This window comes from Blautia sp. OF09-25XD, assembly GCF_003482095.1.
GTDB lineage: Bacteria > Bacillota > Clostridia > Lachnospirales > Lachnospiraceae > Fusicatenibacter > Fusicatenibacter saccharivorans.
Map to the genome: position 1 here is coordinate 1 of NZ_QUMG01000006.1, position 115,343 is coordinate 115,343.

Below are 115,343 nucleotides of genomic sequence, written 5' to 3' on the forward strand. Positions count from 1 at the left end.
CGATCGTTTTGAATTACTTATTCAGAACTTTCGAGGATGTGTTTCACTGTTTAATTATCAAGGATCTCTGCCGTTCCGACTCGGATCAGCTCGTTTATTTTATCACAGAACTTTTCGTTTGTCAAGAACTTTTTTAATTTATTTTTTGAAGCTCTTTCGAACTTCTTTGCTGTTCTCTCGATCAGCAACTCGTTCATTTTATCAAACTCGTTTGCTTTTGTCAAGAACTTTTTTCAGGTTTTTTTGAAGCAGTTTTTCCAACCCGCGGCAGCCACCCGGCTCCGAACTAGATTTTTCTGTTTCAAAGAAACTCATTCGCATCAGCTCTCACTGACAGCTTAGTTATAATAACACCGCCCAAAGCAAAAGTCAACACCTTTTTTCGAATTTTCTTATTTTTAGAAAAATATAGTTAATTCTGTATATTCATTCTTTTATCTAACTACTTGTTAAATGCAAAAAATCAACAGAAAACACTTTCTGTGACATCCTCCACCACCTGTAGAGGTGGGGGCTTCCCTAACCTCGGTAGGTTTGGTTCTCGTTCGATAGCACCAATGTGCTAAGCATAGGCGAGCTATCCCCGTGTGTCCCACGGTTTTATTATATTACGTTACGGTCATGCCACTACCAGCCGCATTCCCTCATTTCTGATATTAACAGCCGCATTTACATCTCTGTCGTGATGGGTTCCGCACTGCGGACAATCCCACTCTCTGACCGCAAGTTTTCTTGTCTCTGCGTTCCTGTAACCACAAACTGAACAAATCTGACTGCTGGCGAAAAATTTGTCCACCTTCACAAGTTTTTTACCCTGTTCCTCAAGTTTGTATTTCAAGAACCCTGTGAACATTCCCCACCCGTTATCTGAAACAGATTTTCCAAAGTTCAGCATCTGTGACATTGCTTTCATATCTAGGGATTCTATACATACACAATCATAAGCATTTGCTAGCTGCCTTGACAGCTTATGCAGAAAATCCTTTCGTTGACTGGAAACCTTTTCGTGGAGTTTTGCCACCTTGATTCTCTGCTTGCTACGGTTGTTCGAACCTTTCTGCATTTTGGAAAGTCTGCGCTGCTCCCTCACTAATTTTTCCTCTACATTCCTGTAATACTTCGGATATGCAGGTTCATTCCCGTTGCTGTCACGATATAATTCATGCATGGAAAAATCTAACCCCAGAAAACTCTGCATCTCTTTTTCCTGTACTTGATTTTCATACTCAAAAAGAATACTTGCATAATATTTTCCGCCTGGTGTCTGGCTTACTGTTACAGATTTTAATTTGTATTCTTTCGGAACAGCTCTGTGTTGTTTTAACCGGACTTGGCCGGCTTTCGGCAATTTCAAATATCCATTCAATATGGCAATGTTTCCGTTGATACAGATCGTTGAATAGCTCTTTTTATTCTGTTTTTTAGATTTAAACTTTGGAAAACCTGTCTTCGGCTGTTTGAAAAAATTCTGAAATGCCGTATCAAGATGCCGAAGCGATTGTTGTAATGCGACACTGTCTACTTCCCTCAAAAATGCGTATGCTTCTGTTTTCTTCATTTCAGCCATTTCTTTTGCACAAACCGTGTAAGTTACCGCGGTTTTGTCCTCCTCATACTGCCTGATTTTTCTGGCAAGCCAATGGTTGTACACCATTCGGACACAGCCGAACGTTCTGGCAAACAAAACTTTCTGCACATCGTCGGGGTATATTCTGAATTTATATGCTTTGTTTGCCATGTTGGTCACTTCCTTTTTCGATCCGTTTGTCCCTGACTTTCAATGTATTTTTTGATTACTTCCATCGGGCACCGCCCGTTGTGAGCAGGCAAAAACTCTGGCTCCAGAAATGTTCTTTCCATAATTTTTGCTTTATCTGTGGAAATTCTTTTTTCAGAAGTCTGCTGCTTGCACTTTTATATGCGTTTATGAACTTGCTTATTTCTGTATTTGGATGCGCCTTGAAAAGTATATGCACATGGTCTTTATCGTGATTCCATTCTTCAAGGGTGATATTGTAATTTGGAGCAATATACGCAAAGATCTCTTTTGCCCTGCCGGAAATTGCGTCATCAAAAACCTGTCTGCGGTACTTAACCACAAGAACAAGATGATAGTGCAGCAAAAACACTGAATGTGCATTATTATCCAAATCCATTGTATTTCGACCCCTTTCTGCCATTCGACTGATTCTATTATACCATGATTAGAACCCACTATCAAGAAGGTAACGGACGCAATTCATCTCCCACCTTAGAGGTCGGAGTCTTCTTGCTGAAAGAGGATAAAAGTCCGTTTTCTGCTGACTTTTCTTCTTATTATTAGTCAAGCGGATATTCGCAATCCGTTTCGCTACTTGCTCATAACCGAATAACTGCTTCGCAGCTTATCAGGAGTGACTTGTACCACTCCTGATACAACAAGTCCCAACCCACTGCTTATTGCTCCACGCAATGGAAGCAGGGGACTTGCTTGATTCGATTAAATCACTTTCGTCGTCCACTCCGAGCAGTCCCATACGCTGGTTGCCAGGCCATCATAAAATTCCGGCTCATGGCAGACCATAAGAACAGTTCCTTTGTACTCTTTCAGTGCGTTTTTTAACTCCTCTTTTGCGTCTACATCGAGATGGTTGGTCGGCTCATCGAGGACAAGAAGATTGGTTTCGCGATTGATCAGTTTACAGAGGCGAACTTTTGCCTGTTCTCCTCCTGAGAGCACACGCACCAGGCTTTCAATGTGCTGTGTGGTAAGACCGCATTTGGCAAGCGCTGCACGGACTTCATACTGAGTATAGGATGGAAATTCTTCCCAGATTTCCTGGATACAGCTGTTGGTGTTGCCTTTTGGCATTTCCTGCTCGAAATATCCGATTTCCAGATAATCGCCAAGCTCCACGTCTCCGCCAAGGGACGGGATCAAACCGAGGATACTCTTTAAGAGCGTTGTTTTTCCAATTCCGTTGGCACCGGTGAGCACGATCTTTTCGCCACGCTCGATCGCAAAGGTCAGCGGTCTGGAGAGCGGTTCTTCATAGCCGATCACAAGTTCTTTTGCAGTCACAACGAAGCGGCCCGAAGTGCGCGCAGTGCGGAAATGAAATTCCGGCTTTGGTTTTTCTTTCGCAAGCTCGATCACATCCATCTTATCCAGCTTCTTCTGCCGTGACATAGCCATATTTCTGGTTGCCACACGGGCTTTGTTTCGTGCCACGAAATCCTTCAGTTCACTGATCTCCTGCTGCTGACGGTTATAGGCAGCTTCCTTCTGCGCTTTTTTGACCGCATAAACCTCCTGGAAGTGATCGTAATCACCAACATAACGATTCAGCTCTTTGTTTTCCATATGATAGATCAGATTGACAACACTGTTCAGGAATGGAATATCGTGAGAGATCAGAATGAAGGCATTTTCATACTCTTCAAGGTATCGTTTCAGCCAAGTGATATGTTCCACATCCAGGTAGTTGGTCGGCTCATCCAAAAGAAGGATGTCCGGTTTTTCCAAAAGTAATTTTGCCAGAAGTACCTTCGTTCTCTGTCCGCCGGAAAGTTCGGTGACATCGCGTTCGAGACCGATCTCTTCAAGACCAAGCGCACGGCCAATCTCTTCTATTCTGGAATCCAGAATATAAAAATCATGTGCATCCATCATCTCCTGGATCACGCCGAGTTCTTCCATCATTGCATTCAGCTCGTCCTCGGAGGCATCGCCCATGGAATCGCAGATCGTGTTCATCCGCTCTTCCATCTCGTACAACCAGGAAAAAGCACTTTTTAACACATCACGGATCGTCATACCTTTTTCCAGAACGGTATGCTGGTCCAGATAGCCGACACGGACGTTTTTTGCCCACTCAACCTTTCCCTCATCCGGCATCAGCTTTCCGGTGATGATGTTCATAAAGGTTGATTTTCCCTCGCCATTTGCACCTACCAGACCGATGTGCTCCCCCTTTAGCAGGCGGAACGATACATCTTCAAAAATCGCACGGTCGCCGAAGCCGTGGGACAGATGTTCTACATTTAAAATACTCATGCATAAATTCTCCTTCTTCTGTTGTATTGGAATTTTCCGATCTCCTGACCGTTTTCTTTTTCATATTATAGTCTGAATCATTATATAGGGAAATTCCCTCTTTTGGCAAGCTTTTTCTATACCGTCCCAGGCTTTTATCCCGTATCCGGAAAGTATCCTTTTCCGCAACAAAAAAGAAGAACTCCTTCGGAAAAAGGTTCTCCTCTCAGAATTCTTCTTTTTGTTTTTTTGTTCCAAAACCATAACCATTTCGGAATTTTAAGAACACTTCTTCTTTTGTCCATACACCCACTCCGCATACATTTCTTTTACGGATGGATACACATACTCCACAAGATACTGCGAGTTCTGCATTTCTTCACGCGTAGATTCACCGGAAAGCACAAGTGCTGCAGAAATGCCCGCCATGTTGGCGCACGCAATGTCCGTATAGAGACGATCTCCCACAAGAACAGCCTCATCGCGCGTTCTGCCTGTCATATCAAGTGCCATCTCAACCATCCGTATGCCTGGTTTTCCGATATAAGTCGGCATACGATGGATCGCATGACCGATCATCTCGCAGATGGAACCGCAATCCGGCACGTAGCCGAATTCAATCGGACAAGCATAGTCCGGGTTCGTTGCAGCGTAATCGAGCTCCGGGCGCTCTATCAACAGCCGACAGATATCCGTCAGTTTTTGATACGTCAGTTCATTGTCATAGCTTGCAAGCACACACGCAATTCCTTCTTTCTCCGGATCGCGGGTGGTACACACACCGAAGCTCTCCAATTCCCGGATCAGAGAGTCCGTTCCCAGCACATAGACGGGACGGGATCCATATTTCTGCTTCAGATAATGCGCTGTTGCAACAGAAGCCGTCAGAAAGTTCGCGCTTGTTGTCGGGATGCCCAGCTTTGCAAATTTTTTCCGGTAATCTGCTACGCTCATCGTCGTATTATTTGTGATAAACACATAATCTCCGCCGTACTCGGACAGTCCGTTTAAAAACCGGTCTGCTCCCGGAATCAGACGGTTCCCCACGCAGATGGTTCCGTCGATATCCAAAAGGAACAGCTTTTTTTCTCCAATCGGTATCACTTCGCGTTGCGGCAGGAAACGGCCACATCCGGATAATTAGTGATGACTGCGTCAACACCGGCCTCCATCAGACGCTCGATCTCCGCCTTATCATTGACCGTCCACACATGCACCGCAAGATCGCTTTCCACATACCGCTGAAGAAAGTCTGCCATCTGCACATGAAAGGTTGCCGGATGAAGAGCTCCTGTTCCGATTTTTTTCGCATAATTCACGACATCATAAATAATATCTGCGTAGAGGATGCCGGTGCTGGCTTTCGGATCCAGTTCCAGAATTTTTGCAATGCTGTAATGGTTAAAGGAAGAATAAATCACGCGATCTTCCATCTCCATCTCTTTTGTCAGCTCGAGTACCTTTTTTTCCAGGTCTTTATACCAGAAAATACCGGTTTTCAGCTCGACATTGATCGTCATTCCCGTTGGTTTTAATGCTTCATATACTTCGCGAAGCGTCGGAATTTTTACATCCTGATACTCCGGATGTGTCTTATTAAAGTTCAGGATCTTTAATTCCGCAAGCGTATAATCTTTGACAAATCCGCTTCCGTCACTGACCCGGTCGATTTCCTCATCGTGGACAACAACCATCTCGCCATCTTTTGTCAGCTGTACATCCAGTTCCACACCGTCTGCTCCCTGCTCTGCTGCAAGAAGAAACGCTTCCAGTGTATTTTCCGGTGCATATGCACTGGCTCCTCTGTGTGCCCATACTTTTGTTTTCATCTCGTATCTGTCCTCCATTTTCCGTTCCCATTTCCAAACCTGCACTCTTTTCTATCTTTTTTCCCGGCTGCAGCTTTTTTCTTTTATCGTAAACCCTGAAAATAAGTCAAGCGGATATTCGCAATCCGCTTTGCTACTTGCTCATAACCGAATAACTGCTCCGCAGTTTATCAGAAGGAGCTTGCACTCCTCCTGATACAAGCAAGTCCCCACCCACTGCTTATTGCTTCACGCAATGGAAGCAGGGGACTTACTTGATTCGGTTAAAAAAAGCGGTACTGACTCTTTTGCATTATTTGGCGGCTTACTATAAATCCGGAAACACGCCGGATTTTTGTCTCCGACGCATTTCCAGTCATATCTGAAAAATCATTTCCGTAACTCGGATCTTCCCCTTCATAGAAACCGTTCAAACACGCTTTGGGAACTCGTTTTTCTTCACTATAGGACGAAATCTTATTTTTGTAAAGCCTGTCTCTTATTCATTTACCAGATTATAGTCCTCGATGGAGCTGTTGATCTGGGAAGCCATTGATTCTACTGCTTTCTCCGGAGTCTCGTTTCCGTTGATCATATTCTCGATTTCTGTTTCCACAATCTGTCTTGCCTCCGGGAATACAGAGAGAAGTGCGCCGGCGTACTGCGGCTTGGAATCGTGCAGCTGGTCGATTGCGGTCTGGAACTGCGGATACTGTTCTACATTATCTTTAAAGGTCTGCTCCTCATCAGCAGCTGTTGTTACTGGGAAGTAACCCGTCTCGGCATTCCAGTATGCCTGAGATTCCGGGGAAATCAGGAATTTAATAAATTTCCAGGTAGCTGCTGCTTTTGCATCATCGTTGTTGTTCAATGCCCAGAGAGATGCTCCTCCGATGGAAACACCGCCCTCATCGCCGTCCTTGATTGTCGGGAAATATGCGGTTCCAACTTCGAAGCTTCCATTGACATCCTGTAAAATCTGCTTCAGAGATGCGGTAGAGCCAAGGGTGATCGCTGCTTTTCCGGAAGTAAAGTCTGTCGTTGCGGTATCACTTCCGGCACGGCCTACGTTTGGTGCAACGTCGGCATCGTTCAGGGCTTTCCACTCATTTAAGATGTTGAGCGCTCCGCCGTTGGAATCAAATTCAACTGCAGTAGCAGCGGCATCACGGCCATTTCCATTATCCGCATAGGAAAGTCCCTGTTTACAGAGCCACTGTTCGAAATACCATCCATAGATGGAGAGTGCCAGCGGTTCACCGGCTCCGCCCTTTGTTTTCAGATCATCACCGATAGCAAGAATTCCTTCCAGGCTTGTCGGAACCTCAGTGATCCCTGCTTTTTCAAACATATCTTTGTTGTAATACAGAATCGGTGTGGACGAATTGAATGGCATCGAGTACAGCTCATTGTTTACCGTATAATAAGCAGCGATATTCGGCTCGATCTGGGAAATGTCATAGCCATCTGCATTAATCAGCTCCTGCATCGGAATGACCCAGCCGGAATCAATCATAAAGCGTGTTCCGATATCATAAATCTGTACCAGGTCTGCTCCCATATTTCCGATCTGTGCACTTTTCAGTTTGTTAATCGTATCATCATATTCTCCCTGATAAACCGCCTCAACGGTAATGCCATCGGTATTCTCTTCATTGAATTTATTGACAAGATAATCCATTGCCTCGCCATTGACACCGCCCATGGAATGCCAGAAGGTAATCGTGGTTCCCTTCGTATCCTGGTTTAAATCCGGTGCTTCTGCGCCATCTGCCGTACTTCCTGCCTCTGTGCTGGCTGTGGTTTCATCTGTTGTCGCACTCTGTGCCTCACTCGTTGTTTTTCCGCCTCCGCATCCGGTAAGCGCCATAGCTGCCATAGAAGCCGCAAGAATTGATGCAATCACTTTTTTCTTCATTTTTTTCTCCTCGTTTTTCATACAGTTTTCTATTCTTTTTTCTGTCACAGGAATCAGCCCTTGACTGCTCCCGAAAACATTCCTTTGATTAAGGCCTTCTGGCCCACGATAAAGATGGAAATGGATGGAATGATAATCATTACCACGCCCGCCAGCATCAGGGTAATCGACTGTGCGTCGACGCTGTTCAGCATACTGATACCAATCTGTACGGTACGCTTGCTGTCCGAACCTGTAACCAGCAGCGGCCACATGTACATATTCCATGCATTGATAAAGGTGTAAACCGCCATTGCTCCCATTGCTGACTTTGTCAGCGGCATCAGGATTTTTACGATAAACCGCAGATTCCCGCAGCCGTCCAGCTTCGCCGATTCATAAAGAGAAACCGGAAAAGTCATGTAGAACTGGCGGAACAGGAAAATTCCCATTGCAGAGGTAAGAGAAGGCAGAATCAGAACAATATAGGTATCGAGCAGTCCGAGACTTCCTACCGTCAGATAATTGGAAATAATGGTTGCCTCACCCGGCACCATCATGGTCGCCATTACCAGCATAAACAGAATATTTTTCCCTTTGAAATCCAGGAAAGAGAAGGCAAATGCCGCAAGAGAACACGTTACAATCTGACCCAGCGTAATGCTGCCCGCAACCAAAAATGAGTTCAGGACAAAGCGTACCAGCGGAATTTTATGAAATGCTTCCACGAAATTTTCCAGCGTCGGATGTTTTGGCACGATGTTCATTGCCATTGTGTAAAGCTCGCCGGACGGCATAAACGCTACACTGATGGTATAAAGCAGCGGAAACAGCATAAACAGACAAACGATCAGGTTCATGGTAACCAACGCTGTTTTCTGAAGCATTTTCTTTCTTTTTGCTTTTGCATTCATTGCCAGATGCAGTGCCTGCAGCTCCTCTGCAGAATAAGTTTTTGGTCCGGCAATCGTAGTTGCTATTGTAGACATCAGTATTTTACTCCTCTCTTTTCCATGCGGAACATAACCAGGGTAAGCGCCATGACAATCAGAAACAAAACAACGGACTGTGCGGCTGCGCTTCCAAACCGGTAATTAAAAAACGCATCACGGTATATCGAATATACAATCAGGTTCGTGGATTCTCCCGGTCCTCCCTGTGTCAGGATTTTCACCTGTCCGAATGACTGGAATGCCTGAATAATGTTAACAACCAGTGTGTAGAACATGATCGGAGAAAGCCCCGGCAGTGTCAGCTTAAAAAATTTCTGTACTGCATTCGCTCCATCTACAGAAGCACGCTCATAAATCGAATCATCAATGTTTCCAAGTCCCGCCGAAAAATACAGGAAATTGATGCCACTGTTCAGCCATGCCGTAAGGACAGCCACACAGATCAGCGCATATTTCGGATCACTGACCCAGTTAATGCTCACATGCAGCAATTTGTTTACGATACCGATCGTGGGATTTAAAATAATCTTGAAAATCATGGCGCCTGAGCTCGATGCTACTGCCATTGGGAGTGCATAGGAAGTACTGAATACCCGGATTCCCGGGAAAGCCTTGCTGCAAAGAACTGCTCCCAGAAGGCCAAGCGCCATACTTCCGACTACAACAATCGCCACAAATTCCAGTGTAACCCAGAGACTGTTGTAAAAGGATGGATTCGATAATAAGCTTTTATAGTTATCCAGTCCCACATACAATTTCGCTTCTCCAAGCTTGTTTGTCTTATACAGGCTCAGATAAATGGTTTTAAAAAACGGATAAAACAGAAAGATGCTAAAGATCACCATACTCGGGATTAGATACATATAAACTTCTGCTTTTTTACACTTTTCGATTACTTTTTTCACTTCTTGCTCCTTCTTATGCTGTTGCACGTTCTTCTTTTTCAACCGGCAGAGATAAAATATTTTCTTCTGTAAACGGATCAAAGATCTGTGCTTTCTCCATATCTGCATACAATGTAATGCTTTCCTTTACAGTAACCGGCACCTCGGAAGGCACTCTTGCTGTAATCAGATTTTTTCCGGTATTCATATGCAGATACGCTTCTGCACCGATCATCTCCCGCAGGTCAACAAATGCCTTCAACTGATTCTCTTCGTAACAGATCCGATGTGCGGAAGCGGTTGTTTCGTCCTGTAAATCCTCCGGTCTCAGACCTAAGATCACCATTTTTCCGAGATAAGCGCGACGAAGCACCATTTCGTTCTCTCCTTTTGCACGAAGGGTAACTCCTCCGTCTGCCTCCAGATAAACCGCTCCGTTTCTTTCCATCACCATCGTTTCCATAAAATTCATACTCGGAGCTCCGATAAAACCAGCCACAAATTTGTTTGTCGGATGGCGGTAAATCCGCTCCGGTGCATCCGCCTGCTGCACAACACCGTCTTTCATAACAATAATTTTTGTACCAAGCGTCATCGCCTCCGTCTGATCATGGGTAACATAAATCACCGTCGTTTTCAGTTCCTTATGTAATTTTGCCAGCTTCACCCGCATCTGTGCCCGCAGCTTCGCATCCAGATTTGAAAGCGGCTCATCCATTAAAAATGCTTTCGGCCGTCTCATAATTGCGCTTCCAATCGCAACTCTTTGTTTCTGACCACCGGAAAGTGCTGCCGGTCTCCGGTCAAGTAAATGCTCAATTCCAAGCATTTTAGCTGCCTCATGTACCTTTTTATCAACTTCATCCTTGGGCTGTTTCCGGATTTTCAGAGAAAACGCCATGTTTTCATATACCGTCATATTCGGATAAAGCGCGTAGTTCTGAAATACCATCGAAAGATCGCGATCCTTTGCTTCTACATAATTACAAAGCTGTCCATCAATCCAGAGCTCCCCGCTCGTAATCTCCTCAAGACCGGCAATCATCCGAAGCGTCGTCGATTTTCCGCAGCCGGAAGGTCCAACAAAAATCACAAACTCCCGATCCGGTATTTCAAGCGAAAAATCCTGAACCGCATAATGTTCCTTATCATAAGATTTACAGACATTCTTCAACACAATATTTGACATTCGTTTTTCTTCCTCCTCGTCTTGTCGAGACTCATTATACCTTTCCTTCCGTAAAGCCCACTACCACCGCTTTGTAAAATATCCGTTAATAAAATAACCGGTTACTTTACAAAAAATGTCCACATTTTCCCTTATCTCCATCCCCTTCTTTTCCAGCCACTCTTCCAGATCACTCTTTGTAAAATCCCCGAAAATCACCCGCAAAACCAATTTTCAAAACAAATTCTGAATAGCCATTCCTTTTCCCAATACCCAACAGATTATTTTTGACACAAAAAAACGCCGCAACTCTCAAAGCTGCAGCTCTTTCTCATCACAACATACCATATTCTTCTTTCATGTCAACGCAGTGGGCGCTCCCGCTCCCACATCCGTGTCCGTCCTTCACACAGCCCCTTAACGCACACAAGGGTGATGCGCATTTGCAGGGAGCGTGTAATTCTTAGGTTCTGGCATTTTGCGTTATGCGCCAAAAATCAACTGTCTGAGCGACAGCGAGTTTTGATTTTTGGCGCATGGTTTTAGCAAAATGACAGAGCCTTAGAATTACTAGCTCCCGAAACCGCGCATCACCCTTGTGTGCGTTACGGGGCGTCCGTCCAAACCTATTCCACCGGTTCCGCCGGCACAAACACCCTGCTGTTTTCCTGTTCTTTTGGTTTTTCCGCTCTTTCCGTTGCCTCCCTGCAGAAATACTCCTGTGAATTCACCAGCATCTTTCCGCGCTTATCCGGCTTTGTATACGTTCCGTCTGCCTGTAAAATACTGGCTTTCACATTATCCTTCATCTGGATATCAAGAATATGCATTACTTCTTTCTTGATCTGCTCATCCTCAACCGGGAACACAATCTCCACCCGTTTTTCCAGATTTCGCGGCATCCAGTCCGCGCTTCCCATAAACACCTCTTCATTTCCACCACTGTAGAAGTAGAAAATCCGCGCATGTTCCAGGAAATTGCCGACAATCGAGCGAACGGTAATATTCTCGCTGACACCCGGGATTCCAACCTTCAGACAACAGATTCCCCGGATAATCAGGTCAATCTTTACTCCGGCTGCCGAAGCACTGTAAAGCGCCGCAATAATATCGCGGTCGCATAACGAGTTCATCTTCGCAATAATATGCGCTTTCTGTCCCTTCTTCGCGTGTTCCTCCTCCATAGCAATCAGATGCAGGAATCTGTCTTTCATCCAGAGTGGCGCAACCACCAGTTTGTTCCAGTGATCCGGCTCCGAATAGCCCGAAAGCATGTTAAATACTGCTGTTGCATCCTCACCGATCTTTGCATTGCATGTCAACAGGCCACAGTCCGTATACAGCTTTGCCGTAGAATCGTTATAGTTTCCCGTGCCAAGATGTACATATCTGCGAATGCCTGTCTCCTCGCGCCGAACCACCAGTGTAATCTTACTGTGTGTTTTCAGTCCCAGAAGACCATAAATCACATGGCATCCCGCCTTTTCCAGCATCTTCGCCCAGACAATATTGTTTTCTTCGTCGAACCGTGCCTTTAATTCCACCAGTACGGAAACCTGCTTGCCGTTTTCCGCCGCCTGCGCCAGTGCCGCGATAATCGGAGAATTGCCGCTCACACGGTACAGCGTCTGTTTGATTGCCAGTACATCCGGATCCTTTGCTGCCTGTTGTACAAATTGCACGACCGGATCAAACGTCATATAAGGATGATGCAGTAAGATGTCTCCTTTTCGGATGTTTGTAAAAATGTCATCCTCATTCATCAGCGCCGGAACTGCTGCTGGAATGTATTTTGGAATTTTATACTCATCAAAGCCGTCGAGCCCATACATTTTCATTAAAAACGTCAGATCGAGCGGTCCCGGAATCCGGAACAGGTCGTCTTCATCGATGTCAAACTCTTTTTCCAGCATCTTCAGGAGCCGCTTATCCATCTTATCTTCCACTTCCAGACGGATCACTTCGCCCCACTGACGTTTTTTAAGCTGCTTCTGGATCTCTTTTAACAGGTCGGAAGCCTCATCCTCATCGATCGAAAGATCTGCATTTCGCATAACACGGTACGGATGCGCGCAGACCACATCGTAGCTTAAGAACAGCTTTCCAATGTTCCGCTCGATGATCTCCTCCAGAAGAATCACATACCGCTGTCCCGTCTTTTCATCCTGCGGAAGCAGAATAAAACGCGGCAGTACCGAAGGAACCTGAACCGTCGCAAATTCCAGTTCTTTCTCCTTTTCCTTCTCCTTGCCTTTCTTCTCTTTCTTATCCTCCGCACGGCTCAGAAGCGAATCCTCTTTCTTCTGCACCAGTGCACCGATATTCAATGTTTTGTTCCGGATCAACGGGAACGGGCGGGCCGAATCCATGGCCATCGGGGTCAGAACCGGGTAAATGTTTTCCTCAAAATAGGAATCCACATACTCCGCCTGCTCCTTCGTCAGCTTCTCGTGCTCACTGATAATCGTAAGGCCAACGTGCTCCAGAGACGGAACCGCCGAGCGATTGTACGTATTGTACTGCAGCTGCACTAGCTCATGCGTCCGTTTGCTGATCTCGGTAAGCTGCTCCTTCGCATCCATGCCGGACAGATCCTTTTTCGTATAGTTTGCATGCACCTGGTCTTTTAGTGAAGCCACACGAACCATATAAAACTCATCCAGGTTGGAGGAGGTAATGCTGATAAATTTCAGACGTTCAAACAGCGGAATACTCTTATCCCGCGCCTCGTTTAAAACACGCTCGTCGAAGCTGATCCAGCTCAATTCCCGGTTTCGAAAATATTCCGGTTTCTTATATGGTGTTATATCCATCTTGTTCGCCTCCTTACATCTGCCGTTTCATCTTAATAATCGGCTGTATGCTGAATACCTCATTGAAAAAATCTAATTTATCCTGGCACAGTCCCTGCTCCAGTGTGAAATCACGGTCAACCGTCAGAGACAGATGCAGTTCTCTCTCCTTTAAGGCAGCGCGGATCGACTGGATTTTCTGCAGGTGACTCCGATCTAGTGCATTCGCCAGACGGACGATTGCTGTCAGCTCCGATACGGTCAGATACTGTTCTGCACTAAGCGACGATTCCATCACCAGCTCATCGTAGGATGGAAGCACTGCCGTATTGTATTTTGCAATCAGTGCGACCATCTCCCGTTCAATATGGGACAGTCCGATGATTTCGTTTGACATGATAATATTATAGGAAGAATCCGCTACATTATTAAGGCTGATGTATTTTCCGACATCGTGCAGCATCACCGCCATCCGAAGCAGCAGCCGCTCGCGTTCTTTCATGCCGTGCATCTTTTTCGTCGCATCAAACATGGCAAGGGCCGTCATCTCCAGGTTCTGGACGTGCGGGCGATTCACCGCGTACCGTTTTCCGATATTTTTTGCCGCCATCAGAATATCATTTTCGAAATTATGACCGCCTTTCAGCAGTTTCATCTGCTCCGCATACTCGTATGCAATACCACGTGTCATATGCACGCCCGGAATCCAGATATGCTCCGCACCCATCATATCAATCAGACATTTATAAATCACAGCAGACGGGTACATCAGTGAAGCGTTTTCCAGCGGAATACCAAGTTTTACAGCAAGCTCCATCGGTGACTGACGGATAATTTTCTCATACCAGGTATTAAAGTTTTCACGGGAAATGATTTTTGTCGTTTTTTCTTCGATATTCTGATAAACACTGTCGGTGAAAACATCGCCGATCAGCATAATGTTTTCGATTTTACGGTCTTTCAGATACATCTTTTTAAAGCTCGATACTTCATTCCAAATCAGCTCTTCGACCATCTCTTCGTAATGTTCCGTCTCACTCTGAATTCCGGCAAGACGCTCGCGGATGCGAAGACTTCCCATGCGGATGTTCTGTGTTGTGACAAGTGCATCCTTGTCGAACAGGGAAATCTGAAAACTGCCACCGTCAAGATCGAGAATCGCAGTTCCCTTTTCAATGATCTTGTTAAAATTGTCCTCCATCGCCGCGAGCGCTTTATAGCTAAGAAAACGCTGCTCCGAGTTGGAGAGAACAGTGACAGAAAAACCGGTCAGCTGATGAATTTTTCCAAGGACATAGAGACTGTTCGACGCCTCACTGATCGCACTGGATGCCGTTGCACGGTAATCGTCCACGCGATAGCCTTCCATAATCCGCACAAAATCTGCGAGTACACGGCACAGCTCTTCTTCCATTTCAGGGCGAATTTTTCCCAACGTGTACGTATCTTTTCCAAGCTCCATCCGATGACAGATCTTATCCACGCTTCGGATTCCCTGTTTTTTGGAGATCTCGAAAATCTCCAGAATGACGTCGTAGCTGCCGATATCAATGGCAGCAAATGTGGAATACTGCATATATGCTTTTCCTCCTTCTTTTTCAAAGGATATCCCAAAAAGCCCGCTCCCAATACCAAGCGGACTTTTTGACCTTTTTCTTTTTACTGTTTTCCGAGCAGATAATCGATAAACTGCTGTGCGGTACGGCCGGACAGACCGCCGTGGGACAGTTCCCATTTGTTCGCTTCTGCCAAAAGCTCTTCCTCACGCAGCGTCACGCCGTATCGTTCGGCCAGTGTGGAAACAATCTTCTGGAATTCTTTCTTATCCGGTGCACCAAAATAGATGCTGACGCCGAAACGGTATACCAAGGATAGTTTCTCCTGTACGGTGTCGGAAGTATGCATATCCTGTCTTGTTCCTTCTTTATCACTGTAATCCTCTTTAATCAGATGGCGACGATTGGAGGTTGCATAAATAAGAATATTGTCCGGACGTTTTTCCAGGCCTCCCTCAATGACAGCTTTCAGGTATTTGTACTCAATCTCAAACTCTTCAAAGGAAAGGTCATCCATGTAAATAATGAATTTATAATTTCTGTTTTTGATCTGTGCAATCAGCTCATTTAGATCCTGAAACTGATGCTTGTAAACCTCGATCATTCGCAGTCCCTGATCGTAATATTCATTCAGGATGCCCTTGATGCTGGAGGATTTTCCGGTTCCGGCATCACCAAAAAGCAGACAGTTGTTTGCTTTCTTGCCCTCGACAAACGCTTTCGTGTTGTCGATCAGCTTCTGCTTTGGAATTTCGTAGCCGACAAGATCAGAAAGGCGCACATCCGGAATGTTGGTAATCGGGATAATCTCAACGTTCTCTCCTGTATGCGCAATACGAAATGCCTTGTGAAGTCCCAGTTTTCCCACTCCGAAATCTTTGTAAAACTGAACCATATCAGCCATAAATTCATCTGCGGATGCAGCCTTTGCCAGACGGATGGCCAGCTCACAGATACGATCCCGGACTTCTTTGTTGAATAGTTTATTCGGGCTGTCCGTGTTCTCATAGGAACTGATGACAGAGGCATCGCCGGACTCAAAAATCTCATCAAAAACACAGATATCGAAATCGAACAGCTCTTTGAAACGGACAAAATCATGTTTTGCCATCTGGTTGATGCTTCCCTCGACTTTTCCGACAATCTCGCAGGAGGTAGAAAATGCATTTTCTTTGTTGACCAGAAGATATGTCAGATAATCGTGCCAGAGATTTCCGGAGAAGCCGTAGCGGTTTGCCATCTCGACAAGGCGGTTCAGTGCCTCATAAAACTGCGGCTCATATGCGCTCATATTCTCACGGAACCGGCGGTCCTTCAGGGAAATCTGAGCATTGACCAGTTTTTTGTAGGTCTCCACCAGTATCGTCATATCGCGCAGTACCTCCCCCTCTGCGAAATCGCGGTAGAGGATACATTCTTCTATTCTAATCATCTTTTGTCTCTTCCTTCCTGTCATTTTTCATTTTATTTATGCGAAAAGGCCGCTTGGTACGGCCCTCTCTTCTGGATTAATAATTTCCGAAAATCCGGAATTTCGCGGATTCTGCCTGCAATCCGCGCAGTGCGTTTTTGACTGCCGGATCGCTTAAGTTCCCCTCGAAATCCACGAAGAAACGGTACTCCCATTTCCGCTGCGGAATCGGGCGGGACTCGATTTTGGTCATGTTCAGATCGTTGTAAATAAAATGTGCCAGTGCGTTGTAAAGAGAACCGCTCTGATGCGGCAGTTCCATGCATACGCTGATTTTCTGTGCATCTTTTACAAAGCGTTTCTGCCCAGAAATGATAACAAAGCGTGTCGTATTTCCCTGGGCATCAAAAATACCTTCTTTTAAGATCTGCAGTCCGAAATGCTCTGCAGCGTACGGACTTCCGACGGCTGCCATCGTAAGATCACCGCTCTCGGATACTTCTTTTGCAGCGGCGGCTGTATTGAGACGCTCTTCCGTCTTCCAGTTTTCATTGGAATCCAGGAAACGGCGGCACTGCGCCAGCGCCTGCGGATGGGAAATCACGGTGCGGATCTCCTCAGCCTTTGCTCCCGGCAGTGCCATCAGCACATGCTCCACCGGCAATTCCTGCTCACCGACGATGTAGTGCGGATATTCCACCAGAAGATCATAAATATCGGATACAATGCCTGCTGTGGAGTTCTCGATCGGAAGCACGGCATAATCGGCTTCGCCCCTCGTAATCGCCTCCATCGCCTCTTTCCAGGTATCTACGTGAAAGCTTGTAATCGTATCATCGAAAAATTCTTTCATCGCACCGAAACTGTAGGCGCCCTCCACACCCTGGAAAACAACTCTTTTGCCGTGTGTCGGGAGGTGGTCAACCTGCGTGTAATCGGTCATCTCCTCGCCGCCGTTTTCTGTCAGCAGCTGATACTGACGCTTCCGGCTGATCGACATGATCTGCTGGAACAGCTCCTGGATGCCTTTTATATTGAATGCATTTGTTCCCTCGCCTGTCAGCTTTTCCAGCTTCTGGCGCTCACGTTCCGCATCAAAAACGGCTTTTCCTGTCTCTATCTTGTACTGCGCAACCTCCGCCGTCAGCGCCATCCGGTGCTGGAACAGGCGGACGATCTCGTCATCGGTGGCATCGATCTCGTCGCGGATTTTTCCTAAGTCTAGCATATCTGGTCCTCCTGATACTCTGCATTTGTTGCAGATATCAATATTTTACTCCATCTCCGTTTAATTTACAAGAAAAGATCTTCCGAAATTCGGCTTTTGTACAATCTTTTTCCTTTTTGACTGCTATTTCACTTTATTTTTTCACATTTCATATTACTCTGCTTTTCGACCTTTTTCCTGCCATTTTTTATCTTGCATTTATCCTGTTTTTGTGTTAAGGTGGAACACAGAAAAAATAAGTTACTGTTCACTCAGCAGGGAAACACCTGCTGTTTCGCTGCGTAAGAAAGTGATTCAGGCGTGAGCAGCCCTCCTTTTGCGAAGCAAAACTTTAAATGAGGGCTGCGAATGTTACCGTTCGCAGGGACCTGTGAACGGTAACAAAAATAAGGATCTTCATAGGAGGTAATATATGCGACACTTAATGAGTCCCCTTGATTTCTCGGTCGAAGAACTGGATCAGTTAATGGATCTGGCGAACGATATTGAAAAGAACCCGGAGAAATATGCACATGCCTGCGATGGCAAAAGACTTGCTACTTTATTTTATGAACCAAGCACACGCACCCGTCTCAGCTTTGAGGCTGCCATGATGAATCTTGGCGGTACTGTTCTTGGTTTTTCTTCTGCCAATTCTTCTTCCGCTTCCAAAGGTGAAAGCGTAGCCGACACCATCCGCGTGGTATCCTGCTTTGCAAATATTTGTGCCATGCGTCATCCGAAAGAAGGCGCTCCGCTCGTTGCATCGATGTACTCCCGTATTCCTGTGATCAACGCAGGTGATGGCGGACATCAGCATCCGACGCAGACTCTTACCGATCTTCTCACCATCCGTTCTTTAAAGGGTCGCCTGAACAATCTTACCATCGGCTTCTGCGGTGATCTTAAATTCGGCAGAACGGTTCATTCCCTGATTGAAGCGCTGGTTCGTTATACCGGCATTAAAATTGTATTAATCTCCCCGGAGGAGCTTCGTCTCCCGGATTACATCCGTGATGATGTGCTGCGGGCGAACAATGTTCCATTTGAGGAAGTTATTAAAATGGAAGATGTTCTCCCGAAGCTGGATGTTCTTTATATGACCCGTGTCCAGAAAGAACGTTTCTTCAACGAGGATGATTACATCCGCATGAAGGATTTCTATATTCTGGATCAGTCCAAAATGGATCTTGCTTCTCCGGAAATGCTGGTTCTGCATCCGCTGCCGCGTGTCAATGAGATCTCCGTTGACGTGGATAATGACCCGCGCGCTGCTTACTTTAAACAGGTTCAGTACGGTGTTTATGCACGTATGGCCCTGATTCTGACGCTGCTGAACATCAAAGTCGATTAAGAAAGGAGCATCTTTCGCTATGCTGAACGTAGGACGTATTGAAGAGGGCTTCGTGCTCGACCATATTAAAGCAGGAAAGGCTATGACCATTTACCATGATCTGGGACTGGACAAGCTGGACTGTACCGTAGCCATTATTAAAAATGCCAAAAGTGAAAAAATGGGAAAAAAGGACATTCTGAAAGTTGAGTGTTCGGTTGATAAGATGGATCTTGACATCTTAGGCTTTATCGATCACAATATCACTGTCAATGTCATTAAAGACGGCGAGATTACGGAGAAAAAAGAACTTCATCTGCCGAAACAGGTGTTGATGTGATTAAATGTAAAAACCCGCGCTGTATCACCTCTATTGAGCAGGGATTAAAACATGTCTTTATCCTGGCTGACCCGGAAAAAGAGGTTTACCGTTGCAAATACTGTGATGAGAAGTATACAGGAAACAGAAATAAATAAGAGCTGTACGGCAAAGCGCCCGGAACCACGTTCGGTTTCGGGCGCTTTCTTTTATCTTTCCTATGCAGTTTTTGCTTCTTTCGAACCGAGGCACACAATCAGCCAGCCGATGAAGGCCGCAAGAGATGCGCAGATCAGCATCGCGCCAACACCGGCTGCATCGATAAGCCAGCCGCCAAACAGGGAGCTCATTACATTTCCTGCGGTGATGGTCATCGCCATATATGCCTGTCCTTTAATCGAATCCTGCGGCTCCATGATGCCGTCCACGTAATAGACGCAGGCGACGTTGATCAGCGCCCAGCCGAACATCTGGAACGGCTGAACAGCGTAGTATGTCGGAATATTAAAGGCCAGGAAGGTTCCTATGCTTTTCAGGACAAAAAACAGGCCGGAGAGACGGAGCCAGAAAACACTGCTCTTCTTTTTCAGCAGATAGCCGAACAGAAACATCGTTGGCAGCTCGGAAACTGCAGAGATGGTCATCGCATTTCCCATCTCACCGCTGCCACCACCTTTTGCCATTGCAATCTGATAATTGAAGCTGTTAATCAGGCTATGTGACATAAAGATCAGAATGCAGCCAAGCAGTACTACCACGAAGGACGGATACCGTTTCAGAAAATCGACCGGACCGGCTGCTCCTGTCTCTTCTTTTTCTGCTTCTGCTTTTTTCCTGTCCTTTTTAAACGGAAAGCGAAATACACAGATGAGGAAAAGAATGGTCAGTGCGATAGCCCAGATCGGAATCATGTCTGCTCCAAAGGATGCGGTCAGCCGGCCGAGCAGCCATGATGCAATCGCATATGCAACGGAACCCATGCCGCGCCCGATTCCGTAATCAAGTTCCTCTCCCTGGCGGATCGTCTCCATACCAAGAGAATTAACGAACGGAATCATCAGCATCAGCATCGTAATGCTTGCGCCGTACAGCAGTGTCCTTACCACCATAGAACTGCTTTCTGCCGTTGCAGCAAGGGAAATGATAAGAACAAGCTGAATCAGGTTCGCTCCAAGGAGCATTGTTCGTACGGACGGGCTTTCCGGCCGATCTGCGTAGGATGCCAGCGCAGGCTGCAGAACCGCTGACACGATACAGCCAACTGCCGTCAGAAGGCCGATTTGTGTGTTTGTGAAGCCTTTTTCAAGAAGATAAACGCTGGCATACCCCATCAGTGCCGCGTATCCCATCCAGTAGCAGCCCTGAATCGTGCCGTAGCGCACGGACAGGTGTTTTTTCATGTTTTTGTCCCCCTTTTTCTACAACTTTTCCCTTATCGTAGCGTATTCTGCAGAAAATAGCAACTCAAAATCAACAATAAAACTATTTGGAATTTTTTCGAAATGCTTATTGACTTTTCGCTTTCCATGTGATAAAAAGTATTTAGATGAATTTCTAATTAATTTGCATTCATACTGCCGGAAAGGAGGTTTCCATGGCATTCGCAGAAACGTTTAAAGCTCTCTCCGATCCTGTCCGGCGAAGGATTCTGGAGCTTCTGAAAAACGAAAGACTTTCTGCCGGGGAGATCGGATCGCACTTTGATATGGCAGGTGCAACCATCTCCTACCATCTCGGTATTCTGAAAAAAGCAGACCTTGTGCTGGAATCCCGGGAGAAAAATTTTATTTATTATGAACTCAACACTTCCGTCCTGGAAGAAATCATGCTCTGGATTTCAGAGCTCAAAGGAGGCACTTCTGATGTGGAAAAAATATAAAACAACACTGATTCTGACAACACTCATTTCTCTTTTTCCGATGGTGATCGGACTTCTGCTCTGGAATCGCATGCCGGACACCATTGCCACCCATTTTGGCACAAACAATGTTCCAAACGGCTGGAGCAGCAAAACGATGGCAGTGATCGGTATTCCTCTGTTTCTTGCCGCTCTGCAGATTTTTACCGCTGTTCTCACTTTTTCTGATCCGAAGCGGCAGAACATCGGCCCGAAGATGATCCGTCTTGTTCTGTGGATCATACCTGTAACCTCTCTGATCGTCTGCTGCTCCATCTACGCAAACGCAGTCGGCATCGCAGTTGATATCGGTTTTGTTAGCAATGGGATTGTCGGCCTTCTCTTTATTCTCATCGGCAATTACATGCCAAAATGCAAACAGAACTACACAACCGGCATCAAGGTTCCATGGACCCTTCACAGTCAGGAAAACTGGAACCGCACTCACCGCCTCGCCGGCTGGGTTTGGATCATCGGCGGCGTTGCCATGATCGTAAACAGCTTTCTGCAGCTTGAATGGATTTTATTTCTCACGATCGCAGCGCTGGTTTTGATTCCGATCGGATATTCCTTTCTCCTGTTTAAAAAAGGAATCTAACCCGGAGAATTTTTTATAAGAAAATTCAACGAAGTTTCCTGTTTAAAAAAGCTTCTGTTCTTCCCTTTTTCCGGGAGGAACAGAAGCTTTTTTATTTCGCGATTTTTATATCTATAAGGAAATGATTCCTATTTTTATACTTATTCTATTGGATGCAGATTTTTCAATGATACATCAAGAATCGGTGCAGAATGCGTCAGTGCACCGCTGGAAACATAGTCTACGCCGGTGTCGAGGATAGTGGCGATATTTTCTTTTGTCACATTTCCGGAGCACTCGGTTTTTGCTCTGCCGTTGATGACGGCTACCGCCTCTTTCATCTGCGCCGGAGTCATATTGTCGAGCATGATAATGTCGGCACCTGCATCTGCTGCTTCGCGGACCATATCGAGGTTTTCACACTCGACTTCAATCTTACGCACAAACGGAGCATAATCGCGTGCCATCTCGATCGCTTTTGTGACACTGCCTGCAGCTCCAATATGGTTGTCCTTTAACAGAACGCCGTCGGACAGATTGTAGCGGTGATTCTGGCCGCCACCGATTTTGACTGCATATTTTTCAAAAATACGCATATTCGGGGTCGTTTTTCTGGTATCGAGAAGGGTCGTTTTGGAACCTTCGAGCAGCTTCGCAACGCTTCTCGTATACGTTGCGATTCCGCTCATCCGCTGCAGATAATTGAGCGCGGTTCTCTCACCGGACAGCAGAACACGGATATCGCCGTTTACGGTTGCGAGCAGATCGCCTTTTTTGACTTCATCGCCGTCTTTCACATACGGAATAATCTCGGTTTTCTCATCGAGCAGCGTAAATACTCTTGCAAATACTTCCATACCGGCAATGACGCCGTCCTGTTTGCAGAGAAGCTGTACCGTTCCCTGGCAGGCTTCTGGCATGACAGCATTCGTGGTTACATCTTCACTGGAGATATCTTCCTGCAGCGCCAACAGCAGCAGATTATCCACATTTAGTGTTCTTGTGATTGGATTCATATTTGTCTTCCTTTCTGATCGCATCCCAGATGCTCTCTTTGCAGCGTTCTGCATATTCTTCCATATCCTGGTAATCTTCTTTTCTAATATCGTACCGTTTTGCAAGGAGCTTCCATTCATCTTCCTTCGGCTCCGTTGCCGTTTCTTTGCGGTCTGCGTTCTCTACAAGACCCTCTGCGGCCCATTCGGCAGCCATCTTCTTTGCCGCGCGCTCTGCGAATACAAGGCTCTCCAGCAGAGAATTGCTTGCCAGACGGTTTGCACCGTGCACGCCGTTGCAGCTCGTCTCACCTGCTGCATACAGATGATCCATCGTCGTTTCGCTATTGCTGTCTACCTTGACGCCGCCCATAAAGTAATGCTGTGCCGGTACAACCGGAATCGGTTCTTTCGTGATATCGTATCCCTCTTCCAGGCATTTCTGGTAAATATTCGGGAACCGTTCTTTTACATCGAGCGGAATCGTTTTCAGGGAAAGCCATACGTGCTTCGTGTGGTCCTTTTCCATCTGACGGTGGATCTCACGGGATACCATGTCACGCGGCTGCAGTTCATCGGTGAAACGCTCGCCATTTTTATCGAGCAGTACAGCGCCCTCTCCGCGGACAGATTCGGAAATCAGGAAACGGCGGCCTTTCTTTTGGGAATACAGCGTTGTTGGGTGAATCTGTACGTAATTGACATTTTTCAGTGCTACGTTCCTGTGGATCGCAATTGCAAGTGCATCTCCTGTCAGATGCGGGAAGTTCGTAGAATTGTCATAAATTCCGCCAATACCGCCGCACGCCCAGATCACATCCCTGGCATAAACCGGAACCAGCTTTCCTTCTTCATCCCGGATCAGAACACCCTCGCAGCCATTTTTGCCGGAAAGAATATCACACATTTCCGTGTGCGCAAGAAGCGTCACGTTCGGCAGCTTTTTTACCTGCGCGAGAAGCTTGCTCGTAATCTCCTTTCCGGTTACATCGTCGTGGAACAGGATGCGGTTGGTAGAATGTGCGCCTTCTTTCGTATAGCAGAGTTCTCCGTTCTCATCGCGACGGAAATCCACACCCCAGGCAATGAGCTGATTGATAACATTTCGGGAAGAACGGATCATAATGTCGACGGATTCCGGCGTATTTTCATAGTGCCCGGCATGCATCGTATCTTCATAGAACGCATCGTAATCGCTCTCGTTTTTCAGAACACAGATACCGCCCTGTGCGAGGAAGGAGTCGCTGTCCTCGGTATCTGCTTTTGTTATCATCAGAATATCGGCTTCCTGGGGCAGATGAAGTGCCGCAAAACATCCTGCCACACCGCATCCTACAATCACTGCATCATAATACTTTTTCATTTCATTTCCTCTTTTCCGCTTCTGCGTTCTGCTTATTTTGTTACTTTGCAAGCTCGAGCATTCTTAACAGCGGCGCATGTGCGTCTGAAATTTCCTGTTCGCTTAACAGAACTTCATTCTCCTCATTTTCCAGTGCTTCTATTAATTTGTCCAATGTCACTTTTTTCATATTTGGGCAGATCTGCGTATTTCCCACTGCATAAAACTTCTTATCCGGGCAGCGCTTTTTCAGCTCTGCGAAAACGCCAAGCTCGGTTGCAACGAGAAACTCGGTATTTTTACTTGCCTCGGCATATTTGATGATGCCTGCGGTGCTTCCGACGTAATCGGCAAGTGCAACGACTTCACTTCTGCACTCCGGGTGAACGAGAAGCTTTGCCTGCGGACGCGCTTCCTTTGCAGCCTTTGCAGCTTCCGGACGGATGGCAGCATGTACGTGACAGAAACCGTCATTTAAGATGATATGTTTCTCCGGCACCTGCTCAGCCACATAGGTACCAAGATGCTCGTCTGGGATAAAGAAGATGTCGTGGTTCGGCAGTTCTTTTACAATTTTTACTGCATTGGAGGATGTGACACAGACGTCGGAATGACTTTTTAATTCCGCGGTGGAATTGACATAGCATACGACAGCCACATCCGGGTACTCTTTCCGGACTTCCTCGATTTTTTCAATCGCTGCCATGTGAGCCATCGGGCAGTCGGCATGCAGATCCGGGAGCAGTACTTTTTTGCCCGGGTTTAAGATTTTGGCGCTCTCACCCATGAAACGAACGCCGCAGAGAACGATAACACTGGCGTCCACTTTCGTCGCCACGTCGCTTAAGTAATACGAATCTCCGATGTAATCGGCAATTTCCTGCACTTCATCCGGCACGTAATAGTGTGCCATGATGACGGCGTTTTTTTCTTTCTTTAATGCTTCCAGCTTTTCTCTTCTGGTATCCATTGGTTTTGTTTCCTTCCTATTTTTACTATCACGATTCAGAACCCTGAATCATGATATTTTTTTAACACTTTAGCGCTTAGTATACCACAACTTTTGTCATGTGACAAGATAGTTGTAATATCCATTGTCCATTTTTTTCTTTCCTGCCTTTCCCTTCCCTGTGGTCTATCATAGGAAGTACTTGTCTAAGATATAAAAATCTGTGACGCAGTAATTCACGTTCTGCAGCGCTGAAGTTTGCATTATTTTCTGGGATTGCTATAAAAACACCCGGAAGTTTGACGGTTGAATAATGATCCACAAAAAAAACGGCCACAATACCCATATTTACTGGGTTTGTAACCGTTTTATCACCTTACAGCTTCAAAGATGGGATTCTATCATTTCACCTCTGATATGTCACTATTTACCATTTCTTCCGCCGTATATTCTTCTATTTCTGTCTTTGTCACCTGTTTGATCTGCTTTTTTTTCAGATGCAGATATACGAATTCCCGAAAAATAGTATAGAACACGGAAAGCAACGGAATGAAAACAAGCATACCTACAATTCCCATAAGGTTTCCGCCGATCGTAACTGCTGCAAGAACCCAAATCGATGGAAGCCCTACAGACTCACCCACAACATGAGGATAGATCAGATTTCCCTCGATCTGCTGCAGCACCAGAAATACTATAATAAATAAAATTGCCTGTTTCGGATTTACCATAAAGATCAAAAAGCTTCCCACTGCACACCCGATGAAGGCTCCGAAAATCGGGATCAATGCCGTAAACGCAATTAAAACTCCGATCAAAAGTGCATATGGCATCCTCAAAATGCTCAATATCACAACAAACATACAGCCAAGGATCACGGCTTCCAGACACTGACCTGTAAGAAAATTTGCAAATGTCTGATAAGTCAGAGAGCAGACTTTAAGAAAAGCATCTGCTTTTTCCTTTGGAAGAAAAGCGAAAAATACTTTTCGAATCTGCACCTGCAGCGTTTCCTTCTGAAAAAGGACATAGCAGGCAAAGGAAAATGCAACAAAAAAGGCTGCCAATCCACTAACTATGGAACCCACTGCTGACATTGTGATATTCATCATATTTCCTGCACCATTTCCGAGTAGGCTTATCCCCCACTTGATCGCCTGATCCGGATTAAACTGTACCTGATCTACAAGCTTCATGATTTCCTGGTTATTATGGGAAAACTCCCGGATCCAGCTTTGCATCTGTGGAATAAAATCAGCGATACTCCTCATCAGGTTCCTATTGTCCGCGTAAGCTGCGGAATCACACCAAACATCACCAGTACAATCACGCCAACCGCAAATACGATCGTGAGGAACAGGCTTATCGGTCTTGCCAGTTTTTCGACTATCTTATCTTCTTTTTTTGCCCTTCCAAAAATTTTCTTTTCCAAAAAGCTCATTGGCACGTTGGTCACAAATGCGATCGCTCCGCCAAGTACAAATGGAAATACGATCCCCCATATTGCTTTCAACACATCGAGTACCACATTAAACTTCCACAGTGCGACCACAAGAAATGCTGTAAACACAATAAGTTCCCGGATTTTTTTTACAGATTTTTTACTTATATCCACTATCATTCTCCTCTTTTTCTTAATTTCATGCGTATCCATTTAAGCAACTGAATAATCGGAAGACTTGCAAACGCAAATTTTCAAACTTAAATTACTCCCCTTTATTAGACCTAATCGTATAACAGAATCGGTACCTCTGTCAAGATTTTTGAAATTATATTTAAAGTGTAAAAAGATATAGTCGCTATTTTCTTTCTTGCCTTTTCCCTTCCCTATGGTCTATAATAAAAAGTACTTGTCTAAGATACGAAATTGCTGATAAAGGAGCATTCTATATGAACAAAAAGGAAATTGCTGAAATTAAAAAACTGTTTACCCCATCCCACTGTGCGATCACGCGAATCTGCGGATGCTATGTGGATGCGGAAAAGAATATTAAGACAAAATTAAAAGAAGCGTTTCTCTCTCTCGAAGAGGAAGAAATGTTTAAGTATTTTAAGATTTTTAAAAGCACCCTCTCCGGTACCATCGGAAAGAATCTGCTGAATATGGAGTTCCCGCTCTCCCAGGAAAGTGAGGGCGGCACACAGGAGTTTCTCTTAAAACTCCGCAACAGTGAGCTGAAGAACGAAGCGCTGATTGATGAATTTTATGAAAAGGTGATGGCGGATTATCTCTATCCGGAAAACTACTATATTATTCTGATCCATGGTGCCTACGATGTACCGGGACGCGCTTCGGATAATCTGGATATGGACGATGCTTCCGATTACGTCTATGAATTTATCCTCTGCAGCATCTGCCCGGTAAAACTCGACAAACCGGGCCTCTGCTACAATGTGTCCCACAATACGATTGAAAACCGCGTGCAGGACTGGGTGGTCGGCGCACCGGAAAACGGTTTTCTCTTCCCGGCCTTCACAGACCGCAACACGGATATCCACAATCTGCTGTATTTCACGAAAAACGCAGAGATGGATCAGCCGGACTTTCTCGACCACTTCCTGGGCTGTCAGGCGCCACTCTCCGCGAAATCTCAGAAAGAAACGTTTCAGTCTATTATAGAAGAAACTCTCGATTCCGCCTGTGATTTTTCTACTGTTATGACCATTCAGGAGAACTTAAATACCATGATTGAAGAGCGGAAAGACGATCCGGAACCGGTGGTGCTCGATAAACACGAGGTAAAACGTCTGCTCGCCAGCAGCGGCGTACCGAATGAACAGCTTGACGAGTTCGACGAGAAGTACGAATCCATTGCGGATGAGAAAGCAAGCTTCGTTGCCTCGAACGTGGCCAGTACACGGAACTACGAGATCCGCACCCCGGATGTTATCATCAAAGTCAGCCCGGAAAAGGCCCAGCTCATCGAAACCCGTACGATCGACGGAACACCGTATATTCTGATCGAGGCAGCCGATGAAGTGGAAATCAACGGAATTCTTTTAAAACCGTCACGGCCATCCGATGCGGATGATACCGAATTTTAACAGCCAAATGACAGCGAGTCTTTCTCATTGTCCGAAAAAAAAAGCGGCAGTCCCAGACAAAAGGGCTGCCGCTTTTTCTTCCTTTTATTTATGCTTAGCAGAGTGCTTTTCCAAGTGCAATGCATGCTGCCTCAGCTTCATCATCTGGCGCGTCTGCGCAGATCACGCTGTCGCATACCAGCTCGGCGCCATCATTTTTGCAGCTTTCTTCCCAGGTGCGCATCCACTCGCCGTCTCCCCATCCATAGGAACCGAACAGAGCGATTTTCTTTCCGGAGAGTTTGGATTCACATGCGGAGAACATTGGCTCGAACTCGGTATCTTCCAGCTCTTCTGCCCCCATAGCCGGGCATCCGAAAGCGATTGCATCGTATGCATCTACATCATCCGCAGAGAAATCTGCGCAAGTCAGAACAGAAACTTCTGCGCCTGCCTCCTTTGCTCCCTCTGCTACTTTCTGTGCCATCATTTCTGTGTTGCCGGTTCCACTCCAATAAACTACTGCTACTTTGCTCATGTTTCAAATCCTTCTTTCTTTATTTTCTGATTCCGGGGGATTTTTCTTTCCCCGATCCTACTGCCCTTTTTATGGTATGCAGGATTTTATGTTAAACAGCTACGGTGAGCTGTAAAACGCTTCTTCCCTGCTTCCAGAGACGCAGATACACGTTTCTGCATTTCTGATAGCGCTGAAATGTTTTCTGTGTTTCGCACTCATTGCAATAGACCTTCCAGCATCCCTTGCATTTATAATTGTGGCCTTTGTTCTCAATAAAACCGATCACATCACCGAGCGGATAGTTGAGAAACACACCGATCTCATGCGGAAATCCTTCTTTACACTCTGCTACCCGGGTTTTCAGGCGATTCAGTGCATAGGCAATGTCTGTATTTTCATATCCATAGGATTTTAAAAACGCTGCATTCTCCGGATTTTCCAGCTCCTTCTGGAGAAGCCCTTCACGGTACACATAGACCAGTGCTCTCGTCTCATGCTCCCGCAATACAAAGATGTGAATTCCTTTTGGTTCCAGACAGGCACTCCAGTATGAAATCTGATCTTCCAGTTCTTCTTTGGATGAAAATGTCATATTACATAAATTTGCGGCTTTGATGGAAGCCAGCGTTGCCGAACAGTGTTCGATCAGAAATCTCTCAATCATGCCTTTTACGTCTCCTTCTTACATTGCTGCTGCGCAGTGCTCATCTAATACCGAGCGAAGTGCGGTGGCACTGCTGGTATGGATTCTTGCGATCGGAATATTGTTTTTCTTTGCTTCCTGGGAAGCAGTGATGACCATTTTGTGGGATACGGTGTTGGTAAAGAGAATCATCAGATCCGGATTCCCGATTTTTTTCTTAACGGAGCCATGCTCTTTCGGGAACACCTTTGCTTTACATCCATAGTCTTTACAGATATCTGTATATTGACACACCATTCTTTCATTTCCACCGATAATTACGACACTCATCTTCTCTACCTGCCTTTCTGTTGTTATCTTATGCTACTTGAAATTAGTTTATTCTAACTCCTGTGTTTTAAGAAAGAATCCCTCTACCGGGATCCCGTATGATTTTTGGTTTTATCCGTTGTACTTTAGTTAGCTGTATCTAACTGTTGGGTATATCATACCGTTTTTGTCGGATTTTGTCAAGGATATCCTGCAAATTTTTCCGGCTTTTCTTGAGAAAATTGTATCATTTTCTTTTTCACATCACGCTGGTGAAAGAATATTCGCAATGGAAGCAGAGACTTTCCCTGCCTTTGTTAAAAAGCCGCTGGAATCTTAAGAAGGAGACTCCAGCGGCTTTCCCGTTGCTATTCTGTTCTGTTTTTTATACCGGCTCGTCCAGCAGGTTGCCCATACTCTTTAAGCCAATGTAAAGAGTAGATGTATTGTGAAGCAGTGCGGAAGTGGTTGGCTGTAAAATGCCGCCCACGCCGAGCAGAATCAGTCCGGCATTGAACGTAACGATAAAGCGGTAATTCTTATGAATCCGTTTCATCAGACGGTTGCTCAGCATACGAAGCACCAGAATTTCTGCCAGATCGTCTGCGGCAACGGTGATATCCGCGATCTCACGCGCAATCTCTGCGCCCTCGCTGATGGCGATTCCAACGTCTGCGGCAGAAAGTGCCGGTGAATCGTTAATACCGTCACCGATCATAATGACTTTACGTCCCTCTACTTTTTCTTTCTCCACAAAGTTTGCCTTATCCTCCGGTAGTACCTCAGCATAGTACTCGTCCACGCCGACCTTCTTCGCGATCGCTTTTGCCGTGCGCTCGCTGTCTCCGGTCATCATGACGATCTTTTTCAGACCTGCTTTTTTCAGCTGACGGATAATTTCGGCCGCCTCCGGACGAAGCGGATCCTCAATGCAGATAACTGCTGCAAGTACACCTTCTAAGGCAAGATAGAGATGAGAATACTCCTCCGGCAGATGACGGAACTTCTCTTCCATTCCTTCCGGAATGATACTATTCTCATCCTCAAATACGAAGTGATAACTTCCAATAATCGCTTTTTTGCCATTGATCGTTGTAGAAATACCGTGTGCAACGATATATTCTACTTTGGAGTGCATCTCCTCGTGATCCAGATATTTCTCTCTTGCCGCGTCTACTACGGCTTTTGCCATGGAATGCGGAAAATGCTCTTCCAGGCAGGCTGCGATGCGCAGAAGCTCATCCGGGCTCTTTGTTTCGCTGAAGGATACCACCTCTGCTACGGTCGGCTGCGCTTTTGTCAGTGTTCCGGTCTTATCGAAAACGATCGTATCCGCTTCCGCCACAGCCTCCAGGAATTTGCCGCCCTTTACGGTGATCTTGTGCTGGTTTGCCTCGCGGATTGCAGAGAGAACGGAAATCGGCATGGCAAGTTTTAACGCACAGGAGAAGTCTACCATCAGAATAGAGAGTGCTTTCGTTGCATTTCTGGTCAGAAGATACGTCAACGCCGTTCCACCAAGGGAATACGGTACAAGACGGTCTGCCAGATGCTCTGCCTTGCTCTCCAGTCCGGATTTCAGTTTCTCGGACTCTTCGATCATCGCGGTAATCTTCTCGTAACGGCTGGATCCGCCGGTCTGCTTCACAAGAATGGTAAGCTCGCCCTCCTCAAGAACCGTTCCCGCATAGACAACGGAACCTAAGGTACGGCGTACCGGAACAGATTCTCCGGTCAGAGAAGCCTGGTTTACCATACCCTCGCCGTTGGATACCTCGCCGTCGAATGGAATCAGATTTCCCATATGTACGACAATCTCGTCGCCCGCAACAATTTTTTCAGACGGAACGAGAATTTCCTGGCCGTCTTTTTTCAGCCATACCTTTCCGACGTTCAGCGACATGCTGCGTGCCAGATCTCCGACGGATTTTTTATGCGTCCATTCCTCAAGCAGCTCTCCTACGCCGAGCAGGAACATGACAGAGCCTGCGGTTCCATAGTCGCCGCGGAGCATCGAAACACCGATTGCGGTTGCATCAAGAACCGGAACTTCGATCTTTCCCTGTGCCAGTGTCTGGATTCCTTTCCAGATATATTTTACGGAAACAACCGTAGTATAGATGGCACGGATCGGTGCCGGAAGAAGCCATTTTCTTCCAAAGTGGTAAATCACTTTGCTGATCAGCTTTTCCTGATATTCGTTGTTTAACGCTCTGCCGGAGCTCTCAAGCAGTCCGGTCGGCAGCTCTACTTCCTCGTAGTGGAAGAGCTGTATCATCCGAATCACAGCGGCTCGTTCTCCCTCGTAACAGATCACGGCATCGCCGGTTCTGTCATATACCTTCGCGAAAGATACCTGGTTCTGATTCTGCAGATAGTACAGCAGTGTCTCTGCCTGTACGGAGGACATGCGCTTCTGTGCCAGATGGATTCGGATTCTGCCTCTGCTTTCGTGTTTAATATAAAATTTCAAATCTTATGCCTCCTAGAAAAACACCTGCAGAGAATTCTGCAGGCGCTTCGTTTTTTCCGTATGAATACGACGTAAATCAGATGTTGCTGTGTACAGCTTATGCCTCAACCGTATCCTCTGCTTCTGCTTCAACAGCTTCCTCTGCTGTCTCTTCAGCTACATCCTCTACTGCCTCTTCTGCTGCTTCACGCTCTTCGTTGATCTGTTTTGCGTCAGCATAGATGTCCTCCGCATTCTCCTGGATGGTCGTTACCGTATCCATAACAACTTTCTTTGCACGAAGAACAGCTGCGGTGCAGTTGGTGTAAAGTTTTTTCGCATCCTTGCTGGACAGTGCTTTGATACCTGCTGTTCCGAATAATACTCCTGCTGCGAAAAGTCCTGGATGTTTTAAATCTTTGATTGTCATATTACATTTCCTCCTATTGTTAAAATAAATTTTTCCTGAATTTTACATCTTCCCCCGCTGTGGTTCACAGTATAGCACTCACCTGCTCGGTTAGACAATACGTACAGTTCTTTTTGATAATTATTTTCATTAAAACAGGGAAAACGGAAGGAATTTTCACCCGTTTTCCCCGTTTTTCAGCCTTCCACCGCTGAAACAATCACATTTTCAATATCCTGATTCTGAATATAGCCCTTTGCCTTCAGTCCGGATTTCATCACGTCCATCCACATCTCTCCGCTTAAGCGGCAGATGGTATGATCGCTCAGTTCTACGGTACAGCCTGATCTTTGAAGCATTCTTCTCCACAGGCAATCTTGTAAAAATTTTTGCGGCTGATTGCACCGATGCTCTCCAGTGTATTCACCATGCGATACACCGTAGCAGGCCCGATGCTGCTGTCTTTCTGCAGAGCTTTATAGTAAATTTCTTTACAGCAGGAGCACTCCTCTTCCAGGATAATATCGAGCAGAATCCGTCTCTGTCTGGTTATTCTGCATCCCTGTTCCCGGAGCTTCTGAATAATCAGTTCTCGCTTCATCTGTGTTCTGTGATAATTTCTGGCTTCATGCTTTGTCTGTTCCTGCGGCATACGTTCTACCTCCTGATGATGATTCCTGTCCTGTCAGTCGCAATGTCCCTTGCACTGCCCGCAGTTACCACCACAGCTTCCCTTGCCACTTTTTTTATCTTTAATCATACTGCGTACTGCAAGTCCTACCAGACCAACAACGACTACAAGTGTGATAAAAGTTCCCATAGAAACAACTCCTTTCTTTTCAAAAGAGTCCGCATCCTGCAGCGGATGCCGGATACGGACTCTTCATCAGATACATGTTCTCTATCTGTCACAGCAATTATTTGCTGAACATTTTGTTGGTGGAAACGCTCAGAGTTGCGCTCTCTTTGTAAGGTCTTACCAGCAGATATACAAATCCAATGATGAGCAGAACAGCAACTACCGTTCCGATTCCAAAACCGCCGCCGATGAACAGGTTACCGATCTGATAAATGCACAGGGATACAACATAGGCAAGCAGTGTCTGATATCCGATTGCAGTAAAAAACCATTTGGTATTGTTCATCTCACGTTTGATTGCACCCATTGCTGCGAAGCACGGTGCGCACAGAAGGTTGAATACCAGGAAAGAATAAGCTGCTACCGTAGATAAGCTTCCTGCGAGCTGTCCCCAGATCTCGGCACCGTCTTCTGCAACTTCACCAAAGCCAAACAGGATACCAAAGGTACCAACAACGTTCTCTTTTGCGATCAGTCCGGAAACAGCTGCAACAGCCATCTTCCAGTCGCCCCATCCAAGAGGTGCAAACAGAGGAGCGATCACGCTTCCGATGGAAGCCAGGATACTGTCATTTAACTGCTCGGCTTCCAGCATTCCGAAAGATCCGTCAACCCATCCGAAGTTCATCAGGAACCACAGAACGATGGTGGACATCAGGATGATGGTACCGGCTTTTTTGATGAAGGACCAGCCACGCTCCCACATGCTGCGAAGAACGTTGCTTACCGTCGGCCAGTGGTAAGCCGGAAGCTCCATAACAAACGGAGCCGGATCACCGGCGAACAGTTTTGTTTTTTTCAGGATGATACCGGAGCAGATGATTGCTGCGATACCAACGAAGTAAGCACTTGGTGCAACCCAGGAAGCTCCATTAAACAGGGCGCCTGCGATCAGGGCGATGATTGGAAGTTTTGCTCCACAAGGTACAAACGTTGTTGTCATGATGGTCATTTTACGGTCACGGTCATTCTCGATGGTACGGGAAGCCATGATACCAGGAACACCACAGCCACTTCCGATCAGCATCGGAATGAAGGATTTTCCGGAAAGTCCAAATTTACGGAAGATACGGTCCATGATGAATGCAACACGCGCCATGTAACCGCAGGACTCCAGAAATGCCAGGAACAGGAACAGTACCAGCATCTGCGGTACGAATCCAAGTACGGCACCAACACCGGCTACGATACCATCGAGAATCAGACCCTGCAGCCAGTCAGCACAGTGGATCGCGTTCAGCAGATTTTCAATGGCCGGCGGAATGATCTCTCCAAAGAGTACATCGTTGGTCCAGTCCGTTACAAAAGTACCTACTGTTGTGACAGATACATAATATACAACCCACATAACAACCGCGAAGATCGGAAGTGCCAGCCAGCGGTTAGTTACGATCCGGTCGATCTTATCCGATGTTGTCATGGCGTTTTTCTTGTTCTTTGTGACACAGTCACCGATGATGCTGGAAATATAAACGTAACGCTCGTTTGTGATAATACTCTCGGTATCATCATCAAACTTGTCTTCCAGCTGTTTGATCTCGGCAGATACATCCGGAACGGATTTCATCTGCTCTGTGATCTTATCATCTTTCTCCAGAAGTTTGATTGCAAAGAAGCGTTTCTGCTCATTTACAATATCACTTCCGAGTTTGCTCTCAACGGTGCGGATGACTGCCTCCACATCCTTGTCAAACTCATGAACCGGTACAGCAGCACCTTTTTTCTGTGCAATCTGCACTGCTTTATCAGCAGCTTCTTTGATTCCGGTTCCTTTCAGAGCAGAGATGGTTACAACTTCACAGCCCAGCTTTTTCGCCAGTTTGTCGATATGTATTTTGTCTCCGTTCTTCTCAACAATATCCATCATGTTGACAGCCATGATCACCGGAATACCAAGTTCCATGATCTGTGTGGACAGATACAGGTTACGCTCAATGTTGGTACCATCTACGATGTTCAGGATCGCATCTGGTCTTTCATTAATCAGGTAATTTCTGGCTACCACTTCCTCCAGTGTATACGGAGATAAAGAATAGATACCCGGAAGGTCCATGATGGTGACATCTTTGTGGCCTTTGAGCTTTCCTTCTTTTTTCTCGACGGTTACACCTGGCCAGTTTCCTACGAACTGGTTGGAGCCTGTCAGTGCATTGAACAATGTTGTCTTACCGCAGTTCGGGTTTCCTGCGAGTGCAATCTTAATTGCCATTTTTTCCATGCCCCTCTTTCTTTGATTTTTACTGATTTTAATAACTTCACAAGCCTTACCAATATTGGCCACAGCTTGCTTTTGTTAGCATTCGCTAACAAGCAGGCAAAAAAAATTTACTCTACTTCAATCATTTCGGCATCTGCTTTTCTTAAGGATAATTCGTATCCTCTGACGGTTACTTCGACCGGATCGCCGAGCGGAGCAACTTTGCGCACGAATACGTCAACACCCTTGGTGATTCCCATATCCATGATTCTTCTTTTGACCGGACCGGAGCCGTTGAGTTTTACAACTTTAACGGTTTCTCCTACGGAAGTCTCTTTTAAAGTCTTCATCTTCTCTCCTTCTTTCCTATCAAATCAGGATTTTGGCTGCCATATCTTTTCCAACGGCTACCCTGGAATCTTTCACATTCACGATGAGATTGCCGTCGATTTCCGATACGACTGTCACGTTTCCGCCAACGACGAAGCCAAGATTTTCAAGAAATCTTCTGGTCTCTTCTTTTCCGCCAACTTTTCTGATTGTGTAACATTCGCCTGGATTTGCCATCGTTAAAGGCATAGTCAATTACCTCCTGTGTATGATAATGAGTTTCATCTCTATTTCAGTTGTTAGTATATGCTAACGTACGTTAGATGTCAACTGCTTTTTTACTATTTTTTTGTATTTTTTTCTGAAATTTACTCCGTTACTGAGAAAAAGCCTTCGTTAAGAGCCCTGTTTTTTTGAAAATAAGGCAGAACAGAGAAATTTCGTATCTCCCTGTTCTGCCCTTTTTGCTTTCCATTTCTTTTTAGAAACGGTACATCATCTTATGCCATTTTGCACCGCCATGCGTCGAGTCGGAAAGTTCGATATATTCGTATCCGATCCTTTTGTAGAATGGAATCATATGATCCTTGCATGTAAGAACAACGGCTTTTTTGTCACGCTCTCCTGCGCTTTTTACCATATGACGCATCAGTGCTTCTCCAATGCCCTGTTTCTGGAACTTCGGATTGACGTCCAGTCCGAAAATCATCTGATAATCGCCGTCCGGGTTGTGCAGCGTGGCGTCATGGTAGAGTGCATCCGCCAGATAATCGGTATCCGCACAGCAGCCATTGCAGAAGCCTGCGATTTCGCCATCTTCAGTTTCCGCTACAAAAAAGCTGTTTTTGCAGGTTTTGTACCGCTCCATGAAGTCTTCATAACCTGCCGCCTCGGCAGCCGGGAAACATAGCGCCTCCACCTCGGCTACCTTTTTCAGATCTTCCTCTTTTACCGGACGGATCGTATACTTTACTTTTTGTTTTAAATAGGGCTTCAGTCCCGCAACGACTTCTTCCACCGTTCCATCCACGAACGGATTCTTCAGTCCGGCCAGCTCCAGCAGTGCAAAATATCCTTTGCTTCCGCCTGCCTGGCAGAGACGGTAATAATCGCCCCACGCCTTTTCCGGCTCTTTTTTGAAACGCTCAAAGAACTGGAAAGCACAGATCTGTGCCAGCGCATAATCAATATAATAGAACGGGTTCACAAAGATATGCTGCTTCTGCATCCAGAAACCGCCCTCCTCGAGGAACTTGTGGCCGTCATAATTTCTCCATGGCATATAGGTCAGCTCTAACTGATGCCAGATCGCACGGCGCTCCTTGGCCGTCATGCCGATATTTTCAAATACCTTATGCTGGAACTCATCCACACATACCATGTACGGAATCACTTCCAGCGCGCTCATCAGGTGCGCATAACGGTAATCATCTGCTTTCTCTCCAAAGAATGCATTCATCCAGGGGTATGCGAAATGCTCCATTGTCATCGAGTGAATCTCCGCCACCTCGCTTGTCGGGAATACCATATCCATAAACGGAATCTGTTTTGCCGCCGTATACGCCTCGAATGCATGGCCCGCCTCATGAGTCAGAACATCAACGTCCGCGCTCGTACCATTAAAGTTGGAGAAGATGAACGGCGCCTTGAACGTATTCAGAAATGTGCAGTAACCGCCTGTCTGTTTTCCCGGCTTCGTCTCCAGGTCAAACAGCTCATGCTCCACCATAAAGTCAAAGAACTCACCCGTCTCTTTCGACAGCTCATGGTACATCTTCTGCGCCTTCGCAACCAGTTCCTCCGTCGTTCCTTCCGGAACCGCGTTTCCTTCCGGGAAAATCAGCTCCTCATCGTAATAATGCAGCCTGTCCACTCCAAGCCGTTTCTCCTGCTCCTTCCGAAGCTCCAGGCAGAGCGGTACAATCTTCTCCTTCACCTGCGCACGGAACCTTGCAACATCCTCCGCCGTATAATCGTATCTTCCATAGCTCAGGTAAATAAATTCAATGTAAGAAGAAAATCCCAGCTTCTTCGCAATTTTATCGCGCAGCGGAACCAGCTTGTCATACAGCGCATCCAGCTCCCCGGAAATCTCTTCATACAAATCTCCCCATGCCGTCATCGCCTCTTTCCGCATCTGGCGGTCCGTACTCTGCATCGCCTTCAGAAGTCCATAAAAATTACACGTTTCGCCCTTAAATTTCGTCGAAGCATTCGCCGTAATTTTACTGTACTGCTGCGTCAGATTCGCCTCTTCGATCAGATCCTCCACGATACAGTCGTCCGCTAATTTTTGGCCAACCTCCATATTCTTCACAAAGAATTCCCCAAACTCCTCTGCAAACTCTTTGATAAACGGAGACTCCAGAATCACCTTCTCTGCCTTTTGTATCAGCAGATGGATCGCCGGAATCGTCTCATTCCAGAACTGAACCTCTCCTTCATAAAACGAATCTCTGGTGTCCACCGTATATCTTACCTGCGCCACTTCCGCCATTGTCGCCCAGGCATCCTCGCGCGTTTTTTCTTCCATAAAAAGTCCGCGCAGCTCCTCATATGATTTTGCCTCTTTGAGCGCCTTCGTATACGCTCTTACTTTTTCCTGCTCTGCCTCCATGTCCGGCCTTACGTATTCAATTTCCGAAAACTTTTTCATCTTCTCTTACCTCCTTCTATTCCAGAACGCCCAGATTTTTCAACTCATGATAAACCCGGGACGCCGGCAGTCCCATCACATTATAATAGTCTCCCTGGATTCCTTTCACAAACTTTGTCCCAAACACCGTCTGAATTCCGTATCCTCCAGCCTTATCCGACCACACAGGAGCCTCCCCCTCTTTCTCAAGAGCAAGATACCCGTTTATCTCCTCCTCTGTCATCGCATAAAACTCTACATCTGTACGGTCACAGAACGATACCACACGCTTTGCGTCCCCCTCTGTTACCGCAATCGTAACTCCAGTATACACCTGATGCACCCTTCCCTGCAACTGCTGCATCATGCTTCTGGCATGTTCTATCCCTTTCGGCTTGCCAAGGATCTCCCCTTCAAAAGCCACAACCGTATCCGCCCCGATCACAACGGCATCCCCTTCGGTAATCTCCGCAACATCCAGACATTTCAGCCGTGAAAGCTCCTCCACAACCTTCTCCGGTTCCGCAGACGTCACAACTTCTTCCGCCCCTGAAGCCTGAACCTTACACCGTATTCCCAACATCTCCATCAACTCTCTTCTTCTGGGTGACCCCGAAGCCAATATCACTTTCATCCTGCTGTCTCCTTTATTTTTTCTTTCATGACATGCATTTTTTTCACACCATGCAGCGGTCCGCGGGAATGTGCGGCTTGCGCCAGATGGCCGGATAAAATAAGTACGCGAACAAACACAATCCACTCGTGTCCGTTCCCGGCGTACTTATTTTATCCAGATGCCTGAATTTCCGTCTTATGCAAAGCAAAACGATAAGCCGGGTTATGTCGTGTGTAATCATCTATCCAATGGAACTGTCGCCAGTCCCCTTAAGCGACCCACCTGAAAACATGACGGGCAGCCATATACGTTTTCTATTCGGTCTTGCTTCGGATGGGGTTTACATGGCTTTCTCTGTTACCAGAGAAACGGTAGTCTCTTACACTGCCTTTCCACCCTTACCAGGAAAAACCTGGCGGTATCTCTCTGTTGCACTATCCCTGGAGTCGCCTCCGCCGGACGTTATCCGGCATCCTGCCCTGCGAAGCCCGGACTTTCCTCACCTGGCCCCTTTCGGTCCTGCCAGCCGCGATTACATATCTTACTTTGTCAAAAACGGAACATCAGACAGTTAATAATCATATCACAAACTTTCTCTGTTGTCCATCCCCCAAATCACAGATCCCGCAAAGCAGCCTCTCATACATCAAAGCAGCTTCCCCCCACAAACTCCCGCAGAATCGAATTCTTGGGAATATCCTCAATCGGCACTCCGACAAAATAATCCAAAAACTTCAGCAGCCGCTTTGCCTCCTGGTATTCCGGCTCTCCCTCCTCAATCTGGAACAAAAGCGGCTCCGCATACAGCTTCAGCACCGAAAGCTCATACACCAGCGCTGAATTGAACATCACATCCGCCTTCTCCTGATTCGGGAAAATATTACGATCTTCCCCGCGGCGCACCGACGGCCACATCGCAATCGTCTCCTTCGCCGACGTCGCCCGTGTCCGGCTGTCACGCACCATACGCCGGATCAGCCGGCCATCCGTCGTCGGAATCCGGTTGTGCTCATCCACATTAATCTGCGTCAGCGCACTGATATAAATCCGGAATTTACTTTCCGAAGGAAGCGACCACGTCAGTTTTTCATTCAGCCCGTGAATCCCCTCCAGCACCAGCACATCGGTCTCCTTCATCTGAATAAAATTCCCCTTGTACTCGCGCTTGCCCGTCTTAAAATTAAAATACGGCAGTTCCACACGCTCTCCGTTCAAAAGTGCTGTCATATCCCGATTCAAAAGCTCGATATCCAGTGCTTCCAGGCATTCAAAATCATAATCGCCGTTTTCATCCCGCGGCGTATCTACCCGGTTCACATAGTAATTATCAAGCTGATCGGATGCGGCGTCAGACCATGCGCTGAAAGCTGGATGGAAAGCCGGTTGCAGAACGTTGTCTTTCCGGAGGAAGACGGCCCCGCAATCAGCACAAATTTAACCTGCTTTCTTTCCGCAATCTGCTCCGCAATCTTCGCAATCTTCTGCTCCTGCAGCGCCTCCGCAATCAGCATCATCTGCTGAATATTGCCCTTCGTGATGCGTTCATTTAAGTCGGCAACCGTGGAAATTCCCATCTGCTCACCCCAGCGCTCCGATTCCCGCTGCACCTGGAACACCTTCGGGGAGAGATTCGCCGCCGGCACCGTCTCCGGCGCCTTTTTCTCCGGCATCTGCAGCACAAAGCCGTCATCGTATAAATAGAGATCAAAATACTTCAGATAACTCGTATCATACGTCATAAATCCATAATAATAGTCTTCAAAATCCCCGAGACTGTACAGATTCACACGGGAGACACGGCGGTAACGGAACAAGCGGTCTTTATCCGTCATGCCATGCAGCCGGAACCGTTCTCTCGCCTCGTGCGTATCGACACTCCGCTTATAAATCGGCACCGCCTTTTCCACCTGTTCATGCATATACGCTTTTACTTCGTCCAAAAACTCCTGATTCAGCGTGATATCGCCGTCCACCGTGTAGAAAAAGCCCGAACCCGCCGAAAAATGCAGCATCACATGGCGGATCTTATCGTAGCCTCCCACATGATACACCGCTTTTACCAGCAGAAGAGAAAGACTCCTCTGATACGTTTTATGTCCGATCTCATCCTTCGTCGTCACAAATTCCAGTTCACAGTCTTTTTTCAGCTGCTTGTGCAGCTCCCTCAGCCGTCCGTCCACCTTCACCAGGACAATCGGAGCATCCATCGTTTTCTCAAAATCTTTTGCAATCTCATAATAAGAGCAATTTTCCGGATATTCATATTTCTTTCCATCAATTGTTACCTGAATCACTTGTAATTCCTCCTTTTTGCAAAACTTTCTGAAAATTCAGAAGTAAAAACGAAGGCGCGCCCGAAAATTATAAAACCTGAAATTTTCAGACACGCCTCCTCATGATAAAACGCTGTCGTTACATCGTATGGAACCGCGCAAGCGCAGATTCCAGTATTGCCTCTTTTTCTTTTAATTCACAAAGCCTCTGTGTCGCCTTCTCCCCCGGATTGCCAGAGAGCTGGCCGATCAGCATTCTGTTCTGGTTCTGCTGCTTCTGCAGATATTCCAACAGCACCGGATTCTGGTTTTCCAGAAGACGTGGTCCATAGAAAAGCTCCTCCGCCTTCAGATCTTCCTTTTCCCCATGCACTGCCCGCAGAATCGGATAGTATTTTCCATCCTCCTCCACGAAATTCTCCTGTGCAAGGTAAAATCCGTGCTCCAGCAGCCATGCGCGCACGCGGTCGATATCTGACTGCGGCTCCAGAATCAGCTCACCAAAGCCGGACAGCAGCGGCTCACCCTCACTTAAAATCCTTACGGTGAGCCCGCCGCCCATGCCCGCGATGAGGAGAGAATCCCCCTCCCCCGCCTGCAGGGCATGAAGGCCATCGGAAAGCCGTGTTTCTATGTAGTCCCCCATGTTATACTGCGTGATATGCTCCCTGGCCCGTTCTAACGGTCCGCGGTTCACATCCATGGCGATTGCGGAGGAAATCTTCTTCTGTTCCAGCAGCGCAATCGGCACATAGCCGTGATCTGTTCCCACATCGACCAGGCAGCCGCCCGGGGTGACAAACTCCGCTACCGCGGAAAGTCTTTTTGATAACTGCATGTCTTTTCTCCTGACTGAAAACTTAGTCCAGATAATCTTTGAGTTTTCTGGAACGACTCGGATGGCGGAGCTTTCGAAGCGCTTTCGCCTCAATCTGACGGATACGCTCTCTTGTAACGTTGAACTCTTTACCAACCTCTTCGAGGGTTCTCGCACGGCCATCGTCAAGTCCGAAACGGAGACGCAGAACCTTCTGCTCACGGTCGGTCAGTGTGCTTAAGACATCCTCCAGCTGCTCTTTCAGCATGGTGAATGCTGCCGCGTCTGCCGGTACCGGCACATTGTCGTCCTGGATGAAGTCACCGAGGTGGCTGTCCTCTTCCTCACCGATTGGTGTCTCGAGTGAAACCGGTTCCTGGGAGATTTTCAGGATCTCACGCACACGCTCTACAGACATGTGCATCTCCTCTGCGATCTCTTCCGGAGTAGGTTCGCGGCCTAACTCCTGCAGTAACTGACGGGAAACGCGGATCAGCTTGTTGATGGTCTCTACCATATGAACCGGAATACGGATCGTTCTCGCCTGGTCTGCAATCGCTCTTGTGATTGCCTGGCGGATCCACCATGTTGCATAGGTGGAGAATTTGTATCCCTTGCGGTAATCGAATTTTTCAACCGCTTTGATGAGGCCTAAGTTACCTTCCTGAATCAGATCCAGGAACAGCATGCCGCGGCCGACATAACGTTTTGCAATGGAAACAACGAGACGAAGGTTGGCCTCTGCCAGACGTTTTTTCGCATCCTCATCGCCCTCTTCCATTCTCTGTGCCAGCTTGATCTCTTCCTCTGCGGAAAGAAGCGGCACTTTACCGATCTCTTTTAAGTACATGCGGACCGGGTCCTCAATGCTGATGCCTTCCGGAACGGAAAGGTCGATGTTTTCCATATCGATCTCTTCTTCCTCGGAAAGGTCGATGTCATCGTCGTCCAGAAGGAGAAGATCGCGGTCTGCCGCATTTGGATCCTCGGTCATATCGGAGAGGCGCAGTACGTCGATACCGCTTGCCTCCAGGTATTCAAATACCTTCTCCATCTGCTCCGCATCCAGCGGCATATCGCGGAAAAAGTCGTTGATTTCCTGATATTCCAGGACGCTCTTTTTCTTTTTGCCGTATGCTACCAGCTCTTTTAATTTTTCCATAAATTTTGCTTTATCGAACTCCATTGACTGTCCATCCTTCCATAGCTTGTATATATTCTGTCCCTGCCCTGCGAAATTAAACACGCAGAACAGAAGATTCCAGGGTTTTTCTTTGGTATCCAGGCCTCCTTAAAAAGCGAAATCCGGAAGTTCCCCTGCTTTCCACCGCTCCAGGCTCTTTTTGTCCGCCATCAGCTTCTGCAGCGCCGCCATATCGGTCACATTCATATGTGCCGACTGATACGCAATGCTGTTTTCTTTCATATTGCAGATCACATCATGCAGCGCGCGCCGTTTTTCCTCCTCTGTCTCCAGCGGGATTCTGGCATTAAAAAGGCCTGCAACTTCTTTCTGCTCCTCGGAATCAACAAACTGATTCAAAAGCTTTGCCGGATTCACCCCGCCCTCGTGATACTGCAGCACAATCATCTCTGCAATCTGGCGGTAAAGAGGTGTGGTAAAATCCTCCGGCGTAATATATTTTTCCAGTTTTCCAATGAGCGCCGGATAAGAGGTCATCCATGTCAGCATCAGCTTCTGTGCTTTTTCGACACCGCCCTCTTTCTCTTTTTTGTTTGCGGCTGTATTCCGCGGCTTGACACGCTCCGTCCTTCCGGCTCCTGATAGTGCCATCTGACCGACCTGCTTTCGCAGTACTTCGACGGCAATCCCGTATTTTCCTGCCACTGCCTCAAGATAACTGTTCCGCTCGATCTCATCCTCGATTGCAACGAGACGACGCACCGCCTCATGCAGGAAATCGGATTTGCCCTGCGGGTCGGCAAGGTCGAAATCGCGTTCCTTCATGCGGATCTCATACAAAACGCTGTTCTCCGCCTCTTCCAGACGTTTTTCGAACGCTTCGCAGCCCTCGTGCTGGATAAACTCATCCGGGTCCTTATACGGTCTCAAATTGACGACACGCGTTGTAAGACCAACCCCTTTGAGCATCGGAATCGCACGAAGCGCCGCTTTGACGCCTGCCTCATCGCTGTCATAGATCACAAGAACCTCGTCGGTATACCGTTTCATCAGCCCCGCCTGCAGCGATGTGAGTGCTGTTCCAAGAGAAGCTACCGCGTTATTGAATCCTGCCTGGTGCATGGAGATGACGTCCATATAGCCCTCGCAGATAATCAGATTTTTTCTCCGTGAAGAGCGCGCCAGATGCAGCCCGTAGAGATTGCGGCTCTTATCGAAAATCTTTGTCTCCGGCGAATTCAGGTATTTCGGCTTTCCATCCCCCATCACACGGCCTCCGAAGCCGATGACACGGCTGTTGGCATCCATGATCGGGTAAATGACACGGTTCCAGAACTTGTCCTGCATGCCATGCACCTCGTCCGCCAGAAAAAGGCCCGACTGACGCAGGATTTCATCGTCATACCCTTTTTCTTTTAAGAAACGGTACAGCAGGCTTCCATACTTATCTGAATAGCCAAGGCCGAATTTTCGAATCGTATCATCCGAAAGGCCGCGCCCCTTCAGGTAATCGTAGCCCTGTTTTCCGCGTTCGGTGTGGAGCTGGTAATAATAGAATTTCGCCGCCTGTTTGTTGATTTCCAGCAGCGTGTTCTTTAAATCCGCCTGCTCCTTTGCTTCTTTCGAATACTCCATCTGCGGAAGCTCCACCCCGGCCCGGTCGGCCAGAAATTTCAAGGCTTCCACAAACGTGAAGTTTTCGTATTCCATCAAAAATGTGAAAACATTTCCTCCGGCTCCGCATCCGAAGCAGTAATACATCTGCTTTCCTGGGCTGACGGAAAAGGAAGGGGACTTCTCATTGTGGAAAGGGCAGAGCCCGAAGTAAGAGCTTCCTCTTCTTGTCAGCTTTACGTAGCCGGATATCACATCTACGATGTCATTTTTCATACGAATCTCTTCCACTAAATCATCGGAATATCGCATTTTTTCCTCCCTGTATCTAATAAACCGCCCAGGCTTTCGGCACGAACAGCTCCTCGTATTTGTGCATGGAATACTGATCGGTCATACCGGCAATGTAATCGCATACTACCTGTGTCTTGTCCTCGCCGCACCCGATCAGATTCCGGTACTCGCGGGACATCTGTTCCGGGTGCTCCTGGTAGTAGGTGTAGAGGGAAATCAGCATCTTTTTTGCCTTCTCCTCCTCTTTTTTCGCCTCCGGGTTGCGGTAGACGTTCGCGAACATCAACTCCCGCAGCATGCGCATGCCCTCGGCAATCTCCGCCGACTGGCGCACATACTCCGTTCCGCGGCTCTGCTCCACAATGTCGTGGATCAGCGTATTGAGCCGCTCGCGGCATGTATCGCCAAGGACGACGCGGATCGTAATCGGGATGTCATCCTCGCTTAAAATGCCGGCACGGATGGCATCGTCCATATCGTGGTGGATGTAGGCGATCTTGTCGCAGAGACGCACAACCTGTCCCTCCAGGGTCGACGGCTTTCCCGCCGTGCGGTGGTTCAGAATTCCATCCCGCACTTCCCAGGTCAGGTTCAGGCCCTGTCCTTCCTTTTCTAGAACCTCCACGACACGGACGCTCTGTTCCGCGTGGCGGAAGCCCCCGGGATGCACCGCATTGAGCGCCGCTTCCCCGGAATGGCCAAACGGCGTGTGTCCGAGATCGTGGCCAAGCGCAATGGCTTCGGTCAGATCCTCATTCAGATTCAGCGCCCGCGCAATCGTGCGGGCAATCTGGGACACCTCGAGTGTGTGCGTCAGGCGGGTCCGGTAATGATCGCCCTGCGCAGCGAGAAACACCTGTGTTTTGTCTTTCATCCTGCGAAAGGCTTTGGAGTGGAGAATCCGGTCCCGGTCTCTCTGGTAGACGGTGCGGATGTCACACTCCGGTTCATATCGGTCCCTTCCTCTGGAATTCCGGCTGTGCGCCGCATAAGGACTCAGCTCCTGAAATTCCCGTTCTTCAAACGATTCTCTCAAGTTCAAACGAAGACCACCTCTTTCCCGGTAATATGCCTGTAACAGTTCTTTTCATTGTCCTCCTATTTCCTATATTCGGTGCCCGATTCCGATTTCCTTTTTTATTTTTCAAATTTTTCAAATTTTTTCAAAAAAAGTGTTGACGGCTTACAACTCTGGTGCTATAATACATCTTGTCGTCAGCGAGATGACAAAAACTTAAAGAACATGCGGAAGTGCTGGAATTGGCAGACAGGCCAGACTAAGGATCTGGTGGTCATTGCGATCGTGTGGGTTCAAGTCCCATCTTCCGCAGAATGAGAACCCTTGTGCATGCAAGGGTTTTTTCCTTCTCAAAAAAATCAGAGGAAATTCTTTTTCGGATCTCCTCTGATTTTTATTTTTCCTTTTTTCAGAATTTTCTCTGCAATTTTTATTCTTACAGATTCGGTCTTACAATCTTCGGTGTATAGCCTGCCTCTTCCAGTGCTTTGACGATACGATTCTTGTGATCGGTGCCGAATGCCTCCATTGTGATGCGGAGCTCTACTGCAGCACTTCTGTTCGTTGTGAAGAACTGGTTGTGGTCCAGTTTGATGACGTTTCCGTTCTCGTTTGCAATCACCTGGGAAACGCGTACCAGCTCGCCTGGTTTATCCGGCAGAAGAACGGATACAGTAAAGATACGGTCTCTCTGGATCAGTCCGTTCTGGATCACGGAAGACATGGTGATGACGTCCATATTTCCGCCGCTTAAGATCGAAACAATCTTTTTGCCTTTGACATCCAGATGCTTTAATGCAGCCACAGTCAGAAGACCGGAGTTCTCGACGATCATCTTGTGGTTTTCTACCATATCAAGAAATGCTACGATCAGCTCATCATCATCCACGGTAATGATCTCGTCCAGGTTCTGTCTTACATACGGGAAAATCTTGGATCCCGGTGTCTGTACTGCAGTACCGTCTGCAATTGTGCTGACAGGAGATACGGTCGTTACCTCGCCTTTTTCAAAAGAAGCCTTCATACAGGCTGCTCCGGACGGCTCAACACCGATGACTTTGATGTTTGGTTTCAGCAGTTTTGCCAGTGTGGAAACACCGGTAGCCAGTCCGCCTCCTCCGATCGGAACAAGGATATAATCTACGAGCGGAAGCTCCTGAATCACTTCCATAGCGATGGTTCCCTGGCCGGTTGCAACGGTCAGATCATCGAACGGGTGAATAAAGGTATAGCCATGCTCTGCTGCAAGCTCGTATGCTTTTGCACATGCCTCATCGTACACATCTCCGTACAGAACAACCTCAGCGCCGTAGCTCTGGGTACGCTCTACTTTGATGAGCGGTGTGGTCGTCGGCATCACAATGACAGCCTTTGCACCGTAGCATTTTGCCGCATACGCAACGCCCTGTGCATGGTTTCCTGCAGATGCGGTGATCAGTCCTTTTGCGCGCTCCTCTTCACTTAAGGTGCTGATTTTGTAATAGGCACCGCGCAGCTTATAGGCGCCGGTCAGCTGCATATTTTCCGGTTTTAAGTAGACTTTATTTCCCGTCTGCTCGCTGAAATATTTGCTGTAAACCAGTTTGGTCTCCTGTGTTACTTTTTTTACAATTTCAGACGCTTCCTCAAATTTCGGGAGTGTCAGCATTTCTTCTGCCATAGTCTTTTCTCCTTGTTGTCTTTTTAAGCATTCTCTTCGGATGTATGGAACAGTGCATTTACAAACTGGTCTGCATCAAATTTCTGCAGATCGTGGATGCTCTCGCCCACGCCGATGTATTTGACCGGAATATCAAGCTCGGACTGGATGGCAACGGCGATACCGCCCTTTGCAGTTCCGTCCAGCTTCGTCAGAATGATACCGGTGACATTTGCCACTTCCGCAAACTGTCTTGCCTGCTGCAGCGCATTCTGGCCCGTGGTACCATCCAGCACCACCAGCGTTTCCAGGTATGCCTCTGGGTACTCTTTTTCCAGAATCCGGTAAATCTTGTGGAGCTCTTCCATCAGGTTCTTCTTGTTGTGAAGTCTTCCTGCCGTATCACAGATCAGCACATCCGCATTTCTGGCTTTTGCCGCTGCGACTGCATCGTACACGATGGACGCCGGATCTGCTCCGTTCTGTCCGCCGATGATATCCACGCCGGCGCGGTGCGCCCACTCCGTGAGCTGCTCGCCTGCCGCTGCACGGAACGTATCTGCTGCCGCAAGAACAACCTTTTTGCCCTGATCCTTCAGAAGGCCGGCCAGCTTTCCGACGGAGGTCGTTTTTCCGACTCCATTGACACCGATCACCAGCACTACCGATTTCCGGTTTTCAAATTCATAGGCTGTATCGCCTACATCCATCTGTTTTTTGATGCTCTCGATCAGAAGCTGTTTGCACTCTGCCGGATCGGTAATGTGCTCTTCTGCCACCCGCTCTTTTAAGTGGTCAATAATTTTGGTCGTTGTATTGATGCCGATATCTCCCATGACGAGAATCTCCTCGATCTCCTCATAAAAATCGTCATCAATATTGGAATAGCCGCTGAAAATAGAATCAATTCCAGCTACAATGCTGTCTCGGGTCTTCGTCAGACCGTTGACAAGACGTTTGAAAAAGCCTACTTTCTCCTCCGCCATACCGTTCGCCTCCCTTTATCTTTTCTATCTTACTTCTTTCGTATTGTATCTTATTCGTTTCTATTTGTCCAGTTCTCCCTCGATCAAATCGACAGAAACAAGGGTAGAAACACCCTTCTCCTGCATCGTGATGCCGTACAGACGGTCTGCCGCCGTCATCGTACCGCGCCTGTGGGTGATGACGATGAACTGGGTATTTTTTGTCAGCTTATGCAGATACTGTGCAAAACGCGTTACGTTGGAATCGTCGAGCGCCGCCTCGATCTCGTCAAGTAAACAGAACGGGGACGGCTTTAAGTTCTGGATTGCAAAAAGCAGCGCAATCGCGGTCAGTGCCTTCTCGCCTCCGGAGAGCTGCATCATATTCTGCAGTTTCTTTCCCGGCGGCTGGGAAATGATGCGGATACCTGCCTCGAGTACATCCGTGTCCTCCTCGAGTTCCAGCGTTCCCTTTCCGCCGCCGAACAGCTGGCGGAACACGCGGTCAAACTCTTTCCGGATCTCCTCGAATTTTTCCGTGAACTGCTTGCGCATACCGGCATCCAGCTCATCGATGATGCCCTGCAGTGTCTCTGCCGCCTTGACAAGATCGGTGTGCTGTGCATCGAGAAAGGCGTGGCGCTCCGAAATCTCTTTGTACTCCTCAATCGCATTCACATTGACAGAGCCAAGCTTCCGGATCGCATCTTTTACTTCCAGCACACGCCGCTTTAATTCACTGCGCTCCGGAATCTCCTCCATCTGGAACTCTCTTGCGTGGCCCGGTGTCACTTCGTACTCTTCCCAGAGATACGAGGTCTGTGCCTCTTTTGTCTCCTCCAGCTTTTCTTTCTGGCTGTTCAGACGGAAGCACTCTTTGTCCATCAGGGAAATCTGGTCGGAGAGCTGATCCCGCTTCTCGAAAAATTCTTTGTGATCTGCGCTTAATGCTTCTTTTTTCTCCTGCAGTTCCACAATCCGGCGGTCTTCCTCTTCTTTTGCCTGCACTGCTGCTGCAATCGTCTTCTGGATCTCCACGATGTCCTGCTGTTTCCTTTTGACATCGTCTTTTTCCTCCGCCGCTTTTTCCAGCATGGTGCGGCTTTCCGCTTCCAGTTTTCCCGTCTCTTCCTCAAGACGGCGGATGTTCTGGGCAAGGAATCCATCCTTCTGGGACAGATTTGCGTAATTTAACCGGATTTCTTCAAGATCCTTCGTATATTCTGCTTCCCGGCGGCGAAGCCTGTAAGCGCCTCCTGTGCCTTCTGGATATTCTCCTGTAGCGTGCTTTCCCGCTCCACCGATTCCTGCATTTCCTGACCGATGACTTTCCGGTTCCGCTCAATCTCGGCGATCTGATTTTCAATCTCGAGACTCTCCTTCTGAAGCGCTTCAAAATCCAGACGGATTTCCGTCTTTTTCTCGCGCGCTTTTTCCAGATTCAGGCGCACCGTATTCTGCTCGATGTACTGCCGCTGCAGTTTTTCATTCAGTTCGGTGCGGAGATCGCGGATTTCATTCCGCTTATTTTTCTTCTCTTCAAGTTCCTGCTGGATTTCCCGCAGTTCCTTCGCAAGACCCTGTACGCTCTTTTCGAGTTCCTCAATCTCACGCCGTCTTCCGAGCAGGTTGCTGTTGTTCCGGAACGAACCTCCTGTCATGGAACCGCCCGGGCTCAAGAGCTCGCCCTCGAGGGTTACCATGCGGAGCGTCTGACGGTATTTCCGCTGGATCACAATGGCATGGTCGATCGTGTCGACCACCAGCGTTCTTCCAAGCAGCTGTGCCACAAGGCCCTCATACACCGGGTCGTACGAAACAAGTGCATTTGCCACACCGAGCACACCAGTTTCTCTTGCCGCATCCTCATTCACCTGCGTTTTTTTCCCGCGCATACTGGTGAGCGGAAGGAACGTCGCACGGCCGAAATGGCCCCGTTTCAGGTATTCAATCAGGTATTTCGCCGTCGCCTCATTGTCGGTGACAATATTCTGAATGCTGCCGCCAAGTGCGGTCTCGATCGCCGTCTCGTACTTTTTCTCCGCCTGCAGAAGATCCGCCACAACGCCGTGGATGCCGGGATTCCGGTCTTTCTGCTCCATGACCTTCCGAATACTGTTTCCATAGCCGTCGTACCGCTCGGTGATGTTCTTTAAGGATTCGAGCCTTGACGCTTCTCTGTGGTAATTGGTCTGGCCGGCTTCCATCTCTTTCGTCTGGTTCGAGAGATCCGCCGTCAGCGCGGTAATCTTCTGATCTGCCTCCTGGTACTGCTGTTTCAGGCTGCTTACCGTCTCTTCGAGCGCTTCAAACGCGTTCTGCAGTTCTTCCATCTGCCCGTTCTGTTCGGACTCGCTCGTCTTTAAATGCAGCACCCTCTGGCTTAATTCTGCCTTTCGGATGCCGATCTGCTCGAGCATCGCATCGTAGCGCTGCATTTTTCCCTTCGTGGAACCCCGCTGGTTCAGAAGGCCGATGACTTCGCTCTTATCCTGTTCACTCTGCAGCTCGACTGCCTGGATCTGCTCCTGGCATTCCGAGAGAGCGGCCTCTTTCTCACTCTTTTCCGTCTCTGACGCAAGAAGTGCTTCATGAAGCCCGTCCTTTTCTGCCTGATATGTATTTTTTTCTGCCGTCTTTGTGCGGCTCTCCGCGCGGATCGCCTCCAGACGTTCTCTTAATGTGTCGCTGTTCCTCTCTGATGCATGAATCTGCTCGTTCAACACCTCGATCTGGTTTTCGAGCTGCTGACGTTTCAGTGCATTCTCCCCCGCCTGATCGCGCGCAGAAAGAATCGTCTGGTCCAGTTTTTCCTGCTCCTGTTCCAGCTTTTCATACTCCTGCTTCGTATGCTCAAAAGCCTCTTTCGTGCTCTTTAACTGCTCTTCTGTAATCCGGTACCGGTCTTCTACTTTCGCGAGATCGTTCCGGATGCGCTCCATCTCGAGCAGAAACATATTGATATCGAGGAGCTTTAATTCCTCTTTCTTCTTTAAATAAATCTTTGCCGTCTCAGACTGGCGTTCCAGCGGCTCTAACTGCCTTGTCAGTTCCGAGAGAATGTCGTTGACGCGCACCAGATTCTGCTGCTCTTCCGCCAGCTTCTTTTCGGTCACGGCCTTCCTTCTCTTGAATTTGACAATTCCTGCCGCCTCGTCAAACAGCTCCCGGCGCTCTTCCGGCTTACCACTTAAAATCTTATCAATCTGACCCTGTCCGATGATGGAATAGCCTTCTTTTCCGATACCGGTATCGTAGAACAGCTCGTTGATGTCCTTTAACCGGCACGATGCGCCGTTCATCAGATACTCGCTCTCACCGGAGCGGTAGAGCCGTCTCGTCACCGTGACTTCCTCGAAATCGACATTCAGCTTGTGGTCGGAATTGTCGAGTGTAATTGCAACCGACGCGTAGCCGAGCGGCTTTCTCGTCTCGGTTCCGGAGAAAATAACATCCTGCATATTTCCGCCGCGGAGCTGCTTGGCGCTCTGTTCGCCGAGCACCCAGCGCACCGCATCGCCAACATTGCTCTTTCCACTGCCGTTCGGCCCTACAACGCCGGTAATACCGTCGTGGAACTGCAGAATGGTTTTGTTGGCAAACGACTTAAATCCCTGCATTTCAATGGATTTGAGATACATAATTCACCTACGCTTTTTTTCTGGCAAGAATTGCATCGTATGCCGCTGCCTGTTCTGCCGCTTTTTTCGTTCTGCCCTTTCCGGTACCGAGCGCTTTCTTTCCGACGCTGACCTGTGCCCAGAAGCTCTTGTCGTGATCCGGTCCCTCTTCTTTTAAGATGGTGTAAACAATCTCTTCATCCGTCTCACCCTGGATCAGCTCCTGCAGAATCGTTTTGCTGTCGTAGAAAAGCTGTTTGTGTTCGATATCGTTTAAGATATAGTTCAGAACGAACGTTTTTGCCGGTTCAAAGCCGCCGTCCAGGAAAATCGCACCGATCGTTGCCTCCATAGCATCCGAAACGATGGAATCGCGGTGACGGCCGCCGGTTGCCTCCTCGCCCTTTCCAAGGAGTAGAAAGCTTCCAAGGTCAATCTCACGGGCACAGAATGCCAGTGCCGGTTCACAGACGAGGCTGGCGCGTTTTTTCGTCATCTCGCCCTCCGGGAGACGCGGGAATGTCTTGTATAAAAATTCGCTGGATACAACTTCCAGCACGGCATCTCCTAAGAACTCCAGACGCTCGTTGCACTCCAGGCGCTCCATATGGTGCTCATTTGCGTAGGAAGAATGGCGCATCGCCATCTCCAGCAGTCCGAAATCCTGAAATTTATACTGGATCTTCTTTTCCAAATCCACGAGTTTATCAATATTATTCATAACCTGTTTTAAGCCTGTCCTTCCTCATAGTTACCGTTTGCAGGTGTTCTGCGGACGGTAACAAAGGGGCTGTCCTGTAGCAAACAGCCCCTTCGCCATTTTCTATTATTCTGCCAGTTTCTTTTTGATCGCTTCCACCGCATCCTCAACCGATACGATGTGCTCTGCTTCTTCTGCTTCGATCTGGATATCAAATTCTTCTTCAATTCCCATCACAATCTGAAATACATCCAGGGAATCCGCTCCCAGATCATCTGTAAAGGTTGTCTCCATGGTTACTTCATTCGGATCTACGTTTAATACATCCGCAATGATCTCCTGTAATTTCTCAAATTCCATCTTTCGCTGCCTCCCTGCTGCTCTTATAGTCTGCCAGATGCTCCTGCACTTTCTGCGGAATCTTCTCCTCGCTAAATGAAATGCACTGGAGAATGGAATTTTTAAATTCGTTGGCTTTTGAGCTTCCGTGCGTTTTTACAACGAGTCCTTTTAAGCCAAGCAGCGGTGCTCCGCCGTACTCACTGGCATCAAAAGACTTCAGTGTCTCTTTCAGCGCCGGTTTCACAAGAAGGGCTCCGATTTTACTGCGCAGAGATGTCATCATGCCCTGTTTTACCTTGGAAATCAGGGTCGCGCCGACGCCTCATACAGCTTTAAGATAACGTTTCCGACAAACGCCTCACAGACAACAACGTCTGCGGCTCCGTTTGGAATTTCTCTTGCTTCGATACTGCCGACAAAGTTGATATACGGGGTTTCTTTCAGAAGCGGATACGTCTCTTTGACGAGCGCGTTTCCTTTTTCTTCTTCCACACCGATATTCACGATTCCCACACGCGGATTTTTAATGCCGACAACGTGTTCCATATAGATGGAACCCATCATGGCAAACTGCACCAGATGGGACGGTCTTGCATCAACATTCGCACCGCAGTCGATCAGAAGGGATACACCGTCTTTCGTCGGGATCAGCGGAGCCAGCGGCGGGCGCTCTACGCCCTTGATGCGTCCTACGATCGTCTGTCCGCCGACCAGGACTGCTCCGGTGCTTCCTGATGAGACAAACGCGTCTGCCTCTCCGTAGCGCACTTTTTTCATGCCGACAACGATCGAAGAATCTTTTTTGTGGCGGATCGCATTGACCGGCGGCTCTCCCGTCTCAATGATCTCGGTTGCCGGAACGATCTCAACCCGCTCCTTCGGGTACGTATATTTCTGCAGTTCTTTTTCGATGACATCCACCTGGCCGACCAGCTGGACTTTGACACGTTCATCTGCGTTTACGGCCTCAACGGCGCCTTTTACCGGCTCCGCAGGCGCATAATCGCCGCCCATCGCGTCCACTGCAACTCTGACTAAGTCACTCATGTTTTTTCCTCTTTTCTCTTTTCTAAAGCGCGTTTGAAAACTCTTTTTCTTTCAAAAAACCGTTTTCAACCACGCTCTAAAAGCACTCATGCAAGTGCTGTATTAACTATACTAAACTCCTTTGCAAAAATCAAGCACAAATGCCCATCCGCGCTTTCTCCTGTATTCCAAAAAAGCGGGTGGATTTATCTTTCCAAAATCCACCCGCTCTGTTTTGTCTTATTTTTCTTAAGAAACCTTGACTCCGCTCGAATTCATCTCATGACCGTCTATGGTTGTATTCCGTGCCATGACACCGGTATCCGGATCCAGATAATATTCCTCACCATCCTGCGTGAACCAGCCGGTCTGCATCTGACCGTTGTCCGCCAGATAATACCATTCTTCTCCGCTCCAGTACCATCCTGTCACCATGTATGAATTTTCATCAAACACGTACCAGTAGCCGTCGATATTCTGCCAGGTATTGGTTGCATAGCTTCCATCATTATTCTGATACTGCCATCCGTTTTCATTCTGAACCCATTTCCCTGCCGGAATTACCGTAACTTCTGTTACCGTACTCGTCGCCATGGAAACGGTATTTCCAACCGTGTTTGTTGCCACAACGTAATAGTAATCTTTGCCCTCCGCCGAAGTATCGACCTGGTATGTCACTTCTGTTGCGCCTTCAATCGGCGTTCCTCCGCCGTTGGAATTTACGTTGTTCTTATACCACTGATATGTTACTGTGCCTTCTCCCGTTATTCCTGCCTCACAAGTCAGCTTTCCAGATGTATTTCCAACGGGAATCTGCAGGCTCTCCACCGGATTTACCGAAAAAACCGGCTTTTCCAGATTGGCATCTACATGAACAGCATCGCTGTCCTCTTTTGAAATATCTACACTGGCCGAAGACGAAACCGTCGTCTCAGTTCCCATCATTTTATCCATCAGACTGTCTGTGGAACATCCTGAGAGGAATACTACACTGCACATGCATGCTGCCAGAAATATGATTCGTCTATTCTTCATATGCTTTGCACTCCTTTTTTATAATTGTTACGAAAATGTTGCAATATTGTTTCAATTCTCACCGAGACCATTATAGCACATCACGACACACCACGTCAAATCTTTTATATGACGCTTCCAGACAACCCGCAGAGACAGCAAAAAAGCCCCCGGTGACGGGAGCCTTTTGCTGCATTGCACATCGGAACTGATTCCGATTTATGGATATTAGTCCATTGCAACGACTTCTTTTTTGTTGTAAGAACCACAAGCTTTGCAAACTCTGTGCGGCATCATAAGAGCACCACATTTGCTGCATTTTACAAGGTTCGGAGCAGACATTTTCCAGTTTGCTCTTCTCTTATCGCGTCTTGCTTTGGAAGATTTATTCTTAGGACAAATGGACATAGTTACACCTCCTTAAATTTGCTGAATATATCTTTGATTGCAGCCATTCGGGGGTCTAGCCCTGTGGTATCACAGTCACAGGTCTGAATATTCAGATTCGCACCACAACGGCTGCAGATTCCTTTACAGTCATCTTTACACAGCACTCGAATCGGCCATTGGACTATGAGCTCATTACGAACCAGTTCTTCCACATCGAGCTCGTCTCCCTCCACAAACGAAGAGTCCTCTTCTTTCTCCTCGCGTTCTTCCTCTGACAGATTCAGATCAATCTGCAGATCGAACTCGAGCTGGAATGGAGTCGCTACCGGTGTCAGGCATCTTGCACATGGAATCTCCATTGTAAGGTCTGCGCTGCCGGTGATCGTGATCACACGATTGCCTTCATGCGTAAGGCCAAGGATAACAGGATGTTTTTCGATTACCCGATAGTCCTGCCCGCCGATCGAAAAAGTTTCGGATGTAAGCGGAATTTCATACTTTTCGGACTTTCCGTCCTGCGCAAATAACTTGGTCAGACTGATTTTCATATTGTTCTCCTAATCACACTTTACCAATTATACCCGGGAAGGTAAGAATTGTCAACTGCTTTTTGAATTATTTTTTATTTTCCTTTTACTAACTCTACAGTCTCCTCGCAGATTGCGATTTCCTCGTTGGTCGGGATCACGCATGCTGTAATCTTGGAGCCTTCTTTGGTGATGATCTTCTCAACGCCGCGGCAGTTATTTGCCTCAGAATCGAATTCCAGACCCATGAACTCAAATGCTTTGCAGATGGTCTCACGAAGCGGAATAGCGTTCTCTCCAAGGCCTGCGGTGAAGGTGATCACATCTACGCCGCCCATAGCTGCGATGTAGGAACCGATGTATTTGATAATGCGGTAAGCGTATGCTTCCAGACAGTTGATGGCATCCTGATTGCCTGCCTCTGCTGCTGCAGATACATCACGGTAATCGCTGGAGATGCCGGTCATGCCGAGCATACCGGATTTCTTGTTCAGAATGTTCAGAACCTCGGATACGGTCAGGTTCTCTTTGTTGCACAGATACTCAACAAAAGCTGGATCGATATCTCCGGAACGGGTTCCCATGATCACACCTTCAAGCGGGGTAAGGCCCATGGAGGTATCTACACATTTGCCGTTCTTTACAGCGGAAAGGGAAGCACCATTTCCCATATGGCATACGATGATCTTCAGATCGTTGTAGTCTTTGTCAAGGAACTCTGCGGTTCTCTTGGATACGAATTTATGAGAAGTTCCGTGGAAGCCGTATTTACGGATTGCGTATTTCTCATAGTACTCTTTCGGAATACCGTACATATATGCTTTCGGAGGCATGGTCTGATGGAATGCGGTATCAAATACTGCTACGTTCGGAACGCCCGGCATCAGTTTCATGCAGGCATTGATTCCCATCAGGTTTGCCGGATTGTGCAGAGGACCAAGGTCAGCGCACTCCTCGATAACTTTGATTACTTCGTCATCGATGATAACAGAGTTTGTGATCTTCATTCCGCCGTGCAGAACGCGGTGTCCGATGGCATCTACTTCTTCCAGGCTCTTGATGACGCCGCTCTTCTCGTTTACCAGAGCGTCCAGAACCATCTGGATTGCCTCTACGTGTGTCGGCATTGCTGCTTCTGTTACCTCTTTTTCGCCGTTCTTTGGCTCATAAACGAGGCGTCCGTCGATACCGATTCTCTCACAGAGTCCTTTTGCCAGGACGTCACGGTTATCGTAATTGATCAGCTGGAATTTCAGAGAGGAACTTCCGCAGTTTACTACTAATACGTTCATTTCTAAATTCTCCTATTTTAAAAGTCTTATTAAAACTTCTGGCCGGCCTGTTCTCCGCAGCCGGCCAGAAAACCGCTTGTAATTGGTTTTATTTCGTGCTTACTGTGCCTGGCACTGTACAGCAGTGATTGCTACAACACCAACGATATCCTCTGCGGAGCATCCACGGGACAGATCGTTGACTGGAGCTGCGATACCCTGCGTCATTGGGCCGTATGCTTCTGCTTTTGCCAGTCTCTGTACCAGTTTGTATCCGATGTTTCCGGCATCCAGATCCGGGAAGATCAGAACGTTTGCTTTTCCTGCTACTTTGCTGTCCGGAGCTTTGGATGCACCTACGCTCGGAACGATTGCTGCATCAAGCTGCAGCTCGCCGTCGAGAGCGAGATCCGGGTTTGCTTCTTTTGCAATTCTGGTAGCCTCAACAACTTTGTCTACATCAGCATGTTTTGCACTTCCTTTGGAGGAGTGGGAAAGCATAGCAACTCTTGGCTCGTTTCCGGTCAGCATGCGGTAGGACTCTGCGGAAGACTCTGCGATTGCAGCCAGCTCTTCCGGATTCGGGTTCTGGTTCAGACCGCAGTCACCGAATACGAATACACCGTCATCGCCGTACTCGCAGTCCGGAACTACCATCAGGAAGAATGCGGATACGAGTTTTGTGCCCGGTTTGGTCTTTAAGATCTGCAGGCATGGACGAAGGGTATTTGCGGTAGAATGGCAGGCACCGGAAACAAGTCCGTCTGCATCTCCCATTTTAACCATCATAACGCCATAATATGTATAGTCATTCAGGATGGTCTCTCTTGCTTTCTCCGGAGTCATGCCTTTCTTTGCACGAAGCTCTACCAGCTTATCTACATAAGCCTGTGTTTTCTCGTTTTTCTCTGGATCTACAATAGTAGCTTTGGAGACATCCAGTCCCTCGCTGCCTTTCTTTACTGCCTCTTCGCTTCCGATGATGATCAGATTTGCAAGGTCCTCTTTCAGGATCTGTGCAGCAGCCTCATATGTTCTTCTGTCTTCTGACTCTGGCAGTACAATTGTTTTTTTGTCTGCTTTTGCTCTTGCTTTAATTGTGTCAATAAATCCCATGATCTTTTGACTCCTTTCGATAAATTTACTCGATATTCTCATTGTAGTACGCTTTTTGCCCTTTCGCAAGTATAAAATTCAAAACAACTGGACAAAAAATCCAAAACGGAGGAATTCTTGCATTCCTTTTCTGTTTTTGTTACGATAGGGCTATGTGATCCGCGGTTCCTCTCTATTTGGAATCGTGCTATTTTTTTCGAAAGAAGGTACGTTTTATGACCATTACCGCAGTCATTGCAGAATATAATCCTTTTCATAACGGCCATGCTTATCAGCTGGCAAAAGCCAGGGAACTGACCGGGGCGGACTATCTTGTCGTGATTATGAGCGGCGATTTCGTCCAGCGCGGCGCACCTGCGATTCTTGACCAACACGACCGTGCGGAGCTGGCGCTTCTTGGCGGCGCGGACCTTATCTTACAGCTTCCGTGTCACTTTGCACTCGGCAGTGCACAGCATTTCGCACGCGGGGCGGTATCGCTTCTTACTGCGCTTGGCTGTGTCGATTTTCTCTGCTTTGGCAGTGAATATGGAGACACGGCGCCGTTTCTGGAACTCGCTGATGTTCTGCTCCACGAGCCGGAGGAATACCGTGAGCTGCTCTCCGGTCTGCTTCGGAACGGACTTTCCTTCCCGACGGCGCGCGCACAGGCACTTTCCGCTTATTTTTCTGACAGCGCTTCCTTCTCTTCGCTTTCAAAAGAAGAACTTGATACCTTTTTAAAAGAACCAAACAATATTTTAGGCATTGAATATGTCCAGGCACTTCTGCTGTCACAAAGCCGCATTCGGCCGGTAACGATCCGCCGGGAGGGCAGCGGCTACCACGAAGGAGCGCTTTTCACACAGGCACTCCCTTCTGCTACAGCAATGCGGAATCTTCTTTTTTCCAATCCGCATAAGGATCCGGAACTGTCCGCGCTCGCCTCCTGCATGCCGGAAGCAGTCTATCCCGCTTTCCAGGACGCCGTCACCGCACACGGCCTGCTTTCCAGCGATGATTTCAGCCTGCTCCTCGCCGCGCGGCTCCTCACAGAAACGAGGAATCCCTTTCCTCTTATCTTGATCTTTCGCCGGATCTTGCCAACCGTATCCTCCGCCTGCGTTATGCATGTTCCTCATTTTCAGAATTCGCCATGCAGCTTAAAACAAAGGAAATGACGTATACCCGCATCAGCCGCGCCTGATGCATCTGCTTCTGAACCAGAAAACATTGTACCCGGCCGGCTATAACCGTGTTCTCGGTTTCCGAAAAAGTGCCGGTGCATTGTTAAAAGAGATTAAAAGACGTTCTTCTCTGCCGCTCATTACCAAGGCAGCCGACGCCCCGCGGCTTCTTACCGGCGATGCACTTGCCGCCTTTGAGAGCGATATACAGGCCTCTCTTTTTTACGAGACTGTCCGTTCTCACAAAACAGGGACACCGTTCGTCCATGAATACACAAAAAAGCTGGTTCTGTTATAGAACCAGCTTTTTTCCAGCAGCAGCATCATCTGCTGCTGTGGAACTGTATAGTCCTCCACAAACAGGAAAACATTTTTTGTATCTGCACTTTCTCTTGTAAAGTCAAACTGCATGAAACGCATCTCACCATTCAGTATAAAATTGATCATAACATGATGCATGATGTGTTCTGCTGTTCCCTGTGTGATTGCTTCCATCGTCATCTGCTGTTTTATCCGATTAAGATCATCTATATTGCCAGATGCATAACGCATGAGTATCTTCAAAATCAATGTACAGGATTTCTATATAATGATTTTTAAGAGCTTTTTCATATATTGCAGCCTGAACCGCTTTCTCCAACAACTGAATTCCTCCTTGTTTTCTCATGTACTATTAATGCTTCATAGCACTCCCGCTATAAATTACTTTCATCAGTAATTCCACATCAACAGGCTTAGCAACATGTTCATTCATCCCTGCTTCTTTTGCCCTTATTCTGTCCTCCGTGAACGCATTTGCTGTCATTGCAATGATCGGTATTTTCTTTGCATCCTCTCTGTCCAGAGACCTAATCATCTTTGTAGCTTCATAACCATTCATGACCGGCATCATAATGTCCATAAGAATGACATCAAATTCACCAAGTTCACTATTTCTGAACAGTTCAACAGCTTCCTGACCATCCCATGTTTTTGTCACGTCGGCACCTTTTTTCTTTCAGGAAATCCTCTCTTAGCTGCCCGCCGTTTTCTGTTTCCATTTTAATATTTGTACTCATTTGTCTGGCACTTTCAATGGCACGGAGGAGACTTTTGGATTCCGAAGATTCATTATAATGGGTGTAGTGGAACACTGCACTTTCACATAGTTTACAATCTCCACCATTCTTTTCTCTGCTTCTGCTTTTTCTGCGTGGAAGAAATAAAACAGAGAGACTACAGCTACACAGATTCCTATCAGACCGCCGAGCAACTGGATCCGTTTTTCTCCACCTCCAGATACTTCTGGGGATCATCCAGGTATTTTTCAATGATTTTCAGGGATGTGCCATCCAGACGCATCTCTTCCTGTGTCTGGCCCATCTGCTCACAGATTCCCCTGTCATCCTCTTTTGCAAAAGCAACGCCTATTCCGGTGATCATCAGAGGCTCTTCCAGGATACGGAAGCTTGCATCATAATCCTTCCTATACTGAACGATAGATTCCTCGTGTGCAGCAACCGCATCTACATATCCTTTTCCCAGAAACGTATAGATCAGCTCCCGGTGTCCCAGGATGATCAGATTTCCCAGCTTTGGGATCCTCTCATCCGTCCGGTTCAGAAAGATGCTTTCCGGTTTGGTTGTGGACTGGACAGCGGTAATCGTCAAGACGTCCTTCCATAGAAAAAACAGCCCATGATACAATCAATCTCGCCGCTCTCCACCAGTTCTTTTTTCTCCTCCCAGTTGATCTGGACAACCTTCACCTGTTATCCCATTCTTTTGAATGCTTCCGTAGCCAGTTCTACATCAATTCCTGTCGGTACACCATCCTCATTCAGATAATTGTATGGTGGATAGCTGTCGCTGCCGAGGGTAATAACAGGCTTTTCGGTTTCTTCTTTCGTGTTATCTGTGTTTTTGCACCCTGCCAGGGTGACTGCTAAATATCAAAAGTCCTAATAAAATTACTATAGTTTTTCTTAATTTCAATGAATGATTATGTTTTTGCGTTTACTACCCCTTTTTTGTCAGCAGTTTTGTGATCGCTCTTTTTAATCGCGGAATATCAATCGGCTTTCCAATATGTTCATTCATCCCGGCCTCCAGACATGCTTTCCGATCTTCCTCAAAAGCATTTGCCGTCATGGCAATGATTGGAATCTTTTTGGCATCTTCACGTTCCAGCATACGAATTGCTTTTGTTGCTTCCAGCCCATCCATGACCGGCATCATCACATCCATGATGATGACATCATACTCATCCAACCTGGAATTCTGAAATATTTCAAGTGCCTCTTTTCCGTTTTTCGCTTCTGTAATGTTCAGATGCTCCTCCCCCAGGATTTCATGGGCTATCTCCATATTAATGACATTATCTTCAACAAGAAGCACCCGTTTTCCTGACAGATCCATGTCCTGTGAGTAGCTGTCCTTCTGTGAATCATTATTTTCAACCAAATAATCTATTTCAAATGGAACCGTAACCGTAAACGTGCTTCCTACATTTTCTTCGCTTTCCAGTTCTATCGTTCCACCCATCCGTTCAACAATATCTTTGACAATCGAAAGTCCCAGACCGGAGCCACTGAATGTTGTAGTTGACTGTTTGCCTTCCTGCGCAAAAGCATCAAACGCATGTTTTTGAAATTCTTCACTCATACCAAGACCGGTATCTGAACATACAAACTGAAAAACAGCTATATTCCCATCATCCGATAATTCTTCGCAATGAACATTCACTGTTCCATGAAAATGATTGTATTTAATCGCGTTGGAAGAAAGATTCATTAAAACCCTGCTCAGATGTACCGGACTTCCAATCAAATATCTGTGGCGGATTGTGCTTGCTTCCACGCCGCCTTCAAATCTTACACCATTCTCATAAGCACTCATTGCAACAACCGTCAGATTATTCCTTAACAGTTCTGCCAGATCAAAGGATTTATGTTCCAACACAAGGGAACCGGATTCCAGTTTGCTGATATCCAGGACATTGTTGATCAGATTTTGCAGATAATCGGCGGACTGAAGTACCTTCTTCCTGCATTCCCTTAACTTGACCACATCATTGTTATATTTTTCAGCGATATGGATCATCCCCACGATTCCGTTTAGCGGTGTACGGATATCGTGGCTCATACGCCGGAGAAAGGCTGTTTTTGAAAGATTCGCGCGATGAGCATCTTCCATGCTTTCCTTAAACTGTTTCTGATACATGAGTTCCCGTGATTTTTCTTCCGTAATATCTCGTACGACATAAAGCACATCCACAGCGTTTCCATGTGCATCTCTGCTCTTTACAATAAATCTGGCCAGCCGCCATTCTCCGTTTACTCCCATAAATTCAATCGAAACAGAATTCGTATTACGAAGTCTCTCTGTCAATGTATCAAAGTCAAGAAACTCCCGGTGTTTTTCTCTCTCTTCCTGGGCGGCAAATGCTGTTGGAAGTCTTTCCATAACATCATCAATTTTCCCCTTTTGTCCAAGGATTTTTTGCACAAGGTCATGGCCTTTCAAAAGCTCATATGTCCGCTCTTTAACATTGGCTTGTACGATTGTTACATACAACGTAGCAATTGCGGCAATAATCTCTGACCTCTTTGTCGCCTCATCAAGAGCCTTTTTCAACAGTACCGTACTTTTCAGATTTTCCCTCACACATCCAAGATGTCCGCCAACATCAGACAGCAGTGTAATGGAAATCTCATTCTGCCTCAAATCAGGATTATCTACCCCGATGAATCCATTCATCTGATGATTGGCATAAATCGGCACCGCAATCAAGGAACATATTTCCTGTGTTTTTAACAATTCATATTCTTCCGGTTCAGAATTTTTTGTCGCTTCCAGATCATGAATCACGATTACTTCCTTGTTTTCAAATCGTTTCACCCAGTTCGGCATCGAACTGACCGGGATTGCCTGAAGGTTATCTATCTCTGGTGCCACTCCATCGGCACACCATTCAAATGCATTGCTCAGACTGTCCTTCTGATCAGTTTCCCAGTCAAAAACATATACCCGGTCTGCCCCTGTATAGTTTCCAATCGCCTGCAACAAAGAGTGAATAATTTCTGACAGCTCCTGCTCATTTTCCACCTGATCCATAAGCGATATCTGATGCAGGATCGTGTCCATACTATGTAATTTTATTTGATAGAGTTCCTGAATCTCTTTTGTTTTCATTTTCTATCCCCCCCTGCAGTAAAACTATTATGGTTACGTCTGTGAAATAACACCGTAAGAAAGGATCCTGCTACGGCAGGATTCTCCGCCTAAACTTATGCAAAAAAACTGGTTTTATTATACTCTAACACTTTACTGCACACAAGAAAAACATTACCTTTTAGCGTTAAAAGCAAAAAAAGAACAGCAACTGTGCCCGAAGTTCCAGTGATGTGTATCAAAAACGGAAATGGACTTTCGGCAGATATATTTTCTTCTGTTTCTCTGTCTTCAGGATCAGATGGAGGAACTGACAAAACAGACACAGACCCGCAATGATAAGATGCAGCTGATGATGGAACAGATCGTGCTGTCCAATAAGAGCAGCCAAAAAGAAAAAACAGATCGGCAAAAAGAATGAAAACAGCTTCCAGATGCCATATCAAGATGTTACCGCTTTGTGCCTGAAAAGTCGAAGTTGAGGAACATCATATTTTGGAGATCTGAAGATCGCAGGGTGCTGGGTACATTACAGGCGCAAGTTCCATGAGGCACTGGAGGTCATACCGAAAGATCTGAGGAAACAGTCTGTTTTGTACCTCATCATGAACCCGATCCGTGCGATTTACCGGGAGGAAGGAAAGCTTTCCGGTCTTTCATCAGACGAACGGACTGCCCATCGACTTTTACATAATAAATTCCGCTGATCCATTTAGATTCCTGCAGCGCTCCGTTCTTATCCATGTAATACCATTTTCCACCGATCTTCTGCCAGCCAGTCTGCATTTTGCCGTTTTTGTTCAAATAATACTTTGTGTTTTCTATGGCGGCCTTCACATGCACATCCGCAGAGGTATTGCTAGAACAACGGCTGCTATCGCTGAAGTTCCCCGTAATAATTCATTTTTTCTTACACTTTTTATGGGTTGCGAGTAAAATTATCAGTATGTAATATATCATACTATACATTCCTTAAAATTACTATTTTTATTTGCGCAGATAGTAAAAAAAGCCGGCAGCGATCCTTTCCATTCAGGATCACTGCCGGCTTTTCAGCTTTCTCTTTAGTTTTTAAACGAATGAATCGGTGCCGGGATTCTTCCTGTTCTGTTGACGAATGCCTCGCAGGAGAAGTTGTTGACCGGCATGATCGGTGCATAGCCGAGGAGGCCGCCGAATTCTACGGTCTCGCCCACGCCTTTTCCGATGACCGGAATCAGGCGGACTGCCGTTGTTTTCTGGTTGACCATACCGATGGCAAGCTCATCTGCGATGATTCCGGAGATGGTCGATGCTTTCGTGTCTCCCGGGATGGCGATCATATCAAGACCTACGGAGCAGACACAGGTCATTGCCTCGAGTTTTTCAATGGTCAGTGCGCCGTCGTTGACTGCGTTGATCATACCCTGGTCCTCAGAAACCGGGATGAATGCGCCGGAGAGACCGCCGACATAGGAAGATGCCATAACACCGCCCTTTTTCACCTGATCGTTCAGAAGTGCCAGCGCTGCTGTCGTTCCCGGTGCACCTGCGTGCTCGAGGCCGATCTCCTCAAGGATATCCGCAACGGAATCTCCGATCGCCGGAGTCGGTGCCAGGGAAAGGTCAATGATACCAAACGGAATGTTCAGCCGCTTGGAAGCCTCCTGTGCAACGAGCTGGCCGACACGCGTTACCTTAAATGCGGTCTTCTTGATCGTCTCGCAGAGTACCTCAAAGTTCTCGCCGCGTACTTTTTCCAGAGCATGTTTGACAACACCAGGGCCGGAAACGCCGACATTGATGATGGCATCCGCCTCGGTTACGCCGTGGAAAGCGCCTGCCATGAACGGGTTGTCGTCCGGTGCATTGCAGAAAACAACGAGTTTTGCGCATCCAAGGCAGTTGTTCTCTTTGCTTGCCTCCGCCGTCTTCTTGATGATCTCACCCATCAGTTTGACAGCATCCATGTTGATACCGGTTTTGGTAGAGCCAAGGTTGATGGAGCTGCAGACAAAATCCGTAACAGCCAGTGCCTGCGGGATAGAACGGATCAGAAGCTCATCTGCTGTCGTCATACCTTTGCTTACCAGAGCAGAATAGCCGCCGAGGAAATTGACGCCGACTTCTTTTGCCGCACGGTCCAGAGTCTGTGCAATCGTCACGAAATCCTCCGGCGTTCTGCAGGCTGCTGCGCCGACTAAGGCAATCGGGGTAACGGAAATTCTCTTGTTTACAATCGGAATACCGAACTCGCCCTCGATCTCCTCACCTACGGAAACCAGATTTCTGGCAGTCGTCGTGATTTTGTCGTAGATTTTGCGGTTCAGCTTGTCAAGATTGGAGTCGATACAGTCCATAAGACTGATTCCAAGGGTAATGGTACGAACGTCCAGATTCTCTTTTTCGATCATCTCGTTCGTTTCCTTTACTTCAAACAGATTTATCATGTCGTTTTTCTCCTTCGCTTTAGATACGGTGCATCATATTGAAAATATCTTCATGCTGGCAGCGGATGACAACGCCGATGGAGCTTCCAAGCTCCTCCAGATCTTTTGCAAGCTCTGCGTTGGATTTCTCGCTCTTGGAGACGTCCGTTACCATCATCATGTTGAAATATCCCTGCACAATCGTCTGAGAAATGTCTTCGATGTTTACCTGGTTCTCTGCCAGATAATTACATACCTTTGCGATAATGCCCACGGTGTCCTTGCCTACGACAGTGATAATTGTCTTCTTCATGTTTCCATTCTCCTTTTTCTGGTTTTATGTCAAAGCCCCGGAAAAACCGGTAATGGCGGCCTTGCGAAAAACATGGTATGTAGCTCTAAAAATGTATATTTAAACCTCAATTAACGGTGATACTTCGCTTCTTTTAGCGACAGCGAGATGAAAATCACCCGAGTGATACGGATTATCACCCGTTGTGACCTCGCAGGCCACGGTTTCAAAGGCCAGTGCCTCATAATTATTTTCCTTGCTCAGATGACCGAGCAGCACTTCCTGCAGATTGTCGTGCAGAATCTCGCAGAGGAGATGGCCTGCCGCCAGGTTCGATAAATGGCCTTTCGCCCCGGCGATCCGCTGTTTTAACGGATACGGGTACGGTCCGACCGCAAGCATGTTCTCGTCGTGATTTGCCTCTAACAAAACGGCATCCAGCCCGGTCAGATTCTGAACCGTGTAATCGCTGTAGACACCAAGGTCCGTCGCGATCGCAATTGATTTCCCGCCGGACTCCATCCGGTAGCCGACCGGCTCTGCCGCATCGTGAGAGATCGTAAACGGATGTACGGCGATGTCTCCCAGTGTAAACGTGTCATCCGCGTGAATCATGTGGAAAATCCCCTCCGGGAACTTTCCAAGGCTCTTCGTCTGCTGCATCGCCTGAATTGTTCCATCCGTTGCGTAAATCGGAATACCGTACCGGCGCGCCAGCACGCCAAGGCCCTGGATATGATCGGAATGCTCATGTGTCACGAGAATGCCGTCCAGCTCCTTCGCACTGCGATCGAGAACAGCCAGTCCCGCCTCCACGCGCTTTCCGCTGATGCCCGCATCGATCAGAAGGCTTGTGGTCTCGCTTCCCGCGAAAATGCAGTTTCCGCTCGAACCACTTGCAATACTACAAAGTTTCATATTTTTTCATCCTATGGTCTAACTGTTTTTTTGTTTCCTCAAAATCGCCGCTGTTGTCGATTTCAAAATCGCAGTGGCTGCTGAATTCATCCTCGGAAAGCTGATTTGCCATGATTTCGCGAACTTTCTTCTCGGAATAGCCGCGTCCTTCGATCAATCGCTCCTTCCGGACTTCTTCATCCGCATAAATATACCACAGTTCATCACAAATTTCATCATATTTTTCTTCGATTAAGAGTGCGGCCTCCACAAAGACGTATTCCGTCCCTGCTTTTTCCGCGGCTGCAATGGCTTTTTTGATATACCGTTTTACCGCCGGATGAACGATCGCATTCAGGGCTTTTAACTTTTCTTCGTCCTGAAAAACGATCTCAGCAATCCGTTTCCGGTCAAGTTCACCGGTCTCTGTGGTGATCTGTCTGCCGAACAGCTTCACAATTTCTCCATAGCATTCGCCGCCCGGCAGCATCACAAGGTAACCTGCCTCGTCCGCCTGGATCACCGTTGCATCATAATTCTGTCCAAGGTACGTGAGCACTTCGCTTTTTCCGGCGCCAACGCCGCCTGTAATTCCAAAAACTTTCATTCTTTTGTATCCTTTCGCTCCTGGTATGAGTGCGCTATTTCGCCTCGTACCAGTTGTTTCCTGTGTGCATATCGATCTCGAGTTTGACAGCCAGATGTGCTGCCCCGGTCATCTCCTCTTCCAGGATCTGTTCTGCCTTTTCGAGCTCGTCTTCCGGCACTTCCAGCAGCAGCTCATCGTGTACCTGAAGAAGAAGTCTGGTCTTTAACTGCTCCTCTTTCAGCCGTTTCGCCACGCGGATCATCGCTATTTTAATAATATCCGCCGCCGTTCCCTGGATCGGCGCATTCATCGCAACGCGCTCGCCGAATGACCGCTGCATAAAGTTGCTCGATTTCAGCTCCGGCATCGGCCGTCTGCGTCCGAACATCGTCACGGAATAGCCTTTCTCTTTGGCATCCTCTACGCAGCGGTTCAAAAACTCATGGATACCCGGATACGTCTCGAAATACTGCTGGATATAGGCCTCTGCCTCTTTCCGGCTGATGCCGAGATCCTGGCCCAGACCGAACGAACTGATGCCGTATACGATACCGAAGTTGACCGCCTTCGCATTTCTTCTCTGCAGCGGTGTTACCTCTTCAAGCGGCACATGGAACACTTTCGATGCCGTCATGCGGTGGATATCCTCCGCCTCGCGGTACGCCTCGATCAGGTTTTCATCGCCCGACATATGGGCCAGCACGCGGAGCTCAATCTGGGAATAGTCGGCATCCAGAAAGACACAGCCAGGCTTTGGCACGAAGGCTTTCCGGATCAGACGGCCAAGCTCCATCCGCACCGGAATGTTCTGCAGATTCGGATCGGTACTGCTGATGCGGCCGGTCGCGGTAATTGTCTGGTTAAATGTCGAATGGATTCTTCCATCTTTCCCGATCACGGCCTGCAGACCGTCGGCGTACGTCGATTTCAGTTTGGCAAGCTGGCGGTACTCCAGAATATCGGCAACAAGTTTGTGATCCGGTGCGAGCTTTTCGAGCACATCGGCGGCGGTGGAATAACCCGTCTTGGTCTTTTTGCCGCCCGGAAGCTGCAGCTTTTCAAACAGAATCACGCCGAGCTGCTTCGGGGAATTGATGTTGAACTCCTCGCCGGCCTCCTCGTAGATTTGTGCCTCCAGCTCTCCGATCCGCTCCGCCAGCTCAGCTCCGTAAACGGAAAGTGCTTCTTTTTCTGCGGCGATTCCATCCGCTTCCATCTGACGGAGCGTAAACACCAGCGGAATCTCCACATTCCGGTACAGATCCCACATGCCCTGCTCCTTCAGCAGCTTTTCCATGTTTTCCTGTGCGGCAAATACAGCATACGCCTGATGACCTGCATACGACTCCTGCTGTTCCAGCGTCATCTTTCCTGCGGCCGGAATCTTGCTTCCGCCGAAGATCTCTTCCACTGCCGGCACATAGCGGTGTACGTACTCTTTTACGATATCATCGTACGAATACTGTGATTTCAATGGATTTAATAAATACGCGGCAATTCCGGCATCAAACAGATGGGCTTCATCGGCGTCCGGCATATCCTTCAGAAATTCTTTTCCGTCCATGACGCAGAAAACCGGAATCTGCTTCTGCAGCTCAGTCAATTTTTCTTTTAAATAATCTCCGGTCAGGAAACCTTCTGCTGGGAAGTAAACAACATCCGGCTCTCCGCTTCCATACGCAACTGCCATACCGACAAGTGAACGGCTCCGATCTGCCATCGGTCCGTCCTTCGGGGTTTCTTCTGTCAGAAGAGCGGCTCCTGCCTTCTCCTCCTTCGCGATGGTTTCAAAGAGTTCTTCCGCCTCGGAAAAATCCGTTACGGTGCGCAGAAAGACGGCATCCTCTGGTTCTGCATTCGTCTCTTCGAAGCAGCCCAGCAGGTTCTTAAACTCCAGACGTTTGAACATCTCATACGCTTTTGGTGTATAAAAATTCGAGAGTGCCGCTTTTTCACGGTCGAGCTCCACCGGCGCATCAGTATCAATCGTTGCAAGTTTTTTGCTTAATTCCGCCAGATCATAATGATCACGCATCGCTTCTTTTGCCTTGTTCGGTTTGATCTCCTCGAAATGTGCATGCGCATTTTCCAGTGTCTCGTACTGCATCAGGATTTTCGTCGCGGTTTTCTCGCCGACACCCGGCAGACCCGGGATATTGTCTGCGGTATCGCCCATCAGCGCTTTCAGATCGATGATCTGTTTCGGGAGAAGACTGTATTTTTCCAGCACCTCTGCCGTGTGGTAATTTTCAATCGTCGTCACACGCTTTACGGTCTTTGGAATCCGGATCAGAATGTGGTCCGTTGCAAGCTGCAGCAGGTCGCGGTCTCCGGATACGATCGTAACTTCCATCCCTTCCGCCTCGCATTTGCGGCCGAGCGTTCCTAAGATATCATCCGCCTCATAGCCCTCTTTTGTGACAATCTCAATGTCCATTGCTGCGAGCACTTCCTGGATCACCGGGACCTGTTCGCGCAATTCCTGCGGCATCGGCTTTCTCGTTCCCTTGTACTGGTCATACATTTTGTGGCGGAATGTCGGTGCATGGAGGTCAAACGCCACGGCAAGATACTGCGGCTGCTCCTCATCGAGAATTTTAAACAGAATATTCAGGAATCCATATACGGCGTTCGTGTGCAGTCCTTCTGCATTGGACAGATCCGGTACGCCGTAAAAAGCCCGGTTCAGAATACTGTGTCCGTCCAGTAATACGATTTTATCACTCATAATAATCCTTTCAGCCAGGGTAATTCTATCACTTCAAAATAGTGCAGAGCCAGGAGCACCAGAAACAGAACGAGAATCAGCATCAGCACCCGGAAAAACGTATCTTTGTACCGGCGGTGTCTCGCTTCTTCCTCTTTTTTCTCCAGATCGCGTTCCAGAAGTCCTGTCAGATTGTAGGAATCGGGCGCGTCATCCTCGAAATATGCCATCGCACGGTTCACAATAAAATATGTCTCCAGTTCCTCGTGGCATGTATGGCATTTCCGGATATGGGAAATAAACGGTTCCATCTCTTTCTCCGGCATATTTCCCTGCACGTATGGCTGTATTAATTTTTCTGCTTCTTTACAGTCCATAAAATCCTGCTCTCCTTTTGTATCCGGCCAGTGTTTTCCTCTGGCCGTTTTTTCTGCTATCTACCATCATACACTATTTTCTCATAATTTAAAAGAGACAACCCGCCGAAAATGGGTTGTCTCTTGTTCTCTTATAAGATAACTGTTTTCTAGTGGATTTCCATTATGCACGGACAATGTTCGGGGTCTCTTTTCCTGCCTCGAAATCCAGTGCATTCTGCAGTGTGGTCTCTGCAATCGCACGCAGTGCTTCCTCGGTGAAGAATCCCTGATGTGAAGTGATCATAACGTTCGGGAAGGACAGGAGACGTGCTGTGGTGGAGTGCTCCAGAATCTCATCGGAACGGTCCTCGAATACGTTCGGGGTTTCCTCCTCGTATACGTCAAGGCCGACGCCGAAGAATTTTCTTGCACGGATTCCCTCGATCAGGTCGTCTGTCTTTACCAGACCTCCGCGGGACGTATTGACCAGGATCACGCCGTCTTTCATCTTTTTGATGCTCTCGCGGTTGATCATGTGGTATGTGCTGTCCATCAGCGGGCAGTGCAGGGAGATCAGATCACTCTGTGCCAGCAGTTCATCAAGAGTTACGTACGTAACAAAATCTTTTAAGGATTCATTCTGGTATACATCGTAAGCAATGACTTTCATGCCGAAACCGCGGCAGATTCTTGCCATAGCCGCACCGATTTTTCCGGTTCCGACGATTCCGGCGGTCTTCTGATAGAAGTTAAATCCCATCAGTCCGCCCAGGCTGAAGTCGTTTTCTCTTACTTTCGTATATGCTTTGTGCATGTGGCGGTTGACCGTCATGGCCAGTGTCATCGCATGCTCAGCTACAGCCTCCGGGGAGTAACCCGGTACACGGCGTACATCAATGCCGTATTTTGCAGCTGTCTTTAAATCTACGTTGTTGAAGCCTGCGCAGCGCATCAGGATCAGCTTGACGCCTGCCTCATGCAGTGCTTCTACGGTTTTTGTTCCGACATCGGAGTTTACGAAGGCGCACACGGCATCGTAGCCTTTGCCAGGGAAGCGGTTCTTGCAGCAAGGCCGGTTTTTAAATATTCCACTTCAATTTCTGGAAACTGCTCTTTGGTTCGGTCGAAAGATTCTCTGTCGTAGTTCTGGGTATCGTAAAATAAAATTTTCATAATGTTTTTCCTCCTCGCTTTGCGGTCATCTTATTGTTCCCGCTTACATGCATTACTATACTTCATTGTTAAAACTTTGTCAATGTATTATTTGTTAAAATTTTATCAATTAGTAAATTTATTTTCAACATCTTTCACAACAGTACAAATTTACTGGATCACCTCGTCCAGGAACCGGGACGGCTCGACTTTCTTTTCAAACCGTTCCTCCACGTAACAGAGCGTCAGCTCTTTCCGGGCGCGCGTCATTCCGACGTAGAACATCCGCCGCTCCTCCTCGATCGCCTCCGCAAGGACTGCTTTCTGATACGGCATTACACCCTCGTTGACGTCAAGAAGATAGACCTTGTCGTACTCGAGTCCCTTGACGCTGTGCAGGGTGGAAACCATAACTCCTTCCGCACTCTCTGCGCGCTGCTTCTGTTTTTCCTTCATCTTCTGCTGGTATTCCTCAATATGTGCAAACCAGCCCTCGATGCTTTTCTGGGTCTTTGCCGCCTCCTGCAGCTCGTCCAAAACGGAAATCAGATCATCCTCTTTCAGATGGCGGTATGCAGCATATTCCTTCACATACTGTTCATAGCCGATCGCATAGCGGATGTAATTGACCACGCCGAACGGCGATAAATGCGTCAGTGTCGTGATATCCTGCTCCAGTTTGCGGATCCGCTGGCACATCCAGTCTTTTTCTTCGTAATATTCCAGAAGTGCATCGAACGAAACAGTCGCCTCCTCAAAGGCATCCCGCGACAGATAACGGTTCGGGCGGTTGGCAATCTTTAAAAACTCGCCGCGCTTCCGGCTTCCCATCGCAAGATTCAGATACGTCAGCAGATCTTTCGCAATCCAGTGGTCATAGAGATCCGGCAGGGCATCCCGCATCTGGAACGGGATCTGTGCTTCCATCAGTTCCTCTACTGCTGTCCGGCAGCCAAGATTCGTGCGGAACAAAAGCGCCATCTCTTCATACGGACAGCCGTTTTTCTCCGCCTCCCGCAGCTCCTCGGCAACGGCACGCATCTCCTCGCGCGGGTTCTTATATCCCCGGATTGCAACCGGAGCGCCTTTCTCGTTGTCGGTGGAAATCGCCTTTTCATACCGCTTTTTGTTGTGGTGGATCAGGCATTGGGACCGCTTCACGATAAATTCCGTACTACGGTAATTTTTATCGAGCACTACCTGCGCCGCGCCCGGGTAATCTTTCGGAAAATTCAGCATGATCTCCGGCTTGGCCCCGCGGAACTGATAAATCGACTGATCGTCATCCCCGACAATAAAGAGGTTATTTTCCGGCAGCGCCAGCATCCGCACAATCTCATACTGCACGGGGCTGATGTCCTGAAACTCGTCAATCAGGATATACTGAAATTTCTGCTGCCAGGCGCGGAGGACCTCCGGCCGCTCCAGAAAGAGACGTTTGCACTGCACCATCAGATCGTCGAAATCGAGTTTTTTGTTCTCCTTCCGCCATTTCTCATACGCCTCATAGATTTCGCGGAATTTTTCCTGCGGCATACAGGCGGAATAGTAATGTTCCAGCGGGATCTGATTGTTCTTCACAGTGCTGATTTCGCGCGCCAGATTTTCCTCGAGATCCTCTTCCTCCAGGTCTCTGGCATAGTGGTTGACCAGCTCGCGCATCAGCCGCTTTTTCTCTTCCTCGCTTAAAATATTGTTGCCGGACATGCGGTACGTATGGCGCAGAATCGCGTAGAATACCCCGTGGAACGTTCCAAAGGTGACCTGGGTACTCGTCTTTCCCATCGCCTTCAAATACCGCTCCTTCATCTCTTTTGCCGCCGCACGCGTAAATGTTACGACAAGAATACGAGAGGCGGAAATGCCGCTCGTTACAAGCTGGCAGGTCCGCCCCGTAATCACTGCGGTTTTCCCCGACCCCGGTCCGGCAAGGACCATCATGGGGCCGGTGGTATGCATCACCGCTTTTTTCTGTGAATTATTATATATCATTTGGATAATTTCTCAATCGCTTTGTCGATGCGGGCAAGAGACTCCTCTTTTCCCAGAACCTCAAGGATTTCCGTTGCGCCGGCCGGTGTCATCTGTTTTCCGGAAAGAGCGGTACGGATCGGCCACATAATATAACCGGTCTTGTATCCTTTTTCTTTTCCGAATGCGCTGAGTATCTCAAAGAGAGCATCATTGCTGAAATCTTCCTGCGCTGCCAGCAGCGGTTTTACTTCCTGAAGAAGTGCAAGGGAGGTCTCCTCGTTTGTCTTCATCTTTTTGTGAGTGTACATCGAAGCGTCGTACTCCGGAACTTCCTCGAAGAAGTCGATGAGGTCTGCAATATCCGGGAATACTTCGATTCTTGTTTTTACCATGGCTGCAATTTTCTTAAAATCGAGCGGACGGTGGACTGTCTTCTGGATATACGGAAGCGCCATCTCATAGAACTTCTCGTCGTCCATTGCCTTCATGTACTCGCCGTTCATCCAGCGGAGTTTTGTCATATCGAAAACGGCCGGAGATTTGCTGATGTGGTGGTAATCGAAGATTTTTACCAGCTCCTCGAGAGAATAGATCTCGCGGTTTCCTTCCGGGCTCCATCCAAGAAGGGCTACGAAGTTGACAATGGCATCTTTTAAGAAACCCTGATCGATCAGGTCTTCATAAGAAGAATGGCCGCAGCGTTTGGACAGCTTCTGATGCTCCTCGTTGGTGATCAGCGGACAGTGTACGTAAACCGGAACTTCCCAGCCGAATGCCTCGTAAATACGGTTGTATTTCGGGGATGAGGACAGATACTCATTACCGCGGACAACGTGGGTTACACCCATCAGATGGTCGTCGATGACGTTTGCGAAGTTGTAGGTCGGATATCCGTCGGATTTGATCAGGATCAGGTCTTCCAGCTCCTCGTTGTTTACGGTGATGTCTCCGTAGATCTCATCGTGGAAGGTTGTGGTTCCTCCGGTCGGCATATTAAAACGGATGACGTACGGTTTGCCGGCTGCCAGATTGGCCTCTACTTCCTCTTTGGAAAGACCAAGGCAGTGTTTGTCGTAGATTGAGATTTCTTTTCCGCCTACATTACGCTTGCACTGGCTCAGGCGCTCTGCGTCACAGAAGCAGTAATAAGCGTCACCCTGCTCTACCAGCTGTTTTGCGTATTTCAGGTACAGACCTGCTGCATTACGCTCGCTCTGTACGTACGGGCCGCAGCCGCCGTCTTTGTCCGGTCCCTCGTCGTGTACCAGGCCGGTCTCTTTTAAGGTACGGTAGATGATATCAAGTGCGCCTTCCTGGAAACGCTCCTGGTCGGTATCCTCGATACGGAGCATAAAGGTTCCGTCATCGTGTTTTGCGATCAGATACGCATACAGGGCAGTACGCAGGTTTCCTACATGCATCCGGCCTGTCGGGCTCGGTGCAAATCTTGTTTTTACATTGCTCATTTTTCTTTTCTCCTGATTTCTGGTTTTTCTGGAACAATCCTTTTGTCTGTTCCCTTCCACCATTTATTTAGAATGGAAAACAGCCCGGCGTTTCTTCCGAGCTGCACCATCCTTCCACTTTTGCCAGCGGCAATGCTCTTTTTCAGACCTCTACGCCGTGCTGTTTCATATATTCCATAAAGTCGCCGACGGTAGAAAGGTCTGTCAGTTCGTCGGTGTCGATTTCAATTCCGTACTCGTCTTCTAATGCCATAACCATCTCGTAGAGATCCAGGGAATCTGCACCCAGGTCATCTTTAAAAGAGGTATCTTCGTTGATGCTGTCTGCATCACAGTTGAGCTGTTCTACTAAAATTTCTTTTATCTTTTCTAACATTATTCTGCTCCTTCCTGCCTCTACCCGGCAGCCAGTATTTCTTTCGAAAAAAGTGTATCTGTTATTCCGGCATTTGTCAATAGATTTTTCTACTTTTACTGTTCTTCCGCCTGCGCCTCTCCTTCTCCGCTCTTTCCATCCTGGAACACAATAAAGCGGGAGACGCACAGGGCAATGCCGATTTCCGTCAGGATAAAGAGCACCGATGTTCCTCCGTAACTGATAAATGGAAGGGTAATTCCCGTTGCCGGCATCAGTTTCAGAACGACGCACAGGTTCAGAATAACCTGAATGGAAATATGTGCAAAAACGCCGCTCACCATCAGCATTCCATACGCGTCCGGCGCATTCTGTGCAACCACAAACAGACGGTACAGCAGGTAGCCAAACAGCAGCAATACAAGAAGCGCGCCAAATATTCCAAGCTCCTCGCAGATGATCGAGAAGATCATATCGTTCTGTGCTTCCGGAATTGTTGTAATCTTCTGCGTACTGTTGCCAAGTCCTTTTCCGAGAAATCCACCGGAGCCAATCGCATAAAGTCCCTGCAGAATCTGATAGCTGCCTCCGGAAAGCCATTCATAGATACGGTTCGACCGGAAGTCACCGCCTATTCTTTCAAAGATCTGCAGATTATTTTTTAAAATGATAATCGCAAAAACGCCAATTACCGCCGCGCCCGGAATCACACGCGCATAAAATTTTACCTCCGGGTCCGCCAGAAACAAAATGACGCAGGCGATGAGTCCCAGAATAATGGCGGTACTCAGGTTGTCCGTCAGAATCCACGCAGCCAGCGCCTGCAGCACGCCAAGTCCGAGGACAATCGCTTTTGCGCGGATGGTACGCATATTTTTTCCCATCTTCAGGATAATGTATGGCAAGTACAGAATCAGCCCCAGCTTTCCAATCTCCGCAGGCTGAAGACTGACACCGCCGATCCGGAGCCATCTTCTCGCCCCGTAGGCTTCATAACCAAGCGGCGTAAACCTTACCGCCGCCATCAGAAGGAGACTTCCCCAGTATACCAGTGCTGCAATCCGCTGGAACCATACACTATGATAATCTACAAACTTCGACAATATCACAATCCCCACCAGAACAATAGCAGAAAGCCCCGCCTGATGCGTGAAATAATACATATCATTTCCCTTGAATGTACTGGCCGCCTCGTAGGCGCTCGCGCTGTACAGCATAATCAGTCCGAAGCTGACCAGCAAAATAGTGCAGGCCAGCAGGTTATAATCATAAAAATCCGAAGGAAGTTTTTTCTTCCTCTTTTTCTTCTTTTCTTTCTTCTGGGATGGCATGTTTACTTTCTCTGCCATGAAGTTTCCACCTCCATTGTTTTACTCCATCTATTTCAGTGCATAGCCAAGCAGGCTGACAAAGCCCGGATTTCGGTCGGTCGTTCCGAGGATAACCTTACGCACCAGCTCCGGATCGTCCGTGATAATGTTGTCCACGCCGCAGTTGACCATCCGCTGCATATCTCCCTGATAATTCAGCGTCCAGGCACAGACTTCTTTACCAAGACTGTGCGCATGCTCTACAAAGCTTTCTGTGATGTACGTATATTTTACAGAAAAGAAGTCCGCCGCGTCCATATCCTCCAGGCCTCCGTACGACATTTTCATCGTATACCCGGTCTTGATATCCGGATTGATTTTCTTTGCCTGCCTGAGGAAATTGTAGTTCATGGAAGTCAGCACACACTGATCCACAAAATCATTGTCCTCGATGATTTTCACCACTTTTTTGACAATATTCTGGTTGTGGCCGTTGTATTTTACTTCGATATTCAGGTTGATTTTTCCTTTCGCGTACGCGATGACTTCTTCCAGCTTCGGAATCTGCTCGCCACGGAATTTTTTGTTGAATCGTACACCGGCATCGAGCTGGCTGATTTCATCGTAGGTCAGGGTCCAGATGCTGGCATTCAGACCGGTTGTCCGCTTCAGATTTGTGTCGTGCATAAGGACAATCTCACCATCACTCGTCTCCTGTACATCGATCTCCGCGTAATCCGACATGCTGTCCACTGCATATTTGATCGCGCTCATCGTATTTTCCGGTGCTTTTCTGGCTCCGCCCCGGTGCGCTGACACCGAAATATACTGGGAGGAAGCCGTTGCCTCTGCACGTGTTGCGCGCATGGCATATACAAGATAAACCGTTTCTCCCGCCAGCATGGCGATCGTGAGAACCACCGCCGTTACCGGACCGCAGAAGGTGCGTACCAGCTTCGAGCTCGGCTTTTTCGTTGTCCGGCTCTTCTGGTAGCCTTTCGGGAGGAACGGATAAAAATCAGATACAGATACGTAATGCTTCCGACAAGGCCGAACGCTCCGCCGATCAGGCTCATCGTCGATTTGACCCAGTCACCGTAGACGATGACGGTACTGACAACGGTAGACGGCGTTTTCACCAGCTTTGCATAGGCAACGACAGCCGTTCCGAAAATCAGATACAAAACCCACGTAATCAGAAAAATCATCACCTGGAAAAAGACGTTGATGCCAAGCTCACGCAGCACGCGTTTTTCCAGTGTCTGGCGCACCCGCAGATGGGTATTTTTCTCTTTTTCCGTCATCATGCACCGGAACGGGATGGTGTAGGAAAACACAAACGAGAACGCGACAAGCAGAATCGTCAGCACCACCGGGATCCAGTATGCCGGGAAGGCATTGAAAATCTTCGTCAGGGAAACCTGAAGCAGTTTCATACTGCGGATGGCGCTGTAGCTGCTGTGCAGCCAAAGGTACGGGAAGCTCGCTGCCATGTAGAAAAACCAGGTCCACGGGCGGGCACGCACAAACTGTGCAGCTCCTCTTCCGCCGGCAAGCATCATGACAGGAACGGAAATCCGTTTTCGTTTCCAGGAGGCCTCCAGAGCCGCCATGACAGCATAGATTTCAAACAGCATACAGAAAAAGAAAGCAAGCAGAATTCCAAAAATCAGCAGAAGGGTCAGCGGATGCAGCATGATCTTGTTGAAGTTTTCCGATGTCATATAACTCGTTCCCAGCTGTTTTAAGGAAAAGTTGATCGCCGCATTGGCGAGTCTTGAAACCAGCTGGCTGGAAAACAGGCGGTAGACCGTCTCAAATATCACGATGCTAAGCAGGTTTTTCTGCAAAAGTTTCCATGCCATATTCAGATAAATTCGTATCATTCCTGCATTTTTTACTGCCTTTTTTCTCATCTGCTGTTGTTCTCTCCTGTCAGCCGCAATTCCCCCCGATGAATCTGTATGCAAAAATTACCTTTATTTTTTCTCTTTTGTATTTTACATTTGACACTTCGAGTCTTTTTTGAAGCTCTTTTTCTTTCTGTTCATTTTAAACTATCTTCCAGTATAACACAAAACCGGGTCTTTGAGTATTCTTTTTTCTATTTCTGGTTGCACCACTTCTGCAGTTTTTTTACCATGGCGGATGGGCCGCTTACTGTGCCGTCGATCGGCGTGCCGAGTTTTTTCTGCCAGGCGAGGATTGTCTGCGGACCGATATAGCCGTCCATGCCGGCCGATGCCCATTTCTGCATTTCTTTTACAAGGGCCGATCCGCCTTTTGGCGTACTGTCCCACTCGGCGGCTGTGATGCCATCACAGAATTTCCGGTTGACGGCCAGCTGATTGCTGATTTTTCCATCCTGCGGTGTGCCGAAAAGTTCCTGCAGACGGCGCGTCAGATTTTCGCCCCAGATTCCGTCCTCTGCGACTGTATTTCCGGATGACTTTGCTGTCTCTGCCGATTTTTCTTTTGCGGGACCGGCATAACGGCAATACGCTGTATGGCAGTTGACCCAGCCTGCCCCTGAGAGAAGCCGTCCCCAGCTTGTGTTCTGGATTTCCGTCACCGTGTAGCTTCCCTGATCCCGGATCGTTCCGGCAATCCTGCTGTCCGCATCCGGTGCCTGACGGATGTTGAGGGCCGCTGTCTGCACCTGATAGATCCCGGGCGCATACGTTTTTCCTGTTCCGCTGCCTGCTGTTCCCGTTCCTGTGCTCCCTGCACCGCTTCCGATCATCCGCTTCATGCGGTCCCAGTCACCGCGGTTCATGATCTGGCTCGGACAGTATTTGCTGCAGATGTCATAATGACGATAGACTCTTTCCAGCGGAATCCCCGTCTCCCGCATGATCTCCCGCACCAGTGCCGCAGTATTTTCAAATGCTTTTTCATAATTATACCCGGCCTGCACACACATCTCCACACCGATGCTGTTCTTGTTGCCGTACTGCTGAAACAGATTTTTTCCGCCGTAATTAATGCCGACATGCCAGCACCCCCGGCTGTGCGGTGCCGCCTGGTAGGCTGTGTCACCGTCATCGACGTAATAGTGTGCGGAAATGTTCTGGAAATTCCCGTCATGCTGTGCTCTCGCATGTGCCCGCGCATCGGCACCTGCTGCGAAGTTGTCGGTGTTGTGGACTACGATACATTTGGGATTGTTTTCCGCATACGTATTCTGATTTCCAAGATACGACCGATCAATTCTCATATTCTCCCCTTTCTGATGGTTCAGACTGCCCGGCATAACACAGATTTTTTGAAGCGCCGTTCACTCCGGCTTATGGATCTGCTTGATAATCTGATTCACATAATTGCTCAGCCCCGCCACCAGAATCCCCTGCGTGACCGCCGTAAAAACCGCCATCGCCCCTTCCTTCGCCGTCTCAATCTCACTCGTCGCCATCACCCAAACCGCACACAGCACCATGCTGATGCCGCCTAAGATCAGCGGAATGTACTTATTCTTCACCGCCTGCGCCTGCCGCAAAGCAACACCGAAAAAATACAGCACGAACGCAACGACGATGAGTTCGGGCTTTACATAATTCATTGCTTCCATGGAACATCCTTTCTGACTGTTCTGTTTTTGAAAGTCTTTTTTCTATATTATGATGGGATAATGATTTACGACTGGATAAGATTTTCTTACTGTAAACCCAAAAAATCCCACCTGTTTTTCAGATGGGATTTTCCAGTGGTGTGCTGTTCTTTGATTTTTAATTTACTATCTTGTGCAGCAATTCCCCTGACCTGCCCCTGGCTGCGGTGCCGCACAGAAAGTCTTTGCATCAAACGACGGATTAAACGCATAAAAGTTCTTCGAATTCAATTCGTCCTGTACAGAACGCAGTGCTTCACCAAAACGTTGGAAATGCACAACTTCACGCGCCCGCAGGAAACGAATCGGATCTGCAACTTCAGGATCTTTTACCAAACGAAGGATGTTATCATACGTTGACCGGGCTTTCTGCTCCGCAGCGAGGTCTTCGAACAAATCTGTCAAAGGATCACCTTTCGACTGGAACTCACAAGAATTAAACGGAACTCCGCCAGCCGCCTGCGGCCAGATGCCAGTTGTGTGGTCTACATAGTAATTGGCAAAACCAGAGTTCTGAATTTCTTCCAGAGAAAGATTGCAGGTGAGCTGATGAACGATCGTTGAAACCATCTCAAGGTGTGCGAGTTCTTCTGTCCCAACATCATTCAACACCCCCGCTACAATTCGGTTCGGTGCTGTGAAACGCTGAGAGAGATACCGCATGGATGCGCCCATCTCTCCATCCGGTCCACCGGAATGCAATACCAGATGATATGTTGTAACTGTAAAAATTTCGATGATACAATATGTTTTCCCGGGTAATTTGCCCGGGAATTTTTATTGCTTTTCTTCTATATACATGTTATTATAACACATGGTCAGAACATCCAAAATGACCGGAAAAAAGAATTATTCTTTTCGCCGCGTAGCTGCGGCGTTTCTTTTTTGCCCCCGGGAATCTCCCGGGGGCTTTTTTACGTTCTTTGAAACTCAAAAAAACCCCAGGAGATTCCCGGGGGCATATGTAGTACATTTATCTAATTATTCGATGAACGCCTGTCCGCTGTAATAGGCAGCCATCCATCCGCTCGGTGCTTTCATCCAGATATCGTTTCCGACCCGCTGGATTTCCTGGCACGTTACGGTGGTTCCCGCATCAAGGCAACCATCCTTGTCTTTGTCATGCTTCTGACCGTCAGGCGTCAGCTGCGAATGTTTCTTTGCGCTGTAGTTTGTTCCGGGACCTGTCCGGACTTTCAGCTCTACCTGCAAGGTATACTCGTGTCCGGCAGTGTAAGACGGTGTGCTCTTCTTTTCCGGAACACTGGCTGCTGTCTTTCCGTTGTAAACAGAAACCAGCTTAGCCTTAGATGCCGGTCCGTACTTACCGTCCTGCTCTAAACCATAAAATGCCTGGAACGCAAGCAGAGCATTCTCTGTGTCTCCGCCGAAGGAACCGTCTACTCTGGAACTTCCACAGGAGAATCCGCAGCTGATCAGCATTTTCTGCATTTCTTTTACTGCGTCCCCGGAATCGCCTTTCCGGAGATAATTTCTCACATTAACCGTTCCGGATGCAGATGCTGTCACTCCGGTATAACGGTACACATGAACCCATGGCTTATTGTAATAGCTGCGGATACAGATTTCTCTACCAGTCTGATCTCCAGACTTTCCTCCCGTGACCGTTCCTTTCTCGTTGATACTTGCGTGCACCAGTTTACCATTTCCACAGCAGAATGCTGTGTGCCCATTTCCGAGCAGGACATCTCCCCGGATCATTCCACTGCCGGTTGCCAGATTCACGGATTTTACAACATCCTTGAACCCGATCTTCGGCAGAACGTCCGGCATGTTACCGGTATAAGTTGCTCCGCTGGACTTTGCCGGGATTCCAGCTGCTTCCAGGCAACTGATTACCAGCCCGGAACAATCATAATTCGGATTGCCCCAACGGTCCACCTGGTCATAACCGTGCGAATCATCCAGGGCGATCGCCTCTGCTCTTGCTACTGCATTTTCAATTTTGCTCACTTTGTTTTCCTCCTTCTTCTGATTCTGGTAAATCTTCAAATACTGCTCCCCGTAAGAAGCCCTTGCTTTCTTCACTGCTGATCCGGTGTTCGTCGGAGCCTCGAACTTGACCAGAAAGATATCAGACGCTTCCTGTACTGAGGTTGCGGTCTGCAATACCTTCCAGACGCTCTTATAGCTCGTCTTCAATTCGCTCAGCATGTACTCTGCCTGCGTCTTCGCATCTCCGATGGACGCTCCTCTGGACTTGACCAGATCGTAAAGGCCGGCTTTTCTTCCAGCGGACGTCCACTGGCAGAAGCCGTAACCATACTGTCTGGAGTCTCCCAGCGGATGCAGGAACAGATCTCTTGTGATCTCTCCACTGTCTACCGCCTCTGTATACGTGGCATCTGTGTATTTGTATCCAGGCTTATTTTCGCAAAGATTGTCAAGGTTCCGGGGATTCGCTCCGGACTCTGCATAGATATTTCCCATTGCTGCGCACGCGCCGTAAAGTGTGCAGCCGGCAGCCATCAGACTGTTAAACAAGATATCCGTATTTGTATTCCGTTCTATTGCCATTTCTCGCAAACGCTCCTTTCTTAGGTTCTCAATTCTTCCGAGACCCGTTCACCTTTCCGTCGTCAAGAAGATCTTTTACTGCTGCAAACCATTCTTCGATTACTTTAATGAGCATTTCTTCTGACACGATCACCTGCAGCCACCTTGGCAGCAGCGATCTCGCCTGCTGTACTACCCATTTCAGTTTCTGTTCTCCCTGCCCAGATGCATTGTATACATGCTCTGCTTTGAGAATAAGCTGATAAACATCTCCTCGGATGCCATCAAGGCCTTTCATTTTCGTGTACTGATATACGCACACCAGTGTTACGATCACCAGCACCGCCACTACTGCAACTACAACCGGCAGTGGGATCTGCGATAATACATTCATTAATTCCATTCTGGTTTCCTCCTGTGTTTTATTCTCCTGTGATACTCTTGTGAGCTTTATATAGCCGCGTGGAGCATCTAAAATTGTATTCGTGGTAATTTTTAGCGAAACATAAAAAGAACCATAGAAAGCCGATTACGCTTTTATGGATCTACGGTTCGTCTTTATGTACGATGTGATTCACTCCCTGCCTCGTCAGGAAATTTTCAAGATCGTGCTTTCGTTCCAGCTCATAGTCTAAAGCTGCGTGCATATCACCGTTGCACTTTGCGTCTGGAATCCTCTGCACTGCTTTGGCTGTTGCTTCTGATAAGCAAAGAGAGCCGTCTAAAGCTCGCAGCATCATGTACTGCAGATCTTCACGGTTCTTTTCTTTCTCATCCTGTTCTTTTTGCCTGCGTGCCCGTTCGATCTTCTCCGCTTCTGCCCGTTTCTGGATACGTCTTTCCAGAAGCCAAAAACAGAAAGCAACGATCGCAGACGGCACACCGGCAGCAATCAATAATTCCATTTGCATCTCCTTCCTTTCACGCTATTTCATCATCGTCGATATCTGCGTACTTCCGGCATGCATGTTCGATGACGTCAAGATCTGTCTCTATTTCTTCCAAACTCTTTGTCGGCGTTCCTTTGGCAAGAAAAATCAGATCATAGATTGTCGACCAGATCCTTGAGATAATCTGCAACTTTGTCATCATTCCTCCCCTTGATTGTTATTTTTTCTCTGTGTTCTGATCCGATCCTGATGTTTTTTCTGCTGCATAATTGTCATATTCAGTCCAGATGTCATTTTCAAATTTATCAACAATGTCATCGATATCTGTTTTGTTCTCTCTGTACTTTCTTCCATTATTAATGTAGCGATTGACGATTGGAACATCCGGATGTTTTGCATCCATATTGGCGTCCATAGACACAACAGTCTCGCCATCAACTGTGATGATTCCAGAATAATGAATGTCCTTTGTGTAAGTTGCTGATACTGCCATATTTTTGTCCTCCTAAAAATTAATTTGTATCTCCAGAGATATTATCTCTCATGGATTCAAGTTCACTTCTTAGATCCGCAACCTCTACTTCAAGGTTCGATCTTCTTTGCTTTTCGAGTTGAAGCTCATGCGTTATTACCGCAATCAAATTAGTATATACCATACTATAAGTATCAATATAGCTATCCTCAGTGTTCTTCCTGTCGTGGTGTACCAGATCCAGCTCGTCTTCTCGGATTCCGAGTTCTCGCATGGCTTCTACGACATCCTGTGCGACGAATCCATAACAAATGCGCCCATCACCGTCAATCATCCGATACTGAACTGGTTTTAAGCGATCGAACAGCTCTGAATGAATATCCGTCTTATTGATCTTGCTCTCACCGAGTGGAAATATGTTTGTTTTGGCGCGGCGATCGGATGTGACCTGTGGGGAGTTTTTAACGATCAAACGCTCCCATACTCTTCCACTATCTCCGAGCATAATCTTTTCGGAGTACGCCTTGGTCGGTGCGAACGCTCCAGTATACACTCCTCCAGACCAGCCACAGCCATAAAATTCGACCTCTGCCTGATAACCTTTCTTCTTTGATTCAAGAATAATACTACCGTTACCCATGTCGAAGTTTGCTTTGTTGTTGGCATCCGAGTAAGTATTTACAACAAAAGAATCGTCAACAGCTCCGGCTATACAGCTTCCAGAAGAACTTGATGTCTCCAATACAGATTCGTGGACACCTTTAATATCTACATATTCGCTCTGGATTGACAGAGCCGCATTGCCGGATTTTGTTTCAACCAAAATCTTACCGACACCGCCACATAACTCAATAACCGCATCTTTTGCGTTCTTTCCAAGCTGTATCAACTTATCACCATAATATGCGAGTGTCGTTCCTGCCCGGTTAAGAATCTCAAATGCTGATGCTGAAATCTTAGTCCGATAACCAGACCAAGATCCGCTGGTTTTATTACCAACTTCCAATCCGGTCCCATCAGTAAACTGCATAAAGTTGGTGGCTGTTTTTGCTGCTTGTAAAGGATTCGCATTAATTGAACCAGATGGTAAAGAAGCTAATTTGGTTGATGTCCACGTCACTGTATATGGACCAGAACCTTGAGTATAGTTAAATACTCTCAGCTGCCCATACGGTTCATTTAATCTTGTTATAAGGCCCCACGTTGAAGTAGTCTTTTTATAAATCCATAATGACCATCCGCCTGAAGATCTTAGGAAATCCAATCCAGGATCTGAGTTATTTGCAGAGATAAAACTAAACTGGACATCAGTTGTCTCAAAACCTCTGCCACCAAGTTTAAATGTTGTTGGCTGATTTGCATACGAACCTGTGATCTTTATTGTAGCAAATTCGACATAAAGATTTGACTCACCGTTTCCATTTACCGTATGCACTACCTGATTTGCGTCCTTACCTGCAGCGCCCTGTGGACCTTGAGGACCTGTTGCGCCGGTTGCACCTTTATCTCCCTGAGGACCTTTATCTCCTTTTACACCTTGAGGACCTTGTGGTCCCTGAGGACCAGTTGCTCCTTTATCCCCTTTATCACCTTTGGCTCCAGTATCACCTTTTAAGCCTGTTATATCAACACAAATGACATTTGCAATATACCATTTAGTTGTGATATTGTTTGTCTGCTGTTCTATCTGAAAATATACGCTTCCTTTTGATTTTCCTGATGGACAAGTGAAGTTATATGTCGCTTCCTGCCAACTGTTACCAAGATCTTTGGTTGATGTCGGCGCCACAATTGTATCGTAAGCGTTTCCAGACGTCCGTGTTATGTACCATATGCCGGAGTTCAATTCGAGGGAACCCGTTATCCGCTTTCGGTGAACAGTTATGCGATACTGGTGTCCCGGAAATACTGGAAAAGCTGTTGAGCTATTTTGATGATCTCTGTGATCAAGTATATTAACTGCCGCGCCATTTGGAGCTGTGACGCTTGTATCAATCCTTGTTATCTGAGGCTTTCCTGACTCAAATAGCGGATTTACCCATAAATTTGTACCATTTTTTCCATCTTCTCCAGTGGCTCCCTTATTGCCATAAACGCCAATAACCCTTTTAGCCGTATCATTTGTGGTGTTATTTGTATATGTAATGGTTTCATAATTCCACAAATACTTATTTGTTTCGGTCATTGTTGGCACAGCCGTTGACCATGTCGTAGGAGCCGACGAATTCGAGGTTGAAACAGCATAATGCTCCGTTATGCTCTTGATACCATTTCCAGTTGGACCAGTTCCTCCAGTAGCACCTTTATCCCCTTTACTTCCCGTGACGCAAACTGCTGTTGTCGTTGAAGTCGTGTTGTCAGTATAGGTAATCACCGATCTCGTCCAAATATATTTACTGTTCTCCCATCCAGGATAAGTCGTGCTCCACGATCCGCCGGACATGGCTGTTGCTGACGTTGATTTGTAATACTGTTCTACAATAGATTTAACGCCTTTACCGGTTGCACCAGTCCCTCCAGTATCTCCTTTATCACCTTTGGCTCCGGTTGCTCCCTGTGCTCCTGCAATGCAAACTCCATTTTGATTTGGCGAATACGTTCTGTTACCAGCTCCGTCCGTTGTTACCGTACGACTCCACATATACTTTCCATTAACCCATGTTGGCGCTGTCGTCGACCATGATCCACCAGAAAGTGATGTTGCCGATGTTGAAAGATAATACTCAACATCAACAAAAGATACATAATCCTCTGGAGCTGGTGTCCAGTCAGTTGCAATGTTACCTTCTTCTAATTTTTCCCATTGAAAAGTAAGTGTTCCGGTGCCAGTAGCGCCTAGACCTAATCTCGGAATTATAACACTTCTCGTGCTATTTCCACCTTTAGGTATCGTATATGTAACCCAATATTTTGTCATTGTAGTAGTAAGAACGAAGTCGCATAAACCATCCGTGTAGGTTGATCTTTGTCCTTGACTGCCAACTACAGAAATAATATTTGACGGATTATAAAAATGCACTCGTATTTTATCGCCATTGACAGATGACTTTGCCCAGAAGGATAATGTATATACACTTCCATTTAGTAAGACCGTTGTTTTCCATGAGCATTTATCAGCATATCCCGATGTTGGATAGGTATACGTTATGGGAGATTTATGTGTTCCCACCAATAAATTTCGCCCACCGACGACAATTCCTTCCGGTGTACTACCAACGTTGTAAGCAGTTGAAGTTGTATTATCCGTATAGGTGATGATCGTACGAGTCCAGAAATATGGTTTGTCCGCACTTGTCGCCGGAGGAGTTGCTGACCATACTCCAGTAGGGATCGTAGTTCCAGACGAACTTGCCTGATATGTTACTGCAGTAGATTTAACGCCTTTTCCACTTGCACCCGTATCACCCTTATCACCTTTTGCTCCCGTCTCGCCCTTGATTTTCGCCCAGCTATAGGCGCTAACATTGGTCGGATCGTTCTGTGTGTAATCTACACATGTTCCAATGTAAGTTCCACTATCTTCGCCGCTGTTTCCGGTAAATGTCTTTCCACCGTCATTCGAATACTTAATGTGCAGATACGACGTTCTTCCGTTTACTCCATTTGTTCCCGGAATACCCTGCGTTCCCTTTTCACCTTGGATGCCTTGGAACCTTGACCACGTATATTTTGCAGGATCTGCTGAATCTGCTGCCGTAAAATCCACATACGTTCCAATATACGTATTGGGTACTTCTGTCATCTGGCTTGCTGTCGGGTTAGATACTGCAGCGTATTTGATGTGGAAGTACGTTGTTGAACCGTTCTTTCCGTCTTTCCCGGGAATGCCCTGCTCTCCTTTTTCTCCCTGTATTCCCTGCAAACCCTGCGTTCCCTGCGGCCCCTGAATCTTCGTCCATTTGTACTTCGTTGGTTCCGTGGAATCAGCCTTGGTATAATCTGTGTACACGCCAATGTACGTTTTTCCTGCCGAATTCGAAACAGAAAATCCTGTCTTCCCGTCTGCGCTATTGGCGTATGCGACATGCAGATACGGCGTTTTTCCGTCTGTTCCCGGCTTGCCCTGGATTCCCTGTGTACCATCTGCGCCTTTGATTTTCGACCAGCTGTATTTTGCCGGATCCGTGCTGTCTGCTGCTGTAAAATCCACATACATTCCGACGTAATCACGAGCCGCATCAGATACGGAAAATCCAACTTTTCCATCGGAACTGTTCGCATAAGCAATATGCGTGTACTGTGTTTTTCCGTCCGCGCCCTTTTCACCCTGAATGCCCTGGTCTCCCTTTTCTCCCTGGATTCCCTGCAATCCCTGCGTTCCCGGATCTCCTTTGTCGCCTTTTGGTCCCTGGAACTTCGTCCACCGGTATTTTGCCGGATTCGTGCTGTCTTCTTTTGCGAAATCCACGTATTGTCCGATATAAGTCTTATCTACGCTGTTCGTTGTAGAAAATCCGGACTTTCCGTCCGCGCTGATTGCATAGGCTATATGCAGGTAGCTGGTCTCACCATTGGTTCCATTTACACCCGGAATTCCGTCCGCTCCATCTTCTCCGTCATCTCCCTGGAACTGTCTCCAAGTATACTTCGTTGGATCCGTACTGTCTTCAAATGTAAAATCCGTATACGTTCCAATATATTTTCCAGTGTCCTTCCTCAGCTGGCTTGCTGCAGGGTTTAAGACGTCCGCGTATCTTACGTGGAAAAAGCTTGTCAGGCCGTCTTTTCCCGGTGCTCCTGCGATTCCCTGATCGCCAGCAACCTTTACCCAACTGTAAATGCCTGGGTCTGTCAACGCAGGCTGTTTTGTCGTCTGGTTATAGGCAATGCCCATATATTTTTTCCCACTTGAGTTAAGTGAAATTCCGCTGCCTGTTTCTGAATCGCCAAAAACAACCCAGGTATAAAACGTCCGGTTCTGTGCCAGTTTTTCGAACTGAGCAGCCAGTTCCACCATTTTATCTGATATACCGCTTGATTTTGCCTTGTAATCTCCAAGCGTAGCGGTATATTCATCGTTCGCAGCTGAAGACTCCAGCTTCATGATACGTGCCGACAAATATAGTTCTCCTGCATCGTCCACGACGTTCACTGTATCACCAATCCGGATTCCATCCGGCAGATACGCAAGTTCAACCTCATAGGATACCGCTGCATCATAGATCTTTTTCAGCTTTGAAACTGCCCGGTTGCAGAGTTCTGACTGACTGGTGGTATCGTAGGAATATGACTGGACAATATGCCCTGTTCCATTTCCCTTTTCAGACAGATACCTGCTCCATTTTGCCACAGCGCTCCTGGAATACAGCGTGCTGCCGGATAAATAGATGTCGCCATCATCGTATTTGTATCCCTTTAAAGTGATTGGCGTCTCGCTTTCCTCCGGATAACCTCCTGTAACGGACAGTGCAGTCGCCAGATCTTCCACAGAACTCTTTACAATGATATTGTTGATCTCCCGATTGATCCGCAGCTCCCTGCCGCTGTCTGTTCCCCGTTTTTTATGTAGATTGATATACTTGTGCCGGATCCGCAGCCGATCGATCTCAAAACTGTACGATACCTCCGCGTCAAACTGTGTGGCAACACTCAGAATTCTCTCCGAAGCTGTTGTTTCCCCCTCCCAGGACAGTTTTCTGTTCAGATTGCTGACCTCGTTCAGTCCTACTTCAAAACCGGAATCGTAGCTGAATTTCTCAACGTAATAGCTCGCCGGGTATGCTTTGTCGGCCGCATAGGCTCCAACCGTTTCATTCAGTAGATCCATTCCTGCGTCTTCTGCATAAATTTCGACTTCCTGTTTAAAAACATTCTCCTCACTGGTAATGATGGTATAGAATTCCTCTTCCTCTCCATTCTTTCGGAGAATGTAATTTCCGACTGCCCCATACCGAGAAGCTTCTTTTCTCGTTTTTTCTGTATAATTCAGTGTAAATTCAAGTGTTGCAACACCAGCTTCTACTTCTTCCGTTTTCAGGTCATCTGAAACTCTCAGCCCTTCCGGAAGATGTGTACTCGCCTGCCCCAGAACATTCATATGTCTGTCCGTAAAATACAAAATCACAGAAACACCTCCCTGTATTTCATCGTAAACTCTGGTTGTGTTGCCCAGTTCGAAGCGATACATTCGATCTGATTCGTCCCAGGTTTCAAGTAGAACCCTTCCCAATCATTTCCAAGTGCTCCAAGATCCTGCCGTGGAAGCCCCTGCAATGTAACATCTCCATTGCTGCAGTCTGCCGTTAAGATCTGGTTTGCCGCAAATTTGTTCGGGATATCTCGCCATTTCTCTACATTGTCGATGCGGATGGAAATCCCACGGAAATAATTTCTCGTGACGAATTGATTCCCTGTATCTCGCGCTCCCCACTGTCCAATGTAAAGCTTTACGCTGCATACTTTTGTATCTTTTAACTCCGGAACTGTGAATTCTTTGTATCCGCCAAACCAGTAGAAACGTATTTTTTCGCCACTCTTTAAAATATCGCTATCACCACGCAAACGATTATATGGATTGGAATCGTCTCTGTAGCATGGTTCAAATGTATATTTCTTTACAACTCGCGGTTTATTTCCACCTACCCACATGCACATAGCTGCTGTGTTTCCGCTCATGTCATTCTTATAGATTTCCTGGCAACAAATCATTTTTCCATTTGTATCGCAAAAAGCAACCGCCTGGCATCCTGTCTGCCCCATCAAACCCGTCTCAAACCAGCTGTTCACGTAACAATATAGATTAGCAGATCCCTTCGTTCCGTTTGAATCCACAATCGGAATTGTTTTCATTGCCCCGTTCCATCCATTTTTATTTGCCGTTGTAGCATATCCACTGCTGGCCAAATACAGCCCCTGCGTCCCGTCATAAACATCCATAACACTCAATTTTCCGGCTGTTTTACTCGTGTCGTGAAGAAAATTATTTCCTGTGTCGTCTGTCCATTTCGTATCTTTTGCCCATATTCTTCTGTCCTTATAGTTTGTTACCATTTCACTTTTTTTGTACGTTTCGCCGTACGTTTCGCCGTCCGTTTCATCCGGGTCGCCAAACTGAAGGATTTTCTTTGATTCATTCACGAATCCAATCATTCCATTGTCGCTTTTCATTTTCGCCTGGAAGGACGGAAATGCTTTGTACGTGCCATTGTAGGACACGACGAACGTTTTTCCGCCATCCGCAGTTGGTTTGGCTGTAAATTCCTCAACGGAATATTTAAATGGATCTGCGCAGTAAAATTCGAGTTCTGATGCGATGGCGTTCTTACCGGTCGGAACCTCAGAAGACCCCTGCTTTGTTCCAATGAAAAACTTATCCGGTTCATCGGCAAAAATCAGCGTTGCCTGCTCCTCATCCAGCAATGCATTCAGTTTGTTGTACGCATTCCGGAAAGCCCCATTATCTTCCGCAATCAGCTGATATCCTACCACGATCGTCCTTGACGGGTACCGTTTCCTTCTGTACCTCGCACCGTCCAATGCACCGACTTCCAGCTCCGTAAGTTCTGTATTGATAATTTCCCGGCCGGACACATACAGTGTCCGGTATCCGGGAATCACATTTTCCAAATAGTTTCCATTAAACATGAGAGCCTCCGAAGGCAGGTTCTGCCCTGGGTACCGCTCTGTGGTATCTACAAAGTTATACATTAGTTCTCCTGCCTTTCTTTCTGTTCTCCCTTGTCTCCTGTTTCTCAATTTCTTCTCGTGTATACGTTGCAGTCGCTTTTCCAATCTCTCTTCCGTCCAGATTAACCGGTACGTAGATGGTATACTTTCCGCTGCTGCTGTACTGGTAACTGTCGTTCAGATCTTCATAGCCTGTTCTAAGGCTCATCCCGATTTCCGGCACAGGTGCAAGCTCTGGAATTTGTATCAGTTCCATAGTTGCCTGTTTTGCTTCCTGGACATGATCCATAAGCCCGTTGATCCAGCCGATTCCAAAATAACTACCAAGCTTATCCGCAACCCGTGACGGACTGTGAATCTGTGCTTTCGCGCGGATTGCCGCCTCTGCAGCAGCCGCAAGCTGTGCCGCCACTGCTCTTACATAGCCAACCTGACTTGCCATACCGTTAGCGAGACCCATGCCGATGTAAGCACCGCTGTTATAGGCCCCACCTGCCGATGATCGCATGGTAATTACGATTGAATTTGACATTGTTTCTGCTGTAGAAACCGCCCTTGACATTCCAGCTGAAACGCCATTATTAAAATTATTTCCAACCGCATTTCCAGAAGTCTTCGCTTTACTTTCACCTTGGGAAAACTGCTTAATCAATGCACTGATCGCAGATTTCGCCTTGTTTCCCAATGCATCCAGCCCAGAATTCACAACATTCACGCTGGAGCGCATACCTGTAAGCGATTTTTCAGCGCTTTTCGCATTTCCGGCGATTGACTTCATACTGGAATTTACTGATTTCAGAGCAACTACCATAAGACCGGTTCCTGCGGCTCCGGCCACCATTGCCGCTGCAAATACGCCAACTGTTACAGCTGCCGCGCCAGAAGATCCTGCCAAAATCACAAAAACTGCACTGGCCGCAGTACCAGATCCAAGTAATGCCGTCAATCCAGCCGCACTGGCCTTTGCGCCAGCCGCTACAAGTGGAAACGCTGCTCCCATAATCGTCAAACCTGCACCTGCCATCACAAGCGAAGCTCCAAGCACCGCTGCTCCGGCAGCCAATGCAATTACTCCTGCGGCTGCAGCCAGTGCAGTTACGCCGACCAACGCAAGACCAACTCCGAGCACGGTTGCGCCAACTCCTCCAACAGCAGCTCCGGTGCCAAAAACAATCATGCTTGTGCCAAGCTGAGCAATAGCTACCGCTCCCTGGCTTCCATATTGTACAATTGAAGGAAGAACAGCGGACACAACCGCCAATGCCGCGCTGGCAATCAACGCACCTGTTGCCACCAAAACAATAGCGGCTCCAAATGCAATAAAACCAACTGCTCCCACTGTTAGTGCTGGTCCAAGAGCAGCCGCTCCAACTGCCAACAAAGCGATTGCCGCAACCATGCCAACCATACATCCAATAGCCAGCGGACCGGCATTTGCAAGATTAATAGCCGCCAAGGATAACAAACTGATTCCGACTGCTGCAATTAATACCGCAGCGCCAAACGCAACAAATCCAACCGCTCCGGCCGAAAGCGTTGGCGCTACACTCTTGGCCACCAGCATCAAGCCGCCAAGTGCAACCACCATTCCTACCATTACGCCGATAGCCAGCGGACCGGCACTCGCCAACTGAATCGAAGAATATGCCAAAAGTGCCAAACCTGCGCTAATCATTAGCACAGCCGCTCCCAACGCCAGAAGCGCCGGTGCCATCGCTGTTAATTTCTTTGAACCGCCGGACATAGATGAAAACAATTTCGTCATACCAACTGCGAGCCCTACTACCACGCCAATCAAACCGGCAAAAACAGCTATTGCCCCCGGACCAGCATTGGCTACTGCAATTGCCGACTGTGCAAGCAAGTAGAATCCTGCGCTGATCGCCAGCACTCCAACGCCCATCATCATAAAAGCTTGGCAGACGCTACCATTTTCTTCGCACTACCGCCGCTGGATTTTCCAACCGCCTCCTGGCCTTTTGAAACACCAAATAGCCCAGGTGCGATTTTCCCGAGTCCAGCCTTTGCCAGCCCTCCAACAGCTCCTGTAAATGCGCCAACAAATGGTGCTACAGCCTTAACGATTTTAAAGCCTTTATATGCAATCAAGAGTTTCGGAAGTGCCACCGCTACTTTTGCAATCGCGTCCGAATGTTTTTCCAAAAATCCCGAAACTGCTACAATTCCATCTTTGACCTCTCCCAAAGTGGTAGAGAAATTTTCAATACTTTCTGTGCTGCCAAAAGAACCTGAAAGCTTCTTGATATCTCCTATGATCGCCCCAGCCGCATCGCCCAGTGCCGTTCCCGCTTCCAATGCGTCCGTTTTGAAAATATCCCAATATGGTTTTGCTTTCTCAACCATTGATTCTATTTTATCGACAGCCTTTTCGATCCCTTTTCCGCTGGCAAGCTTTTCATCAATTTTTCCAACCGTCTCAGTTGCGATGCCAACCAAACCTCTCATTTTTCCGCCAACCTGGTTGAATGCAGTAATTCCAAGTCCTTCCATAGCAGACTGCAGTTTCACGACATCGTGCTGAAGATTATCCATTTTGATCTCTGCCATTTCTTTGGCTGCACCGTCACTGTTATAAATGGCATTGGTTAACTTGTCAAAATCCTCTGGTGCCGCACTCACGATTGAAAGCAGACCTGACATACCCTCTTTTCCAGCTAACGTAGCAGCGTATTTGGCCTTTAACGCTCCCTCTGCTCCATAAGCCTTTTCCGTTAAATCTGCTAATGCTTCATTATACTTCTTTTCTGTCAGCTCTCCATTGGCATACTTTTCGTCAAGTTTTGCAAGGTTCTCTTGGAACTGATCCATTGGCATTTTGCATTGTCCAAATGCACCGCGCAGATCGGTTACAATGTCCATCAGAGACTTCATCGAGCCATCACCATTCTGCAACGATATGCCCAAATAATCCATTGCGTCACTGATATCATCTGTTGGCTTTGCAAGATTCGTCAGAATAGTTCGAAGGCTACTTCCGGCCATGCTGCTTTTCAATCCTGATGAAGCCATGAGACCGAGAGCGATGGCTGTATCTTCTACACTATAGCCTAACGATCCAGCTACCGGAGCCGCATATTTAAATGATTCACCCAACATGGCAACATTTGTATTGGAATTGGCCGAAGCCGCTGCAAGAACGTCAGCAAAATGTGAAGCGTTAGAAACTTCTTTCGTAAAACCATCTTTAATAATTTTGGTTGTGCCATCTGCTGATAAGCCGAACGCTGTCATCGCATCTGTTACAATGTCAGAAACGCCTGCCAAATCTTCTCCCGACGCTGCGGCTAGATCCATTACACCTTCGATTCCATTTAACATATCCTCAGTTTTCCAGCCGGCCATTGCCATATACTCCATCGCAGAAGCTGTCTCGCTTGCGGTGTACTGCGTGGATTTTCCAAGCTGTTTTGCCTTTTCAGACAGTCTATCAAAGTCGGATCCTGTAGCTCCGGAAATAGCTGCTACAGACGACATAGCATTCTCAAAATTCGCGCCAGCGCTTATTGCACCAGCAGTCAAGCTTTTCAGTCCGCTTCCGATTGCCGAGACTGCCTTGGATCCAATCGCCGCCATAGCACCAAATCCAATTCCACTTGTAAGCGTATTTTTCAGATTATCAGCATAACTGCTACATGATTTCATCATTGACGAGAAGTTTTTATCTTCCGCGCACAAAACCGCTTTTACGCTATAAGATTCTGCCATCTGTTCGCCCTCCTTTCTTTAACAACTTGGATATTCCAACAAAACGCGGATCGCTCTTCTTATGTTTCTTTTCCTTCACATTTTTTAATTCTTTTTCATAGTCGAAGAAATTTCGGAATCTTTTGTATACTGGCACTGTTTTCTTCCCAGATTTTTTCTGCGCCTGGGCAGCAAAATTCAGAAAGGCTTGCCGATGTGCCCTGTATTCGTCGTCTACTATCCGATATCTCAGCGCTTCCATCATAATTTCGTACTGTGCTATCGTCAGACGATCAACCTGCTCAAACGATGTGAATCCCAAATACCGGAAGCAGCTGATTGCAGCTTCCCGGTATTGTTCTTCGAAGCTCGCCTCTTCATGAGTTATATCGCCTACTTCTTCGCTTTTTCTTCCTCGATCGTCTTCTCGAGATTCTGGACGCATTTCTTCGTAGCATTTGCACTCTTTAAGAAACCCATCGTATCTTCGAAGAGCTGATTGATATCGGTATCCGGATCATCAATATATTCATCCAGAATTTCTGTAGTTGCTCTCGGATTCTGCCCTTTATTCGCTACGAGTAACAGATCCTCAAGAGACTCTACATCTCCGTCCATGATCCCTGCCACAGCGTATCTCAGGCCAATATTCTTCTTAGCATCTTTTACTCCGTCTACCGGCATAGTTACTTTTTTATTCATTTCTCTCATGAATCCCATGCCAAAATTAAACTGATACACCTGTCCATTGATTGTAAGTTCCATATCATTTTTCTCCTTTACTGTTCAAAAAAGAGGACGATTGCTCGCCCTCTGCATTTTTACGCTCCTGTTTTAGTTGTATCTGTAAATACGTATGCCGCTACTTCCTGCTGTGCGGCTGTCACTGTCACATCGCCTTTCTCGCCGGTTCCGTTTACGCCAAAGGTAAGGGATACTTCTACCATATCCTCGGCATTCGAAGTCTTTTCCAGCTCCGTTACGTAACCCTGGAAATATTTTCCCTTGAATTTATTGCTTCCGCTGGATGCTGGTTCATCCAGATTTGCTTCCCAGATCTCAACCAGTTCATCATTGATCATGGCATCTTCAAGAGAGTCGATCAGTGTGTCGCCCTTGGCAAGAATACTGGTTGCCGTAATCTCAACCTCGGCTGCTCCCGGGGTTCGAATCGTGCCGTCCTTGGTCTCTGTGGTATCTGCATCCTTGCTTGTCGTTCTTCCGTTTTCTGTAGTAAAGGCTAATGCTGTAGCTGCATTTTTAGCCGCGTCTTTCTTGAGACGGTACAGATAGACGATCTTTTTGCCACGGATCGCATCTGCAAATAACTGCAAATCAATTGTTTTTCTCATGCTGTTCTCCTAACTGAATGAAAAGGTCACTTCCAGAATTCCGTGAAGAAGTGGCTGTTTCGTTGTTATGTCCGCCAATATCTGCTGATTCATTTCCTGCACGGACCAGGAAAAGTGGCCGGTATGTTCTAATTTCCTGCAGATCTGTTTTGCCTGCAGCAGTATCTGTGATACCGTTCCACGCTGCCGTGGATTGCTGTGCCATACATGGATCGTCTGGCTGACCGTCCCGAACACAGCGCTTTTATTTTCCCTGTCATTCTGGTCGTTGTCTGCCAGATAAAGAAACGGGTATGGCGTGCCTTCCGGCGGCAGAAACGTATCATACACGCTGTCCGGATATTCTTTTTTCAGTGCAACCAGAAGGGCACTGAACAATTCCTGCTGTGGATCCATCAGTTCACCTCACTAATTTCTTCATATCCGACTTGAATTTTTCCTTCTGCTGGTTATAGGACGGCCGCATATAAGGCTGTGCGTTCATAAAACGGGTACCATACTCCACATACGCCGCATACTCTGCCGTCGGCTCTACTTCCGCCGTAAGACCGCCATCTCGGATCTCAAGACCGATGTTTCGTTTCAAATTACCAGTATCCACTGGAGCTTTTCTCTGTGCGGCCTCCTGCAGCGCTGCACCATTATCCTTTACTATCTGTTTCACTTTACTCATCTGCACGTTTTTTTTCAGTTTAACCTGCAGTTTTTCCATTCCTTCCAGCTTGATTTTCGGCATCAGACCACCTCCGATAGTATGAATGTCTGTTTTACACGCAATTTCCGCGTATAGTCCACTTTATAGTTCGTGTTCCCGATCCGAATTCTGTCATATGGCTTCTGATAATGGTTCTGGAGCTGCACTGTCACGCTGCCCTGACGGATCCCACCGTATACGATCTGCATGATTTCCGCCCGCGTATCCATCACAGATGCCATTTTCCGCACCTCTGTTACCTGATCGTCGGCATAGTTTCCAGTCGTTGGATCATACTCACCCGGCAGGACTCGCCGGAAGAAAATTGGCGTATCGTATCTCACAAAAACTTCACCTTTCCCTTCCTTGCCTCCCGCTGGCTGTCCAGATAAGACTGAATATCATCCATGTACCCGGCAAAATCATTTTCAGACCAGGAAAGGCTCTCGCCCTCAACACTGTGAGAGGAGAGCCCTTCTGATCCGATTCGGTTGAATCGAATGACTGAAACATCCAATATGATGTATTCCATTTCTTCCGGCGGCTCCAGACCGCCAAGAAGAAATTTCAACCGCTGTTTCGTGGCATTCAGAATCAGCTGTAGCTGCTGTTCTGTCTTTTTATCTGTGTCTTCCAGTCCAAGAAGCAGTTTCAGATCTTCGAGCATCGACTGCCTCCTACTTCTCTGGTTCTTTTACCAGTTCGATCACCGGGGTTCCACGCAGGTTTTTATCCGAAGCAAGCTCTTCCAGACGCTCTTTCGAGACCTTGATTCCCTCGCGCGGGAAAACATCACCCTCTCGGTACTCATGGTCATCGTCATGAAGATCCGTAAAGTATTCAATCACCCTGTACATAGGTTCCTCCTTCTCAGCTCTTCACAGCTACTGTTACATCGCCGGAACGGACTGCTTTATAGTTCTGATCACACTCAACCAGCGTGATGTGATGGGTTTCTGTAGATGCGATTTCGGATTCTCCATCCCATTTGCTCCAGTTTTTCACGTCATCGCCGTATTTCACGGTAGTCGCGGATGCCGCATCTTTGTACTTCCAGCAGTTTTTCATAGACATCAGCTGCTCTTTTACGGAGATCTTTGTTTTTCCGGTTTCAGAACCTTCTGCGGATGTCAGGGTCAGTTTTCCCAGTGTCTGGGTATCAGCTCCGCCAACAGAGATATAGGCGATCGCATCCAGGTACTCACAGAAGATCCGCAGTCCCATGATTGCAAACAGATCCGACATTGCACGCTCATAAGAGCCCTGAGAGTGGAAACCGATGAAATTTGTGGTTGGATCTGTGGTATAAACCAGGCCTGATTTTGCAAATTCAGAATCACCCGGGTCAACATAATATCCGATGATATTGTTGAGCGGAGTGGCGATGACTACGTTTTCCGGAATTTCAGAGCTGATAAAAACAACCTCCGCTCCAAGGAAATTTTTCATGTATTCAAAGCCGAATGCCGTCTGCAGCGTGATGTTCGCAGCGCCAACATATTTGTATACATCCAGTGTGTTCACCCAGAGGCTGTTCCGGTTGCACTTCTCCGCATCTTTTTAAATTTGTCCTTTACTTTACCGATTGCCATCGCAACCGCCATCTGCCAGGTGCTTTCATGTCCGGTCAGGGATCCGGCTTTCAGCTGAGCATAGAACTTATCCATGACCACGTTCTGCAGATCCGTTTTAAATTCTTCATCTGTGGACTGTACAGCGGCATCATAGCCCTTTTCTGCGATCGCTTCCAGGGATACACCTTTTCTGTACTTTTCGATCCGAATGGTATCAAACGGTGTCTCCACTACCTCATAACGGGAATACGGGATTTCCTCACCCTCGCCTACATCGCCGGACTGAAGGGTTCCTGTTACTTTCTTTGTTTTTAATACCGAATTGTTTTCTTTTCGGATCATCCGGGCAATACCAAGAATGTCCAGAAGTGCCTGAATATTCTTTCCAAAGCTCGTTACGAAGTCAATCTCACGGGCTTTTACCTGGATCTGTGCCTTACCTGTCATGTTATCCGGTGCCGCAAATACCTGCAGCCCTAATTTTCCAATTCTATGCATGCTGTTTTCCTCCTACTGAAATAATGCAATATTTTCTGCAATCAGCCGCTGCCGTTCAATTGGGTTGCTGACTGCAAGAATCTGTTCTTTTGTCACAGCGCCTTTTCCGCCGGATCCGCCCTTTGGGGCATTTCCTTTCAGGGCATCTTTTACGGCAGCCTGTACTGCATCCTTGTACATCTTTGTGAAAGCTTCGACTGCCGTCTTGGTATCCTCAGCGCTTTCCGATACCAGATGTGCCAGAATTTCATCCGGGATGTTGATTTCTTCATCTGCCAGCATCTTTCTGGCCGTCTTTGACATTTCCGAGAGCGAATTCTGCCGTTTCAGATCTGCCAGTTCCTTTTCCAACTTCCGGGTTTTATACTCCGCTTTCTCTTCCTTTGTCATCTTCGCCAGCTTTTCCGCCTCTGAAAGCTTATCATCAGTCAGTGCCTGCCACTTTTCCTGCGCTTTGGTCACTGCTGTATTTACCGCTTTCTGCACTCTGCGGTCGAACTCCGCGCGATTCTCTGCCTGCCCCAGAAAATCATCAAACGACATCTCATTGCCGCTATCTCCAGAACCTGCTCCGGCTCCGTCCTCGTTTCCGTTTCCGGCTCCGCTGCCGTCTCCTTCACCTTCTGCAAATAACTGCAGGTTGTTCATTGGAATTCTCCAACGCATGTTTCTGTACTTCATTTCTTTTCCCTTTCTGCCCCGTCCCGTTCCATGCAGGCCCGTGCCGTTGCTCCTGGTGTTGTAGTTTAACGACATCCCGGTCACACCTGTTACACAATCCGGACACAGTCCGGGTATTCGTCAGCGATCATACAGATGCCAACAAAAAAGGAATCCACCAGAGTTTTTGCTTTCTCTGATAAATTCCCGTATTTGATATCTGCCCATCCGGGTGATATGCTGTATTCTATTTTATCCTCTGTCAGATCCTCGATCGACCGGATCAGTGTCTGCACCAGTGCCGTTGCGCCGGCGCAAACGATATCCTGCCCCGCTACTGCATAATTTGCATGGCCGAATAATGTAATCTCATCCGGACGGATTTTTACTTCAATCATGGTTGCCCTTTCAGTCTTTGTGTGTTACTGTCGCTCCCCACTCTGGCAGAAAATTGATTTCATAATGGTATTTATCTACATCTGCTCCGGAAACATCTTCGACAACATACATGGTATAGTCATTTAGATATACCAGATCTTTCTTGTATTTGCCCTCTTCTGTCTCGATAATGACCTCAAGTTCGTTATCCGTATTATTTTTCAGGGCAAATGTTCCTGTCAATTCCAGCAGGATCGTGTCCGTCCGTGCATTCACTACTGTGAGTTTCCGCGTTACATTGAAGTTGTCAGCCTCCTGCGAAATGTTGTTGCTGACCTGATTCACTTCTGCGCAGCCGGTAAAGGCCATACACAAAAGCAATGCCATCAGCAACACTGCCATCATTTTCTTTTTCATGTTCTTCATTCCTCCACAAATACCCAGTCCTCTGCCAGCATATCAGCCTGAGACGCAAGCCATCCCATCTGCACACCAGAAGTTCCGCAAAATGCAATAGCCGCATTTCCGATAGCATCATGTTCACAGTTCACAACATCTCCTTCGGCTGTTTTGTAAGAAATTTCAGTTGCCAGCTGAATGTACTGATTCTTACCATTCCAGCCCTTGCGTTTCACTTTCATGCCACGTTTCAGATACTTGATTGCTTCACCGAACGAAAAGGTTGCTTCGCCGCCAAGAACCGGACAGTTTTTCTCATCTGCTACAATCCATTCATCAGAAAGCAGATTCATAGTTGTGTATTCCACTCTTTGTGTCTCGCGAATGTCAAGCAATTCTCCCTGATCGCCGTCCTGCGGTCTGCACTGAATCATAATTGTTTCTTTCTCCGGATCCCAGTACCAATGGCCACCCCATGACGGTAATTTTACTTTTGCTCCTTGTTTCATCATTTTAAATGCTTCTGTAAATTTCATTGCTCTTCCTCTCCTTACATCTCAAAACACTTGTTTTCAAATTTTTTATAGGCATCCAGATATAACTCATGTTTATCTCCGTTGTACGTCAGTTCATAGTACATTCCATCTGGAACCGTAGTACTGAGTAAAGCTTTGTTATTCTGTAAAGTTTTACAACTCCATACAACATATACATCATTTACGCTAATCTGCTTCTGATCCGTTTTGTCCATATGTGCATTGGTATACTCGGCAACCTTTGCTTTACATAAACTTAAAAATTCTTCATTTCCCATATTGTTTTCCCTCTCTTTCTTAAAAATGAGTACAAAAATACCACCGGCCGCTCGACTGGTGGTAACTATGAAATAATCGCGCCAAGTAATGCAGACAATATCACGTTGAATGTTTCAGCACAATATTCTTTTGCTTTCTGCATGCGGCTGTTTTCTTCCAGGAACTGTACGCCCTCAAACGTAATCTCAAATGGTCTGTCTGTTTGGAGCATTGGCGCGTCTTTTGTTTTGTCAACGACCACAAATCCTGTAATATATCCCTTCCTTACAAGTGTTGCAATGATCTTGCACCAATAGCTTTGCGGAATATCAAATAATTTTGAATTCCACGCGAACTGTTCGAGTTCTGGTTCTACACCGAGTTTCATGCATTCGTACAGATATCTCAGTATTTTATACATGATTACTTCCATGTCATTCTTTGCCATTATCGTTTTTTACTCCTTAAACAGTTTTATACGAACGGAACCATCTCTTTTACGTCCTTCAATGTCCTTTTTGCCTTTTCGATCAATGAATTCTCAAACAGATATGAAATACCTTTGGGCGTGATAATAGCATCCGGCAGATCGCCTAAAAGAACGCCATCTTTCGTATGATTAACAGCAATGCCTTTTACATATTCTTCTGTAATCAGGCTTAAAATGATATACTGCCAATAATTCTCAGGAATATTATAAGCTGATGCTGTAAGGTAACACGCTTCTGGTTTTTCACCCTTTTTCAAGCATTCATACAGATATTTCAGTACCTGGTATACAATCACGAAATAATCATTCTGAGCCATTTGTCCTGTCTCCTTATCATCAGTTGATAATTAACTGATTCTTGCAAGAATCACAGTAAAAAGTATTGGTTTTTTCACGGTCGCCAACAGGAATCATAACTCCTGTTTTACATTTTTTGCACAAAACTTTTTCGCCTTTCCTCAAGAGCTTTACTCTCTCATGAGGCGGAATATTCAGAGTATTCGTCATAAACAATCACTCCCATTTCAGATTCGGATATTTATCATTTATATGATTAATTATATCCTGGAGCACTTTCTCTGTCAATTCAATGTTTTGATGCCTGTACTCGTTCACATAGCATTGCAGTTCTTGACTTTTGGTATTTGGCTTGTTGATTTTGGCATGCGTGGCCTCGTGAATCACCGTAATAGCCGTTTCGCGAACCGTTTTAGTATTATCAGCATAAATGTTGATTTCTCCATCTTCGAAAAGTCCGTCCAGTCCTTCATCAACATCAACTCCGTACCATACCTTTATTTGAATATCATTTTCCTGAAGATATTCCAACATTTCCGTTCCGATGCTGGACTTTTTCATTTCTTTCATGATATTTCGAGGTTTGATAACGTCTCGCCCCTTTGATCTGCCATCCAATGTTTGGAATATTCCTTCGTTGTCTTTATATCTTGCCTTTCTGTTTTTCGATGCTTCCCATTCTTCTGTGGTACCACCCTGCTCCAGAAAGTCCAACCATTTCTCATATTCTGCACTGTCTTCATAGGCTGCCGTGGAGCAGTGGCACCGTGGATGCATCGGCGGCGCGTTCGTTCCCGGCATCATATCCTGCACCTTGAAATGCTTACCATCCAACGCCTGGCACCGTTCGCAGACATCTGCATTCCCGCAGGCAACGTATGTATACTCCTCGAATCCATTTCGAATATAGGACTGCTTCTGCGCTTCTGTCTGGACTCTGGCAAGCTCCGTGACCATGAGCCGCTCTGCATCCTCCCGGCTTGCACCGAAGCGTTTCTGCAGGTGCACCGCAAGCTCCCGCGGTTCTTGCCCTGGATTAGCCCTGTTTTCAGCAGCTTGTCCAGCTCTGCTTTCAGCATATCCTGATACATCCAGATTCGATCGGAATAAGTGGCGTTATGGAATGACGCATCGACAATTGCCCGCGCCATTTTCCCATTTTCCTGCACGGAATTGCCAAGAATACCCGCCTGCCTGCGAAATTCTTCTATTGTCTGCTGTGTCAGCGTCCGATCGAAATATTTCTGCAGTTCATCGAATCCGGATACCATTTCCAGCCCAATATTGCTTTCAGCAGTTCCAGACGGTTGATCTTCATGGTTGCATTGTACAGCCGCATCTCTTCATTCGCCTGGTCGGAAAAATCTTTTTCTTTGACGTATTTCGCCGCTTTCCTGCCATACTCTTCGATATCGAGCTTGGAAACCCTTCTCTTTGCTTCTGCCAGCGAAATCTTCTCAGCATTGGCGTATTTTGCGTAAAATCCATCGATTTCCTTCTGAATCTGATCCGCCATATACGCATAGGTCTTCCGGATCTCTTCTGCATAGGTCTGCTCAGACATCTTATTCTTCTTGGCATGTTCCGTCTCACGTTTCTGCCAGTATTCCTTACTCGTCATCCTGTCCACCGCCGCCAAACATCTGCTTCATCACTGGATCCGCTCTCACCTTGTTCTGATCGGTATCAATTTTCTTGATTTCATCCTGTACATTGTCCACAATAGACAGCACCCCGAGCTGTGTTTCCTGGCTGACCACACCTTCCAGATTCTTCGCGATCTCTGCCTCTTCCTGCAGGTTTGCCGGGAAATTTGGTGTAAAATGTGGATGGATCTTCACCCAGTCATCTTTTTTCATTCCTGAGACCGGATTTGAAAAAATCAGACGATACCTCCGGTTCATACCGCTGGTAAATTTCCGCTCTTTCGTTTTTTCCAAGTTACTCATTGCCTGCAGCTTATATTTCATGGCGATGCCGGAACTGGTGCCAAAATTCTCATCCGAGATATTGGCCACCATGCTGATATGGAAAATGAGCTTTTCCAGACGATCGATCAGATGCTCCTGCGTGGTATCACCATCCGGTTTCTGAAGAAATTCGACAATCAACCGTTCGGTGTCCCCGTCGAAATTAATGATTCTGTCATCCCGGATATGCGCCACATCGTCTTCTTCCAGCTTGGAACCAAGAACCTTGAGATAGGCATCCGCGAAATAGTCAACATCATTGGCTTTCTCGCTGATCGCCTTGTTGTATGCATTAATCATCGTAAGGACCGGCTCGAAGATTCCCATACGCTCCTTGTTTTCTACGTACTCCGATGCCGGAACGCCGTCGAAGCCGTGTATCTTCTCGTCTGCATCCCAGAGCAATTTTCCTTTGATTGTAAACCAGCGGACCTTCGTCTCGTCCGATACGCTTCCATGAAGGATCTGATTCGAATCGTAATACAGCCGCACGAAATATCGTTCCCTTTCCAGCACGGAATCGTCGTAGATCATGAATGCATCCAGCGGGCTCAGATAGGTGATACCGATATTTCCGTTCTCATCTACGTAATACATTTCATAGCCTTTGCCGAAGATACTGCAGATCTTGGACAGTTCAGCATTGTTATCGTCCTGATCGTTGTACTGATCCAGGAACTCAACATATTTCTCAACCACTTCGTTTCCACCATCAACCAGTAGCTTAATTGGATGCCCGATGAAGAAACCATTCATCGTATCCACGATATATTTTGCAAAATTGACCATGATTCGGTTGTCCGGCTTCCACTTGGGCTTTAACGGCTCATGCAGGATCGGGTAATCCGTCTCGTAGGCCTCCTGCAGCCTGCTGTATCTAAATGCGCACTCTCCGGAATGCCGCATGATAAATTCGTTCAATTTGGCATCTGTCAGCGTCTCTTCCGACGGCAGCCTATACAAATTCGTTTGCACTTCTATATCCCTCCTTTCACCTTTCTGTTCAGCCGTGGTTTCGCCTTGCGTTCTTCCTCAATGGAGTACCGAAGCATCGCCATGGCATCATCAAAAAATGGAACTGGCTCTTCGAGATAAGTGTTGGTACGCTCATCCTTCTTCCACTTCCATTGCTGAATTTCTTTTATTGTATTGACGCAGGACGGGTAAATATGGATTCTGTGCTGTTTCAGGTAATCTATCTGGGCATGCACGCTGTTCGGCTCCTTCTGCACGCCTTTTGCGCGGTATCCCGCCTTCTGCCACATCTTGATACGGTCCGGCTCCGCAGAATCGCACCACATGCGCAGGCGCTTGTTGAACTGCCCCTCCGCCAGCCGGATGATCTCGTCCGTGTCCATCTCATACACGTACAGTTCCCGGCATAGATACAGATCACCATCCTTAAAGCCAACCTCACCGATGCAATTGGCGTGATTGAATCCGAAATCCTGTGCATTGACCATGTAATCGAATCGTTCCGGTGAACAGTCAAATTCTTCGACAACATAGTTTTTGAGGATCAGTCCGGCGACCTCGCCCCATTCCCCCAGGCCATACACCCGATACCCCTCTGGATCCACTTCCTTACGCCGCATCATACGTCTTCGGTAGGCATCATCGATAAAGCGGTTCTGCTCGTAGGTTGACTGATGTGTCAGAACATCCGGATCTGACCGGTCAAAGAACACACGCTTAATCCAGTGGTACGCCGATACCGGGTTGAACGTCATCCGGATCTGATAGAACTGTCCATCCGGCAGTTCACCACGGAGACGGTCATCAATGATCTCGAAGTCCGCCTGCGTAATTTCCGTGGCTTCTTCGATCCAGACATCCGTCAGCTTGCCACGTTTGAATGTAATGGATTTCAGTTTTTCACGCTGCTTTTCATCGTTGACGCCTCGGAAAATGATCTGATTGCGGTTGATTTTACACTCCACAATCATGTTGGAGCTGTTAATATGCCAATATTTCTTGTACTGCTCCCCAAACATGCGAAAAATAGCACCTTGCAATTCTGCAAAAGTGCTATCCCTGTTGGTCACGTCCGCCTTTCGAACGCATAGAAGATTTCTTCCCGGATCCTGCATCAGCCGCAGGATATAATTCTGCGCCGTATCAACACTCTTTCCTGATCCAGCAGAGCCTTTCATAACGATATATCTTTTCCGGGAACGGTCAACTTCTTTGAAGCCCGGATTCATCTGGACGTTTATATTCATCCGGAATCGTCCTCCCCGTAGTCAATCGTGATGTTGAGATCCATATCGGTTGCCACATCAACTTTCTCTGTATACAGTCCGTATCGCTTGCCGAGAAGCTCCGCAGCCTTTAAGCGCTCTTTCTCAGACGGTGCCTTTTCGATGGTTCGTGCCTCGGAGCAGCCGTCGCCGGTTCCTTCAACTACAATTTCTGTGGAACTGCTTTTTCCGCGAAGCACGGAAGTCAGATACTCTATTACTTCCTGGGCGTCCGCCGTCTTCTCGTTGTGGATCTCTTCCATCCGATCAGCTATATATTTTTTAACGTTAACATTAGTTAACAATCTGCTTGCCGCCGCTTTAGCTACTTCATCACTTTTCACGCCTTTATACACTGCTTTATATGCCCGAGTGGCGTTCAAATCACTCAAATATTCATCGCAAAACTTTTTCTGTTTTTCCGTCACTCAAGCTCACCTCATTTCTGCACGCAAAAATTCCCCGCATCTCTGCGAGGAATCCTTGTATAAGAGTAACAAATCGGAGAATCTCCATCCACTGGAGAGTTGGAACGGCAGGACTCGAACCTGCGCCCTTGTCGACTCATGCGAATAGCATGCGACTGCTTCTTCCTTCTGAGCTACGTTCCAGTTGGTGCAGGGTACCAATCTGCACCGTGCATCATTCGGGCATTTTCCACGGGCTTATACTGCCCAAGTCAGCGGCTAAGCTGTGACCCCTAGCCGCCGCTCAAAATACATTCACAAGGAGGTAAAGAAAAGATGAAACCCTTCCTTCCGTTCTCTCCATGATACACTATAACATTTTGAAAACGAACATTGCGAACAAAACGAACAAACTTTCATTTTCTCTCAAATTTTTCTACGCCGCCTCCATAAACCTCAGATATTCCATCCGCACGCTGTCTGCGGTTGCCTTTCTTCCGAGTTTTGCCGCCACCTGACTCCAACTGAGCCCCTCGAAGACTCTGTACTTGATGATCCGCTGCATCCTCTGTGGAATGTGGTTCATCCACTGCTCCACTTCCGTTTTCAGTCGCTGGGCGTTCTCCTTGCGCTCTTCCAGGATCTTTTCCTCGTGTCGCAGTCTACTATCCTCCTCATAAGTGAACGCTGTTCCCGCGATCTTGAAGTGCTGCGGATTGTACGGAAAATCCGGATTGCTCCCGGACACGTTCGTCTGCACGATGGTCTGCCGCTTCTTTTTCAGCCGTCTAATGTCCTTTTCCGTCTCTTTGATCAGCTCGCATGCGTCTATGTACTGCTCCAGAACCTTTTTCTCCATTGGTATCACCTCCTCACGCAAATCTCAACTGCTCTTGGCTGTCATCGATGTTAAGGTTTGGCACCCGCACTCCTACTTTTAGATACGGGCAGTTTGCTTCTACCAGTTTCTGCGCCATAATCGGCACCACGCTGTTCCCAATCCGCGCCACCTGTTTCGCTACCGGGTAACTTTTAAAATTATAGTCTCGGTTAATGATATAATCTCGTGGAAATCCCTGCATCAGTTTCAGCTCTTCCGGTTTCAGCATCCGCAGAAAAATATCATAGATGATATACTTTTCTCCTTTGATGTCCAAAATCACGTTGACCAGTCCGAACCGGTCTTTTGTGGTGATCGTCCCGAGCGGATGATCGAGCATCTGCCCGCATCCAGCCCCGTAATATTTGATCAAAAACGCAGATACCAGTCCAAAATGCCCTGGCGAAGTCGTTATGGTATGAAGTGGCTCGTCACATCCCTGCCCGATACCAGACTTGTAATATTTTGTGACAAATGCAGTCACCAACCCGTACCGGTTTGAGGTGTCGATCGTCTTGATCGGCTCCGTCAGAAGCTGTCCTCTGGAATCTCCGTCTCGTGTCTCGCCGTGGTACTGAATGATAAATGCCAGCGCATCCTTATCTTTTACGATATATGGAGCAGGCGCATCGATAATATATTTCTTAATCCCGTTAGCTATACGCTTCTGTGTAGCCTCCGCCAACGGCTTTTTCCGGTTAAAGATCGATGTGCCTAGGTCTGACCAGTCAATATAATCTCCGCATTCTTCCCAATGCCTCAAGCTGGTGTTCTCTCTGCTGTGTGTAGGTTCCGGCCACCGAATCTCTTTCCCATCCCGTCGGAACACCGCATACCATCGTTTTCTTGTGGTCGGTGCTCCATAATCGGCAGCTACCAACTCCCGGCAGTCAAATATATACCCCAACGCTTTCATCGACCGGATAAATTTCTGATAATCTTCTCCCTTTCTTTCCGGGATCGGATAGCCTTTCGCGTCCAGAGGCCCCCACTGCTGGATTTCCTCCACGTTTTCCATTAGGATCACATCCGGCAGAATCTCCTTGGCGTGCTTATACACCGCCCATGGAAGGATACGCAGACCGCGCTCCCGTGGTTTTCCTCCCTTGGCCTTGCTGTGGCTCGTACAGTCCGGGCTTGCCCACATCAATGCCACATGCTGATCTTTGACGTATTTCCGCAGGTTGACCTTGAAAATATCCTCGGTCAGATGCAGTGTGTTCGGGTGGTTGGTTTTGTGCATCAGGATGGCGTCCGGGTCGTGGTTGATCGCTATATCTACAGGCCGCCCCAGTGCCATCTCAATGCCAACGGAGGCACCGCCTCCGCCAGCAAAGCAATCAATAATCAGATCCTTCTGGTTCATAATATTTTACTCCATCTTATCTTTTTTTCCGCCGGTAACTTACCAGGTTTTTTCCGCGAACCAGTCCATGCTTCTCCGCCCGCGATTCCTTCGGATGTTCTGATCGGTTCAGCAGCCACGCTGCTGCTCCGATTACCAGCGCAAAAAATACTACTATACATTTGGTAGCAGTGTTAAATCCTCTCTCTGTACTCTTGTGATGTATGAATATTGTCCGCAATGTGGGCATTTCTCCGTTTTAATTGTCAGCCCTTTTCCGCGCACAACCTCCGTGATTGTAACTGTCGCCCCTTTCCCTATCGCTACGCCTGCCACATTTCTTATATCGCGTTCCAGCGTTGCTTTTCTTCCTTTCAGCATTTCTCCAGTAAATTTTCTCGGTATCATTTTTCTTTGTCCGTCCTTTCATGTTTTTTCTTCCATGCTTCCAAGTATTCCATCTGCTCCTGATCTTCCCTCGGATCCTTCGGCCGCTCTGGCCGGTTCAGCAGCAACGCCGCCGCACCAACGACTACTCCACAGAACACGATAATTCCAATCACTGCCATTTCTCACCCTCCTGCACTCTGGTTTTCAAGTAACATCTGCTCAAGCGATCCCATATCATATTGCCGCTGGTGGAAATTATTGAACTTATTTCCTGTGATCGGCTTCGCACTTTCCGCCTGACGTGGTTTGTTATCATAGCTTCCATCGATTACCTTCGCAAAATTGGCATCTTTCATCAGCCAATCAAAGTTTGCTGACCAGTTCCGGTTATTGGCACCCTTTAAGAAAGCGGATCCCTCTGCCTTTTCAAACATCTTTCGAAAATCTTCTAGGCTGTAAACTTTCAATCTGGCTCTGATTGCCTTCTTCCTGGCTTCGGATAATGTTTTTACAGATGGATAAGAAATGCAGATGGACCGGTAAAGGTCCACAACCTGCTCACAGGTTGCTTTCTCTTTATTCTTATCTTTATCTTCTTCTTTATCTTTCTCTTTATCTAGGCTGTTAACGTTGGATTCATGTAAATATTTATGTAAATGTTTACGTGAATCTTCACATGAACTTTCCTCTGTATTTTCTTCCTGCTCACCAGTCAGCAGAAGCTTCTGTTTTCTGCGGTAGTCCCGCTGGTATTCTCTCTGGTACTTCTTCCGGGCCTCCAGCTGCTCCAGATTCTGATGCTTTCCCCAGTTCGATGGTAATCACACCGTCCAGAATCTCAATCATGCCAAACTGCTCGAAGGTCTTAAGTGCCAGTTGTACCGTAGATTCCTTCCGCCGGAAGATGGTTGCCAGCATTTTGTCCGTGTAGGCGATTTTATCACTCAGCAGGAACACACCGCTGTTATTCATCTTCCCGGCAAGGCACAGGAGCTTAAACCAGATCACAATAATCGAGTCCGCCTCCGGCAGGCTCTCAATCAACAGAATCTTCTCATCGTCGAAGATATCTGTCGTGATCTTAATCCATTTGATATCCGCCATGTTACTCTCCTCCCTAAATCTCCCTGATTCGTATTCCATACACGGAAAGCATCAGCTTCCGTTTGATGATATAATCTTTCGTCCGGAATCCCTTGGTGTCTTCTACGATCGTAAGGGTATCCCCGTCCGGCAGAATCGTCTTGTATACAAAATCCGCTATGTAGGCACATTCCCGCTCGACGCATCTTCCACGCCCCTTTCTGGTTGTGCTTTCCGGATGCTCATACTGCGCCGGGATCAGCACATATTTGACCTGCCGCCGGATATCCTTTATTTCTCCTGCTTTTTCGAGGAGCAGAAGCTCCTGGTACCGCGCCGCCTCCCGCTTCGAGTCGAACACGATGCCATTCACTTCCACTTTTCGGCTGCCGTATTTATTTCCGGCATATCTTTTCCACGCCATTTCGCACCTTCTCTCTAGTTGAATGGAAGTTCTTCGTCGATGCCATCCGGGAGGCTCATAAAGCCATCTGGGTCTGTCGCCTGCGGTGCCGATCCTTCGATGTTTCCACTTGCACCCTTACTCTCTGCAAACTCCTGTTCCTCAACCACTACATCCGTTGTATAGACCTTCTGACCTTCCCGATTGGTATAGCTGCCGGTCTGAATCCGGCCGGTAATTGCGATCTTCGTACCCTGGCGCAGGTATTTCTCTGCAAATTCTGCCGCTTTTCCGAATGCAACACAGCTGATGAAGTCTGCGGTTGCATCGCCGTCTCTGTGAAACCTCCGATCAACAGCCAAACGATACCGTGCAATGGCGGTCTGGTTCTGATTCTGTGCGTATCTCACTTCCGGATCCGCGCACAGGCGGCCCATCAAAATTACTTTATTCATGCTCTATCCTCTCTATTTGCCCCGCACAGCCATTTTCCGGCCGCGCGGGTACCTTTTTTTCTTAAGATGCTATTCCGTGGCGTTTAAAACGCCTGTTACATACCTGGCACCGCGCAGGATAATCCGTGATATCCATCTGCCCCGGAAGGTTTTCTTCCTGCGGTGGGATATTTCTCGGAGCACTCTGCCGGTTCGGTGTTTTCTGCAGGCGGCGCATCGCTTTGTTGTACTGCTCCACGGTCAGATCACTGATTTTTCCGACCTTGAATGTATTGTTGATCTGCACCTCCTGCACGCCGGTTCTCGCCAGCTCGCCCTGCAGCCGCCGGATCATCTCGCCGTTGATTTTGCTGGTTCGCATATCAGCCGCCGGTGGGGTTCCTGTCTGCTGGCTCTGCGGCGGGTTTCCTGCTGGCTGCATGCCACTCACCGACTCCGCATCCGGATCCGCCATATCAGACGTTGGGATGCAGAACACTTGAAAGCATGCGTACTTGTACGCAATCGCCATCGCTTTGTTAGTCGCCTTGTCTCCCGTATCCAATGCTTCTCCTACCAGTGTAGACTCGATGGAGGAACCATCTTCCGCGAAGAATGTGAATTTGATCGTACAGATCACATGATGCATTACCGTTCCTCTTGCCGTCTGAAGCTCATTTACCTCACGACTCAGGATATTCGGCACGATGACCACCTTGTTCTTTGCCAGTGCCGGATGCAAGGCATTGTACACATCATCAATGCTGCGGAACTTAAATCCCTGCTGCTTATTCTCCTTGTCCTTTCCAACCGCACCGACATCCGCAATTACGCCGGCAATCGAGCGGTAGATCATGGGATATTTCTCTGCTTCTGCCATTATGCCTGTCTCCTTTCGAAATAGATGCCGAGGCTGTTCAATGCCATTTCCACCTGCTCCAGTTCATCCGGTGTAGCAATGATCTTATACCACATCGTAACTGTCTGCGGCTGTGGGAACGGAAGATCATCGCCGTCCTCTGCATCATCGAGGGAAAACGGTACTTCCGGCTCTGGTGTTTCCATTGCCGCAGCTTTCAACGCTTCTTCCGCCTTTTTCCGTTCTTCCTCTCTGGCCTTGGCGATTTCTTCGAGTTTCCGGCGCTCTTCCTCACGCGCTCTCTCGATCTCAGCCTGTCGGCGCTGCTCCTCTTCCTGCTGAATGCGGATGCGTTCCGTCTCCAATGCCCGCTTTTTGTTGTCCTCGTATGTATTAATCCGGGTAAGGGCGGCACCAAGATCACGGCTCTTCTGATAGATCTTCAACGCATCGTCCACAACATCTGACTGCGTGTTTCGGATAATGGCAACCTCAGAAGAAACCTTTTCAACCATCGCCAAAAGCTCTTTTTCGATCTGTTTCAGGCTGGTGGTGGCGTTATCCCACTTTTTCACGTAGATCTCTTTGAGCGGCAGGTACTCCGCCCACTCACCGGTGCAATCTGCATACATCGCCTCAACATCTGCATGACGTTTTCGGATGCGCTCTGCTTCCATCTCTTTCAGCTGGCTGTCGATCAGGCAGATCGGCTCGTCGATGATTTCCAGCAGCTCTTTCACCTTCTCCTCGAAGTCATTGTACGGTACCAGGCACTGCGCCTTGACCTCTTTCCGGCGCTTCTCAATCTCGTCTCTGGTCTTTCGGAGAGACGCAAGCTCCGCCTTGGCGACGCTCTTGGACTCCTCCGTGAACACCGCGCCCTGGTACTCCGCCATCTTTGCAGATAACTGTGCTTTCACATCCTCAAAGTTACACCGGATCACCGCCGGTTCCTGACTGATCTTAATCTGCAGTTCCTTCATTCTCTTTCTCCTCCTACTTCTTCCATGGCTCTCCCATGATTCCGAGCAATACGCACAGCGTGTTTACAGCAACATCTCCTTCGCGGATCACCATATCGCGGATGATTTCCACGGTTCGCTGGTCCTTTGCTTTCTCCTCATAGTCATCCAACGGCACCAGAATCTTATCTTCATTCACCTTTCTTTTCTCCTTCTTTTTTGTTTTCTTCTACCCGCTGCAATCCCAAGATTGCCGCGATTGTATCAGCGTCTGGAATGTTTTCAGCTCCATGTAACGGCGTACCGCTTCGATGTAGCAGGTTGCCGCATCTGCCGCGCTTTTCTCTGTGCTTACGTCAATACCAGCATATTCATACTTTTTCATTCTTCTGTCTCCTTGCCTTTGTTAAAGTAATTCCATACGGTCCCCGCACTGCATCCTATTTCGTCCGCAATCTTTTCATAGGACCATCCGGCGTTTCGAAGTGCCGTCATCTTTCCAGTGTCCAGTTTCCTCTTACGGCCCTGTCCTGCAGGGCTCTTCGGGGGGGCGTTGGTTTTGCCTCTGCTTTTGGCTCCGGCTCTTTCTTCGGCCGCTCTTCTGCCTTGACCTGCGTCTGCATTACCGCAAACACTGCACCAGCCTCTGCGGCCGCCCGCACATCCTGCATGGTCATACTGCTGATGGCAACCGGATGCATGACGTAGATATCATCATGCATG

The 115,343-nt window shown here is 47.5% G+C and carries 110 protein-coding genes, 2 tRNA genes, 1 other RNA gene and 11 pseudogenes (1 of these 124 running past the window's edge); 9 read left to right on the forward strand and 115 right to left on the reverse strand.

Translation table 11 applies throughout. The features are described 5' to 3' along the window. Positions 1-50: 50 nt before the first annotated feature. The 14 genes and pseudogenes from DXA93_RS17790 to pheA form a co-directional block, all read right to left on the reverse strand. Positions 51-197: a hypothetical protein gene (locus tag DXA93_RS17790; protein ID WP_158580618.1), complete on the reverse strand. Its 147-nt coding sequence runs from the start codon at positions 195-197 to the stop codon at positions 51-53. A 422-nt stretch (positions 198-619) separates the two neighbouring features. Next, on the reverse strand, positions 620-1,738 hold the full coding sequence (tnpB, locus tag DXA93_RS06395) for an IS200/IS605 family element RNA-guided endonuclease TnpB (RefSeq protein ID WP_117802548.1): 1,119 nt from the start codon (positions 1,736-1,738) through the stop codon (positions 620-622). A 5-nt stretch (positions 1,739-1,743) separates the two neighbouring features. After that, positions 1,744-2,156 (reverse strand): annotated as a pseudogene (gene tnpA, locus DXA93_RS06400) (IS200/IS605 family transposase). A gap of 323 nt (positions 2,157-2,479) precedes the next feature. Next, complete coding sequence (locus DXA93_RS06405) at positions 2,480-4,036, reverse strand: ABC-F family ATP-binding cassette domain-containing protein (RefSeq protein ID WP_117802549.1); 1,557 nt, start codon at positions 4,034-4,036, stop codon at positions 2,480-2,482. A 258-nt stretch (positions 4,037-4,294) separates the two neighbouring features. Next, positions 4,295-5,119 (reverse strand): HAD-IIA family hydrolase, encoded by an 825-nt coding sequence (locus tag DXA93_RS06410; RefSeq protein WP_243037976.1) that lies wholly within the window; start codon positions 5,117-5,119, stop codon positions 4,295-4,297. Beyond that, positions 5,116-5,844, reverse strand: coding sequence for a glycerophosphodiester phosphodiesterase (locus DXA93_RS06415; protein ID WP_117802584.1), 729 nt, complete (start codon positions 5,842-5,844; stop codon positions 5,116-5,118). The genes DXA93_RS06410 and DXA93_RS06415 overlap by 4 nt, the downstream gene beginning before the upstream one ends. 478 nt (positions 5,845-6,322) lie before the next feature. Beyond that, the gene (locus DXA93_RS06420) at positions 6,323-7,741 is read right to left on the reverse strand and encodes an ABC transporter substrate-binding protein (protein WP_118594955.1); all 1,419 of its coding nucleotides are present in this window, start codon (positions 7,739-7,741) and stop codon (positions 6,323-6,325) included. Positions 7,742-7,794: 53 nt separating this feature from the next. Beyond that, positions 7,795-8,607, reverse strand: coding sequence for a carbohydrate ABC transporter permease (locus tag DXA93_RS06425; protein ID WP_416388118.1), 813 nt, complete (start codon positions 8,605-8,607; stop codon positions 7,795-7,797). A 101-nt stretch (positions 8,608-8,708) separates the two neighbouring features. Beyond that, positions 8,709-9,536, reverse strand: coding sequence for a carbohydrate ABC transporter permease (locus tag DXA93_RS06430; RefSeq protein WP_118594956.1), 828 nt, complete (start codon positions 9,534-9,536; stop codon positions 8,709-8,711). Between the two features lie 55 nt (positions 9,537-9,591). Beyond that, positions 9,592-10,746 carry an ABC transporter ATP-binding protein gene (locus DXA93_RS06435; RefSeq protein ID WP_119207892.1) on the reverse strand — a complete coding sequence of 385 codons (1,155 nt, stop codon included), beginning with the start codon at positions 10,744-10,746 and terminating at the stop codon, positions 9,592-9,594. 605 nt (positions 10,747-11,351) lie between these two features. Then, positions 11,352-13,538: an RNA degradosome polyphosphate kinase gene (locus tag DXA93_RS06440; protein ID WP_022462391.1), complete on the reverse strand. Its 2,187-nt coding sequence runs from the start codon at positions 13,536-13,538 to the stop codon at positions 11,352-11,354. Between the two features lie 13 nt (positions 13,539-13,551). Beyond that, positions 13,552-15,093, reverse strand: coding sequence for a Ppx/GppA phosphatase family protein (locus DXA93_RS06445; protein WP_022462390.1), 1,542 nt, complete (start codon positions 15,091-15,093; stop codon positions 13,552-13,554). An 83-nt stretch (positions 15,094-15,176) separates the two neighbouring features. Further along, entirely contained in the window at positions 15,177-16,505 is a 1,329-nt protein-coding gene (locus DXA93_RS06450; RefSeq protein ID WP_055222098.1) for an ATP-binding protein, read from the reverse strand. Between the two features lie 76 nt (positions 16,506-16,581). Next, positions 16,582-17,712, reverse strand: coding sequence for a prephenate dehydratase (gene pheA / locus DXA93_RS06455; RefSeq protein ID WP_055222099.1), 1,131 nt, complete (start codon positions 17,710-17,712; stop codon positions 16,582-16,584). A gap of 412 nt (positions 17,713-18,124) precedes the next feature. On the opposite strand from pheA, the gene pyrB reads away from it, so the two are divergent. Both pyrB and DXA93_RS06465 read left to right on the forward strand, forming a co-directional pair. After that, positions 18,125-19,045 carry an aspartate carbamoyltransferase gene (gene pyrB, locus DXA93_RS06460; RefSeq protein ID WP_022462762.1) on the forward strand — a complete coding sequence of 307 codons (921 nt, stop codon included), beginning with the start codon at positions 18,125-18,127 and terminating at the stop codon, positions 19,043-19,045. A gap of 19 nt (positions 19,046-19,064) precedes the next feature. Then, positions 19,065-19,501 (forward strand): annotated as a pseudogene (locus tag DXA93_RS06465) (aspartate carbamoyltransferase regulatory subunit). 60 nt (positions 19,502-19,561) lie between these two features. On the opposite strand, the gene DXA93_RS06470 reads toward DXA93_RS06465, so the two are convergent. Beyond that, on the reverse strand, positions 19,562-20,743 hold the full coding sequence (locus DXA93_RS06470) for an MFS transporter (protein ID WP_022462760.1): 1,182 nt from the start codon (positions 20,741-20,743) through the stop codon (positions 19,562-19,564). A gap of 194 nt (positions 20,744-20,937) precedes the next feature. Between DXA93_RS06470 and DXA93_RS06475 the strand changes: the two genes are divergently transcribed. Both DXA93_RS06475 and DXA93_RS06480 read left to right on the forward strand, forming a co-directional pair. After that, complete coding sequence (locus tag DXA93_RS06475; protein ID WP_022462759.1) at positions 20,938-21,222, forward strand: autorepressor SdpR family transcription factor; 285 nt, start codon at positions 20,938-20,940, stop codon at positions 21,220-21,222. Beyond that, a complete protein-coding gene (locus DXA93_RS06480; RefSeq protein ID WP_022462758.1) occupies positions 21,206-21,838 on the forward strand; it encodes an SdpI family protein in 633 nt (210 codons plus the stop codon). The genes DXA93_RS06475 and DXA93_RS06480 overlap by 17 nt, the downstream gene beginning before the upstream one ends. A 140-nt stretch (positions 21,839-21,978) precedes the next feature. On the opposite strand, the gene nadC is transcribed toward DXA93_RS06480, so the two are convergent. From nadC to DXA93_RS06505, 4 genes and pseudogenes are all read right to left on the reverse strand, one after another. Beyond that, positions 21,979-22,833, reverse strand: a complete 855-nt coding sequence (nadC, locus tag DXA93_RS06485) for a carboxylating nicotinate-nucleotide diphosphorylase (RefSeq protein WP_022462757.1) — start codon at positions 22,831-22,833, stop codon at positions 21,979-21,981. Further along, a complete protein-coding gene (locus tag DXA93_RS06490) occupies positions 22,799-24,175 on the reverse strand; it encodes an L-aspartate oxidase (RefSeq protein ID WP_119207893.1) in 1,377 nt (458 codons plus the stop codon). Before DXA93_RS06490 ends, nadC begins: the two co-directional genes overlap by 35 nt. 40 nt (positions 24,176-24,215) lie before the next feature. After that, positions 24,216-25,124: a quinolinate synthase NadA gene (nadA, locus tag DXA93_RS06495; RefSeq protein WP_118720077.1), complete on the reverse strand. Its 909-nt coding sequence runs from the start codon at positions 25,122-25,124 to the stop codon at positions 24,216-24,218. A gap of 380 nt (positions 25,125-25,504) precedes the next feature. Then, positions 25,505-26,718: pseudogene (locus DXA93_RS06505) on the reverse strand (AI-2E family transporter). Positions 26,719-26,993: 275 nt separating this feature from the next. On the opposite strand from DXA93_RS06505, the gene DXA93_RS06510 reads away from it, so the two are divergent. After that, positions 26,994-28,148 (forward strand): DUF4317 domain-containing protein, encoded by a 1,155-nt coding sequence (locus DXA93_RS06510; RefSeq protein WP_118700496.1) that lies wholly within the window; start codon positions 26,994-26,996, stop codon positions 28,146-28,148. Positions 28,149-28,242: 94 nt separating this feature from the next. On the opposite strand, the gene DXA93_RS06515 is transcribed toward DXA93_RS06510, so the two are convergent. The 19 genes and pseudogenes from DXA93_RS06515 to DXA93_RS06600 all read right to left on the reverse strand — a co-directional run bounded on the left by DXA93_RS06515 (position 28,243) and on the right by DXA93_RS06600 (position 46,281). Further along, on the reverse strand, positions 28,243-28,665 hold the full coding sequence (locus tag DXA93_RS06515) for a flavodoxin (RefSeq protein ID WP_022462753.1): 423 nt from the start codon (positions 28,663-28,665) through the stop codon (positions 28,243-28,245). 91 nt (positions 28,666-28,756) lie between these two features. Continuing rightward, positions 28,757-29,311, reverse strand: coding sequence for a DUF3793 family protein (locus DXA93_RS06520; protein WP_055228382.1), 555 nt, complete (start codon positions 29,309-29,311; stop codon positions 28,757-28,759). An 18-nt stretch (positions 29,312-29,329) separates the two neighbouring features. Continuing rightward, positions 29,330-29,620 carry a DUF2325 domain-containing protein gene (locus DXA93_RS06525; protein WP_022462751.1) on the reverse strand — a complete coding sequence of 97 codons (291 nt, stop codon included), beginning with the start codon at positions 29,618-29,620 and terminating at the stop codon, positions 29,330-29,332. Between the two features lie 364 nt (positions 29,621-29,984). After that, complete coding sequence (locus DXA93_RS06530) at positions 29,985-32,072, reverse strand: heavy metal translocating P-type ATPase (RefSeq protein ID WP_119207894.1); 2,088 nt, start codon at positions 32,070-32,072, stop codon at positions 29,985-29,987. A gap of 97 nt (positions 32,073-32,169) precedes the next feature. Beyond that, positions 32,170-32,481 carry a DUF6110 family protein gene (locus DXA93_RS06535; protein ID WP_022462749.1) on the reverse strand — a complete coding sequence of 104 codons (312 nt, stop codon included), beginning with the start codon at positions 32,479-32,481 and terminating at the stop codon, positions 32,170-32,172. Between the two features lie 176 nt (positions 32,482-32,657). Beyond that, on the reverse strand, positions 32,658-32,819 hold the full coding sequence (locus tag DXA93_RS19590) for a hypothetical protein (protein WP_330421108.1): 162 nt from the start codon (positions 32,817-32,819) through the stop codon (positions 32,658-32,660). After that, positions 32,792-33,112, reverse strand: coding sequence for a transcriptional repressor (locus DXA93_RS19595; protein WP_330421107.1), 321 nt, complete (start codon positions 33,110-33,112; stop codon positions 32,792-32,794). Before DXA93_RS19595 ends, DXA93_RS19590 begins: the two co-directional genes overlap by 28 nt. Before the next feature lie 33 nt (positions 33,113-33,145). Then, on the reverse strand, positions 33,146-33,280 hold the full coding sequence (locus tag DXA93_RS06545; RefSeq protein ID WP_022462747.1) for a FeoB-associated Cys-rich membrane protein: 135 nt from the start codon (positions 33,278-33,280) through the stop codon (positions 33,146-33,148). Between the two features lie 97 nt (positions 33,281-33,377). Beyond that, positions 33,378-35,528, reverse strand: a complete 2,151-nt coding sequence (gene feoB / locus DXA93_RS06550) for a ferrous iron transport protein B (protein WP_022462746.1) — start codon at positions 35,526-35,528, stop codon at positions 33,378-33,380. 116 nt (positions 35,529-35,644) lie between these two features. Next, positions 35,645-35,866, reverse strand: a complete 222-nt coding sequence (locus DXA93_RS06555) for a FeoA family protein (RefSeq protein WP_022462745.1) — start codon at positions 35,864-35,866, stop codon at positions 35,645-35,647. Between the two features lie 19 nt (positions 35,867-35,885). Beyond that, entirely contained in the window at positions 35,886-36,095 is a 210-nt protein-coding gene (locus tag DXA93_RS06560; RefSeq protein WP_022462744.1) for a FeoA family protein, read from the reverse strand. 232 nt (positions 36,096-36,327) lie between these two features. Continuing rightward, the gene (locus DXA93_RS06565) at positions 36,328-38,502 is read right to left on the reverse strand and encodes a M3 family oligoendopeptidase (RefSeq protein ID WP_118594895.1); all 2,175 of its coding nucleotides are present in this window, start codon (positions 38,500-38,502) and stop codon (positions 36,328-36,330) included. A gap of 16 nt (positions 38,503-38,518) precedes the next feature. Continuing rightward, the gene (locus DXA93_RS06570) at positions 38,519-39,115 is read right to left on the reverse strand and encodes a Maf family protein (RefSeq protein WP_117510305.1); all 597 of its coding nucleotides are present in this window, start codon (positions 39,113-39,115) and stop codon (positions 38,519-38,521) included. A gap of 179 nt (positions 39,116-39,294) precedes the next feature. Further along, an RNA gene (rnpB, locus tag DXA93_RS06575) (RNase P RNA component class A) lies at positions 39,295-39,645 on the reverse strand. 91 nt (positions 39,646-39,736) lie between these two features. Then, positions 39,737-41,391 (reverse strand): annotated as a pseudogene (locus DXA93_RS20520) (nucleoside kinase). Positions 41,392-41,509: 118 nt separating this feature from the next. Continuing rightward, a complete protein-coding gene (locus DXA93_RS06585) occupies positions 41,510-42,208 on the reverse strand; it encodes a tRNA (adenine(22)-N(1))-methyltransferase (RefSeq protein WP_118594896.1) in 699 nt (232 codons plus the stop codon). A 22-nt stretch (positions 42,209-42,230) separates the two neighbouring features. Then, complete coding sequence (gene rpoD, locus DXA93_RS06590) at positions 42,231-43,373, reverse strand: RNA polymerase sigma factor RpoD (RefSeq protein ID WP_055228389.1); 1,143 nt, start codon at positions 43,371-43,373, stop codon at positions 42,231-42,233. A gap of 105 nt (positions 43,374-43,478) precedes the next feature. After that, positions 43,479-45,257: a DNA primase gene (gene dnaG / locus DXA93_RS06595; protein WP_055228390.1), complete on the reverse strand. Its 1,779-nt coding sequence runs from the start codon at positions 45,255-45,257 to the stop codon at positions 43,479-43,481. A gap of 16 nt (positions 45,258-45,273) precedes the next feature. Next, a complete protein-coding gene (locus DXA93_RS06600) occupies positions 45,274-46,281 on the reverse strand; it encodes a deoxyguanosinetriphosphate triphosphohydrolase (RefSeq protein WP_055218880.1) in 1,008 nt (335 codons plus the stop codon). Positions 46,282-46,484: 203 nt separating this feature from the next. Between DXA93_RS06600 and DXA93_RS06605 the strand changes: the two genes are divergently transcribed. Further along, positions 46,485-46,569: transfer RNA gene (locus DXA93_RS06605), tRNA-Leu, on the forward strand. A gap of 124 nt (positions 46,570-46,693) precedes the next feature. On the opposite strand, the gene ilvA is transcribed toward DXA93_RS06605, so the two are convergent. From ilvA to pta, 11 genes and pseudogenes are all read right to left on the reverse strand, one after another. Beyond that, a complete protein-coding gene (gene ilvA, locus DXA93_RS06610) occupies positions 46,694-47,905 on the reverse strand; it encodes a threonine ammonia-lyase (protein WP_055219017.1) in 1,212 nt (403 codons plus the stop codon). A 35-nt stretch (positions 47,906-47,940) separates the two neighbouring features. Continuing rightward, positions 47,941-48,882 carry a signal recognition particle-docking protein FtsY gene (gene ftsY / locus DXA93_RS06615; RefSeq protein ID WP_022462735.1) on the reverse strand — a complete coding sequence of 314 codons (942 nt, stop codon included), beginning with the start codon at positions 48,880-48,882 and terminating at the stop codon, positions 47,941-47,943. Positions 48,883-48,942: 60 nt separating this feature from the next. Beyond that, a pseudogene (gene smc, locus DXA93_RS06620) lies at positions 48,943-52,502 on the reverse strand (chromosome segregation protein SMC). Positions 52,503-52,509: 7 nt separating this feature from the next. Further along, a complete protein-coding gene (rnc, locus tag DXA93_RS06625; protein WP_055218876.1) occupies positions 52,510-53,202 on the reverse strand; it encodes a ribonuclease III in 693 nt (230 codons plus the stop codon). Positions 53,203-53,307: 105 nt separating this feature from the next. Further along, a complete protein-coding gene (gene acpP / locus DXA93_RS06630; protein WP_117802558.1) occupies positions 53,308-53,541 on the reverse strand; it encodes an acyl carrier protein in 234 nt (77 codons plus the stop codon). Continuing rightward, positions 53,531-54,570 (reverse strand): annotated as a pseudogene (plsX, locus tag DXA93_RS06635) (phosphate acyltransferase PlsX). Before plsX ends, acpP (DXA93_RS06630) begins: the two are co-directional and overlap by 11 nt. Positions 54,571-54,798: 228 nt before the next feature. Further along, complete coding sequence (locus DXA93_RS06640) at positions 54,799-55,584, reverse strand: hypothetical protein (RefSeq protein ID WP_055218872.1); 786 nt, start codon at positions 55,582-55,584, stop codon at positions 54,799-54,801. Between the two features lie 207 nt (positions 55,585-55,791). After that, positions 55,792-55,971: a 50S ribosomal protein L32 gene (rpmF, locus tag DXA93_RS06645; protein ID WP_022462729.1), complete on the reverse strand. Its 180-nt coding sequence runs from the start codon at positions 55,969-55,971 to the stop codon at positions 55,792-55,794. Positions 55,972-55,973: 2 nt separating this feature from the next. Then, positions 55,974-56,501, reverse strand: coding sequence for a YceD family protein (locus DXA93_RS06650; protein WP_055267341.1), 528 nt, complete (start codon positions 56,499-56,501; stop codon positions 55,974-55,976). 74 nt (positions 56,502-56,575) lie between these two features. Continuing rightward, positions 56,576-57,772, reverse strand: a complete 1,197-nt coding sequence (locus DXA93_RS06655) for an acetate kinase (RefSeq protein ID WP_119207895.1) — start codon at positions 57,770-57,772, stop codon at positions 56,576-56,578. Between the two features lie 99 nt (positions 57,773-57,871). Then, the gene (gene pta, locus DXA93_RS06660; RefSeq protein ID WP_022462726.1) at positions 57,872-58,867 is read right to left on the reverse strand and encodes a phosphate acetyltransferase; all 996 of its coding nucleotides are present in this window, start codon (positions 58,865-58,867) and stop codon (positions 57,872-57,874) included. 215 nt (positions 58,868-59,082) lie between these two features. Here pta and DXA93_RS06665 point away from each other — a divergent pair. Together DXA93_RS06665 and DXA93_RS20860 are read left to right on the forward strand one after the other, a co-directional pair. Further along, positions 59,083-60,053, forward strand: a pseudogene (locus DXA93_RS06665) (tRNA(Met) cytidine acetate ligase). Next, a complete protein-coding gene (locus DXA93_RS20860) occupies positions 60,053-60,331 on the forward strand; it encodes a nucleotidyltransferase family protein (protein WP_119207897.1) in 279 nt (92 codons plus the stop codon). Before DXA93_RS06665 ends, DXA93_RS20860 begins: the two are co-directional and overlap by 1 nt. On the opposite strand, the gene DXA93_RS17960 is transcribed toward DXA93_RS20860, so the two are convergent. From DXA93_RS17960 to DXA93_RS06690, 4 genes and pseudogenes are all read right to left on the reverse strand, one after another. Continuing rightward, positions 60,274-60,585, reverse strand: coding sequence for a hypothetical protein (locus DXA93_RS17960; protein ID WP_147326121.1), 312 nt, complete (start codon positions 60,583-60,585; stop codon positions 60,274-60,276). The genes DXA93_RS20860 and DXA93_RS17960 overlap by 58 nt on opposite strands. Before the next feature lie 121 nt (positions 60,586-60,706). Next, the gene (locus DXA93_RS06675; RefSeq protein WP_416822167.1) at positions 60,707-61,012 is read right to left on the reverse strand and encodes a response regulator; all 306 of its coding nucleotides are present in this window, start codon (positions 61,010-61,012) and stop codon (positions 60,707-60,709) included. A gap of 257 nt (positions 61,013-61,269) precedes the next feature. Continuing rightward, positions 61,270-62,007, reverse strand: a pseudogene (locus tag DXA93_RS20865) (substrate-binding periplasmic protein). 24 nt (positions 62,008-62,031) lie between these two features. Next, positions 62,032-64,206, reverse strand: coding sequence for a hybrid sensor histidine kinase/response regulator (locus tag DXA93_RS06690; RefSeq protein ID WP_119207899.1), 2,175 nt, complete (start codon positions 64,204-64,206; stop codon positions 62,032-62,034). 479 nt (positions 64,207-64,685) lie between these two features. On the opposite strand from DXA93_RS06690, the pseudogene DXA93_RS18340 reads away from it, so the two are divergent. Continuing rightward, positions 64,686-64,868, forward strand: a pseudogene (locus DXA93_RS18340) (IS66 family transposase); the annotation flags it as partial. On the opposite strand, the gene DXA93_RS20870 reads toward DXA93_RS18340, so the two are convergent. The 62 genes and pseudogenes from DXA93_RS20870 to DXA93_RS06975 form a co-directional block, all read right to left on the reverse strand. Then, positions 64,789-65,028: a hypothetical protein gene (locus DXA93_RS20870; RefSeq protein ID WP_430409883.1), complete on the reverse strand. Its 240-nt coding sequence runs from the start codon at positions 65,026-65,028 to the stop codon at positions 64,789-64,791. The pseudogene DXA93_RS18340 and the gene DXA93_RS20870 overlap by 80 nt on opposite strands. Before the next feature lie 221 nt (positions 65,029-65,249). Continuing rightward, positions 65,250-66,614: a PFL family protein gene (locus DXA93_RS06705; RefSeq protein ID WP_055267333.1), complete on the reverse strand. Its 1,365-nt coding sequence runs from the start codon at positions 66,612-66,614 to the stop codon at positions 65,250-65,252. Between the two features lie 19 nt (positions 66,615-66,633). Further along, a complete protein-coding gene (locus DXA93_RS06710) occupies positions 66,634-66,906 on the reverse strand; it encodes an ACT domain-containing protein (RefSeq protein ID WP_022462719.1) in 273 nt (90 codons plus the stop codon). 99 nt (positions 66,907-67,005) lie between these two features. Then, on the reverse strand, positions 67,006-67,803 hold the full coding sequence (locus DXA93_RS06715; protein ID WP_117761781.1) for an MBL fold metallo-hydrolase: 798 nt from the start codon (positions 67,801-67,803) through the stop codon (positions 67,006-67,008). Beyond that, positions 67,790-68,389 (reverse strand): dephospho-CoA kinase, encoded by a 600-nt coding sequence (gene coaE, locus DXA93_RS06720; protein ID WP_117510320.1) that lies wholly within the window; start codon positions 68,387-68,389, stop codon positions 67,790-67,792. Before coaE ends, DXA93_RS06715 begins: the two co-directional genes overlap by 14 nt. 34 nt (positions 68,390-68,423) lie before the next feature. Continuing rightward, positions 68,424-71,099, reverse strand: a complete 2,676-nt coding sequence (gene polA, locus DXA93_RS06725) for a DNA polymerase I (protein ID WP_119207900.1) — start codon at positions 71,097-71,099, stop codon at positions 68,424-68,426. Beyond that, entirely contained in the window at positions 71,096-71,455 is a 360-nt protein-coding gene (locus DXA93_RS06730; protein ID WP_022462716.1) for a zf-HC2 domain-containing protein, read from the reverse strand. The genes polA and DXA93_RS06730 overlap by 4 nt, the downstream gene beginning before the upstream one ends. Before the next feature lie 163 nt (positions 71,456-71,618). Further along, positions 71,619-72,610, reverse strand: a pseudogene (locus DXA93_RS06735) (2-hydroxyacid dehydrogenase). A gap of 150 nt (positions 72,611-72,760) precedes the next feature. After that, positions 72,761-74,581 carry an ATP-dependent helicase gene (locus DXA93_RS06740; protein ID WP_119207901.1) on the reverse strand — a complete coding sequence of 607 codons (1,821 nt, stop codon included), beginning with the start codon at positions 74,579-74,581 and terminating at the stop codon, positions 72,761-72,763. Further along, positions 74,578-76,029 (reverse strand): glutamate--tRNA ligase, encoded by a 1,452-nt coding sequence (gene gltX / locus DXA93_RS06745; RefSeq protein WP_119207902.1) that lies wholly within the window; start codon positions 76,027-76,029, stop codon positions 74,578-74,580. The genes DXA93_RS06740 and gltX overlap by 4 nt, the downstream gene beginning before the upstream one ends. Positions 76,030-76,171: 142 nt before the next feature. Continuing rightward, positions 76,172-76,405 (reverse strand): acyl carrier protein, encoded by a 234-nt coding sequence (acpP, locus tag DXA93_RS06750; protein WP_119207903.1) that lies wholly within the window; start codon positions 76,403-76,405, stop codon positions 76,172-76,174. A gap of 95 nt (positions 76,406-76,500) precedes the next feature. Next, on the reverse strand, positions 76,501-77,733 hold the full coding sequence (locus DXA93_RS06755) for an FtsW/RodA/SpoVE family cell cycle protein (RefSeq protein WP_226906412.1): 1,233 nt from the start codon (positions 77,731-77,733) through the stop codon (positions 76,501-76,503). Positions 77,734-77,763: 30 nt separating this feature from the next. Next, complete coding sequence (locus DXA93_RS06760) at positions 77,764-78,615, reverse strand: glycerophosphodiester phosphodiesterase (RefSeq protein ID WP_147342011.1); 852 nt, start codon at positions 78,613-78,615, stop codon at positions 77,764-77,766. A gap of 5 nt (positions 78,616-78,620) precedes the next feature. Continuing rightward, complete coding sequence (locus DXA93_RS06765) at positions 78,621-79,610, reverse strand: hypothetical protein (protein ID WP_119207904.1); 990 nt, start codon at positions 79,608-79,610, stop codon at positions 78,621-78,623. A gap of 188 nt (positions 79,611-79,798) precedes the next feature. Next, a complete protein-coding gene (locus DXA93_RS06770) occupies positions 79,799-80,911 on the reverse strand; it encodes an N-acetylmuramoyl-L-alanine amidase (RefSeq protein WP_119207975.1) in 1,113 nt (370 codons plus the stop codon). A gap of 60 nt (positions 80,912-80,971) precedes the next feature. Then, positions 80,972-81,262, reverse strand: a complete 291-nt coding sequence (locus DXA93_RS06775; RefSeq protein ID WP_022462708.1) for a phage holin family protein — start codon at positions 81,260-81,262, stop codon at positions 80,972-80,974. Positions 81,263-81,427: 165 nt separating this feature from the next. Then, positions 81,428-81,994: pseudogene (locus DXA93_RS06780) on the reverse strand (manganese catalase family protein); the annotation flags it as partial. 288 nt (positions 81,995-82,282) lie between these two features. Next, complete coding sequence (locus DXA93_RS06785) at positions 82,283-83,839, reverse strand: phage tail tip lysozyme (RefSeq protein ID WP_119207906.1); 1,557 nt, start codon at positions 83,837-83,839, stop codon at positions 82,283-82,285. Positions 83,840-83,867: 28 nt separating this feature from the next. Further along, entirely contained in the window at positions 83,868-84,221 is a 354-nt protein-coding gene (locus DXA93_RS06790) for a hypothetical protein (RefSeq protein WP_117813944.1), read from the reverse strand. A gap of 142 nt (positions 84,222-84,363) precedes the next feature. Continuing rightward, positions 84,364-84,723 (reverse strand): hypothetical protein, encoded by a 360-nt coding sequence (locus DXA93_RS06795; protein WP_055267310.1) that lies wholly within the window; start codon positions 84,721-84,723, stop codon positions 84,364-84,366. 16 nt (positions 84,724-84,739) lie between these two features. Further along, positions 84,740-84,910 carry a hypothetical protein gene (locus tag DXA93_RS17795; protein ID WP_158583270.1) on the reverse strand — a complete coding sequence of 57 codons (171 nt, stop codon included), beginning with the start codon at positions 84,908-84,910 and terminating at the stop codon, positions 84,740-84,742. Between the two features lie 15 nt (positions 84,911-84,925). Continuing rightward, positions 84,926-85,201 carry a hypothetical protein gene (locus DXA93_RS06800; RefSeq protein WP_119207907.1) on the reverse strand — a complete coding sequence of 92 codons (276 nt, stop codon included), beginning with the start codon at positions 85,199-85,201 and terminating at the stop codon, positions 84,926-84,928. A gap of 19 nt (positions 85,202-85,220) precedes the next feature. Beyond that, positions 85,221-91,307 carry a phage tail spike protein gene (locus DXA93_RS19030; RefSeq protein WP_119207908.1) on the reverse strand — a complete coding sequence of 2,029 codons (6,087 nt, stop codon included), beginning with the start codon at positions 91,305-91,307 and terminating at the stop codon, positions 85,221-85,223. Further along, complete coding sequence (locus DXA93_RS06810; RefSeq protein ID WP_119207909.1) at positions 91,241-92,827, reverse strand: distal tail protein Dit; 1,587 nt, start codon at positions 92,825-92,827, stop codon at positions 91,241-91,243. The genes DXA93_RS19030 and DXA93_RS06810 overlap by 67 nt, the downstream gene beginning before the upstream one ends. Next, positions 92,820-94,571 carry a hypothetical protein gene (locus DXA93_RS06815; RefSeq protein WP_158583271.1) on the reverse strand — a complete coding sequence of 584 codons (1,752 nt, stop codon included), beginning with the start codon at positions 94,569-94,571 and terminating at the stop codon, positions 92,820-92,822. Before DXA93_RS06815 ends, DXA93_RS06810 begins: the two co-directional genes overlap by 8 nt. A 140-nt stretch (positions 94,572-94,711) precedes the next feature. After that, entirely contained in the window at positions 94,712-96,532 is a 1,821-nt protein-coding gene (locus DXA93_RS06820) for a phage tail tape measure protein (RefSeq protein WP_119207911.1), read from the reverse strand. Next, complete coding sequence (locus tag DXA93_RS06825; RefSeq protein WP_070103726.1) at positions 96,516-96,776, reverse strand: hypothetical protein; 261 nt, start codon at positions 96,774-96,776, stop codon at positions 96,516-96,518. Before DXA93_RS06825 ends, DXA93_RS06820 begins: the two co-directional genes overlap by 17 nt. Before the next feature lie 128 nt (positions 96,777-96,904). Next, positions 96,905-97,276, reverse strand: a complete 372-nt coding sequence (locus DXA93_RS06830) for a tail assembly chaperone (protein ID WP_119207912.1) — start codon at positions 97,274-97,276, stop codon at positions 96,905-96,907. A gap of 56 nt (positions 97,277-97,332) precedes the next feature. Continuing rightward, positions 97,333-97,863, reverse strand: coding sequence for a phage major tail protein, TP901-1 family (locus tag DXA93_RS06835; protein ID WP_119207913.1), 531 nt, complete (start codon positions 97,861-97,863; stop codon positions 97,333-97,335). A gap of 9 nt (positions 97,864-97,872) precedes the next feature. Next, on the reverse strand, positions 97,873-98,259 hold the full coding sequence (locus tag DXA93_RS06840) for a hypothetical protein (RefSeq protein ID WP_119207914.1): 387 nt from the start codon (positions 98,257-98,259) through the stop codon (positions 97,873-97,875). 4 nt (positions 98,260-98,263) lie between these two features. Beyond that, positions 98,264-98,599 carry an HK97-gp10 family putative phage morphogenesis protein gene (locus DXA93_RS06845; protein ID WP_199709555.1) on the reverse strand — a complete coding sequence of 112 codons (336 nt, stop codon included), beginning with the start codon at positions 98,597-98,599 and terminating at the stop codon, positions 98,264-98,266. Then, positions 98,599-98,901, reverse strand: coding sequence for a hypothetical protein (locus tag DXA93_RS06850; RefSeq protein ID WP_119207916.1), 303 nt, complete (start codon positions 98,899-98,901; stop codon positions 98,599-98,601). The genes DXA93_RS06845 and DXA93_RS06850 overlap by 1 nt, the downstream gene beginning before the upstream one ends. Then, positions 98,898-99,224, reverse strand: coding sequence for a phage head-tail connector protein (locus DXA93_RS06855; protein WP_119207917.1), 327 nt, complete (start codon positions 99,222-99,224; stop codon positions 98,898-98,900). Before DXA93_RS06855 ends, DXA93_RS06850 begins: the two co-directional genes overlap by 4 nt. Before the next feature lie 10 nt (positions 99,225-99,234). Next, positions 99,235-99,414 carry a hypothetical protein gene (locus tag DXA93_RS06860; protein WP_119207918.1) on the reverse strand — a complete coding sequence of 60 codons (180 nt, stop codon included), beginning with the start codon at positions 99,412-99,414 and terminating at the stop codon, positions 99,235-99,237. Positions 99,415-99,427: 13 nt separating this feature from the next. Beyond that, a complete protein-coding gene (locus tag DXA93_RS18360; RefSeq protein WP_243109165.1) occupies positions 99,428-100,081 on the reverse strand; it encodes a hypothetical protein in 654 nt (217 codons plus the stop codon). Beyond that, on the reverse strand, positions 100,078-100,629 hold the full coding sequence (locus tag DXA93_RS18365) for a hypothetical protein (RefSeq protein ID WP_243109166.1): 552 nt from the start codon (positions 100,627-100,629) through the stop codon (positions 100,078-100,080). Before DXA93_RS18365 ends, DXA93_RS18360 begins: the two co-directional genes overlap by 4 nt. A 12-nt stretch (positions 100,630-100,641) precedes the next feature. After that, on the reverse strand, positions 100,642-101,277 hold the full coding sequence (locus tag DXA93_RS06870; protein ID WP_119207977.1) for a DUF4355 domain-containing protein: 636 nt from the start codon (positions 101,275-101,277) through the stop codon (positions 100,642-100,644). Positions 101,278-101,399: 122 nt separating this feature from the next. Further along, on the reverse strand, positions 101,400-101,687 hold the full coding sequence (locus DXA93_RS06875) for a ribosomal-processing cysteine protease Prp (RefSeq protein WP_119207919.1): 288 nt from the start codon (positions 101,685-101,687) through the stop codon (positions 101,400-101,402). Positions 101,688-101,697: 10 nt separating this feature from the next. Next, a complete protein-coding gene (locus DXA93_RS06880; protein WP_119207979.1) occupies positions 101,698-102,084 on the reverse strand; it encodes a beta-sandwich lipoprotein in 387 nt (128 codons plus the stop codon). Between the two features lie 5 nt (positions 102,085-102,089). Continuing rightward, entirely contained in the window at positions 102,090-102,602 is a 513-nt protein-coding gene (locus DXA93_RS06885) for a DUF2829 domain-containing protein (RefSeq protein WP_119207920.1), read from the reverse strand. 14 nt (positions 102,603-102,616) lie between these two features. After that, positions 102,617-102,880, reverse strand: coding sequence for a DUF6275 family protein (locus DXA93_RS06890; protein ID WP_119207921.1), 264 nt, complete (start codon positions 102,878-102,880; stop codon positions 102,617-102,619). 65 nt (positions 102,881-102,945) lie between these two features. Continuing rightward, positions 102,946-103,308, reverse strand: coding sequence for a YjcQ family protein (locus DXA93_RS06895; RefSeq protein ID WP_119207922.1), 363 nt, complete (start codon positions 103,306-103,308; stop codon positions 102,946-102,948). A 26-nt stretch (positions 103,309-103,334) separates the two neighbouring features. Then, on the reverse strand, positions 103,335-103,667 hold the full coding sequence (locus DXA93_RS06900) for a YjcQ family protein (protein ID WP_055268078.1): 333 nt from the start codon (positions 103,665-103,667) through the stop codon (positions 103,335-103,337). A gap of 196 nt (positions 103,668-103,863) precedes the next feature. After that, positions 103,864-104,742, reverse strand: coding sequence for a minor capsid protein (locus DXA93_RS06905; protein ID WP_119207923.1), 879 nt, complete (start codon positions 104,740-104,742; stop codon positions 103,864-103,866). Between the two features lie 127 nt (positions 104,743-104,869). Next, on the reverse strand, positions 104,870-105,268 hold the full coding sequence (locus DXA93_RS06910; protein ID WP_119207924.1) for a hypothetical protein: 399 nt from the start codon (positions 105,266-105,268) through the stop codon (positions 104,870-104,872). Further along, positions 105,258-106,592, reverse strand: coding sequence for a phage portal protein (locus DXA93_RS06915; RefSeq protein WP_243109167.1), 1,335 nt, complete (start codon positions 106,590-106,592; stop codon positions 105,258-105,260). The genes DXA93_RS06910 and DXA93_RS06915 overlap by 11 nt, the downstream gene beginning before the upstream one ends. Positions 106,593-106,594: 2 nt before the next feature. After that, positions 106,595-107,839: a PBSX family phage terminase large subunit gene (locus tag DXA93_RS06920; protein WP_119207925.1), complete on the reverse strand. Its 1,245-nt coding sequence runs from the start codon at positions 107,837-107,839 to the stop codon at positions 106,595-106,597. Beyond that, the gene (locus DXA93_RS06925; protein ID WP_119207926.1) at positions 107,836-108,285 is read right to left on the reverse strand and encodes a terminase small subunit; all 450 of its coding nucleotides are present in this window, start codon (positions 108,283-108,285) and stop codon (positions 107,836-107,838) included. Before DXA93_RS06925 ends, DXA93_RS06920 begins: the two co-directional genes overlap by 4 nt. Before the next feature lie 99 nt (positions 108,286-108,384). Next, positions 108,385-108,468 (reverse strand) — tRNA-OTHER (locus tag DXA93_RS06930). Between the two features lie 232 nt (positions 108,469-108,700). Continuing rightward, complete coding sequence (locus DXA93_RS06935) at positions 108,701-109,123, reverse strand: RNA polymerase subunit sigma-70 (RefSeq protein ID WP_119207927.1); 423 nt, start codon at positions 109,121-109,123, stop codon at positions 108,701-108,703. A gap of 13 nt (positions 109,124-109,136) precedes the next feature. Further along, the gene (locus DXA93_RS06940) at positions 109,137-110,510 is read right to left on the reverse strand and encodes a DNA cytosine methyltransferase (RefSeq protein WP_119207928.1); all 1,374 of its coding nucleotides are present in this window, start codon (positions 110,508-110,510) and stop codon (positions 109,137-109,139) included. 383 nt (positions 110,511-110,893) lie between these two features. Beyond that, positions 110,894-111,058 (reverse strand): hypothetical protein, encoded by a 165-nt coding sequence (locus DXA93_RS17800; protein WP_158583273.1) that lies wholly within the window; start codon positions 111,056-111,058, stop codon positions 110,894-110,896. A 3-nt stretch (positions 111,059-111,061) separates the two neighbouring features. Further along, positions 111,062-111,313, reverse strand: a complete 252-nt coding sequence (locus DXA93_RS17965) for a hypothetical protein (protein ID WP_199709557.1) — start codon at positions 111,311-111,313, stop codon at positions 111,062-111,064. 271 nt (positions 111,314-111,584) lie between these two features. Next, the gene (locus tag DXA93_RS17970) at positions 111,585-111,983 is read right to left on the reverse strand and encodes a phage replisome organizer N-terminal domain-containing protein (protein ID WP_199709559.1); all 399 of its coding nucleotides are present in this window, start codon (positions 111,981-111,983) and stop codon (positions 111,585-111,587) included. 13 nt (positions 111,984-111,996) lie between these two features. Next, a complete protein-coding gene (locus DXA93_RS06955; protein ID WP_119207930.1) occupies positions 111,997-112,386 on the reverse strand; it encodes a DUF1064 domain-containing protein in 390 nt (129 codons plus the stop codon). Between the two features lie 14 nt (positions 112,387-112,400). Next, entirely contained in the window at positions 112,401-112,820 is a 420-nt protein-coding gene (locus DXA93_RS06960) for a single-stranded DNA-binding protein (protein WP_119207931.1), read from the reverse strand. A 61-nt stretch (positions 112,821-112,881) separates the two neighbouring features. Next, complete coding sequence (locus tag DXA93_RS06965; RefSeq protein ID WP_119207932.1) at positions 112,882-113,679, reverse strand: ERF family protein; 798 nt, start codon at positions 113,677-113,679, stop codon at positions 112,882-112,884. After that, complete coding sequence (locus DXA93_RS06970; protein ID WP_119207933.1) at positions 113,679-114,641, reverse strand: DUF1351 domain-containing protein; 963 nt, start codon at positions 114,639-114,641, stop codon at positions 113,679-113,681. The genes DXA93_RS06965 and DXA93_RS06970 overlap by 1 nt, the downstream gene beginning before the upstream one ends. A gap of 13 nt (positions 114,642-114,654) precedes the next feature. Then, positions 114,655-114,819 carry a hypothetical protein gene (locus tag DXA93_RS17805; protein WP_156338196.1) on the reverse strand — a complete coding sequence of 55 codons (165 nt, stop codon included), beginning with the start codon at positions 114,817-114,819 and terminating at the stop codon, positions 114,655-114,657. 30 nt (positions 114,820-114,849) lie between these two features. Then, positions 114,850-115,005, reverse strand: a complete 156-nt coding sequence (locus DXA93_RS17810) for a hypothetical protein (protein WP_158583274.1) — start codon at positions 115,003-115,005, stop codon at positions 114,850-114,852. After that, on the reverse strand, positions 115,002-115,115 hold the full coding sequence (locus tag DXA93_RS17975) for a helix-turn-helix domain-containing protein (RefSeq protein WP_199709561.1): 114 nt from the start codon (positions 115,113-115,115) through the stop codon (positions 115,002-115,004). Before DXA93_RS17975 ends, DXA93_RS17810 begins: the two co-directional genes overlap by 4 nt. Continuing rightward, positions 115,112-115,343, reverse strand: the 3' portion of a protein-coding gene (locus tag DXA93_RS06975) for a hypothetical protein (RefSeq protein ID WP_055268050.1). Its footprint extends 50 nt past the window's final position; only the last 232 of its 282 coding nucleotides appear in the window; the start codon falls outside the window, past its right edge; it ends in the stop codon at positions 115,112-115,114. The genes DXA93_RS17975 and DXA93_RS06975 overlap by 4 nt, the downstream gene beginning before the upstream one ends.

What these genes read in the sequence shown, in the direction of transcription:
- DXA93_RS17790 (WP_158580618.1), bottom strand. Translation starts at nt 197, where the DNA reads ATGAACGAGTTGCTGATCGAGAGAACAGCAAAGAAGTTCGAAAGAGCT.
- tnpB (WP_117802548.1), bottom strand. Translation starts at nt 1,738, where the DNA reads ATGGCAAACAAAGCATATAAATTCAGAATATACCCCGACGATGTGCAG.
- DXA93_RS06405 (WP_117802549.1), bottom strand. Translation starts at nt 4,036, where the DNA reads ATGAGTATTTTAAATGTAGAACATCTGTCCCACGGCTTCGGCGACCGT.
- DXA93_RS06415 (WP_117802584.1), bottom strand. Translation starts at nt 5,844, where the DNA reads ATGAAAACAAAAGTATGGGCACACAGAGGAGCCAGTGCATATGCACCG.
- DXA93_RS06420 (WP_118594955.1), bottom strand. Translation starts at nt 7,741, where the DNA reads ATGAAGAAAAAAGTGATTGCATCAATTCTTGCGGCTTCTATGGCAGCT.
- DXA93_RS06425 (WP_416388118.1), bottom strand. Translation starts at nt 8,607, where the DNA reads ATGCTTCAGAAAACAGCGTTGGTTACCATGAACCTGATCGTTTGTCTG.
- DXA93_RS06430 (WP_118594956.1), bottom strand. Translation starts at nt 9,536, where the DNA reads ATGTATCTAATCCCGAGTATGGTGATCTTTAGCATCTTTCTGTTTTAT.
- DXA93_RS06435 (WP_119207892.1), bottom strand. Translation starts at nt 10,746, where the DNA reads ATGTCAAATATTGTGTTGAAGAATGTCTGTAAATCTTATGATAAGGAA.
- DXA93_RS06440 (WP_022462391.1), bottom strand. Translation starts at nt 13,538, where the DNA reads ATGGATATAACACCATATAAGAAACCGGAATATTTTCGAAACCGGGAA.
- DXA93_RS06445 (WP_022462390.1), bottom strand. Translation starts at nt 15,093, where the DNA reads ATGCAGTATTCCACATTTGCTGCCATTGATATCGGCAGCTACGACGTC.
- DXA93_RS06450 (WP_055222098.1), bottom strand. Translation starts at nt 16,505, where the DNA reads ATGATTAGAATAGAAGAATGTATCCTCTACCGCGATTTCGCAGAGGGG.
- pheA (WP_055222099.1), bottom strand. Translation starts at nt 17,712, where the DNA reads ATGCTAGACTTAGGAAAAATCCGCGACGAGATCGATGCCACCGATGAC.
- pyrB (WP_022462762.1), top strand. Translation starts at nt 18,125, where the DNA reads ATGCGACACTTAATGAGTCCCCTTGATTTCTCGGTCGAAGAACTGGAT.
- DXA93_RS06470 (WP_022462760.1), bottom strand. Translation starts at nt 20,743, where the DNA reads ATGAAAAAACACCTGTCCGTGCGCTACGGCACGATTCAGGGCTGCTAC.
- DXA93_RS06475 (WP_022462759.1), top strand. Translation starts at nt 20,938, where the DNA reads ATGGCATTCGCAGAAACGTTTAAAGCTCTCTCCGATCCTGTCCGGCGA.
- DXA93_RS06480 (WP_022462758.1), top strand. Translation starts at nt 21,206, where the DNA reads ATGTGGAAAAAATATAAAACAACACTGATTCTGACAACACTCATTTCT.
- nadC (WP_022462757.1), bottom strand. Translation starts at nt 22,833, where the DNA reads ATGAATCCAATCACAAGAACACTAAATGTGGATAATCTGCTGCTGTTG.
- DXA93_RS06490 (WP_119207893.1), bottom strand. Translation starts at nt 24,175, where the DNA reads ATGAAAAAGTATTATGATGCAGTGATTGTAGGATGCGGTGTGGCAGGA.
- nadA (WP_118720077.1), bottom strand. Translation starts at nt 25,124, where the DNA reads ATGGATACCAGAAGAGAAAAGCTGGAAGCATTAAAGAAAGAAAAAAAC.
- DXA93_RS06510 (WP_118700496.1), top strand. Translation starts at nt 26,994, where the DNA reads ATGAACAAAAAGGAAATTGCTGAAATTAAAAAACTGTTTACCCCATCC.
- DXA93_RS06515 (WP_022462753.1), bottom strand. Translation starts at nt 28,665, where the DNA reads ATGAGCAAAGTAGCAGTAGTTTATTGGAGTGGAACCGGCAACACAGAA.
- DXA93_RS06520 (WP_055228382.1), bottom strand. Translation starts at nt 29,311, where the DNA reads ATGATTGAGAGATTTCTGATCGAACACTGTTCGGCAACGCTGGCTTCC.
- DXA93_RS06525 (WP_022462751.1), bottom strand. Translation starts at nt 29,620, where the DNA reads ATGAGTGTCGTAATTATCGGTGGAAATGAAAGAATGGTGTGTCAATAT.
- DXA93_RS06535 (WP_022462749.1), bottom strand. Translation starts at nt 32,481, where the DNA reads ATGACAATCAAAGATTTAAAACATCCAGGACTTTTCGCAGCAGGAGTA.
- DXA93_RS19590 (WP_330421108.1), bottom strand. Translation starts at nt 32,819, where the DNA reads ATGCTTCAAAGATCAGGCTGTACCGTAGAACTGAGCGATCATACCATC.
- DXA93_RS19595 (WP_330421107.1), bottom strand. Translation starts at nt 33,112, where the DNA reads ATGCCGCAGGAACAGACAAAGCATGAAGCCAGAAATTATCACAGAACA.
- DXA93_RS06545 (WP_022462747.1), bottom strand. Translation starts at nt 33,280, where the DNA reads ATGGGAACTTTTATCACACTTGTAGTCGTTGTTGGTCTGGTAGGACTT.
- feoB (WP_022462746.1), bottom strand. Translation starts at nt 35,528, where the DNA reads ATGGCAATTAAGATTGCACTCGCAGGAAACCCGAACTGCGGTAAGACA.
- DXA93_RS06555 (WP_022462745.1), bottom strand. Translation starts at nt 35,866, where the DNA reads ATGAAGACTTTAAAAGAGACTTCCGTAGGAGAAACCGTTAAAGTTGTA.
- DXA93_RS06560 (WP_022462744.1), bottom strand. Translation starts at nt 36,095, where the DNA reads ATGCCTTTAACGATGGCAAATCCAGGCGAATGTTACACAATCAGAAAA.
- DXA93_RS06565 (WP_118594895.1), bottom strand. Translation starts at nt 38,502, where the DNA reads ATGAAAAAGTTTTCGGAAATTGAATACGTAAGGCCGGACATGGAGGCA.
- DXA93_RS06570 (WP_117510305.1), bottom strand. Translation starts at nt 39,115, where the DNA reads ATGAAAGTGATATTGGCTTCGGGGTCACCCAGAAGAAGAGAGTTGATG.
- DXA93_RS06585 (WP_118594896.1), bottom strand. Translation starts at nt 42,208, where the DNA reads ATGCAGTTATCAAAAAGACTTTCCGCGGTAGCGGAGTTTGTCACCCCG.
- rpoD (WP_055228389.1), bottom strand. Translation starts at nt 43,373, where the DNA reads ATGGAGTTCGATAAAGCAAAATTTATGGAAAAATTAAAAGAGCTGGTA.
- dnaG (WP_055228390.1), bottom strand. Translation starts at nt 45,257, where the DNA reads ATGCGATATTCCGATGATTTAGTGGAAGAGATTCGTATGAAAAATGAC.
- ilvA (WP_055219017.1), bottom strand. Translation starts at nt 47,905, where the DNA reads ATGCTGACACTCCCGAAATTTGAGGAAGCGTCTGAAATTGTAAAAAAA.
- ftsY (WP_022462735.1), bottom strand. Translation starts at nt 48,882, where the DNA reads ATGGCGGAGGAGAAAGTAGGCTTTTTCAAACGTCTTGTCAACGGTCTG.
- rnc (WP_055218876.1), bottom strand. Translation starts at nt 53,202, where the DNA reads ATGAATAATATTGATAAACTCGTGGATTTGGAAAAGAAGATCCAGTAT.
- acpP (WP_117802558.1), bottom strand. Translation starts at nt 53,541, where the DNA reads ATGGAATTTGAGAAATTACAGGAGATCATTGCGGATGTATTAAACGTA.
- DXA93_RS06640 (WP_055218872.1), bottom strand. Translation starts at nt 55,584, where the DNA reads ATGAAGAATAGACGAATCATATTTCTGGCAGCATGCATGTGCAGTGTA.
- rpmF (WP_022462729.1), bottom strand. Translation starts at nt 55,971, where the DNA reads ATGTCCATTTGTCCTAAGAATAAATCTTCCAAAGCAAGACGCGATAAG.
- DXA93_RS06650 (WP_055267341.1), bottom strand. Translation starts at nt 56,501, where the DNA reads ATGAAAATCAGTCTGACCAAGTTATTTGCGCAGGACGGAAAGTCCGAA.
- DXA93_RS06655 (WP_119207895.1), bottom strand. Translation starts at nt 57,772, where the DNA reads ATGAACGTATTAGTAGTAAACTGCGGAAGTTCCTCTCTGAAATTCCAG.
- pta (WP_022462726.1), bottom strand. Translation starts at nt 58,867, where the DNA reads ATGGGATTTATTGACACAATTAAAGCAAGAGCAAAAGCAGACAAAAAA.
- DXA93_RS20860 (WP_119207897.1), top strand. Translation starts at nt 60,053, where the DNA reads ATGCATCTGCTTCTGAACCAGAAAACATTGTACCCGGCCGGCTATAAC.
- DXA93_RS17960 (WP_147326121.1), bottom strand. Translation starts at nt 60,585, where the DNA reads ATGCGTTATGCATCTGGCAATATAGATGATCTTAATCGGATAAAACAG.
- DXA93_RS06690 (WP_119207899.1), bottom strand. Translation starts at nt 64,206, where the DNA reads ATGAAAACAAAAGAGATTCAGGAACTCTATCAAATAAAATTACATAGT.
- DXA93_RS06705 (WP_055267333.1), bottom strand. Translation starts at nt 66,614, where the DNA reads ATGATAAATCTGTTTGAAGTAAAGGAAACGAACGAGATGATCGAAAAA.
- DXA93_RS06710 (WP_022462719.1), bottom strand. Translation starts at nt 66,906, where the DNA reads ATGAAGAAGACAATTATCACTGTCGTAGGCAAGGACACCGTGGGCATT.
- DXA93_RS06715 (WP_117761781.1), bottom strand. Translation starts at nt 67,803, where the DNA reads ATGAAACTTTGTAGTATTGCAAGTGGTTCGAGCGGAAACTGCATTTTC.
- coaE (WP_117510320.1), bottom strand. Translation starts at nt 68,389, where the DNA reads ATGAAAGTTTTTGGAATTACAGGCGGCGTTGGCGCCGGAAAAAGCGAA.
- polA (WP_119207900.1), bottom strand. Translation starts at nt 71,099, where the DNA reads ATGAGTGATAAAATCGTATTACTGGACGGACACAGTATTCTGAACCGG.
- DXA93_RS06730 (WP_022462716.1), bottom strand. Translation starts at nt 71,455, where the DNA reads ATGGACTGTAAAGAAGCAGAAAAATTAATACAGCCATACGTGCAGGGA.
- DXA93_RS06740 (WP_119207901.1), bottom strand. Translation starts at nt 74,581, where the DNA reads ATGATATATAATAATTCACAGAAAAAAGCGGTGATGCATACCACCGGC.
- gltX (WP_119207902.1), bottom strand. Translation starts at nt 76,029, where the DNA reads ATGAGCAATGTAAAAACAAGATTTGCACCGAGCCCGACAGGCCGGATG.
- acpP (WP_119207903.1), bottom strand. Translation starts at nt 76,405, where the DNA reads ATGTTAGAAAAGATAAAAGAAATTTTAGTAGAACAGCTCAACTGTGAT.
- DXA93_RS06755 (WP_226906412.1), bottom strand. Translation starts at nt 77,733, where the DNA reads ATGGCAGAGAAAGTAAACATGCCATCCCAGAAGAAAGAAAAGAAGAAA.
- DXA93_RS06765 (WP_119207904.1), bottom strand. Translation starts at nt 79,610, where the DNA reads ATGAGAAAAAAGGCAGTAAAAAATGCAGGAATGATACGAATTTATCTG.
- DXA93_RS06770 (WP_119207975.1), bottom strand. Translation starts at nt 80,911, where the DNA reads ATGAGAATTGATCGGTCGTATCTTGGAAATCAGAATACGTATGCGGAA.
- DXA93_RS06775 (WP_022462708.1), bottom strand. Translation starts at nt 81,262, where the DNA reads ATGGAAGCAATGAATTATGTAAAGCCCGAACTCATCGTCGTTGCGTTC.
- DXA93_RS06785 (WP_119207906.1), bottom strand. Translation starts at nt 83,839, where the DNA reads ATGGCAATAGAACGGAATACAAATACGGATATCTTGTTTAACAGTCTG.
- DXA93_RS06790 (WP_117813944.1), bottom strand. Translation starts at nt 84,221, where the DNA reads ATGGAATTAATGAATGTATTATCGCAGATCCCACTGCCGGTTGTAGTT.
- DXA93_RS06795 (WP_055267310.1), bottom strand. Translation starts at nt 84,723, where the DNA reads ATGGAATTATTGATTGCTGCCGGTGTGCCGTCTGCGATCGTTGCTTTC.
- DXA93_RS17795 (WP_158583270.1), bottom strand. Translation starts at nt 84,910, where the DNA reads ATGATGACAAAGTTGCAGATTATCTCAAGGATCTGGTCGACAATCTAT.
- DXA93_RS06800 (WP_119207907.1), bottom strand. Translation starts at nt 85,201, where the DNA reads ATGGCAGTATCAGCAACTTACACAAAGGACATTCATTATTCTGGAATC.
- DXA93_RS19030 (WP_119207908.1), bottom strand. Translation starts at nt 91,307, where the DNA reads ATGTATCGCTTCGAACTGGGCAACACAACCAGAGTTTACGATGAAATA.
- DXA93_RS06810 (WP_119207909.1), bottom strand. Translation starts at nt 92,827, where the DNA reads ATGTATAACTTTGTAGATACCACAGAGCGGTACCCAGGGCAGAACCTG.
- DXA93_RS06815 (WP_158583271.1), bottom strand. Translation starts at nt 94,571, where the DNA reads ATGACGAAATTGTTTTCATCTATGTCCGGCGGTTCAAAGAAATTAACA.
- DXA93_RS06820 (WP_119207911.1), bottom strand. Translation starts at nt 96,532, where the DNA reads ATGGCAGAATCTTATAGCGTAAAAGCGGTTTTGTGCGCGGAAGATAAA.
- DXA93_RS06825 (WP_070103726.1), bottom strand. Translation starts at nt 96,776, where the DNA reads ATGATGGAAGCGCTGAGATATCGGATAGTAGACGACGAATACAGGGCA.
- DXA93_RS06830 (WP_119207912.1), bottom strand. Translation starts at nt 97,276, where the DNA reads ATGGAACTTACAATCAATGGACAGGTGTATCAGTTTAATTTTGGCATG.
- DXA93_RS06835 (WP_119207913.1), bottom strand. Translation starts at nt 97,863, where the DNA reads ATGAGAAAAACAATTGATTTGCAGTTATTTGCAGATGCGATCCGTGGC.
- DXA93_RS06840 (WP_119207914.1), bottom strand. Translation starts at nt 98,259, where the DNA reads ATGGATCCACAGCAGGAATTGTTCAGTGCCCTTCTGGTTGCACTGAAA.
- DXA93_RS06845 (WP_199709555.1), bottom strand. Translation starts at nt 98,599, where the DNA reads ATGCCGAAAATCAAGCTGGAAGGAATGGAAAAACTGCAGGTTAAACTG.
- DXA93_RS06855 (WP_119207917.1), bottom strand. Translation starts at nt 99,224, where the DNA reads ATGCTCGAAGATCTGAAACTGCTTCTTGGACTGGAAGACACAGATAAA.
- DXA93_RS06860 (WP_119207918.1), bottom strand. Translation starts at nt 99,414, where the DNA reads ATGTACAGGGTGATTGAATACTTTACGGATCTTCATGACGATGACCAT.
- DXA93_RS18365 (WP_243109166.1), bottom strand. Translation starts at nt 100,629, where the DNA reads ATGCATAGAATTGGAAAATTAGGGCTGCAGGTATTTGCGGCACCGGAT.
- DXA93_RS06870 (WP_119207977.1), bottom strand. Translation starts at nt 101,277, where the DNA reads ATGAACAACCTGCAGTTATTTGCAGAAGGTGAAGGAGACGGCAGCGGA.
- DXA93_RS06875 (WP_119207919.1), bottom strand. Translation starts at nt 101,687, where the DNA reads ATGATTGAAGTAAAAATCCGTCCGGATGAGATTACATTATTCGGCCAT.
- DXA93_RS06880 (WP_119207979.1), bottom strand. Translation starts at nt 102,084, where the DNA reads ATGAAAAAGAAAATGATGGCAGTGTTGCTGATGGCATTGCTTTTGTGT.
- DXA93_RS06885 (WP_119207920.1), bottom strand. Translation starts at nt 102,602, where the DNA reads ATGAAATTTACAGAAGCATTTAAAATGATGAAACAAGGAGCAAAAGTA.
- DXA93_RS06890 (WP_119207921.1), bottom strand. Translation starts at nt 102,880, where the DNA reads ATGGGAAATGAAGAATTTTTAAGTTTATGTAAAGCAAAGGTTGCCGAG.
- DXA93_RS06895 (WP_119207922.1), bottom strand. Translation starts at nt 103,308, where the DNA reads ATGGCAAAGAATGACATGGAAGTAATCATGTATAAAATACTGAGATAT.
- DXA93_RS06900 (WP_055268078.1), bottom strand. Translation starts at nt 103,667, where the DNA reads ATGGCTCAGAATGATTATTTCGTGATTGTATACCAGGTACTGAAATAT.
- DXA93_RS06910 (WP_119207924.1), bottom strand. Translation starts at nt 105,268, where the DNA reads ATGACGAGTAAGGAATACTGGCAGAAACGTGAGACGGAACATGCCAAG.
- DXA93_RS06920 (WP_119207925.1), bottom strand. Translation starts at nt 107,839, where the DNA reads ATGAATATAAACGTCCAGATGAATCCGGGCTTCAAAGAAGTTGACCGT.
- DXA93_RS06935 (WP_119207927.1), bottom strand. Translation starts at nt 109,123, where the DNA reads ATGGAGAAAAAGGTTCTGGAGCAGTACATAGACGCATGCGAGCTGATC.
- DXA93_RS06940 (WP_119207928.1), bottom strand. Translation starts at nt 110,510, where the DNA reads ATGAACCAGAAGGATCTGATTATTGATTGCTTTGCTGGCGGAGGCGGT.
- DXA93_RS17800 (WP_158583273.1), bottom strand. Translation starts at nt 111,058, where the DNA reads ATGGCAGTGATTGGAATTATCGTGTTCTGTGGAGTAGTCGTTGGTGCG.
- DXA93_RS17965 (WP_199709557.1), bottom strand. Translation starts at nt 111,313, where the DNA reads ATGTTTGAAAAGGCAGAGGGATCCGCTTTCTTAAAGGGTGCCAATAAC.
- DXA93_RS17970 (WP_199709559.1), bottom strand. Translation starts at nt 111,983, where the DNA reads ATGGCGGATATCAAATGGATTAAGATCACGACAGATATCTTCGACGAT.
- DXA93_RS06955 (WP_119207930.1), bottom strand. Translation starts at nt 112,386, where the DNA reads ATGGCGTGGAAAAGATATGCCGGAAATAAATACGGCAGCCGAAAAGTG.
- DXA93_RS06960 (WP_119207931.1), bottom strand. Translation starts at nt 112,820, where the DNA reads ATGAATAAAGTAATTTTGATGGGCCGCCTGTGCGCGGATCCGGAAGTG.
- DXA93_RS06965 (WP_119207932.1), bottom strand. Translation starts at nt 113,679, where the DNA reads ATGGCAGAAGCAGAGAAATATCCCATGATCTACCGCTCGATTGCCGGC.
- DXA93_RS06970 (WP_119207933.1), bottom strand. Translation starts at nt 114,641, where the DNA reads ATGAAGGAACTGCAGATTAAGATCAGTCAGGAACCGGCGGTGATCCGG.
- DXA93_RS17810 (WP_158583274.1), bottom strand. Translation starts at nt 115,005, where the DNA reads ATGAAAAAGTATGAATATGCTGGTATTGACGTAAGCACAGAGAAAAGC.
- DXA93_RS17975 (WP_199709561.1), bottom strand. Translation starts at nt 115,115, where the DNA reads ATGACGGCACTTCGAAACGCCGGATGGTCCTATGAAAAGATTGCGGAC.